Source organism: Streptomyces marokkonensis, from assembly GCF_008312835.1.
Classification (GTDB): Bacteria; Actinomycetota; Actinomycetes; order Streptomycetales; family Streptomycetaceae; genus Streptomyces; species Streptomyces marokkonensis_A.
In genome coordinates this window covers 1-115,343 of sequence record NZ_VSKS01000008.1, presented here as the reverse complement: position 1 = coordinate 115,343, position 115,343 = coordinate 1, and the positions used below count along the sequence as shown (strand labels likewise).

The following is a 115,343-nucleotide window of genomic DNA, read 5'->3' as shown; positions in this document are numbered from 1 at the left end:
GGCTCCACCTGCGCACCGGGCCCGGTTCCGTCACCGTCCGGGTCGAGGTCACCGACACCCGGGGCGAACGGGTCCCGCCCCGACCGGGCGACCCCGGGCCCGCGGTCCCCGCCGTCGACGAAACCGGCCGGGGTCTCCTCCTGGTCGCAGCGCTCGCCGCCCACTGGGGCTGGCATCCGCGGCCGGACGGTCCGGGCAAGACGGTCTGGGCGGAGCGTGAGGTTCCGGCCGGGCCGGTGGGCCCGTGATCGCAGGGGCTGGACGGGTACGTACCCGTACCCGTATCTTGGTCGTCCGGAACGAAGGAGACACCATGGCCGACGCCAACGTCCGCATCCCCGCCGAGGCCCGCGACAGGCTCGCCCGGGTAGCTTCCTCCGAAGGCATGTCCCTGCGGGGCTACCTCTCCCACCTCGCGGAGACCCTGCTCACCCCCGAGGAGCGTGCGGAGAGGGCCGAGCAGGCCCGCGCCGCCCTGCGCGAGTGGAACGGCTACGACCCGAGCGTGAGCGAACAGGCGGCTCTCGACGCGGAGCTCGACCGGCGGCTGAGCGAGGCGGGCGTCAGGTGACGGTCGAACCCCTGCACATTGTCCTGGACGACACCGCGATGGTCGCGGCAGGGAAGGGCAACGCACTCGCCTCCCGGCTGATCCATCGTGCTCATGCCGAGGCGGGCTGGTTCCTCTACGCCCCGGCCTGTGCCCTGGTCTCGGCCGATCGTGTGCGGCCGGGCACGGCGGAGCATCTCGCAGCGCTCCCCGGCATCACCGTCCTGGAGCTGGACCTGCCCGCGGCGCTGGCCGTGGCGCGCGAGACCTCCTGGGCACCGGCCCACACCCGGTACGCCGCCGAGCCGACGGCGGAGCGGCCGAACGGCGCAGTGATCGCCACCACCGCACCCGAGGCGTGGAAGGGGCAGCCCGTACGTCTCATCGAGTTGGGTCCCTGATCGCCGGAACGCGGTAGGACTTGTCACGGGTGGCCGGTGCCCGCGCGCCGGGCCGGGACACGGACGGCCGGCCTGCCTTCACTGTGCGAGGGGTGCCGGTCGATGGGACCGGCCGTCAGAGATGTCGCCCGATGTGGGCGACGCGGATTGTCTTCTCCTCGTGCACCAGCCGGAAGTAGATACGCCCGGCGTTCCGGCCAGGAAAGTGCGGGCCCGGCCCGGGATCAGGGCATGCCGCAGTTCCTGCCGGGAGAGGGGCAGGCCGCCGGTGTTGACCAGGGGAAGACGTTGGACCTGGCCGCCTCCGGGGTCCCCTTGCGGATCAGCAGCACGGAGAGCTTGCTCTCCAGGATGCGGGTCTGCATCCTGCCGGGGAGGTCCTCGAAGCCGGCGCCGTCGTACCGGGTCAGGTACTCCGGGTTCCAGCCGCAGCGGCTTCAGACCGGCCGTCTCCGGCTGCGCGAAGCGCACGATGCTGGTGAGCCGCTGGACACCGTCGACCACGGACCAGCACTCGTCCGCCTCCTCCGCCACGTAGAGCGTGGGCAGGGCGATCCGCAGCGGCAGAGACTCGATCAGCCGGCTCTGCGCGGTGTCGTTCCAGATGCCGGAACGGCGCTGGAAGTCCGGCACGACCTGAGTCCTGGCAACCAGGCCGCGTGGGCTTCGCTGGTGCGGTCCATGTACTGATCGAGCCCTCCCATCCGCAGACAGTTGGGCCTCCACTTGTCCTGGTATTCGGAGGAGCTTCAGGAAACCGTCCGGACCCTACGGAGCGAGCCGAGTGCGGGGTGAACCGCAGCGCGGCCCTCGGTGGCGCCCTTCAAGGGGCATGCGCGCACTCGATATGTACCGACGTCATGGATGCTGACTGCGACGTTTGGGAGTGGCTCCCCGGCCTTCTGGCCGAACGGTCTGCATTTCCTATGTCGCGTCGTCCCGGCCTCGCAGTGACGACAGGACCATGCGGCCGTACCGTGTGGTGAGAATCGCCCCTGCTGTGGCGACCGACAGTGCCAGGGCGATGAGCAGGTGGGCCATCGATTCGTCGCCGAGGACCTGCAGGATGCCGAGGGCGGTACCCAGGGGCAGGCCGAGAACGGTGAGAACCCCCAGGGCGGCACCGATCTGCTGGCTCTCCTGCGTCTGCACGAGCCGGCTGTAGTCAGCGGCTTCGGTGAGGATCTCGCTGAAGCGGGCCGGAAGCCGGTGCTGGTGCTGGAAGGCGAGCAGCAGGTCGTTGGCCGGCCCGTGAGCGGTGAGGTGTTGTCGCCAGTAGGTGCTGCGGAAGAGGGCAATGTTCCGCTCCAGGGTGGCCACGCGACGGGCGAGACCCGAGGCGTTGAACACGTCGGAGAGTTCGTCGGTGAGTTCGTCGATGTGATCGCGCTGGAGGGAGCCGAGGAGCAGCGCGTCGAGGTAAACGGTGCGAGAGTGCAGCGCGCCGAACTCGAAGAAGTCGCCGGTGCCGGTGTCGGGCCGGTGGCCCAGGAAGGCGGCCCCCTGCCGGAGCACCAGGGCGCTCCAGTCGGCGGAGATCCTTATGGTGTCCTTGAGCTGTTCGTCGGCGGTCTCCGGCGGGACGGGGAAGTCCTCGTGTGTGGACCGTGATGCCAGTTGCCACAGCCACTGGTCCGCAGTGGCGGGCAGGCGCTCGTCCACGCCGGTGCGGAGTGCCGGGGTGTGCTGTGACGTCGGAGTCAGAAAGGCGATCGTGTAGGGCCTGGCGATCGCGAACGGCGCGGCGTGGTTTCGGATATCGGCGATGCCGGTGAGGAGCTCGGCCGGGTCGAACGGACCGGTGAGCGGATCGCCGGCTGTGGCCGATCGCCGGCCGGCGAGGGCCCTCAGTACGGGCAGTAGCGGTCTCTCGACGCTGAAGTGCAATACCCCGAGGGCGTGGTCGGGATTGCGGGCGGTGGCCGTGCGCACGAGCTCCATGCCCAACAGGGTCAGCCCGTCGTGCTTGACGTCCAGCGGAAGGTGCCAGCGAAGGTGCCGCCCGGGTGCCCCGTAGAGGGCGCGGGCGGAGGCCGGGGCGAAGTAGGTGGACCGGGTCGGGGCGTCAGTGCGACGGCCACCCAGCGCGAACGGAAAAGGGCCTTCGGGCCAGCCGGGAACGCGCAGCAGCCGTACCGGCAGGACGGCGGTCAGTTCCTGGCGCGCCCCGGTCACCTCGTCGAGCGGCGGAGGGGAGACGGTCACGCGTAGTACTCGGCGGGGTCGGGCTGGTCGAGGCGGATGACGAACTCCGCCCGGTCGGGGCTCTCGGCGCTGACGTGGAAGCGCACGCGCTCGCCGGTGCGGATGGTCCTGAACCCCTCTGTCACGATCTGCCGGTAGTCGAAGCCGTAGTACCGCTCGTCCTCGTCGTCCCGGACGATGTAAGAGCCCAGGGCGCCGTTCGTCCCTCCGCCGCTCGGTCTTCTGTCGACAATCGTTCCGTGCCGGGGCCCGCCGCCGCTCACGCTTCCGTCTCCTCCGTTTCGGTCTTGATGTCATGCACGCACCGGAAACCGACCGCGTTGCTCCCGCCGCGCTTGCGGTAAACACCCTTGCTGCCGACCTGCACCGCGCGCATGGGGTTGTCGTAGCTGCCGCCGCAGATCACGGCCTCCCCGGGGTCGTCCAGGCTGGTCGATGTCCATTCCCAGCAGTTGCCCACCATGTCGAGGACACCGAACGGCGAGCGGTTGCCCGGGCGTTCCCCGACGGGGGTCACACCGGCCCTGCGGACGGCGTCACCCGCGAAATCGCGGTACCACGCCTGGTACGTCACGACAGGCCGTCCGACCCAGGAGTCCGCGCAGTTGACGCGGCTGCTGTCGGGCGTATCGCCCCACGGGAACAGCCTTCCGTCCCTGCCGCGTGCGGCGGCTTCCCATTCGAGGGAGGTCGGCAGACGCTTGCCTTCGAACGCGGCGAACGCGTACGCGCTCCACCAGTTCACGCAAATGGCCGGGTGATCGGCGTAGCGCGGATTCTCGTAGTAGTCCGGATGCCTCAGCCGGTCGGTCCAGGGGCGGTGTGTGACGTGCGCGGGCTGGTCCGGGTGGTCCCACCGTGAGGTGCCGTCCGCTTCGAGGGCGTCCAGGAAACGGCGGTAGCGGGCGACCGTCACCGCATGGCGGTCGAAGCGTACGGAACGTGGGACGCGGCGGATCAGCAGCCGCTCGGCCGGACCGACAAGATACGCCCCGGCCGGCAGTACGCAGTCGTCGGTCTCCGCGACGCCGGACATTCCCGCGAGGAAGACGCGTACCTGCTCCGTGAGGAAGGCGCCGCCCGGAATGTCTGCCGCTGCGTCCAGGTGTGCGGGCTCCGCCAGGTAGCGGGCGGCCAGCAGCTCCTGGTACGCCGTGTGCACGAAGGCGACGTGGTCCGGCCCTGCCGGGCGCAGCAGGGGCGCGAGGACGCACGCGTCGAGATCAAGGCGTCCGTCCGAGAAGGCACCGGTCCCCAACGTCCTGTGGAGATCGAGGAGTGAGAAGGTGGTCCTGCCGCTCAGGAAGGCCGACCCGAAGGCGGAAGGCATCCGCTCCTCCACGCCGGGACACCCGCGCTCGGTCAGTGTCCGCGTGATGTGCGCGCCCAGGATGTCGCCGAGTGCCTGTCCCGAGGGGAGTTCCAGAGCCGCCGTGACGCGCCTCTCCAGCGGGGTGGCCTCGGGGTCGGCCAGACGCACGACGTGGAAGTGCGGGACGCGTGACGGGTCGATGCCGTTCGCGTACATCTGCTCGACCAGTTGCTCGGATCGGCCCGCTCCGCTGTCCAGCAACTGACGTACCTGAGGTGAGTCAGCGAGGAACGACACCCGGGAGCTCATGACCACCGCCGACTCGGCGGACAGAACGGCTGCCAGGTCGGTGAAGAGTCTGAGGAACCCGTCCGGACTGGGCTCCTCGACGCCTTCGTCGACGGCGTCGAGCACGCACAAAGCGGTCCCGGAGCGGATCAGGTAGAGGAAGAGGTCCCAGGCACGGGAGCGCTCCGGTCCCATGGCAGGCGCCAGGAGCCGGGCCGCGTACTCGGAGAACGGCTCGTCCTTCGGTTTGAGACCGAGATCGAAGTAGAAGCGGAAGCGGCGGATTTCTGGATTGAGGGCGAGTGAGCGCAGGAGGGTGCTCTTGCCGCTTCCCGGACGACCGGTCACCAGGACGTTCGCGCTGCCGCGCGACAGGCGGGTCAGCAACTCCGCCGCGTCGCCGGACTGCTCCACCTTCTGCTCGCCGGTGCGGGGATCCGTGCTGAGCACCGCCGCCGCGACGGCGATCCGTGGCTCGACGGGCCCGCCAACGGACGTGAGGCCGGAGAGGTGCGTCTCCAGACTGACGATGGTGTCGACGAAACCGTCGTAGCGCACGATCCGGAAGTCCGTACCCAGCAACTGGTGGAGGGCGCCGGGCGCCGCGCCCCCGTCGTCGTCCAGCACGACGAACCGGGTGAGCTTGGGCAGCTTGGTACGCAGCAGTTCGCCGCCGCTCGCGGAGAGTACCGTTCCCAGGTCGTCGGCGTCCCTGGAGAGCATCAGCTCCACGTACTCCAGACGCATCCCCGACTCGCGACAGAACAACTGGTACACGGTGTCAGGACTGAGGACGAACCGCTTGGCCTGCCGGTAGCCGAGAGTGACGTAGAGCCCGGCTAGGAACTCGCAGCGGCGCGCCACCTCCGGTGCCACGTCCGGTTCGTCGCCGAGGAGGGCCGCGCTTCCGGTCGCGGTGAACCAGACCAGTACATCGACGAGTCGGCGGGCCGCCAGCAGTCCGTCCTCGTCACTGATGTCGTACCCGTCGTGGGTGGACCGGTTGCGCAACCGCCGGATGTCGTCGAGCGCGTCCATGACCGTACTGCTCCGGATGTACGGTCGGCAGCGCTTGACGAGGTCGTTCAGCGCCTTCGTCGAAGGGTCGCCCTCGATGCCGTGGTGGCGCCACAGTTCCTTGAGCAGCCTCTCGGTCAGCTTGCCGATGAGGGCCACCGCGTTCTCGGGATAGCCGTCGTTCAGGGACCGCAACGGCCGTTCCAGGTCGAGCCCCAGCCGGTCGGCGATCCGGGAGTGGTCGTCCAGCTCACTCCGCAGCCGTCGTAACCGTTCGTCGACCACGGTGCTCATGCGGACTCCTCCCGGCGCTGTCCCAGGACGAACGCGAACCGGTCGGGAAACACCAAGACGGGATCCGGGTGGGCGGCGCGCATCTCCTCGACGCCCTTCTCGATCTCGTTGTCGCTGAAGGTGGAGAGCAGGGACATGTAACGGGCACGCACCATGCCGAAGTACCGGTCCCGGTCGATGCGCAACTCGTGCTCGACGTGGGTGAGACGCGCTTCCAGCCCGGCCGCGCGCAGGTGCTCCACGATGTGCGCCGGGTCCGGCTGCAACTCCTCGAACCGGGTGAGAGCCGCCTCGAACAGCGGGTACCGAATACTGGTCGGGAGCATCACCACCAGCAGCCGGCCGCCGGGCGCCAGCAGGTCGGCGAGGCCCTGGAGCGTGTGCTCCGGGTCGGTCAGATGGTGCACCGACTCCTTGAGCCACATCGCGTCGAGCCGCTCGTACGGCAGCTGCGCACGGTCCTCCGCGATGTCCTCGGCGGAGGCGACCACTGATGTCAGGCCTGCTGGGGGAGGTGTGCCGAGCCCGCGCAACATCGCCTCGGAGGGGTCGATGCAGAGAATGGGCCGGTGCGGCCGGAGTTGCCTGGCCACTTCTCTGGCGAACAGGCCGGTTCCGGCGCCGACATCGGCGATCCGGTCCGTGGGAGTGAGTCGCAGCGTTTCGGCGATCCGGCCGGACATCCAGGGGATGTAGTCCGGGCCGTAGACCCAATGCTCGTCGTACTCGGCCGCCAGTTCCTCGTAGTGCCCCCGTACGTCGCCCCGCTCCACGCTCCCCCTCGCGTCCTTGTGTACTGCCGACTTGCTGTGTTTGCGCCGGTCACCGACAGGTTATCGCGGGTACTTGCGCGGCGACAGCCGGTAATGAGCCGAGGGGATTCCGATGGGAAGTCACGGAAGGCCTGGTACTGGCTTTGGTGAACCGTGGTCGTTCACCGGTTCCTCTGCGCGGCGGGTCCTAGCGTTGATGCCGGGTGACGGACCGGGGACGTTGTACGTGTTTCGGCGGCGTGTGTACGCGGGGCAGGGCGTGTCTCCCGGCGAAGCGCCGGAGTTGGGCGGACCGGCCGATGGGTGGCGGAGGTGTGTGGGGCGATGAGTGAGACGGTGCGGGAGCCGAGGGAGACGACGGTGGCCGATCAGGGGGAGCCGGAGGCGGCTCCCCCGGAGCCCGGGATGAAGAACGCGGTTGGATTGGCATGGTTCAAAGGCACTTACAGCAGCGGGGAAGGCGGCCAGTGCGTGGAGGTGGCCACTTGTCAGCACGTCGTGCACGTACGGGACACGAAGGACACGAACCGGCCCGGGTCTGGCGATTGGTTCGGAGACGTGGGCGGCCGCGTTCGTGGGGTTCGCGGCTGACCGGATCCGCCACTGAATCGTCGCCTTGCTGGTGTGCCCTGCGGCTCCGGATTCACAGAGCGAGGGCGTCCGGAGCCGGGACGGCCGGTATACATGGTGAGGGGCGACCGGCGGTCAGCGGCGAGCCGGCGGGGGCGGGTGCGGGGCGTACCGCGGCAGCGGGGCCGGGTGCGGTGCCGGTCTGCTGAACGCTCACCCCACTGTCTCCCCTGCCCGTCGTGCGTGCCTCGCCGCCGTGGTCCCAGCGACGCTGCTGTACCGCTTAACTGCGCCCTACGTGCGGCACACCGTGTGAACCGGCCTCACCGGGTCAGATGTGCAGGTCAAGAAACGGCGGCGGTCGCCGGACGACGCCCCGGGAGGGGTTGGCTCACCGCTGGACGTGCCGGGAGCACGTCCTCCGCCCTGTCCGCGGAAGGGGCCGGGTCCTCCTCCACGTCGCCTCGCCGGCCACCCGTCGGCCGACGCGCGCGTACGCCCCGTTATGTCGCCAAACGGACGGCCGAGCGACGTGCCTCCCGCGCCGGTCCGCCCGCGTAGTACCATGTAGTACATGGAGACGACCGCGCGTGAATTCAATCAGAACGCCTCGAGGATCCTCGCTGCGGCCGAGCGCGGCGAGCGGATCACGGTGACGAAGAACGGACGGCCGGTCGCCATGCTGTCGCCGGTCACGGAGGAGCCCGTACCCGATCACCCCACGGACCCGATGGGTGACGACGACATCCCCGTGTTCCACAGCGGCTCCAGGATCGACTGGTCCGAGGGCCGCGGCTCGTACCTGGAGGGCTTCGGCGCATGACCGTCCTCATTGCCGACACCTCGGGCCTGTTCTCGCTGTTCGACGCGGACGCTCCCGAGCACGCGGCCTGCCGCAAGGCGGTCGCGGCTGCCTCACACCTGGTGGTGAGCCCGCTGGTCCTCGCCGAACTCGACTACCTCCTCGGCTCACGGGTCGGACCCGAGGCCGCGCACGCGGCGCTGGGCCACGTCCGGGACCGCGTCGCCGTGCGCCGGTACGCGGTCCCGGAGATCGAACCGCATCTGTCGACGGCGCTGGTCACCATGCGCAGATATCCGCAGATCGGCCTCACGGACACGATGAACGTGGTGATGGCGGCCGAATACCACACGGACGCCATCCTCACCCTGGACCGCCGTCACTTCCGCATGGTCCGGCCCCTGACCGGGCACTCCGCGTTCCGCCTGTGGCCTGACGACCAGTGACTCCCCGGCGGCGGGCGGCAGCGGTTGACGTGCCGCGGCAATAAAGGAGCTGCGCCTGTTCGACCTGGCGGGTTAAGTTCCTGCCTGTTCGAAAGAGGGGGACGACATGGCGAAGCTGAATCAGATCATCGCTGTCGAGAAGGGTGTCAAGAGCAAGTCGCTCCAGGACATCAACGCCGCGCACGCCAAGGTGCAGAAGCCCGCGCTGCTGGCCGGGATCTCGCGCACGTACCAGCCGAAGGACGAGGAGGGTGAGCAGCTGCCGCCCGAGTCGACGCGGGTGCAGGTGCAGGGGGAGGACGTGCTGCGGGAGATGGCCGCCTCGCTGACGCGGCTGTTCGACGTGACCGCCACCAAGGACTGGGCGAACTGCACGGCCCGGGCGGACGTCACGGTCGACGGGCGGACCGTCGTCGCCGACGTGCCGGTCAGCTACCTGCTCTTCCTCGAGAAGCAGCTCACCGATCTGCACACCTTCGTCAAGAAGCTGCCCACCCTCGACGCCGCCGAGTCCTGGTCCCACGACCCGTCCACGGACTGGTGGAAGACGGACCCGGTGCGGACCATCCGCACCAAGAAGGTCCCGCGCAACCACGTCAAGGCGGAGGCGACCGACAAGCACCCGGCGCAGGTCGAGGTGTACTACGAGGACGTGCCCATCGGGTACTGGACGACCGTGAAGTTCTCCGGGGCGCTCCCCGCGCGGCGGGTCAACGAGCTCGCCGAGCGGGTCGAGAAGCTCCAGCAGGCGGTGAAGTTCGCCCGCGAGGAGGCCAACGGCGCCGAGGTCACCGACCAGCGGGTCGGGGACGCGGTGTTCGGCTACCTGTTCGGCTGACGCCGACCGAAGAGAGCCATCATGATCGCCCCCGCGTGCGAGCGCGGGGGTGCGCTACGGGGCGCGGGCCGGATTGAGGACCGGTTCGCGCCAGGAGCGCAAGCTGAAACTGAAGTTCAGCCTGAAAGCGCGGCTCGCCGAGACGGCGGCCGCGGTCAATCTCAGACTCTCGCTCCAGTCTCAGCATCGCCGCCGATCGCCGGACCGACCGGGGACGGACGAACGCCGTCGGATGCGAGTTCGACTCTCGCCTGCGCCTCTTGCCTGGCGCGGTAGTTCAAAGGAAGAACACGACGGCATGATGACTGATCCGTCCTCTTAAACGCCGCCGGCGTGCGCAAGTGGGTGGCATCCCCAGGGGCCCGGGAGCTGGATACGACTCCCGGGCTCCGCCACGTCATGTCCAGGCTGCGGCCAGGAGGACGGGGTGGAGCACGCTCAGGGCTCCCGTGGCCAGGCCGACGCCGCACTGGACCCGGTTGAGCCCCCGGCCCAGGCCGAGCAGCGCGAAGGTGAGGGCCAGGCTGCCGAAGAGCAGCGGGATCGCGATGCCGAGGAGGCCGGCGAACACGGCGGCGACCAGAGCGGCCGTGCCGAGGACGAGGGAGACGGGCCCGTAGAGGGTCGCGGGGCTGTCCGTGGATCCGGATCCGGTGGCCATGGTGGCTCCTCGCTCGAGGTGGTCGGCGTCGTCGACGCGGGTTGATGGACCCCTGCGCCGCCATCATGACACGTCGGAGCGACTATTTGAACACGTTCAAAAGCTGTGTAGGGTGAGGCCCGACGGAGGGCGGGGCTGATGAGGATCGTGATTCCCGGGGGCACCGGGCAGGTGGGAAGCGTCCTGAACCGCGCGCTGAGCGCCGCCGGGCACGAGGTCGTGGTGCTGACCAGGCGGCCGACGGCGCCCGGCCAGGTGTACTGGGACGGCGCGACACCGGGGCCGTGGGTGGAGGCGATCGACGGCAGCGACGTCGTGATCAACCTCGCCGGCCGCAGCGTGAACTGCCGTTACACCCCCGCCAACCTCCGCGCCATGATGGACTCGCGGGTGCTGTCCACCCGCGTCGTCGGCGAAGTGATCGGCGCCGCCGCGCGGCCTCCCCGGGTCTGGCTCCAGATGAGCACCGCCACCGTCTACGCCCACCGGTTCGACGCGCCCCACGACGAGGCGACCGGCGTCATCGGCGGGACGGAACCGGACGTGCCGGGCTACTGGTCCTACAGCGTCGGGATCGCCAGGTGCTGGGAGCGGGAGCAGGAAGAGGCCGACACCCCGCACACCCGCAAGGTGGCCCTGCGCGCCGCCATGGTGATGAGCCCCGACCGTGGCGGCGTCTTCGACGTCCTGTCGTGGATGACCCGGCTCGGGTTGGGCGGGCCCGTCGCGGGCGGCGGGCAGTACGTGTCGTGGATCCACGACCACGACTTCGTCCGCGCGGTCGAGTTCCTGATCGACCGGGAGGACCTCTTCGGACCGGTGAACCTGGCGGCCCCCGGGCCGCTGCCCCAGCGCGCGTTCATGCGCGACCTGCGCGGGGCGTGGCGGATGCCGGTGGGGCTGCCGGCGACGCGGTGGATGGCCGAAGTGGGCGCGTTCGCCCTGCGCTCGGACACGGAGCTGCTGCTCAAGAGCCGCCGGGTGGTCCCCGGCCGGCTGCTCGACGCGGGCTTCGGCTTCGCGTACCCGCGGTGGCCGGAGGCGGCCCGCGACCTGGTGCGGCGCAGGAAAGCGTGAGTATTCCGCGGCGCGCGGCGGCGTATTGGCTTTCCTCTCCGGCGGCCGTGTGCCGGTGACCGGGTCCCGGTGCAGGTTCATGTAAGGGCGGGCGAAGGCCCGGTTCGCGGTCGGTAGCGTTTCCGGTGCGGCGGTTTTTGTGATCGGGCGCTGCCGTGGGTGTGGCCGCATGGGGGGCAGGATGCACGAGCGCGAGTTCCGGGCCTTTGTTCTGATCGCGGAAACCGGTCGCATGGATGTCGCGGCACGGAAACTGGGCTATTCCCAGCCGGCGATCACCTATCAGGTCAAGCGTCTGGAAGAGTCCCTCGGTTTCAAGCTGTTCACCCGGCATCCCACGGGAGCGCGGCTGACGGGGGACGGGCGGATGATCCTGCCGTCGGTGCGTGCGGTGCTCCTGCTCATCGACAGCATGCGTGACGCGCACGGCGCGCGGGCGGGTGCGGTCCGGGACCAGGAATGCAGCGCGTGACATCGCCGTACAGGGAACGAGTAGCGAACTGCTTGGAGAGTGGACGATGAGCACCAATCCCTTCGAGGACAACGACGCCCAGTACCGCGTGCTGGTCAACGACGAGGGCCAGCACTCGCTCTGGCCGGCGTTCGCCGAGGTGCCGGCGGGCTGGACGGTGGCGCACCCCGAGGACAGCCGGCAGGCCTGTCTCGACTACGTCAACGAGAACTGGACCGACATGCGTCCGCTCAGCCTGGTGCGCCAGATGGAAGGTGCCGAGTAGGCCGGTGAGGACGGCGACGATCGTGAAGACGGCGGGCGGCGCCGCGGTGCAGCGGCCCCGGCCGCGGCCGCACGCCGAGCGGGTCCTGGTGTGTCTGAGCTACTGCGGGGGCGGCACCGCGCCGTTCCGGCAGTGGGCCGAGGCCCTGCCGGACGACGTGGAACTGGCGCTGATCTGCTACCCGGGACGGGAGGCGCGCTTCGGTACGCCGTTCGCCCGGGTCTGGACGGAGCTGCGCGACGACGTGGTGCGGTCGGTGCGCGGGCTCACCGGACGTCCCTACATCCTGTTCGGCCACAGCATGGGCTCCTGGGTCGCCTTCGAGACGGCGGCCGAACTCGAACGCCTCGGCGTCGCACCGCCCGAGGCGCTCGTGGTGTCGGGCGGGGTGGCCCCGCACAAGCGCCGGGAGACGCCACGCGACGACGTGCCGCGGTCGGACGACAGCGCCGACGCCCTCGTGCGCTGGATGCGTGACCTCGGCCAGGTGTCCCCCGCGATCGCGGCCGAACCGGAGCTGCTCAACATCGCGGTGGACCTGCTCCGCGCGGACCTCGCGGTGACCGAGTCCTACGAATTCGTCGAGGGTTCAGGGGTGTCGGTGCCGCTGCGGGTGCTGTACGGCACCGAGGACGTCGCGCCGTTCGCGGACGTGGAGCGCCACTGGCGGCCCCTGACGCGGGGGCCCTTCCAGGCCGTGGAACTGCCCGGCGGGCACTTCTACACGCCGGAGGTGTGGTCCAGGCTGCCCGAGTGGTGCACCCTGCCCGTGCCCGGTGCGGCCGCCCCCACCCGCTGACCGGACGACTCGGCCCCGCGGCGCGATCACCGCGCCGTGGGGCCGAGTCGTGGGTTCCGTGTGCCTCAACCGGTGTCGCGCAGTGCGCGCTTGCGGTCGTGCAGGACCAGCAGCAGGGTCAGGCCCATCGTCACGCCGAGGACCGCGCTGACGTCCCGGGCCAGCGCTCCCGCTATCGGAAGTTCGGGGGAGGGCTGCTGCATGTCGGTGAGGGTCAGCAGGTTGTAGACGCTGTAGGCGAACAGCATGCCCGAGGACACCCAGGCGGCGGCCATCGGCGGCAGGAAGCGGCGCGCACCGCGCTGCGCGGTCAGCACCAGGATGCCCCACGCCCCGGCGAGCGCCCAGGCGGCCGTGCTCAGTGACAGCATGTGCCACCACAGGTCGCGGCGGTCCAGCTCGTCCGCGTCGAGGCCGAGGGTCCCGCCCGCGGCCCAGAAGACCTTGACGCAGGCGAGCAGGGCGCAGCCGACGGCGACCAGCCTGGCCAGTGTCACCTGCAACTGCCGGGTGCCGCCGACCGGTTCGGCACACCGGAGCGGGCCGCCCAGGGCTTCCGGCCAGCGCGCCCTGGCGTAGCCGGCCAGGGCGACCGGAAGGCCCACCCCGACTCCGACCAGCGAGATCATCACCAGGATCTGCTCGTAGATCCAGAAGTCCGGTGAACCGGCGTCCTGGTCGCGGTTCATGGCGGCCGGGCCGAGCACGGGTGCCAGCAGCAGCATGGGCACGAGCAGGCCGGTGCCGACCCACACGGGCAGCGCCACCAGCCACGCGGGCAGGCGCTCGCCCCAGGGCCGGGAGAACGCCATCGCCAGCACGATGCCGACGGCGGCGAGGAACGCGGTCGCCGCGTTGATCGCACGCCAGTCCGCGCCGCCCATTTCCTCGGTCGGAATAAAGAAACCGAAAGTCCACACGATTTTGATGAGCAGATACGGCGTCACCGCTATGGCTGCTCCCAGGCCGCCGATTCGGCGAAACCTGGTCAATCGATCGGTCGGCTGTTCTGCCCTCACTGTCATATCGGCACGCTATCCGGGGTCGGTGGGCAGGTCAAAAGGTCCCGGCGCATCCACGAGATTTCGCCACTCAGGTGAATTCGGGGCCAACGGCGTCGTCGATTCGTATTGCGGTGAGATGCCCGGATTCGGAAACGGACACCAGCAGAGCGGGGCCGCCGCCGTCCGGCCGGGCCAGGGCGATCAGCTCCAGCAGGCCCGACACCGCGCAGTGGCGCGCAGGGTGCACCGCCGCGTCCCGCACCATGCTCCGGGTGTCGGCCAGGGCCGTGGTCACGGCGTCGCGGACCGCGAGGGCGAGCGGGGTGGCGGCGGGCGGTGCGACCACCACCAGACGTACGGCCCGCGCGGCCCGCGGGCCTACGGCGCCGGCGGTGCGGGGCAGGGCGGCGATCCGGGCCGCGCTCGCGGCGAGCGCCGCGGGATCCGGACCACCGGCGGGTCCCGGTGCCAGGAACCGGGACAGCGCGCCGGTGACCGCCGCGAGGGGGCGGCCGGCGCCTGCCGTGCCGGGAGCCCGCCCCCTCGCCGACAGCACGACGGCCGCCGCGGCGTCGTACTCGCCGCTCCCGCCGTGGTCCTCGGATGCCTGGTCGGCCGCCGCGGCCACCACCACGTCCGCCCGGCCCGTGCGCAGGGCCGTGACCGCGAACTGCACGGCCTCCAGACCCGCCGTCACCGGATTGGTGAGCGTGACCGAGAAGGCGCGGGCGCCGGTGGTGATGGCGAGCTGGCTGCCGGGCGTGTTCATCGAGAAGCCCGGCACCTCGGCGGGGCTGATCCCGTGGACGCCCTCGGTGGTCAGGGTCGCGTTCATCCGGCGGTGGACGCGGTCGATCGCGTACTGGGTGCCGGTCACCACGCCGAACCGCTCCGAGGCGGCACCGGCCAGCGGGGGGTCGTCGTGGCGCCGGCCGAGGGCCTCGTTGCCCGCCGCGAGGAGGTAGCGGGTGGCCGGGGTGAGGTACTTCCAGCCCCGCCGGCCGAGATGGGCGGCCGGGTCGAACCACGGGACGTCACCCGCGTCCGGCCGCGGCTCCTCGGCGACGGCGCCGACGCCGGTGATCAGTACGGTCATGCGGCGGCCCGCCAGGTCAGGACGGCGTTGTTGCCGCCGAAGCCGGTGCCGCTGACCAGGACCGAGGGGCGGGGGAGCGGCACCGGTCCGTCGAGGGGGACCGTCAGCGGGCACTCGAGGTCCGGGTCGGTGACGTGCGCGTTGGGCGGGACCAGGCCGTGGCGCAGGACGAGGGCCGCGATCACGCAGCCGAACACACCGGCCGCGCCCGCCGTGTGCCCCATGACCGCCTTGGGCGCGTAGCCGAGCACCTCGCCGCCCGACCCGCCGGCGGCGCTCACCGCCTCGCCGATCGCGGTGGCCTCCACGGTGTCGTTGACCGCCACCCCGGCGCGGTGCAGCACGGCCGCGCCCGGGATCCCGTCGAGCCCGGCGAGGGCCCGGGCGGCCGAGCGGCGCAGCTGTTCGCCGGACGGCTCCGGTGCCATCGGGTGGTGGGCGTCGCAGCTCCAGCCGTGTCCGGCCAGCACGGCGTGCGCCGTCCTGCCGCGCCGCCGCGCGGACTCGGCGGACTCCAGCACCAGCGCGGCGGCGCCCTCACCGGTGACCATGCCGGCCCGGTGGGTGTCGAAGGGGCGGCAGCACTCGCCGTCCAGCAGCCCGAAGCGCTGCAGGGTGCCGACGGCGACGCGGGAGAAGGCGTCCCCGCCGCAGGCGACGACGACGTCCGCCTGTCCCGTCCCGATCAGCTCGGCGCCCCAGGCGACCGCGTAGGCGCCCGCGGAGCAGGCGGTGGAGAGCGTCTGGCCGGGGCCACCGACGCCGAACCGGGCGGCGAGCAAGGCCGTGACCCGGTGGGTGGCGGGGTGCGGGCCGGGCTCTCCGGCCCGTTCCGCGAGATCGATGTCGCCCAGCGAGGTGCCCACGGCCAGCCCGGCGTCGAGCAGGTCCCGCCGGGTCAGCCCGGCCTCCGCGACGGCCTCGGCGACGGCCGTCGCCAGCAGCGCGCCGGTCCGGCCGGTGCCGGGAGCACCGGTGTCCGGTGCCGCGTACAGGTGCGGGCGGGCCGGCAGGCCGCAGAGGTCCGGCGCGGGCTCCGGCCGCCGGTCCGCGCGCAGCAGGCCCTCCCACAGCGCGCCGGTGCCGCTGCCGAAACAGCTCACCGCGCCCAGTCCCGTGACCACCACTGTCACCCGTGCACCCGCCTCGCAGTCCACTTGCCCGTTTGTCCGTGCCATTCAGGATGCATTCACGGGCATTCCGGCACCGGCGTCCCTGCAAGTACCTGCAGGGGCCGACCGGTCGCCTCGTCACCCCCCGTGCGCTGACCTAGCATCCATCGGCGAAACGCATGACAGAAAAACGTGCGAATGACCCGAGGAAAGGGAATTCCGGTGAGTGCCGAAACCACGCTGGACGTGTCGGAACTTCGCGAGCTGGTGGCGGACACGCTGGATGTCGAACAGTCGGCGCTGACCGACGACATCCTCCTCATCGAGGAACTGGGCGTCGATTCCGTCGTGGCCCTGGAACTCGCGGTCACGCTGGAACAGCGCTACGGCATCAGGATTCCCGAGGAGGAGCTCGGCACCGTCCGCCGGTTCCCCGACATCCTCGGCCTGCTGAACCGGAAGCTGGGCGGTTGATGGACGCGCGGACCGCGGCCCCCGGCTACCTCATGATCGAGAGCAAGGGGAACTGGGCCGGCCCCAACGCGGGCACCTTCCTGAGGGACGCCGCGGCACTCGCCGAGGCCGGGCACCGGGTACGGGTCTTCCTCGTCGAGGACGGCGTGCTGACCGCCGTGGGCACGGACGTCCCCGAGATCCGGCGACTGGCCGCGGCCGGGGCCGAGATCCTGGTGGACGACTTCTCCGCGGCCCAGCGCGCCCTGTCGGCCACCACGCTCTCCCCGCACGTCCGGGTCGCCGGCATGGACGCCGTCGCCGCGGCGCTGAGCGAGGACGGCTGCCGGGGGGTGTGGCACTGATGGCCATGGAACGCCGCATGTGGGACCTGCTGCTGATCCTCACCGCGGCCCCGCACTCCAGCGACGTGGTGACCTCGGCGCTGCGCCTGTCCCAGGCGATGCTGGACCGGGGCGGTTCGGTACGCGTCTGGGCGTGCGGCTACGCCAACATGATGACCCAGGACACCTTCGGCGACACCAAGCTCCCCAACACGCGGAACCCGGAGGGCCATTACCCGTCCCCGTCGGCCGTCGTGCAGCGGATGATCGCCGACGGCGGCGGCCGTTTCGGCTGGATCGCGTGCACCGCCTGCTCCGAGGAGCGCGGCGCCGTGCACCACGTCCCGCAGGTACGGCACCGCTCCCCGCTGCGGCTGGCGGCGACCATCGCCGGCGCCCGGCAGACGCTCTACCTCGGAGGGGCATGATGAGCGGAAGCACCGCGACGAAGCGCACCGGTCTTGGCCCGCCCGTGCTGTGCGTCCTGGACCGGGCCCACCGGGGCGCGGTCGAGGCGCAGTTCTTCCACGCCCTGTACGGACTGCTCGACCTGCACGGCCAGTTCGAGAGGGTCGACGTGGCCCTGCGCGGCCCGGCGGTGACGCTCGCCGTCGAGGAGGACGACTACCGGCCGTCGGTGCGGCTCGGCACGATGGAGCTCGACACGCTGCCGGACTACCGCGGCTCCGTGCGGGACCTCGTCGCCGAGGGCTTCACCGTCTTCGTGGACCGGGACGCGGTGACGGCCCTGGGCTTCGCCCCGGAGCGGCTCGTCGCCGGGACCGTCTGCCTCGACCCGGCCGAACTCGCCCTGCGCTGGCCGCAGTACGACCAGGTGTGGTTCGTATGACCGCCGGGGCGCCCGCGACGAACGGCTACGCCGCGCCGCTGCGCGCGGTGGACCGGATCGAGGTGCTGTCCGAGGGGGCCGAGACCCGGTTCGCGCTGTACAAGACCGTCGACCCCGGCGACCCGTACATGGCGGGGCACTTCCCGGGGCTGACGCTGCTGCCCGCCGTGTTCGTGCTGGAGGCGCTGCGGCAGGCGGTGACCACGATCGTCGGCGCGGACGAGCCGCTGAACCTGCTGGAGGTGCGGTCGGGGCGCTGGCTGGCGCCGATGCAGGGGGGCGACGAGATCCGTCTGGACGTCACCGTGAGCCCCGCCGGGGAGGGACGCCGGCGGGTGACCGCGCAGGGAACCCGCCAGGACGGCACACCCGTCGCGGCGGTGAAGGCGACGCTCGGCGACCGTGACGCCGCGCTGGCCGCGACGCCGCCGGAGGGCCTGGCGCCCCCCGCCGCGGGCGGGGCGCCAGGCCCCGACTACACCGGCGTCCTCGGCCTGCTCCCGGTACGGCACCCCATGCTCATGGTGGACCGGGTCGAATCCCTCGACCCCGGGCGGCGGATCACCGTGGCCAAGGCGGTCTCCGGCTCCGAGCCCTGCTACGGGCGGATGGCCGAAGGGCTGCCCCTGTCGCGGTACATGTACCCCAGGTCCCTGATGCTGGAGTCCTTCGGGCAGGCCTCGGTGCTGCTGTGGCTGTCCACCGGCACCGCCGAGGGCGTCCCCGTGGCCGCCGCCTTCCGCGAATGCCGCTTCTTCGGCGAGGTGCGTCCCGGCGCCGTACTGCGCCACGAGTCGTGGATCGACCGGTTGATGGCGAACAACGTCTTCGTCTCCGGGCGGACCTGGGACGGGGACCGGTGCGTGATGACGGTCGGCGCCCTGGTCGGTTCCAGCCGGCCGCGCGAGCGGGTCGACCGCGCCATGACCGCCGCCTCCTGAACAGCGCAGAGCGAACCGGCCCCCGTCGGGGGCCGGTTCGCGCTGTCAGGGCGTCGCGTACGAGCCGATGAGCTGTCCGACCACCTCGGCGACCCGCGCGTCGCGCAGCAGGTCCGCGTGGTCCACGTCGACGTCCACGGTCCGTCCGGCGGGCGGCGCGCCCTCCGCGGGTGTCCGGGAGCGCACGGCCGTCCCGGTGAGCCAGGCGGCGGCCGGGTCGATCCGCCGCGCGGCATCCAGGTAGGAGACGTACGAGCGGAACACCGCGACGAACTCGTCAAGGAGCTCGGTGTCCAGCTCCTCGCGGGCGAACGCCGCGCCGGCCCGCTCCATGAAGATCCGCACGAGGACGTCGCCGTAGGCGCCGAAGTCCACGTCGTCCGTGCACGCGGCGTCGGCCTCCCGCTGGGCGGCGCCCACCTCGTCGGCGGTCAGCACCGAGGCGAACTGGTTCATCATCGCGGCGAAGTCCCGGTACAGGCCGGCCGGCGCCGGCACCTCCGGCTCGAAGAGCACCAGGTGGGGAGCCTCGCCCTGGCGGGCCGCGATCCGGGCGGCCAGCTCGCCGGCGAACACGCTGCCGGCGCAGTAGCCGAGCACGGCCCGCACCCGTCGGCCGTCGGCCGCCGCCCCGCCGTCCCACAGCGCGAGGTAGTCCTCGGCCGGCAGGGGAGCGGAGCCGGCCGGCTGCCGGGTCTCCCACACGGCGAGCGCCGGGTCGAGACGCGGGGCGAGGTCGGAGAAGGCCGAGTCGGACCGGCCGGTGGTGGCGAAGTCGACGGCGAGCACCAGGTCGCCGCCGGCCCGGCCGGGGCCGAGCACCTTCCATCCGCTGAGCTGTGTCATGGGTCTGTCCACTCCAGTACGGGGGCGGGGAAACGGCCGCGGGTCCGGCCCCCCTCGACGTCGACGGGGGGCCGGACCCGCGGCCCGGGGACGGGAAGGGGGATCAGCCGCCGGTGACGCGGACGGCCTTGCCCGGGCAGAGGTGCTCCGCGACCTTGCGGGCGTCGTCGGCGTCGGCACCGGTGGGCGAGTCGTTGATGACGACCACCATCCCGTCGTCCTCCTGGTCGAAGACGGACGGGGCGTGCAGCGTGCACAGACCGGCCCCGATGCAGCGGTCGCGTTCGGCGTGTACCTTCATCGCGCCTACCAGCCGATCGTCAGCTTGTGGACCGGCGGCAGCCCGTCGATGAGCTCGATCGGCTCGTCGCTCTCCACCAGGTGCAGCCCGGGGAAGCGCTCGACCAGGCTGGTGAGGCACATCTCCAGCATCAGACGCGCGACGTGCTGGCCGAGGCACTGGTGGACGCCGTAGCCGAAGGCCAGGTGGTCGCGGGAGTCGCGGTGGATGTCGAAGACGTCCGGGTCGGTGTACTTGGCCGGGTCGCGGTCGGCCAGGCCCTTGAGGACCAGGATGCCCTCGCCGGCCTTGATGGTGACGCCGTCGATCTCGACGTCCTCCAGCGCGACACGGGCGATGATCTCGTCGACCAGGCTGTAGTAACGCAGCACCTCGTCCACGGTCTTGGGCATCAGGCCCGGGATGTCGGCGCGCAGCGCGGCGAGCTGCTCGGGGTGCTCGACCAGGGCCTGGATGCCGAGCGCGATCCGGTTCACGATGAACTCGTAGCCGGCGAGCAGCAGCATCTTGGTCATCAGGGTCAGACCGTGGTGGTCGAACTCGTCGGTCTTGCCCGCCCGGGCGATGAAGTTGCCGAGCATGTCGTCGGTCGGGTTGCTCTGCTTCTCGGTGACGAGGGCCGCGAAGTACTTCATCAGCTCCTCGTTGGCCGCGAGCTTCTGCTCCATGGTGTACGAGTGCCGGGTGCCCACCATGATCGCCGCGTTGCGGGTGAAGATCTCCCGGTCGCCCTCGGGGATGCCGGCCAGCTCGCAGATCACCTGCGCGGGGAAGGGCAGGGCCAGCGCCTGGACCAGGTCGGCGGGGGCGCCCTCGGCCTCCATCTTGTCCAGGTGGAAGTCGATCAGGTCCTGCATCCTCGGCCGGAGCTTCTCCGCGGCCTTGATGGTGAAGTCGGGCAGCGCCATCTGACGGACCCGCGTGTGGCGCGGCGGGTCCATGGTCACCAGCAGGTTCTTCGCGTCGCGGGCGATCATGTCGAGCAGTTCCTGCGGCGCGGGGAACCGGATCGGGAACGTCGGGTGCGGCTCGACGCTGAAGCGGTTGTCGGCCAGCAGACGCTGGATCTGGTCGTGCCGCGCGACCAGCCACGCCTTGCTGCCCGACGGCATGGTGACCTGCGTCAGCGGGCGGCCTTCCGGCAGTTGGTCGTACTCCGGCAGCAGCGGGTTGGGCCAGCCGTGCGGGGCGACGGGGCACGTCGCCATCTTCGTCTCGGCGTCGGTCATGACGTTACCCCTAAATCTGAGCTGAGGTCATTTCTTGCGGGCCGATCCTAAGGAGCGCGGCGCGCTTCCCGGGACCGTTTGCCGCTAGCTGCAGACAGGCCGATTAGAAAAAGCTGAATTCCCCTGCGGCGAGGGCGTTTCCGGAAATTGCATCGGCCCGCGACAGCGATTTCCGGATCGTGTATCCGTTGAGTCAGTAGGCCTGAGCACCGGCCTTTCCCGCCCTGACCGCCGAACACCGGATCGGCCCGGCCCGAAGAGAACAGAGGACAGATGTCTGACTCGTCAGCCACGGTTCTGCCACTGACCGCCGGCCAGGCCGGAATCTGGTACGCACAGAGCCTCAGCGGCCCGAACGCCACGTTCAACGCGGCCCTGTACCTGGACATCGAAGGGGCCGTCGACGAGCGGCTGTTCGTCTCCGCGATGCGTCAGACCGTCACCGAGACAGAGGCGCTGCGCGTCCGCATCACCGACGACGGCACCGGCCCGGCGCAGGTCCTCGAGCCCGTCGGCGACTGGTCCGGACAGCCCGTGGAGGTCGTCGACCTCACGTCCGCCGAGCGGCCCCGGGACGAGGCCTCGGCGTGGATGTGGGCCGACGCCGGGACCCCGCTGGACCCCGGCGGGGAGCCGCTGTACCGGTTCGCCCTCCTCAAGGTCGCCGACGACCGCGCCCTGTTCTACTACCGCTACCACCACGTGGTGATGGACGCCGCCGGCGCGAGCCTCGTCGCCGCCCGCGTCGCCGAGATCTACACCCGGCTCGTCGCCGGGCAGGACACCGCCGACGGCGCGTTCCCGCCGCTGCGCACGCTGATCGACGACGAGGCCGCCTACCGGCGGTCCGCCGCCTTCGAGGCCGACCGGGACTTCTGGACCGCCCAGTTCGCCGACACCCCGGCCGTGGCGAGCCTCGGCGACCGGCCGACGGCGATGCCGGACCACCAGGTGCGGGGCAGTGCGCGGGTACCGGCGGGCACCGCGGACGCCGTCCGCGACGTGGCCCGCTCGGTGGGCGTCGGCTGGCCGGCCGCCGTGCTGGCCGCCCTCGCCGCGTACACCAGCCGCATCACCGGCACCTCGGACGTGGTCGTCGCGCTGTCCGTCGCCGCCCGCACCACCGCCGCGGGCCGCGCCGTGCCCGGCATGGTCTCCAACGTCATCGGCGTCCGCCTGGACGTGCGGCCGGAGATGACCGCGGCCGAACTCGTCCGCCACGCCCACCAGCGCATGCGCGCGGCCTCCCGCCACAAGCGGTACCGCTACGAGGACCTGCGCCGCGACCTCAAGCTCCTCGGCTCCGACGGCCGGCTGCTCGGGCCGCGCCTCAACCTGCACGTGGCGTCCTCGTCCGTGGAGTTCGCCGGGATCCCCGCCACCCTGCACCCGCTGACGGCCGGGCAGGACGACGACTTCTCCCTGATCGTGATGGCCGAGCCGGACGGCGGCTTCCGGTTCGACATGACGGCCAACCCGGACGTCTACCGCTCCGGCGCCGCCGAGCGCCACCACCGCCTCCTCGCGCGGATGCTCGGCGAACTCGCCGCCCGCCCGCACCGCCCGATCGGCGCGCTGGACACGGTGGACGACGAGCTGCGGACCCGCCTGGTGGACGAGTGGGGCGGCGTGGACTCCACGCCGGAGCCCGTGCTGTCGACCCTGACCGAACGTTTCGCCGGTGCGGCCGCCGCCCACCCCGGCAACACGGCCGTCATCGGCTTCGACGGCGACGACCGCCGCACCCTGACCTACCGGGAGCTCGACGAGCGCTCCAACCGGCTGGCCCGCCTGCTGATCTCCCGCGGTGTGCGGCGCGGCGACCTCGTCGCGCTGGCCATGCCCCGCTCGGTGGACCTGCCCGTGGCGCTGCTCGCCACGGTCAAGGCCGGCGCGGCCTACCTGCCGATCGACCCCGACTCCCCGGCCGACCGGGCCGCCTACATCCTCGGCGACGCCCGCCCGACCGCCATGGTCACCGCCCACCAGGACACCCTGGCCGCCCGCCCCGAGGGCGACGTCCCCACGATCGTGCTGGACGAGGCGTTCACCCGCATCGCCCTGGCCGCGCTGTCCGGCGCGCCCGTCGAGGACGGCGAACGGGGCGGCCCGCTCCTGCCCCAGCAGGCCGCCTACGTCATCTACACGTCCGGCTCCACCGGCCGCCCCAAGGGCGTCGTGGTCGCCCACCAGAACGTGATCCGGCTGCTCGACCAGACCGCCCACTGGAGCGGCTTCGGCCCCGACGACGTGTGGGCGCTGTTCCACTCCTACGCCTTCGACTTCTCCGTGTGGGAGATCTGGGGCGCCCTGCTGCACGGCGCCGGACTGCTGGTGCCGCCGCACCACGTGACCCGCTCGCCCCACGAGTTCCTGCGCCTGCTGGCCCGTGAACGGGTCACCGTGCTCAACCAGACCCCCTCGGCCTTCTACCAGCTGATCCAGGCCGACGCCGACGAACCGGAGACGGGCGCCGGGCTCGCCCTGCGCCTCGTCGTCTTCGGCGGCGAGGCCCTGGAGTTCGGCCGGCTCGCGCAGTGGTACGAGCGGCACGAGGAGGACGCGCCGCGGCTGGTCAACATGTACGGCATCACCGAGACCACGGTGCACACCACCGAGTTCCTGCTGAACGCCTCCGACGCCACGGCCGGCACCGGCAGCATGATCGGCCTCGGCATCCGCGACCTGCGCCTGTACGTCCTCGACGGCGCGCTGCGCCCGGCCCCGCCCGGCGTCCCCGGCGAGCTCTACGTCAGCGGGCCCGGCGTCGCCGACGGCTACCTCGGCCGGCCGGACCTGACCTCCACCCGGTTCGTCGCCGACCCCTTCGGCCCGGCCGGGCAGCGCATGTACCGCTCCGGCGACGTGGTGCGCTGGGCCGAGGACGGCACCGCCAACCTCGAGTACCTGGGCCGCTCCGACCACCAGGTCAAGATCCGCGGATTCCGCATCGAGCCGGGTGAGATCGAGTCCGCCGTACTGCGCCACCCGGACGTGCGCCAGGCCGCGGTCGTCGTGCGCGAGGACACCCCCGGCGACAAGCGGCTGGTGGCCTACGTCGTCGGCGGCGGGGGCGACGGCGCCGCGCCGGAGCCGGCGGCCCTGCGCAAGCACGCCGCCGCCGAACTGCCCGACCACATGGTGCCGTCCTGGTTCGTGGAGCTCGACGCCCTCCCGCTGACCACCAACGGCAAGCTCGACACCCGGGCGCTGCCCGCCCCCGACGTCGGCGCCACCAGCTCCGGCCGCGCCCCGCGCACGCCCGAAGAGGAGATCTTCTGCGGCCTGTTCGCGGAGATCCTCGGCCTGCCGTCGGTCTCCATGGACGACAACTTCTTCGACCTGGGCGGCCACTCGCTGCTCGCCACCCGGCTCGTCAGCCGCATCCGCGCCGCGTTCGGCGTGGAGCTGGCCATCCGCACCGTCTTCGAGCAGCCCACCCCGGCCGCGCTGATCGCCTGGCTGGCCGGCACCGGCAACGTGCCCGAGGCCCGGCGCCCGCTCACCGTGATGGACAAGCCGGAGGAGATCCCGCTGTCCTTCGCGCAGCTGCGGCTGTGGTTCGTCGACAAGATCGACGGCGGGGCCGGCACGTACAACATCCCGCTCGTGGTGCGCCTCCTCGGCTCGCTCGACGAGGAGGCGCTGCAGGCCGCCATCGGCGACGTGATCGCCCGCCACGAGAGCCTGCGCACCGTCTTCCCCGACACCGGCGGCACTCCCCGCCAGCACATCCTGTCCGCCGCGGAGGCGACCCCGGTCATGGGCGTCACCGAGATCGCCGCCGAGGACCTGGCCGGCGCCATGGCCGAGCGGGCCGGCATCGGTTTCGACCTGGCCACCGAGGCGCCCGTGCGCGCCCACCTCTTCCGCGTCTCGCCGGAGGACCACGCGCTGCTCATGCCGGTGCACCACATCGCCGGCGACGGCTGGTCCCTGGTGCCCCTGACCCGCGACCTCGAGACGGCCTACACCGCCCGCAGCCAGGGCAAGGCACCCGACTGGCGGCCGCTGCCGGTGCAGTACGCGGACTACACGCTGTGGCAGCGGGCGATCCTCGGCGACGAGGACGACCCCGGCTCCGCCATCCGCGGCCAGCTCGCGCACTGGAAGCGGTACCTGGCCGGGCTGCCGGAGGAGGTCACCCTGCCCACCGACCGGCCGCGGCCGGCCGTCGCCTCCTACCGCGGCGAGACCCTGCGCTTCGCCCTCACGCCCGCGCAGTACCAGCAGCTCATGCGCTGCTCGCGCGAGTTCGACGTCAGCCCGTTCATGGTCGTGCAGACCGCGCTGGCCGCGCTGCTGAGCAAGCTCGGCGCCGGGGACGACATCCCCCTCGGCATCTCCATCGCGGGCCGCACCGACGAGGCGCTGGACGACCTGGTCGGCTTCCTCGTCAACACCCTCGTGATGCGCACCGACCTCACCGGCGACCCCCGCTTCGACGACCTGCTCGGCACGGCGCGGGCGGACGGCCTCGCCGCCTTCGCCAACCAGGACCTGCCGTTCGAGCGGCTCGTCGAGGCCGTCAACCCCGAACGGTCGGCGGGCCGCCACCCGCTCATCCAGATCGGCCTCGGCTTCCAGAACAACGCGACGCCGACCCTGGACCTGCCCGGGCTCGACGCGTGGATCGAGCCGGCCGTCACCCACACCGCCAAGCTCGACCTGCTCTTCGACTTCCGTGAGGTGCGCGACGGGGGCGACACCCCCGACCACATGGTCTGCGCCGTCGAGTACGCGACCGACCTGTACGACCGCTCCACCGTCGAGCTGCTCATCGAGCGGCTGGTGCGGCTGCTGGACGCGGCGACGGCCAGGCCGGCCGCCCGGCTGAGCGAGCTGGACGTGCTCCGCGACGACGAGCGCCGGCGGGTCCTCACCGAGTGGAACGACACCGCGCGCGCCGTCGACCTCGACACCCTGCCCGCCCTGTTCGCCGCCCAGGTCGCCCGTACGCCCGAGGCCCCCGCCCTGGTCGCGGGCGCCGAGGAGCTGTCGTACGCGGCTCTGGAGGCGCGGGTCAACCGGCTCGCCCGGCAGCTCGTCGCGCGGGGCATCGGCGCGGAGGACCGCGTCCTGCTGGTCATGCCCAAGTCGGTCGACCTGGTCGTGGCCCAGCTCGCCGTGGTCACCGCGGGCGCCGCGTTCGTCCCCGTCGACCCCGCCTATCCGCGCGACCGGGTCGCCTTCATGGCCGGCGACTGCGCGCCCGCGCTGACGCTGACCTGCGCCGAGGTCGACGGGACGGCCGCCGAGGTGATCGGGGACCGGCCCCGGCTGGTGGTCGACGACCCCGCCACCGCGGCCGAGATCGCCGCCCGGCCCGACACCCGGCTCACCGACAGCGAACGGATCAGGCCCGTCTCGGCCGACCACGCCGCCTACGTCATCTACACCTCCGGCTCGACCGGCCGCCCCAAGGGCGTCGTCGTCACCCACCGCGGCATCGGCAACCTCGCCGCCGCCCAGATCGAGCGGTTCGCGGTCCGGCGGGACAGCCGGGTCGTGCAGTACGCCACGCCGAGCTTCGACGCGGCCGTGTCCGAGACCTGCATCGCCCTGCTCCGCGGCGCCACCCTCGTCCTCCCCGTCGACACCGGCCTGCTGCTCGGCGACGCCCTGGCCCGGTTCCTGACCGAGTACCGCGTCACCCACGCCACCATCCCGCCGGTCGCGCTGACCGGCCTCGACCCGGCCGCCGTGCCCGCGGACCTGGTCCTCACGGTCGCCGGTGAGGCCTGCCCCGCGGAACTCGCCGGGATCTGGTCCCACGGCCGCCGCATGATCAACGCCTACGGCCCCACCGAGACCACGGTCTGCGCGACCATGAGCGAGCCGCTCACCGAGGCGGCCGTCCCGCCCATCGGCACCCCGATCGCCAACACACGGGTGTACGTGCTCGACTCCCGGCTCGGCCCGGTCCCGCCCGGTGTCGACGGCGAGCTGTACGTGGCCGGGCGCGGACTCGCCCGCGGCTACCTGGGCCGGCCCGGCCTGACCGCCGAGCGGTTCGTCCCCGCCCCGTTCGGCGAGCCGGGGGAGCGGATGTACCGCACCGGCGACGTCGTGCGGTGGCGCGCCGACGGGCAGCTGGAGTTCGTCGGCCGCGCCGACGAACAGGTGAAGCTGCGCGGCTTCCGGGTGGAACCGGACGAGATCGCGGGCGTGCTGACCGACCAGCCGCAGGTGGCGTCGGCGGCCGTCGTGATCCGCGAGGACCGGCCCGGTGAGCGCAGGCTCGTCGGCTACGTGGTGCCCGCCCAGGAGGCCGCCGAGGACCGCGACACCGGTCTGGAGACCGACCAGGTCGAGCAGTGGGAGGTCATCAACGAGGAGGTGTACGGGGCCGCCGTCGACGACGGCCCGCCGCTCGGCGAGAACTTCGCGGGCTGGCACAGCAGTTACGACGGCTCCGTGCTGCCCGAGGAGGAGATGCGCGCCTGGCGGGCGGCCACCGTCGAGCGGATCCTGGAACTGCGGCCGCGCCGCGTGCTGGAGATCGGCGTCGGCGCCGGCCTGATCATGGCGCCCGTCGCACCCCACGTGGAGCTGTACTGGGGCACCGACCTGTCCGCCACGGTCATCGAGACGCTGCGCCGCCAGACCGCCGACGACCCGGTGCTCGCCGGGCGGACCCGGTTCACGGCCGCCCCGGCCCACCGCCTGGAGGGGGTGCCGGCCGGGACGTTCGACACCGTGGTCATCAACTCCGTGGCGCAGTACTTCCCGAGCGTCGACTACCTGACCGACGTCATCCGCACGGCGTTCGGCCTGCTCGGCGACACCGGCCGCGTCTTCCTCGGCGACATCCGCGACCTGAGGCTGCTGCGCTGCATGCGGGCGGGCGTCCACCAGGTCCAGAGCCCCGGCGACAGCGCCGACGCGGCGCGCTCGGCCGTGGACCGGGCGGTCGAGCGGGAGACCGAACTGCTCGTCGACCCGGGCCTGTTCGACACCCTCGCGGACGTCCTCGACGGCTTCGGCGGCGTCGACGTCCGGATCAAGCAGGGCGCGTACGACAACGAGCTGAGCCGCTACCGCTACGACGTGGTGCTGCACAAGCGTCCGGCGGACACGGTCTCCCTCGCCGCGGTGCCGGCCGTCCCCTGGGACGACGCCGGCGGCTTCACGGGACTGTCCGAGCGCCTGCGCGAGGCGCACCCGGCCCCGCTGCGGGTCGCCGGCATCCCCAACGCCCGGCTGGCCGCCGACCTGGTGGCGGTCGCCGAGATCGACGGCGTCCCCGTGCGGGACGGCGTCGTCGTGACCGCGCTGACCGACCTCGGGGCCCGCAACGGCTACCGGGCGCTGGTCACCTGGACGGCCGGGGCCGCCGACGGACGGCTGGACGCCGTGTTCGTACCGGAGGACGGCACGACGGCGCCACCGGCCTACCGGGACCTGTACCTGCCGGGCCCGGCACCGGAGCGGTACGCCAACGACCCGCTCGCCGGCCGCAAGGACGGCGCCCTGGTCACCGCACTGCACGCCGCGCTCGCCGAGCGCCTGCCCGACTACATGGTGCCCGCCGCGCTGGTCGTCCTGGACGCCCTGCCGGTCACCCCGAACGGCAAGCTCGACCAGAAGGCGCTGCCCGCGCCGGACGCCGCCGCCTCCGCCTCGCAGCTGGCACCCGCCACCCCCGAGGAGGAGACCATCGCCCGGATCTTCGCCGAGGTGCTGGGGCTGCCCCGGGTCGGCGCGGACGACGACTTCTTCCGCCAGGGCGGCGACAGCATCGTCTCCATCCAGGTGGTCAGCAAGGCACGGGCGGCGGGACTCTCCCTGACCGCGCAGGACGTCTTCGCCCACCGCACCGTCCGGGCCATCGCCGCGGCGGCCGGCCCCGCACCCGACGCCACCGGCGCGGACGACCCGGCGGCCGGCAGCGAGTGGGACATCCCCCTGGTCTCCCAGGACGAGCTGGACGAGTTCGCATCGAATTGGAGCGTTTAGTCAATGACCACCGAGCCCTCGTCGCTGGAAGCCGTCCTGCCGCTGACCCCGCTGCAGGAAGGACTCCTCTTCCACGCGCAGTACGACGAGCAGGACGGCCCGGACGTCTACGTCATGCAGCTCGGCATGGACATCGACGGCCCGCTCGACGTCCCCGTCCTGCGCTCCGCCGCCCACGCCCTGCTCCAGCGGCACGGCAACCTGCGCGCGGGCTTCCGGGACGGCGGGGCGCGCCCCCTGCAGTTCGTCCCGAAGGAGGTCGACCTGCCCTGGCGGGAGACCGACCTGACCCACCTGCCCGAGGACGAGCGGGACGCGGCGCTGCGCGAGGTCACCGAGCGGGACCGGGCCGCCCGCTTCGACCTGCACCGCCCGCCCCTGCTGCGGTTCACCGTGGTGCGCACCGCGCCGCTGCGGCACCGGCTGCTGGTCACCAACCACCACATCCTGCTGGACGGCTGGTCGGCGCCGGTCCTGGTGCGCGAACTGTTCGAGCTGTACGCGGCGGGCGGTGACGCGTCCGCACTGCCGCCGGTGACGCCGTTCCGCTACCACCTGGGGTGGCTCGCCCGGCAGGACCGCGACGCCGCGGGCCGGGCCTGGCAGGAGGCGCTCGCCGGGCTCGACGGGCCGACCCGGCTGGCCGCCCTGCCCGACGACCGCTCCGCCTCGGTGCTGCCCAGCAGGGTGAGCGCCCGGCTGTCGCCCGGGACCACCGAGCGGCTCAACCGGCGCGTGCGCGAACTCGGCCTCACCCTCAACACCGTCGTGCACGCCGCCTGGGGCCTGCTGCTCGGCCGGCTGACCGACCGCACCGACGTCACCTTCGGCATGACCCTCGCCGGCCGGCCGCCGGAGATCCCCGGCGTGCACACCATGGTCGGCCTGTTCCTCAACACCGTGCCGGTACGGGTGCGCCTGCGCCGCGACGAGCCGCTGCTCGCGCTGTGCCGCCGGCTCCAGGACGAGCAGCGCGCCCTGATGGCCCACCAGTTCCTCGGCCTGGCGGAGATCCAGCGCACGGCCGGCCACGGCGACCTGTTCGACACCCTCACCGTGACGGAGAACTTCCCCGTCGACCCCGCCGCCCTCACCCTCCCCGGCGGGCTGTCGGTCGCCGGGACCTTCTCCACCGACGGCGCGCACTATCCGCTCGCCCTCATGGTCATCCCCGGCTCCTCGCTCGAACTGCGCTTCACCTACCGCGCCGACGCCTTCGACGAGGCCCGCGTCGAGGGCTGGAGCCGTGCGCTGACCGCCGTACTGGAGGCCTTCACCGCCGACCCGTCCCTCCCCGCGGGCGACGTCGACGTGCTGGACGCCGGCGCCCGCTCCCGGCTGCTGGACGAGTGGAGCCCGCCGCCCGTCCCCGCCGAGGCGCGCACCCTGCCCGAACTGCTGGCGCTGCGCGCCGCCGGGACACCCGACCGTCAGGCGCTGGTCTGTGGTGACCTCTCGCTGACCTACGCGGAACTCACCGACCGGGTGGAGCGGATCGCCGCCTGGCTGCGCGAGCGCGGGGTGCGCGAGGAGGAGCCCGTCGGCATCGCCATGGACCGCTCCGCCGAGTACGTCCTCGCCGTGCTCGGCGTGGTCCGCGCCGGTGCCGTGTACGTACCGCTCGACCACCGCTGGCCGCCCGCCCGGCGCGCGCACATCCTCGCCGACAGCGGGGTGAAGGTGATCCTGGAGCAGGGCGACCTGCCGGACCACCATCCCCTGCCCGAGGGCGGTGTGCCGATGCCGCCGGGCCCCGACCGGACCGCGTACATCATGTACACCTCCGGCTCGACCGGTCGGCCCAAGGGTGTCGCCGTCACCCACCGCGGCGTCGGCGACCTCGCCGCCGACAGCCGGTTCGCGAACGGCTCGCAGGAGCGGGTGCTGCTCCAGTCGGCCCACGCCTTCGACGCTTCCACGTACCAGATGTGGATCCCGCTGCTGAACGGCACCACCCTCGTCGTCGGCCCGCCCGGCGACCTGGACATCGCCACCATCGGACGGGTACTCGCCGGCGACCGGATCACCGCCACGCTGTTCACCACCGGCCTGTTCCGGCTGATCGCCGCCGAGGCGCCCGAGGTGCTCCGGCCGCTGCGCGAGGTGTGGACCGGTGGCGAGGCGCTGCCCGCCGCGTCCGTGCGCCAGGTCCTCGACGCCTGCCCGGACCTCACCGTGGTCAACGCCTACGGGCCGACCGAGGTCACCGTCATGGCCGCCGCGCACACCCTGCCGCCCGGCGAATCCGTGCCGGAGTCCGTGCCCATCGGCCGCCCCATGGACGGCAAGCGCGTCCTCGTGCTCGACAGCGGCCTGCGGCTGTGCCCGCCCGGCGTCGCGGGCGAGCTGTACGTGGCCGGCGTGGGACTGGCCCGCGGCTACGTCGGCCGGGCCGACCTGACCGCCGAGCGGTTCGTCGCCGACCCCTACGGCGGGCCCGGCACCCGGCTGTACCGCACCGGCGACGTGGTGCGCTGGCGCGAGGACGGCCTGCTGGAGTTCGTGGGCCGGAGCGACAACCAGGTGAAGCTGCGCGGCTTCCGCATCGAACCCGGCGAGATCGAGGCGGTACTGACCGGGCACCACGCCGTCGGCCAGGCCGCCGTCGTGGTCCGCGAGGACCGGCCCGGAGTGCGGCACCTGGTCGGCTACGCCGTCCCGGCCGCCGGCGCCCGCCTGGACACCGAGGACCTGCGCGCCTGGGCGGCCGAGCGGCTGCCCGAGTACATGGTGCCGCGGCCCCTGGTCGCGCTGGACGCGCTGCCGCTGACCACCAACGGCAAGCTGGACGTGCGGGCGCTGCCCGCGCCCGAGCACACCGAGGAGGACACCCGCGGCCCGCGCACCCCGCACGAGGAGCTGCTGTGCGGGCTGTTCGCCGAGGTGCTCGGCCTCGACACGGTCTCCGTGCACGACAACTTCTTCGAGCGGGGCGGGCACTCGCTGCTGGCCACCCGGCTGGTCAGCCGGGTCCGCTCGGTCCTCGGCGTCGAACTGCCCATCCGCCGCGTCTTCGAGGAACCCACCGTGGCCGCGCTCGCCGCCCGGCTCACCGACACCCCGGCGGCCGCCCGGCCCGCGCTGCGCCCGGCGGACCGACCGCAGCGGGTGCCGCTGTCCTTCGCCCAGCGCAGGCTGTGGTTCCTCAACCGCATGGAGGGACCGAGCGCCACCTACAACATCCCCTTCGCCGTACGGCTGACCGGCGACCTGGACACGGCCGCGCTGACCGCCGCGTTCAACGACGTCGTCGCCCGGCACGAGGCCCTGCGCACCGTGTTCCCGGACACCGACGGCGAGCCGTGGCAGCAGGTCCTGCCGGCCGGGCACGCCCTCGTGGACATCGAGGTCTCCGACGTCGCCGAGGCCGGGCTGCCCGCGGCCCTGCACGCGGCCGGCACGGCGGGCTTCGACCTCGCCGTCGACCTGCCGGTGCGCGCCTGGGTGTTCCGCCTCGCCCCCGACGAGCACGTGCTCTGCGCGGTCGTGCACCACATCGCCGGTGACGGCTGGTCCCAGGCGCCGCTGGTCCGCGACCTGTCGGCGGCCTACCGGGCCCGCCTGGAGGGCTCCGCGCCCGACTGGCGGCCGCTGCCGGTGCAGTACGCCGACTACGCCCTCTGGCAGCGCGAACTGCTCGGCGACGAGCGGGCCGACGACAGCACGGCCGCCGCCCAGCTCGCCTACTGGAGCGAGCGGCTCGCGGGCGCGCCGCAGGAGCTCGAACTGCCGGCGGACCGGCCCCGCCCGGCCGTCGCCGGCCACGGGGGCGGCGCCGTGCCGGTGCACATCGGCCCCGAACTGACCTCCGAGCTGCGCGCGTTGGCGGCGAAGACCGACACCACGCCGTTCATGGTGTTCCAGGCCGCGCTGGCCGCACTGCTGTCCAGGCTCGGCGCCGGCGACGACATCCCGATCGGCACCCCGGTCGCCGGCCGCACCGACGCCGCGGCCGACGACCTGATCGGCTTCTTCGTCAACACGCTGGTGCTGCGCACCGACGTCTCCGGCGACCCGGGCTTCGCCGAACTGCTGCGCCGGGCCCGCGCGGTGGCGCTGGAGGCGTACGCCCACCAGGACCTGCCGTTCGAGCGGCTGGTCGACCTGGTCGGCGCCGACCGCTCGCTGTCGCACAACCCGCTGTTCCAGGTGATCCTGGCCTACCAGAACAACGACCTGCGCGAGGTCGAGCTGCCCGGCCTCACGGTCACCCCGCACGAGATGCCGCTGCCGGTCGCCAAGGTCGACCTGGAACTCACCCTGGTCGAGGACACCGCGGGCGGCGGCATCTCCGGACTGCTGAACTATGCCACCGACCTGTTCGACCGGAACAGCGCGGAACGCATCGCCGCCCACCTGGTGGCGCTGCTGCGGGCCGCCGTCGCCGACCCCGCCCGCCCGGTGCGCACCCTGGAGATCCTGCCGCCCGCACAGCGGGCGCAACTGCTGACCGGCTGGAACGACACCCGCCGGCCGGTGCCCGCCGGCACCGTCCCGGAGCTGTTCGCCGCCCGGGCCGCCGCCCACCCCACCCGCCCGGCCGTCGTCGGCGAGACGGGCGAGCTCGACTACGCGACGCTGGCCGACCGGGTCAACCGGCTGGCCCGGCTGCTGATCGAGCACGGAGCGGGCCCGGAGGACCGGGTCGCGCTGGTCCTGCCGCGCTCCGTGGAACTCACCACCGCCCTGCTCGCGGTGACGACCGCCGGCGCCGCCTACGTGCCGGTCGACCCGAACCATCCCGCCGACCGCATCGAGTACATGCTCACCGACGGCGACCCGGTGCTCGTGGTCACCCTCACCGCTCTGGCCGACCGGCTCCCGGACCAGATCGCCGAGCCGGTGTTCCTGGACAGCCCCGACGTCGTCGGGGCACTCGCCCGGCTCTCCGGCGCCGAGGTCACCGACGCCGACCGGCGGGCCCCGCTCCTCACCGCCCATCCCGCCTACGTCATCTACACCTCCGGCTCCACCGGCCGCCCCAAGGGCGTCGTCGTCGGGCACCGCGGACTGGGCAGCCTGGCCGCCTGGCAGGCCGGGTACCTGGGCGTGACCGCCGACAGCCGGGTCGGGCAGTTCGCCGCGCCGAGCTTCGACGCCGCCGCCTGGGAGACGGTGATGGCGCTGCTCAACGGCGCCACCCTGGTCCTCGCCCCCGCCGACGGGCCGGTCCTCGGCGACGCCCTCACCGGCTTCCTGCGCGAGCGGGACGTCACCCACGCCACCCTCACCCCGACCGCCCTGTCCGGCGCCGACCCGGAGTCCGCGCCGGCCGGCCTGACCCTGGTGCTCGCCGGGGAGGCCGTCCCGCGCGACCTGGTGGCCCGCTGGGCGCCCGGCCGCCGGGTGATCAACGCCTACGGCCCCACCGAGACCACCGTGTGCGCCACGGCGTCCGCACCGGTCGACGGCTCCGCCACCCCGCCCATCGGCGGCCCCATCGCCAACACCCGCGTGTACGTCCTGGACGGCGCGCTGAACCTGTGTCCGGTCGGTGTCGCGGGCGAGCTGTACGTGGCGGGCGCCGGGCTGGCACGCGGTTATCTGCGCCGGCCCGGGCTGACGGCGGAGCGGTTCGTCGCCGACCCGTTCGGCGGGCCCGGCGAACGGCTGTACCGCACCGGTGACGTGGTGCGGTGGCGGGCCGACGGCGGTCTTGAGTTCGTCGGCCGCCGGGACAACCAGGTCAAGCTGCGCGGCTTCCGCATCGAACTCGGCGAGATCGAGGCGGCGGTGTCGGGCTGCCCCGGAGTGGACGCGGCGGCCGTGGTGGTCCGCGAGGACCGTCCCGGCGTACGGCAGCTGGTGGCGTACGTCGTGCCCGACGGCGACGCCGAGTGCGCCCCGGAGAGCGTGCGCGCCCGCACGGCCGAGCGGCTGCCGGAGTACATGGTGCCGCAGGCGGTCGTCGTCGTGGACGCGCTGCCGCTGACGGTGAACGGCAAGCTCGACCACGCGGCCCTGCCCGCGCCGGAGTTCGGCGGCGCCGACGGCGGCCGGGCGGTGGCCACCGACGCGGAGAAGATCGTCGCCGAGGCGTTCCGCGAGGTGCTGGGGCTGGCCGAGGTGGGCGCCGACGCCGGCTTCTTCGAACTCGGCGGCGACAGCATCGTCTCCATCAAGCTGGTCGGCGAGGTCCGCAAGGGCGGACTGGTCATCACGCCCCGGGACGTGTTCGAGCACAAGACGGTCGCCGGTCTCGCGGCGGTCGCCCGCAGCGTGGACGACCTGCCCGAGCAGGACCCGGACGCCGGCATCGGCGAGGTGCCGCTCACCCCCATGACCCACTGGCTGCGCGAACTCGGCGGCCGCACCGAGCGGTTCCACCAGTCGGTGCTGCTGCGGGTGCCCGCCGGTCTCGGCCTGCGGCCGCTCACCACGGCCGTGCGCACCGTCCTCGACCACCACGACGCGCTGCGCCTGACGCTGTCGGACACGGCGGGGGAGTGGTCGTACGAGGTCCGGCCGCGCGGAGCGGTGGACGCCGCGGGCTGCGTCACCCGGGTCGACGTCGCCGGGGCCGGGCCCGGGGAGCTGCGGGCCGCGATCGCGCGTCACGCCGAGCGGGCCGTCGGTGAACTGGCGCCCACGCGCGGCGAGATGGTGCGTGCGGTGTGGTTCGACGCCGGAGCGGACGCCCCGGGCCGGCTGCTGCTGGTCGCCCACCACCTGGTGGTCGACGGGGTGTCCTGGCGGATCCTGGTGCCCGACCTGGCCGCCGCCTGGCAGGCCGCCGCGTCCGGCACCGAGGCCGCGCTCGAACCGGTCGGCACCGCGTGGCGCCGGTGGGCGCAGTGGCTCGGCGAACTGGCCGCGCAGCCCGCCCGTGCCGCACAGGTCGCCTGGTGGGCGGACCAACTGCGCGACGAGGACATACCCGTGACCGCCGAGCGGCGCGACCCGGCCCTCGACACCATGGGCACCCAGAGCGCACTCGCCGTCACCCTGCCCGAGGACGTCACCGAGCGGCTGCTGACCGCCGTACCGGCCGCGGCGCGCTGCGGCGTGGAGGACGTGTTCCTGACCGCGTTCGCCCTCGCGGTCGCCGACTGGCGCAGACGGCGCGGACTCGGCGCCGGCACCGCCGTCCTGGTCGACGTCGAACGGCACGGCCGGCAGATACCGGCCGGCCACGACCTCGACGTCTCCCGCACCGTCGGCTGGTTCACCAGCCTCGCCCCGGTGCGCCTCGACCTCGGCCCGGTCTCCTGGGGCCAGGTGTTCACCAACCCCGGCGCCCTGCACAAGGCCCTCTCCCGGGTCAAGGAGACCCTGCGCGAGATGCCCGACGAGGGCGTCGGATACGGCCTGCTGCGCCACCTCAACCCGCGCACCCGCGACGAACTGGCCGCCTGCGGGCAGCCCCAGTTCGGCTTCAACTACCTGGGCCGCACGGCGGTCGCCGACGCGTCCGGCGGCGACGACTGGAGCATGTCGGCCGACGGCGAGGTGCTGCGCGAACTGGGCGGCGGCGACCCGGACATGCCGGCCCCGCACGCGGTCTCCCTCAACGTCGTCGTCGAGGACGGCCCGGCCGGGCCGCGCCTGGTCGCCAACTGGACCTGGCCGCGCCGCCTGCTGGTCCACGACGAGCTGCGCGCCCTGGCCGACGGCTGGTTCCGCGCGCTGACCGCGCTCGCCGAGCACGCCGCCGAGGAGCAGCCGACCGGCCTCACCCCCTCGGACCTGTCACTGATCGACCTCGAACTCGACGACCTCGGGGTGCTGGAAGCAGAGTGGAGGAAGACCCAGTGACCAGCAACGACCTCTTCGAGGACATCCTTCCCCTGGCACCACTGCAGGAAGGGATGCTCTTCCACGCCACCTACGACGAGGACGCCCTCGACGTCTACACCGTGCGGCTGGCCATCGACTTCGAGGGCCCCTTCGACCTGGACGTCTTCCGCGACGCGGTGCGCGCGCTGCTGGTCCGCCGCGGCAACCTGCGGGCCGGGTTCCTCTCGGAGAACCTGAGCCGGCCGGTCAGCGTCGTGCCGCGCGCCTTCGACACCCCCGTCGTCGTGCACGACCTGTCCGCGCTCGGCGAGCCGGAGCGCGCGGCGCGCCTGGCCGAACTGGACGCGGCCGAGCGGGCCGTGCGCTTCGACCTCACCAAGCCGCCGCTGCTGCGCTTCACCGTGGTGCGGCTGGCGGACCGCGGCTGGCGGCTGATGTTCGCCTGCCACCACATCCTGCTCGACGGCTGGTCCATGCCGATCGTGCTCGGCGAGCTGTTCGCGCTGTACGGCGCGCGCGGCGACGCCTCCGTCCTGCCGCCCGCCGCGCCCTTCAAGCTGTACCTGGCCTGGCTGCGCAGGCAGGACAAGGAGCAGGGCCTGAAGGCCTGGCGGTCCGCGCTCGACGGCCTGCCGGGCGCCACCCTGGTCGCCCCCGGCGCCGACGACACCCTCGAAGCGCTGCCGGGCCGCGTCGTCACCGACCTGCCGGCCGGGCCGAGCACGCGCCTGACCGCGCTCGCCCGCCGGCTCGGCATCACCGTCAACACCGCGGTGCAGACGGCCTGGGGCCTGCTGCTCGCCCGGCTCACCGGCCGCGACGACGTCGTCTTCGGCGCGACGGTCTCCGGACGCCCGCCGGAGCTCGACGGCGTCGAGACCATGGTGGGCCTGTTCATCAACACCGTGCCGGTGCGCATCCGGCTCGCGCCCGGCGAGACCCTGCGCGAGCTGCTGCTGCGGGTCCAGGACGAGCAGTCCGCCCTGCTGGACCACCACTACATCGGCCTGACCGAGGTGCAGCGCGCGGCAGGACACGGCCGCCTCTTCGACAGCCTCGTCGCCTTCGAGAGCTACCCGGTGGACGCGGACTCGCTCCAGTCGTCCATCGGCGACCTCACCGTGACCGGTGTGTCCGGCGACGACGCCACCCACTACCCGCTGACGCTGATCGTCGTACCCGGCGAGCGCGTCCAGCTCCGGCTCGGTCACCAGGGCGGCCTGTTCACCGCCCAGGCCGCCGGCGCCCTGCTGACCGAGCTGGAGCGGCTGCTGACGGCCGTCGCCGACGACGACTCCCGGCCGGTGACCGAGGTGCTGGCTTCGGTCACCGTGCCCGAAATGCGGCCGGCCGGCGCGGAGAGCGCCGGCGGCGACACGGGCGGCACGTCGGTGTCGGACCTGACCGTCGTCTCCGGCGGGGGACGGGCCCCGCGGACCCCGCACGAGGAAGTGCTCTGCGGACTGTTCGCCGAGGCGCTCGGCGTGCCCTCGGTCTCCATCGACGACAACTTCTTCGACCTGGGCGGCCACTCGCTGCTCGCCACCCGGCTGGTCAGCCGGGTCCGCAGCGTCTTCGACATCGAACTGCCCGTCCGCGCCCTGTTCGACGCGCAGACCGTGGCGGCGCTCGCCGAGCGCGTGACCCGCTCGTCGACGGGCGGCCGTCCGCCCGTGCGCGCGGCGGGGGAGCGCCCGGAACGGGTGCCGCTGTCGTTCGCGCAGCGGCGGCTGTGGTTCCTGGGCCGCATGGAGGGGCCGAGCGGCACGTACAACATCCCGCTGGCCGTGCGGCTGACGGGCACGCTGGACGTGCCCGCGCTGCGGTCCGCGCTGCGGGACGTCGTGGGGCGGCACGAGTCGCTGCGCACGGTGTTCCCGGACGTGGACGGGCAGCCCTGGCAGCGGGTCGTGCCGCTCGCCGAGGCGGACCTGCCGCTCGAGGTCGTGGAGGTGACCGAGGAGGGTCTGCGGGCGGCGCTGGGGTCGGCGGCCTCGGCCGGGTTCGACCTGGCGGTGGACCTGCCGGTGCGGGCGTCGCTGTTCCGCGTCTCGGAGACCGAGCACGTGCTGTGCGTCGTGGTGCACCACATCGCCGGTGACGGCTGGTCGCAGGCGCCGCTGGCGCGCGACCTGGGACTGGCCTACCGGGCGCGGCTCGCGGGCGCGGCGCCCGAGTGGGAGCCGCTGCCGGTGCAGTACGCGGACTACGCGCTGTGGCAGCGGGACGTGCTGGGCGGTGAGGAGGACGCCGACTCGCCGATCGCGGCGCAGCTGGCGTACTGGCGCGAGGCGCTTCAGGGGCTGCCGGACGAGCTGAGCCTCCCGGTGGACCGCGCCCGTCCGGCGGTGGCCTCGTACCGCGGCGGGACGGTCTCCGTCGACCTGGGCGCGCGGCTGCACCGGGACCTGGTGGGACTCGCGCGAGCGACGCGGTCGTCGCTGTTCATGGTGTTGCAGGCCGGTGTGGCGGGGCTGCTGTCCCGGCTGGGCGCGGGCCCGGACGTGCCGCTGGGCACGGCGATCGCGGGCCGTACGGACGCGGCGCTGGACGATCTGGTCGGGTTCTTCGTGAACACGCTGGTGCTGCGCACCGACGTCTCCGGCGACCCGGGGTTCCGGGAGCTGGTGGAGCGGGTCCGGGTGACGGACCTGGCGGCGTACGCCCATCAGGACCTGCCGTTCGAGCAGTTGGTGCACGCGGTGCAGCCCGCCCGGTCACTGGCCCGGCACCCGCTGTTCCAGGTGATGATCGTGCTGCAGAACAACGCGGTCGCCTCCCTGGACCTGCCGGGCCTGAGCGCCCGCCCGATCGACGGGGACATCGGCGCCGCGAAGTTCGACCTCGGCTTCAACTTCGTCGAGCGCAAGGACGACATGGGCGCGCCCGCCGGTGTCGAGGTGACGGTGGAGTACAGCGCCGACCTCTTCGACGAGGACACGGTCGCCGTCCTGGGCAGGCGCCTGGTGCGCATGCTCACCCTGGCCGTCGCCGACCCCGCCATGCCGCTGAGCGGTCTCGACCTGCTCGAACCGCGCGAGTGGCAGCAGTTGCTGACCGGCCGGCCCGGCATCGAGCAGGCCGACGGACCGGAGCACTCGGACACCCTCCCCGGGCTCTTCGCGGCCCGGACGGCGGCCGCCCCGGACCACCCGGCCGTCGTCGCCGAGGACGGCGAGCTGAGCTACGCCGAACTCGGCGAACGCTCCGCCCGCCTCGCCGCGCTGCTCGCCGACCGCGGTGTGCGCCGCGGCGACGTGGTCGCGGTCGCCGTGCCGCGCTCGGCCGCCCTGACCGTCGCGCACCTCGCGGTGCTGCGGGCCGGCGCCGTCTGCCTGCCGGTCCGGCCGGAGGACCCGCCCGGACGGATCGCCCGCGTCCTCGGCGAGGCAGCGCCCGCCGCCGTCCTCACCACGCGGGACACCGCGCCCTCACTGCCCGCGACGGTGACCGGGCCGGTCCTGGTCGACGACCCCCTGGCCGTGTCCGTGGAACCGGACCGCGAACTGCCCGGCCCGCTGCCCGACGCGCCCGCCTACCTCATCCGCACGCCCGGCGGGGAGAGTGTCCTCCTGCCGCACCGGGGCATCGTGAACCGGCTGCTGTGGATGCGCGACACCTGTGGCCTCGGCGCCGGCGACCGGGTGCTGCACAAGGCTCCCGAGGACCTCGACGTCTCCGTCTGGGAGCAGTTCGCCCCGCTGGCCGCCGGTGCCACCCAGGTGGTCGCCGGGCCCGGCAGCCACCGCGACCCGGTCCGCCTGGCCCGGCTGATCCACCGCGCCGGCGTGAACACGGCCCACTTCGCGCCGTCGGAGCTGGAGGTGTTCCTCGCCGAGCCGGAGGCCGCCCACTGCACCGGGCTGCGCCGCGTGCTGTGCGGCGGCGAGGCCCTGCCGGCCGGCCTGCCCGACCGGTTCCGGACGCTGTCGCCCGGGGCGGAACTGCGGGTGCTGCACGGCCCCACGGAGGCGTCGTTCGACGTCCTGGCCTGGGACGGCGCCACCGGCACGACCACCGCCCACCCGCCCGCCGGCCGGCCGGTCCGCAACACCCGGGTGTACGTCCTCGACGACCACCTCGCCCCGCTGCCCGCCGGCAGCGCCGGCGAACTCTACGTCGCCGGTGTGCAGGTGGCGCACGGCTACCTGAACCGGCCGGACCTGACGGCGGAGCGCTTCGTGGCCGACCCGTACGGTCCCCCCGGCTCCCGGCTGTTCCGCACCGGCGACCTGGCCCGCATCACCCGGGACGGCACGGTGGAACTCCTCGGCCGGACCGACGGCCGTGTCGCCGTCGGCGGCCGCCCGGTCGACCCGGGCGAGGTCGAGCGGGTCCTGACCGCCCACCCGGCCGTCGGCGCCGCACTGGTGACCGCCCGCCCGGGCCCCGCCGGCGCGACCGTGCTGGTCGCCCACCACGTCCCCGCCGACCCGGCGGCCCCGGCGGACGCCGGGACACTGCGCGCCCACGCCGCCGCGGCCCTGCCCGAGTACGCGGTCCCCGCCCACTACCTGGCACTGGACGCCTTCCCGCGCACCGCCGACGGCCGGATCGACCGCGCGGCCCTGCCCGAGCCCCACCGGAGCACGGCACGCGCCCCGCGCAACGACATCGAGCAGACCCTGTGCGGGCTCTTCGCCGACCTGCTCGGCAAGCCGGTCACCGGCATCGACGACAGCTTCTTCGACCTGGGCGGCCACTCGCTGCTCGCCACCCGTCTGGTCAGCCGGGTCCGCTCCACCTTCGGCATCGAGCTGCCGTTCCGCGACATCTTCGACGCGCAGACGGTGGCGGCGCTCGCCGAGCGGGTCGTCGCCTCGTCGGCGGGTGGCCGTCCGCCCGTGCGCGCGGTGGCGGACCGCCCGGAACGGGTGCCCCTGGCCTTCGCCCAGCGGCGGCTGTGGTTCCTGAACCGTATGGAGGGGCCGAGCGGCACCTACAACGTGCCGGTGGCGGTGCGGCTCTCCGGCGCGCTGGACGTGCCCGCGCTCACCGCCGCGTTCCACGACGTGGTCGCCCGGCACGAGGCGCTGCGCACCGTCTTCCCCGAGACCGACGGCGAACCGTGGCAGCGGGTCCTCCCGGCCGCGGAGGCCGTCGTGCCCGTCGAGGTCGTCGACGTGACCGAGGAGGGTCTGCGGACGGCGCTGGAAGCGGCGGCCTCGGCCGGGTTCGACCTGGCGGTGGACCTGCCGGTGCGGGCGTCGCTGTTCCGCGTCTCGGAGACCGAGCACGTGCTGTGCGTCGTGATGCACCACATCGCCGGTGACGGCTGGTCCCAGGCCCCCCTCGGACGCGACCTGGCCCTCGCCTACCGGGCGCGGCTCGCGGGCACGGCACCGGAGTGGGAGCCGCTGCCGGTGCAGTACGCGGACTACGCGCTGTGGCAGCGGGACGTGCTGGGCGGTGAGGAGGACGCCGACTCGCCGATCGCGGCGCAGCTGGCGTACTGGCGCGAGGCGCTTCAGGGGCTGCCGGACGAGCTGAGCCTCCCGGTGGACCGCGCCCGTCCGGCGGTGGCCTCGTACCGCGGCGGGACGGTCTCCGTCGAACTCGGCGCCGGACTCCACCGCGACCTGACCGGCCTGGCGAGCTCCACGCGATCGTCGCTGTTCATGGTGTTGCAGGCCGGTGTGGCGGGGCTGCTGTCCCGGCTGGGCGCGGGCCCGGACGTGCCGCTGGGCACGGCGATCGCGGGCCGTACGGACGCGGCGCTGGACGATCTGGTCGGGTTCTTCGTGAACACGCTGGTGCTGCGCACCGACGTCTCCGGCGATCCCGGGTTCCGGGAGCTGGTGGAGCGGGTCCGGGTGACGGACCTGGCGGCGTACGCCCATCAGGACCTGCCGTTCGAGCAGTTGGTGCACGCGGTGCAGCCCGCCCGGTCGCTCGCCCGGCACCCGCTGTTCCAGGTGATGATCGTGCTGCAGAACAACGCGGTCGCCACCCTCGACCTGCCGGGCCTGACCGCCCGCCCCGTCGACGGCGAGACCTCCGCGGCCAAGTTCGACCTCGGCTTCAACTTCGTCGAACGCACCGACCTCGACGGCGCCCCCGCCGGCATCGACGTCTCCCTCGAGTACAGCGCCGACCTGTTCGACGCCGGCACCGTCCGGCTCATCGGCGAACGCCTCGTCCGGCTGCTCACCGCCGCCGTGGCCGAGCCGGCGACCCCGCTCACCCGGATCGACATCCTCGACCCCGCCGAGCGCGAGCGGCTGGTCACCGGCTTCAACGACACCGCCCACGGCCTCGAACTGCCCCCCGCGACGGAGTCCGGCTTCGCGCCGGAGACCCTCGCCGGGCTCTTCGCCGCACAAGCGGCGAGCACCCCGGACCGGCCGGCGGTGACCGGCGAGGACGGCGAGCTGAGCTACGCCGCACTCGACGACCGCTCCTCCCGGCTGGCCGCGCTGCTCGCCGCCCGCGGCGTGCGCCGCGGCGACGTCGTCGCGGTCGCCGTGCCGCGCTCGGCCGCCCTGACCGTCGCCCTGCTCGCCGCGCTCAAGGCGGGTGCCGCCTATCTGCCGGTGGAGACCGACTATCCGGCCGAGCGGATCGCCTACGTCCTCGGCGACGCCCGCCCCGCCGTCCTGCTCACCACCTCTCAGGCGCTGCGCGCCCTGCCCGATGCCGTCAAGGGCACCGTCCGCTCCCTCGTCGTGCTGGACGACCTCGGCACCGACTGGGAACTGGCGGCCGTGTCCGCCGAGGAGACACGGGCGCTGCCAGGACCGCTGCCGGACTCGCCCGCCTACGTCATCTACACGTCCGGCTCGACCGGCCGCCCCAAGGGCGTCGTCGTCCCCCACAGGGGCATCGTCAACCGCCTGCTGTGGATGCAGGACGCCTACCGCATCGGCTCCGGCGACCGCGTGCTGCAGAAGACCCCGTCCGGATTCGACGTCTCCGTCTGGGAGTTCTTCTGGCCGCTGGTGACCGGCTCGGTCCAGGTCGCCGCGCGGCCCGGGGGCCACCGGGACCCCGCCTACCTCGCCCGCCTCATCCAGGAGGCGGCCATCACCACGGTCCACTTCGTGCCGTCGATGCTGGAGGTGTTCCTCGCCGAGCCCGAGGCCGCCCGCTGCACCGGCCTGCGCCGCGTGCTGTGCAGCGGCGAGGCCCTGCCCGCCGGTCTGCGCGACCGGTTCCGGGCCCTGCTCGGCGGAGTGGAACTGCACAACCTCTACGGGCCGACCGAGGCGTCCGTCGACGTCACCGCCTGGGACTGCGCCGCCCGGCCGGACAGCGCGAACGTCCCGATCGGCAGGCCCGTCTGGAACACCCGGACCCATGTGCTGGACGCCGCGCTCGGCCCGGTCCCGGCCGGCAGCAGCGGCGAACTCTACCTCGGCGGCGTGCAGCTGGCGCACGGCTACCTCGGCCGGCCGGACCTGACGGCGGAGCGGTTCGTGGCCGACCCGTACGGCCCGCCCGGCTCCCGGCTCTACCGCACCGGGGACCTGGCCCGGATCACCCGGGACGGAGTGATCGAGTACCTCGGCCGCACCGACGACCAGGTGAAGATCCGCGGGCAGCGCATCGAGCTCGGCGAGATCGAGCACGCGCTCACCCGGCACGCCCGGGTCGGCAGCGCCGTGGTGACCGCGCTCCGGGACCCCTCGGGCGACACCCGCCTCGCGGCGTACGTCACCGCGGCCGACCCGGCCGCCCCCGTCGGCCCGGAGGAGCTGCGCGACCACCTCGCCGCCCTGCTGCCCGACCACATGGTGCCCGTGCACTACGCCGTCATCGACACCGTGCCGGTCACCCCGAACGGCAAGGTCGACAAGAAGGCCCTCCCGGCCCCGCGCCTGCTCGACCGCCGGCCCGGCCGGGGCCCGCGCGACGCGACCGAGGCGGCGCTGTGCGAGATCTTCGCCGGGCTCCTCGGCCACGACACGGTCCACATCGACGACAACTTCTTCGACCTCGGCGGCCATTCGCTGCTCGCGACCAAGCTCATCAGCCGGGTCCGCGACCGGCTCGGCGCGGAGCTGTCGGTGGTGTCGGTCTTCGAGGCACCGACGGTGGCGGCCCTCGCCGGCCGCCTCGGCCAGGACACCACGGCCGGGCCGACCGCCCCGCTGCTGACCCTGCGCCCCGGCACGGACACCCCGCTGTTCTGCGTCCACCCGCTCGGCGGACTCAGCTGGCCGTACGCGTCCCTCGCCGAGCACCTGCCCGCGGAGGTCGCCCTGTACGGCCTCCAGGCGGTCGGACTCGACGGCGACGGCCCGCTCCCCGGCACGCTCCAGGAGATGGCGGACGACTACGTGGCCCGCGTCCGCGCGGTCCAGCCCGAGGGCCCCTACCGGCTCCTCGGCTGGTCGCTGGGCGGCCGCATCGCCCACGCGATGACGGCCCGCCTGGAGGCCGACGGGCAGGAGGTGGAGCTGCTCGCCCTGCTGGACGCCTACCCCAACACCGAGGCCGACCCCGAGGCGCGGTTCTCGGAACGGGAGTTCCTCGACGGCGTCCTCGCCGCCGCCGGTCTCGAAGCGGCCGACGTCGACGGCCCGGTCGACGCCGACTCGGTCATGGCGGCGGTGCGCTCCGCCGGGAAGGACCTGGCCGGCCTGACCGCCGACCAGCTGCGGCGGCTGCAGCACGTGATGGCCAACAGCTTCCGCATCGACGGTGCCGCGCCCACCGGGCGCTGCCGGGCCGGCGCGGTGCTGTTCGCCGCGACCGTCGACCCGGTCGGCGACCCCGGCCACTGGCACGACCACGTCGGCGGGGACCTGGAGGTCCACTCCGTCGCCGCCTCCCACAACGACCTGATGCGGCCCGAGCCGCTCGCCGAGATGGGGGCGGTGCTGGCGAAGAAGCTGGCCCCCGCCGCTCGCGCGGACCACGCCTGACCCTCAGCACAGAAAAGGAATCACCATGTCGAAGACGGTCGTGCTCTGCGTGCCGTTCGCCGGGGCCGGTGCCTCGGTCTTCCGCCCCTGGGTGCCGCTCGTCCAGGACCGGTTCGAGCTCGCCGCCGTACAGCTCCCGGGCCGTGAGCAGCGGTTCGCCGAGGAGCCGTACCGCAACGCGGTCGAGGCCGCCGACGGGCTGCTGCCCGAGGTGCTGGAGCGGGTCCGGGGGGCCGGCCCGGTCGTCCTGTTCGGCCACAGCCTCGGCGCGGTGCTGTCGTACGAGATCGCCCACGGGCTGGCCGCGACCGACGGCGTCGACCTGGCGGCGCTCGTCGTCAGCGGTTCCCCGGGGCCGTGGACGAAGCGCGAGAACGGGGCGAGCGGACTCGACGACGACCAGTTCCTGGACCGGGTCAAGGAGTTCGCCGGTTACCGGCACGACGCGCTGGAGGACCCGGAGATGCGGGAACTGCTGCTGCCCACGCTCCGCGCCGACGTGGAGATGCACGAGAGCTACGTCCCCTCCTCCGAAGCACCGCTGTCCGTGCCGATCGTCTCGGTGCGCGGCACCACCGACACGCTGGTGACCACCGAGCAGGCCATGGAGTGGTCCAAGGCCACCAGCGGCGAGTTCCACTTCGTGGAGGTCGAGGGCGGCCACATGTACCTGATCGACAACCCCGAGGGCCTGATCGACGTGCTCGCCGACGTCCACCCCCACCGTTCCTGAGGAGTCCCGGTGCGCCTGCAAGGAAAGACCGTCGTCCTGACGGGAGCCGCGCGCGGCGTCGGCCGTGCCTGCGCGCTGGCGTTCAGCCGGGAGGGCGCCGACCTCGCCCTGCTCGACGTCTGCGGCGACGTGGACGGCGTGCCCTACCCGCTCGGCACGGTCAGCCAGCTGGACCACACCGCGCGGCTCTGCCGTGAGCAGGGCTCCGCCGTGCTCACGGCGGCCGCCGACATCCGCGACGGCGCCGCCCTGCGCGCGGCGGTCGACGAGACGCTCGACCGGTTCGGCGCGATCGACGTCCTCGTCAACAACGCGGGCATCGTCGCGCCGTCGGGCCGGACCACCCACGAGATCACCGAGGACGAGTGGCAGGTGATGATCGACGTCAACCTGTCCGGCGCCTGGCGCATGATGTCGCTGGTCGGCCCGCACATGGTCGCGCGGCGCTCCGGCAGCATCGTCAACGTCGCCTCCACCGCCGGTCTGGTGGGCTACCGCCACTTCGCCGGATACACCGCCTCCAAGCACGGCCTGATCGGGCTGACCCGGGCGGCCGCGCTGGACTACGCACCGCTGAAGGTGCGCGTCAACGCCCTGTGCCCCGGGTCGATCCGCGACGACAGCCGCGCCGAGGGCCGGATGCTCACCGAGATCGCCCGGTCGCTGCAACTGCCGGTCGGCGAGCACGAGCAGGCCTTCGTCCAGTCGCAGCCGATGAACGCGCTGATCGAGCCGGAGGACGTGGCGGGTGCCGCGCTCTGGCTGGCCTCCGACGAGTCCCGGCAGGTGACCGGCTCCGTGCTGACCGTCGACGGCGGCTTCACCACCCGCTGAGCCATCACAACCACGCCTAGGGGACCCAGTCGTGTCGATCTCTCACCAGGACGCCGTCGCACCGCCCGCGCCGGAGCCGAGCCCCGCCGCCCGTACCGGCGAGCGGGCCCCGGACCGCGACCGCGCCGCAGCCGGCCCGTCGTGCCACGCACTGCGCGTACGCCTCACCGGCGCGGCGCCCGCCGCCCCCGGCACGGCGGTGACCCCGCCCGGATCCGTACGGCTGTGGACCGAGCGGGTGCCGTACCGGGCCGACGAGCCCGCCGCCGAGCGGTGGCGCGCACGCGAACTCGCCCGCCCGCTGCCCGCCCACCCGGACACCCCGGCACGGGCGGTCCTCCTGCGGTACGCCGACGGCGCCGCCGACCTCGTGCTGGTGGCCCACCGCGCCACCCTGGACACCGAGGCCCTGCACACCCTCGCGGCCCGCATGCTGAACGGCGCCGGCCCGGACCCGGACGGTCCGGCCGCCGTCACCCGCGCCCGCCACGCCGACGGACCCGCCGACGCCTCCGCCTCGGCCGCCGCGAACGCCACGGGCGCGGACCCCGCGATGGGCCCCGGTCGCGTCCACGCGGCCCCCGCCTGGCCGGACGCGCCGGCCGGGGCGGGCCCGGGCGCCGGCCGGGCCGCCCCGGCGGACGGCGGCGCCCCCGCTGCCGACGCCGTCCGGCAGGCCGCCGAGCTCGCCGAGTGCGCCCCCCAGGCGCGGCCGGCCTGGGGACTCGGCCGGGCGCACGGGCCGGACGAGCCCGGCGTCCGTGTGCTGCCGCTGCCCGACGGCCACCCCGTCACCGACGCCGTGAGCTGGACCACCGCTCTCGGCGTCGTCCTCGCCCGCTACGAGGGCGTGCGCACGACCGCCGTCGCGGCGCTGCTCCCGGACGAGGCCGCCGGAGGCGAGCACCTCGCCCTGGTGCCGGTGACGGCCGACGGCGGGAACACCCTCGGCACCGCCGACAAGGAACTCCGCGCCCACCTGGCCGCCGGGCCCGCCCGGTACACGGCCGAGCTCCGTGGCGCCCTCACCGCGGCCGGTACCGCCCCGCTGGGGCTCGTCCTCGCCGACCGGGACCCGGCGGCCGGCCTGCCCGGCGCGGAGTACGCCGAGTACCGGCCGTTCCAGCTCCCGCCGTTCCCGGTGACCGTCACCGTGGACCGCGACCCCGCGGGCAACCGGCGGCTCCGCTGCGACTTCTCCCCGCGGACGCTGTCCGCCGGCATCGCCGGCCAACTCCTGCGCCACCTGCGCGAGGCGCACCGGACGCTCGCCGAGGCACCGGAGACCCCCGTCGCCGACGTACGGCCGTGGGAGGAGGACGACGCCGAACGCCTCGCCGCGCACCGGCGGTCCGCCCCGCTGCCGTCCTTCACGCCGCAGCGCCTCGACACCGCGATCGCCGCGATCGCGGCCGCGCGGCCGGACGCCGTCGCCGTGTGCCACGAGAGGACCCGGCTCACCTACGGCGAACTCGACCGCCGCGCCGACCGGCTCGCGCACGCCCTGCGCGCCCTGGGCGTGGCCGGCTCCGACCGCGTCGGGGTGTGCCTTGACCGCTCCGCCGAGCTGATCGTCGCCCTGCTCGCGGTGCTCAAGGCGGGCGCCACCTACGTCCCCATGGACCCGGCCTACCCCGAGGACCGGCTCGCCTACACGACGGAGGACGCCGGACTCACCACGGTGCTCACCGACCGCGCCGGCTTCCCCGGCGGCGGCGCCGTGCGGGTGCTGTCCCCGGCGGAACTCGAGGAGCACGCCCCCGAGCGGTGCGACGGACCGCCGCCGTCGCAGACGGGCCCCGCCGACCCGGCGTACGTCATCTACACCTCCGGCTCCACCGGCCGCCCCAAGGGCGTGGTCGTCCCGCACGTCAACGTGCTCAGCCTGATGGCCGCCACCGCCGACGACTTCGCCCTGAACGAGGACGACACCTGGACGCTGTTCCACTCCAGCGCCTTCGACTTCTCGGTGTGGGAGATCTGGGGCTGCCTGCTCACCGGCGGCCGGCTGGTCGTCGTGCCCTACTGGGTGTCGCGTTCGCCGGAGGACTTCCACCGGCTGCTGCGCGAGGAGCGCGTCTCCGTGCTCAGCCAGACCCCGTCGGCCTTCGCCCACCTCGTGGAGGTCGAGCGGGACGGCGCGGACGCCGCCCCCGTACGGCTCGTCGTCTTCGGCGGGGAGGGACTCGACCCGCGGATGCTCCTGCCCTGGTTCGACCGGCACCCGGAGACCGGGTGCCGGGTGGTCAACATGTACGGCATCACCGAGACCACGGTCCACGTGACCGCGCAGACCGTCACCCGGGCCGAGGCGCTCGCCGGATCCAGGTCGGTCGGCCACGCGCTGCCCGGCTGGTCGGTACGGGTCGCCGACCCCGAGGGCCGGACCCTGCCGGCGGGCGTCGCCGGTGAGATCCGCGTCGGCGGGGCCGGCGTCGCCGCGCACTACCTCAACCGGCCCGAGCTCACCGCCGAGCGGTTCCTGACCGACGCGCGCACCGGCGAACGGGAGTACCGCAGCGGTGACATGGGCCGGCTGCTGCCCGACGGGCGGCTGGAGCACCTGGGACGGCTGGACAGCCAGGTCAAGCTGCGCGGCTTCCGCATCGAGCTGGACGAGATCCGCTCGGTGCTGCTGGACGACCCCCGGGTGACCGCCGCGGCCGTCGTGCTCAACCGGACGGACCCCGACGACGCGGCGACCGCGCAGCTCGACGCGTACGTGGTGATGGACGGCGACGACACGGCCTCCGTGCGGCAGCGCGCGAGCGGGTTCCTGCCCGAGTACATGGTGCCGTCGACGGTCACCGCGCTCGACCGGATGCCGCTCACCACCAACGGCAAGCTCGACACCCGCCGGCTGCCCGCGCCCGTGCCGGCGGCCCCCGCCGTGCCCGCCCCCGCCGCGCCGGCCCTCGCCGCGCCGGCCTCCGCCGCCGCGCCCGGTACGCCCCCGGGTGACGCCTTCGCACAGGTGCTGCTCGACGTCTGGGCGGAGGTCCTCGGCGTACCCGTCGGCCCGGACGACAACTTCTTCGACCTGGGCGGCAACTCGCTGCTCGCCATGCGCGTGGGCGCCGCCCTGCGCCGGCGCGGCGGTCCCACGGTCGCCATGCGCGAGCTGTACCTGCGCCCGACGATCCGGCAACTGGCCGCGGACCACGCCGGATGACCCCGGACGACTCCCCCGCACGAGGACAGCAAGAGGACATCACGATGGCTGAACCGTCCCTCCCCGAACTCTTCCAGGCACAGGTGGCGCGCACCCCGCGCGCCGTCGCCGTCCACTGCGACGGGCGGGAGGTGGACTACGCCGGACTCAACCACCGGGCCAACCTGCTGGCGCACCACCTGCTCGCCCGGGGCGTCGGCCCGGAGCAGGTCGTCGGGGTCCGCGTCCCCAGGTCGGACGACCTGCTGGTCGCCCTGCTGGGCGTGCTCAAGGCGGGCGCCGCCTACGTCCCGGTCGACGACGACTGCCCGCCCGAGCGCCTGGCGTTCATCGTCGAGGACACCGGCCTGGACCTGATGCTCGTCCAGGACGACGGCCCCGGCGCCGACTGCCTCACCACCGTCCGGGTGCCCGCGGTGGTCGCCGCCGCCGAGGCGTCCGGCGGCCCGGCGCACGACCCCACGGACGCCGACCGGCCGGCCCCGCTCACCGCGCGCAACCTCGCGTACGTCATCTACACCTCGGGCTCCACCGGCCGCCCCAAGGGCGTGACGGTGCAGCACGACACCCTGCTGCGCTACCTGGAGTTCGCCTGCGCCGCCTACCCGGGCCTGGCGGAGAGCGCGCTGCTGCACTCCCCGGTCGCGTTCGACCTCACGGTGACCGCGCTGTACGGGCCGCTGCTGCTGGGCGGCCGGGTGCGCGTCGGGTCACTGGACCGGGAACCGGAACCCGGCGCGGCGCCCGGCCGGCCCGCCTTCGTCAAGGCGACCCCCTCGCACCTGCCACTGCTCACCGCGCTCCCTGCCGAGCTGTCGCCCACCGCGGACCTGGTGGTCGGCGGCGAGATGCTCATCGGTGACGTCGTCGAGCGGTGGCGGCGCACCCACCCGGGCGCGACGGTGGTCAACGAGTACGGCCCCACCGAGGCGACCGTCGGCTGCTGCGTCTTCTCCATCGGCCCCGACGACCCGGTCGAGCCCGGCGCCACCCCCATCGGCAGGCCCACCCCGGGCACCTCCCTGCAGGTCCTGGACGAGCGGCTGCGGCCGGTCCCGCCCGGCACCGAGGGCGAGTTGTACATCGCGGGCGGCCAGGTGGCGCGCGGCTACCTGGGCCGCCCCGCGCTGACGGCGCAGCGGTTCGTGGCCGCGCCCGGCGGCGGGCGGATGTACCGCACGGGCGACATCGCGCGGATGCGGCCCGACGGGCTCCTGGAGTACCTGGGCCGCACCGACGACCAGGTCAAGATCCGCGGCTACCGCATCGAACTCGGCGAGGTCACCTCGGTGGTGGCCGCCCGGCCGGGGGTGCGGCAGGCGGCCGTGATCGCACGCGAGGACCGCTCCGGCGACCGGTACCTGGCGGGCTACGTCGTCCCCGAGGACGGCGCGCGCCCCGACCCGGCGGACCTGCGCGCGGCCGTGGCCCGGGTGCTGCCCTCCTACATGGTCCCGGCGGCCGTGGTCGTGGTCGCCGAACTCCCCCTGACCTCCAACGGGAAGCTCGACAAGGACGCCCTTCCCGAGCCGCCGGCCGAGGACGGCCCGGTCGGCGCCGCGCCGGAGACCGAGGCCGAGGCGCGGCTGTGCGCCCTGTTCGCCGAGGTCCTCGGGCTGCCCGCGGTCTACCTCGACGACGACTTCTTCGCCCGCGGCGGGGACAGCCTCCGTGCCGCCCGGCTGGCCGGCAGGGCCCGCAAGGAGGGCCTGGCCTTCGGGCTGCGCGACGTACTGGAGCTGCGCACCCCGCGCGCCCTGGCGGCACACGCCCCCGGCGCCGTGACCGAGGGAGCCGTGTCGTGACGGCCGAGCCTGCGACGCCCGCCGAGCGGCCACCCGCCGGACCCGCGGCGTCCGCCGGACCCGGGGCAAGCGGCGGACCCGGGGCAAGCGCCGCACCTGCGGCGTCCGGCGGACCCGGGGCAAGCGCCGGACTCGCGGCGAGCGGTGGACCCGGGGCAAGCGCCGGCCCCGTGGCGTCCGCCGGGCCGGTGGCGAGGGGTGGACCCACAGCGTCCGCCGGGCCGGTGGCGTCCGCCGGACCCGGGGCGTCCGCCGGACCCGGGGCGAGCGGCGGATCCGGGGCAAGCGCCGGCCCCGTGGCGTCCGCCGGGCCGGTGGCGAGGGGTGGACCCACAGCGTCCGCCGGGCCGGTGGCGTCCGCCACACCCGCGGCGTCCGCCGGACCCGCGGCGCGTGACGGCCGTGTGGTGGTCGTCGGCGCGTCGGTCGGCGGCACCCGCGTCGCGGCCGCGCTGCGGGAGGCGGGCCACACCGGGGAGATCACCCTCGTCGACCCCGATCCGGACGCGCCGTACGACCGGCCCCCCTTGTCCAAGCAGATCCTCGCCGGCGACTGGGAGGCCGGGCGCGCCTCGCTCGGCGACCCCGCGCAGTGGGGCGCCGCACGCCACGTCGCCGCCGCCACCGCACTGGACACGGACCACCACGTGCTGCGGCTCGACGACGGCACCCGGCTCGGCTACGACCGGCTGGTCATCGCCTGCGGCGCCTCTCCCCGCCGGCTGCCCGGCATGCCCCGCCGGGGCGTGCACGTGCTGCGCACCCTCGCGGACTGCCACGGGCTGCGCGCCGACCTCGACCGCGTCGGCCGGGGCCGGCTGGTCGTCGTGGGCGGCGGGTTCGTCGGGGCCGAGGTGGCCTCGACGGCCCGCGCCCGCGGCCTCGAGGTCACCGTGGTGGAGGCGCTCCCCGCACCGCTGTCCGGGCTGCTGGGGGAGGAGCCGGCGGCCGAACTCGCCCTGCTGCACGCGGACCACGGGGTACGGCTGCTGACCGGCGCCCGTGTCGCCTCGCTCGTCGGCGAGCCGTCCGTCACCGGCGTGGCCCTCTCCGACGGACGCGTGCTGCCCGCCGACGCCGTCGTGGTCGGCATCGGCGTCCGCCCGGACACCGGCTGGCTGGCCGGCTCCGGCATCCCGCTGCACGCCGACGGCGGCGTCCTGTGCGACGCCCACGGCGCCGTCGACGCCGCCCGCACGGTGTACGCCGTGGGCGACGTCGCCCGCCGGTACGACCCGCTCCTGGGACGGCACGTCCGCACGGAGCACTGGACGAACGCCGTGGAGGAGGCCGGCGCCGTCGCCCGGGACATCGCCGGAGAGGAGCAACCCCCGCACCGGCACGACTTCTTCGTCTGGTCCGACCAGTACGGCGGCAAGATCACCCTGCTCGGCCGGCCCGACCCCGGCCACCACGTCACCGTGGTGCGGGCCGGCGTGGCGCCGCGCCGGTTCGCCGTCGCCTACGGGCACGGGGAGCGCCTGGCCGCCGTACTGACCGTCAACTGGCCGAAGGCCCTCGTGGCGGCCCGTCGGTCGCTGGCGGCGCACGGCGCCGCCGACGACGTCGTCGCCGCGTGGAAACAGCTGTAGTCGCAGCTTGCTGAAACGGCCCTTTCGGCGGGCCGTAATTCCTGGATGATTCGAGTGTGCGGCGCGCCGGAAAAGCGCGCCCCCGCGGCGGATTGCATATCGCTGCAAAATCACCGGCCGACCATCTGGCGGCACGGAAAAGGTTGTTAGCGTGGCGGACGTCCGCCCGGGGGGAAAGAAGAATTCCCTGCCCGGGGCGTGTTCTCCGCTGCCCGAATTCCCTGGGAAAGGAATGTCCGGTGCTCCGAACAGGCGATGCCGAGCCGCTCGTGCTCAGGCGGCGGGCCCCGTCCGGCGAAGCCGGCCGGCGCGCCCTGCTGCTGCACGGCCTCGGCAGCAGCGAGAGCTGCTGGGACGCCTTCGTCGCGCACCGGCCGCCGGACCTGGAGCTGTGGACCGCCGGCCTGCCGTGGCGGGCGGGCGGCACCTACGCGGTGGCCGAACGGGACGACACCGCCTGGATCACCGAGGCGATACGGCGGACACCCGGTGGGGTGGACGTGGTGATCGCGCACTCCTACGCGACGGTCCTGCTGCTCACCCTGCTCACCGGCATGGCGGCGGCCGGACGGGACCCGCGGGAGGAACTCGGGATCCAGGGCGTCGTCCTGGTCTCGCCGTTCTACCGGCAGCGCCCCGAGGACTTCACCTGGGCCGAACTGCCCGGATTCCTCGACCTGCTGAGGCTCGGCGCGGAGGACGGCATCCTGGCCCGGTCGCGCAAGCCGCTCGCCGCGGACCTGCGGGCCGAGATGGCCGAGCGTTCCTGCGAACAGCTCGGCCCCCACTGGGTGGTCCGCCACCTGCACGCCTATCTGCGCACCCCCTTCCTGCCCGTCGGTCTGGTCGGCCTGCCCGTCCACGTCGTCACCGGCGACCAGGACCCGATCGCACCACCGGACGAGGGCGCCACGCTCGCGGCCCGGCTCGGCAACGCCTCGATCGACCGGATCGACGGCTGCGCGCACACACCGATGGCCGAGCGCCCCGACCGATTCTCGCTCGCTGTCCAGCAATTCCTCACCACGCTGCCGGCGGGGCACCCCCCGGCGGCGGTCAACTGAGTACGGGAGTACATCGATGGCCACCCTGACCGATGTCGACATCAAGAAACTGCTGACCGAGCCGAGTTCGGTGACCATGCGCCCCTCCTACGAGGGCGGCAACATCAACACCGCGATCGGTTTCAAGTGTGACAACTACCTGCTCGAAGCGGCCGTGCTCGACCACTTCCGGGCCGTCGGCCTCGGCGCCACCGAGCTGTACCTGGTGCACGGCGTGAACTTCGACGTGGTCGGCGTCGACACCCGGCTGCACACCGTCCTCACCCTCGACGACGACGTGACCGTCGAAGTCACTCCCAAGACCAAGGACACCGACCGCGAGATGGTGTTCGCGGTGGCGGCGATCGTCCAGCGCGACGGCGCCCCCAAGAAGGCCGTCACCTCCAAGTTCCGCGTGCTGCTGCGCCGTGACACCGCCATCCCCGACCCGGCCCCGCTCCCCGCGGAGCTGGAGCGCTTCGTGGTCGACCGGCTCGCCACCGCCGAACCCAGCGAGCTGGCCTCCACCCCGGTCGACGACCTCCACGGGGCGTTCCACCGCGGTGAGGACGCCACGGCCGACCCGGTGCTCAGCGAGATCATCGGCGACGACAACGCCATCGGCTGGAAGTGGCGCATCCCCTACTACTACTGCCACTTCACCGAGCGCATGCAGATGTCCGGCTACCTGCGCCAGATGGAGGAGGCCAAGCACCTCTTCGTCGCCTCCCGCGGCATCAGCATCAAGCGGCTGCTCGACGAGCGCGGCTGGATCCCCGTGGTGACGCAGAACAAGCTGCGCTTCACCGACGAGGCGGTCATGGAGGAGGACCTGTACTCCGTCTACACGGTGGAGTCCGTCTTCAAGGACATGCTCTACACCTCCCGCATGGACTTCTACGTCGTGCGGGACGGCAACCTCGTCAAGACCGCCACCGGCGAGATCACCCACGGCTACTGCCACAAGGAGACCCCGGACTCCGAGTGGCAGATGGCCGTCTTCGACGACGAGGTCCTGCGCGCGCTGCGCGGCGAGTGACCCCCGACCCGACAGCCCGGAGGACCCCCATGGCTTCCCGCCGCCGGCCGCGCTGGTACTTCTCCCTGCGCAGCCCCTACTCCTGGTTCGCCTACCGCGACCTGATGAGCACCCACCCCGAGGTGCTCGACGCCATCGACTGGCTGCCGTTCTGGGAGCCGGACGAGGAGACCGCACGGCTGCTGGCCGAGGAGGGCGTCACCCTCCCGATCGTCGCCATGAGCCGGGCGAAGAACTTCTACATCCTGCAGGACACCCGCCGGCTCGCCACCGAACGGGGGCTGACCGACATCAGCTGGCCCATCGACCGCGAGCCCTGCTGGGAGGTGGCCCACCTGGCGTGGATCGCCGCCGACGACGAGGGCCGCGGCAAGGACTTCGTGGCCGCCGCCTACCAGGCGCGCTGGCAGGACGGCAAGAACATCTCCGACCCGGAGGTGATCGCCGGCATCGCGCGGGAGCTCGGCCTCGACGCCCGGCGGCTGTCCACCGCCGCCCAGGACCCGGACCTGCGCAAGCGGGGCGCCGCGCTGCTCGCCGAGTCCGCCCACGACGGGCTGTTCGGCGTGCCGTTCTTCATCCACGGCAGGGACAAGTTCTGGGGCGTCGACCGGGTCGCGCCCTTCGTCCGGGCCGTCCTGGGCGCCGGCCCCGCCGGTCCTCCGGCCGCCACGGAGGCCGGCGCCCCGGACCCGGCGTCCCACGCCGACCTGCTGCCGGCCGGCGGCGACCAGGGCCACGCCGGCGGCTGCGGCTGACCGCCGCCCCCAAGCGCCCCGGCCTGTGCGGAGGCCGGGGCACCACCCCACCCCACGGCACACGACGAGGAGACGACTGTGGACAGCGACGCGCACGGCACCGGGCGCGGCACCGACTGGGATGCCGTGGTGGTCGGTGCCGGACTCGGCGGGCTGACCGCCGCCGCGTATCTGGCCGCCTCGGGCAAGCGCGTCCTGGTACTGGAGCAGTTCTCGATCGTGGGCGGCAACAGCCATGTGTTCCGGCGACGCCGCACCTACGAATTCGATGTGGGCGTGCACTACCTGGGTGACTGCGCTCCCGGGGGAGTCATCCCGAGCATCCTGTCCGGCGTCGGACTCGGTGACCGGGTCGACTTCCTGGAGATGGACCAGGACCGCTTCGACCTCATCCGGGTGCCGGGCGTGTCCGTGGACATGCCCGCCGGGTGGGAGGCGTACCGGCGCCGCCTCACGGAGGCCATGCCCGAGGAGGCCGACGGGCTGAACACCTTCGCCGGCATCTGCTCGGCGCTCGGTGAGGAACAGCGCGCCGCGCTGTTCGAGGCCCACCGGTGGGCGCCCCAGGACATCGCCGCCCGCACCGCCACCATCCGGCAGTGGGGACGGCGCACGCTGGACGACCTGTTCCGGCACTGCGGACTGTCACCGAGGGCGCGTACCGTGCTCGCCGCCCAGGCACCCAACTACGGCCTGACCCCGAAGCAGGCCACGGTGGCGCGGCACACCAGCGTCACCGACCACTACCTGCGCGGCGCCTACTACCCGGCGGGCGGCGGGCAGATGCTCGCCGCGGGTCTGGTCGAGGTGATCGAGGCGCACGGCGGACAGGTCCGCACCCGCAGCAGGGTGGCCCGCATCCTCGTCGAGGACCGCAAGGTCGTCGGCGTCCACCTGGACGACGGCGAGGTCATCGCCGCGGACCTGGTGGTGTCCAACGCGGACTACCCGCGGACGGTGCTGGAACTCGTCGGGGAGGAGCACTTCCAGAAGTCGGTCGTCAGCCGCACCCGCCGGGCGCGGATGGGCATGCCCTGGCTGGTGCTCTACCTCGGCCTCGACACCGCTCTGCGGGACCGGCCCAACGCCAACCTGTGGTGGTACGACACCGACGACATCGACGGCTACTTCGACCGGGTGGGCGACGGCGACACGGGCGACGTCCCCTTCCTCTTCTGCTCCTTCGCCTCGCTCAAGGACCCGGACAACCGCGCGCTGTGCCCGCCGGGACACGCCAACCTCCAGGTGATGACGCTGTGCCCGCCGGACTACAGCTGGTGGGGGGTCGAGGAGGGACCGGCCGGCGGCGGCGACTACCGCCGCAACCCGACCTACCTGCGGCGCAAGCGGGAACTCACCGAGGCCACGCTGAACGCCGCCGAGAAGGCCCTCGGCCCCCTGCGCCCGCACATCACGCACCTGGAGGCGGCCACCCCGCTCACCCATGAGCGCTACACCCTCTCCACCGGCGGCACCCCCTTCGGCATGGCGGAGTGGGGCGGCACCGCCCGCCCCGGCACCGCGACCGCCGTCGAGGGCCTGCACGTGGTCGGCGCCAGCACCCAGGCCGGCAACGGCATCGCCGGGGTCATGCTCGGCGGCGTCGGCTGCGCCGCCGGCATCCTCGGCGAGCCGCTGCTCGCCGCCGCCCGCGCCGGGACCGTGTACGGCGACCCGGACCTGCTGCCCGAACGCCCGCCGGGCTGGGACCCCAGGGAGGTCTGCCGCGGCAGCGCACGGCGCACCGCCGTCCCGCGGCCCTTCAGGCTCGCGCCCCCACGCCCCACCGGCTCCCGCTGACGAGCGCACCCGCGCCCGGCGCACGACCGCGCACACCCCGCGAACGGTCACGCGCACACAGACGTGCGGCCCGGCCCGCCAGGCCGTGGACCGCCACGACCCACCGATCCACCACCCGACGACCGGAAGAACAGAGGGATTCACATGACCACCGCCATCGACACCGACAGCCAGGCCCGCATCAAGGAGATCGTCTGCGACGTCCTGGAGCTGGAAGAGGACGAGGTGACCGACAGCAGCCTCTTCAAGGAGGACCACGGCGCGGACTCGCTGCGCGCCATCGAGATCCTCGCGGGCCTCGAGAAGGAGTTCAAGGTCACCATCGAGCAGTCCGAACTGGAGCGCATGGTCAACCTCGACGGCGTCTACGCCGTGGTCGGCGAGGCCGTCGCGGCCCAGAAGTAACGGCGACGGGCCGGGCGGCCGGAGGGCCGGACACCGTGCCCTCCGCAGCCCGGCCGCCGTCCCCGGAACACGTCCTCATCCAAGGCGACCACGCCGTACCGAGGGAGATTGATGTCAGTGAACGTTTCCGACGCGTCGCGCGACGACGCGGCCACCCGAGTGGTGCTGACCGGGTTCGGCGTGTTCTCCAGCATCGGTGTGGGCGCCGATGAGTTCGCCGAAGGGCTGCGGGCCGGCCGCAGCGGCGCCAAGCCGATCACCCTGTTCGAGACCGAGGGCTTCGCGCACGCCAACGGCTGCGAGATCACCGGCGCCGAACCGGAACGCTGGATCCACCACCTGCCCACCGAGACCCTGGGCCGCGCCACGCAGTTCTCCGTGGCCGCCGCCCGCATGGCCGTCGAGGCCGCCGGCGTCGACCTGGACGACCTGCGCGCCCGGCGCGGCATGATCTCCATCGGCACCACCGACGGGGAGTCCTACGAACTCGACCACCTGGTCGGCACCGAGGTGGCCTCGGGGCCCGCGGCCATGGACCCCACCGTCGCCCGCCGCGTCCACCCCAACCGCCTCTCCATAGCCGCCGCCCAGGAACTCGGCCTGTCCGACGTCGAGGCGGTGACCATCGCCACCGCCTGCTCGGCCGGCAACTACGCCATCGGGCAGGGCTTCGACGCCATCCGCAGCGGCGAGGTCGACTACGCCCTCTGCGGCGGCGCCGACGCCATGTGCCGCAAGACCTTCACCGGCTTCTACCGGCTCGGCACCATCGCCCCGGACGTGTGCCGCCCCTTCGACGCCGACCGCAAGGGCATCCTCACCGGTGAGGGAGCGGGCGTCCTGATGCTGGAGAGCCTCGCCTCCGCACAGGCCCGCGGGGCCCGCGTCTACGCCGAGGTGCTCGGCTACGGCATGAACTGCGACGCCTACCACCAGGTCGCCCCGAACCAGTCCAGCGTCGCCCGCTGCATGGAGATCGCCCTGGAGAACGCCGGCGTCAAGCCCGCGGAGGTCGACCTCATCTCCGCCCACGGCACCGGCACCAAGGCCAACGACGTGACCGAGTCGCGGGCGATCCACGACGTGTACGGCGACACCGTGCCCCGCACCGTCTCCCTGAAGTCGATGCTCGGCCACACCATGGGCGCCGCCAGCGCGCTGGCCGCCATCGCGTGCGCCCTGTCGATCCACCACGGCTTCATCCCCCCGACCATCAACCACCGCGAGACCGACCCCGAGTGCGAGATCGACTGCGTGCCCAACCAGTCGGTCGAGGCGGACCTGAGGGTCGTGCAGAACAACGGTCTCGCCTTCGGCGGCAACAACGCCATCGTGATCCTCGGCAAGTACCAGGACGGTGTCCGATGAGAGTGCCCATCATCGGCGTCGGCGCCGTCGCGAGCGTCGGCCGGGACGCCGACGAGATCTTCGCCGGCCTCTGCGCCGGACGCGGCGCCCTCGGCCCGATGCGCGGATTCGACAGCGGCCTCTACAACGGCAAGCAGCTGTTCGAGATCGACGACCGGCCGGAGGGAACCGACCGCACCCTGCGCGCCACCGGGTTCCTGCTGGACGCCGTCGCCCAGGCCGCCGCGGACGCGGGCCTCGGCGACGACCTGTCCGGCGTCCCGGTGCTCGTCGGCACCGGACTGCGCGAGCTGCGGTCCGCCGAGCTGTGGTGGCGCGACGGAGCGCCGTTCGGCGTCGACCGGCTGCACTTCGGCACCGCCCTGCGGGAACGGTTCGGCACCGCCGACACCCTCACCGTCTCCAACGCCTGCTCCGCCTCCCTCTACACGCTCGCGCTCGGCGCGGACCTGCTGGCGCTGGGCGAGGCGGACACCGTCATCGTGGCGGGCGTGGACTCGATCACCGAGTCCATGCACGGACTGGCCGACCGGGTGCAGCCCAACCCGCCGACCGCGCTGCGCACCCTGGACGTCAACCGCCGGGGCACCATCCTCGGCGACGGCGCGGCGGCCGTGGTGCTGCGCGGCGAGCACGTCAAGTGGCCCGGCGGCCGGCTGTGGGGCAGGCTCCGCGGCGTCGGCATGACCTGCGACGCCAAGCACCCCACCGCGCCCGACCCGGCGCAGGTCGCCGAGGCGATGCGGCAGGCGCACCGACTGGCCGGCACCCGCCCCGAGGACATCGACATGGTGATGCTGCACGGCACCGGCACCCCGCTCAACGACCTGGTGGAGATCACCGCCTACGGCGAGGTCTTCCAGGAGGCCGCCGGCCGCCCGGTGCTCACCGGCATCAAGCCGATGACCGGTCACACCAGCGGCTCCGCGGGCCTGATGAGCCTCGTCACGACCCTGCAGACCATGGCCACCGGCAAGGTGCCGCCGCTGGTCAACCTCGACGAGCCCATCGAGGAGGCGGCCGGCCTGCGCCTGGTCCGCGCCCGCGAGGAGAAGCACGAGGTGGCGCTGGCGCAGGTGCACGGATTCGGGTTCGGCGGCGTCAACGCCGTAGCCATTGTGGAGGGATCATGATGATGACCGTCACGGGAGTCGGCGTCGCCCTGCCGGGAGCCGACTCCGCCGCCGCCCTGGCCACCGCGAGCCGCCCCGGGGACGCCGTCGAACCGGCCGCCGTCCTCGGCAAGAAGGGCCTGCGCTACAAGGACCGCGCCACCCAGCTCGGACTGTGCGCCGCGCAGCGCGTGCTGACCGACGCCGGACTGCTGGCCGACGGCGTGCTCACCGTCGACGGCACCCGCACCGCGGTGCTGGTCAGCTCCAACCTGGGCAACGTCGACACCGTCTGCCGCGTGGTCAGGACCATCGCCGACGAGGGCACCCACGGCGTCAGCCCCATGGACACCCCGAACGCCTCCAGCAACATCATCGCCTCCGAGATCGCCATCAGGTGGGGGCTCAAGGGCCCCAACCTGATGCTGTGCAACGGGCCCGCCTCCGGGCTCGACGCGATCCGCTGGGGCGCCGCCCTGCTGCGCTCCGGCCGCGCCGACCACGTCGTCGTGGTGGGCGTCGAGCCGGACAACGAGATCGCCCGCGGCCTGGTCGGCGGACCGCTCGTGGACGGCGCCGCGGCCGTCGTGCTCGAGCACGCCCAGGCCGCCGAGGCCCGCGGTGCCACCGTGCGGGCCGTGATCGGCGCGCACACCAGGGGCCTGGACGTGGCGGGCACCATCGGCGAACTCGCCGAGGTCGAGTCCGAGCCGGCCGCCTGGTACGCGCCCGCGGCCGCCGCCCCGGCGCTGTCCCAGGGGCTGCCCGTGCACGACCTCGCCGCGGTGTGGGGCGAGTTGTCCGGTGCGCTCGGCGTCGTGCAGTGCGCGGCGGCGATCGGCGCCCTCGACGCGGGCGCCGACGGCCCGATGTGGCTGGTGGCGGGCACCGACTCCGACGACGGCGTCGCCACGCTGGTGCTGCGCCCGCCGGTGCCGGCGGTCCAGCCGGCCGCGGTCTGAGCGGCCCCACCGGACATCGAGGACACCGAGCACCACCGAGCAGAACGGAATGTGACCATGACCCTTTCGGCGAGCGCGCCGGTGACCGCGACCCGGCCGGTGATCACCGCGTGGTCCGCGGTGTCGCCGTACGGCATCGGCAAGGACAGGTTCGTGGCCGGCGTGCTGGCCGGACAGGACACCCGCTCCCCGCTGGACCGCGGGCAGTGGGCGGCCCCCGACAGCCACGCCTGCCTGATCCCCGGCTTCGAACTGCGCGAGGTCCTGGGCAAGAAGGGCACCCGCTCCATGGACCGGGTGACCGGACTGGCCGTCACCGCGGTCCGCGACCTGCTGGACGACTCCGGTGACCGGCGCACGGCCTCCGACGAGGAGACCGCCCTGGTGCTGGGCACCACCACCGGCAGCGCGCAGAGCATGATGGACTTCACCCGCGCCTCCCTGGAGGGCGACAAGCCCTTCTACGTCGACCCGTCGCTGATGCCGAACGCGGTGATGAACTGCGCGGCCGGCCAGTGCGCCATCCGGCACAGCCTCAAGGGCCCGAACACCACCATCGCGGGCGGCCGCGTCGCCGGGCTGTCCGCGCTGAGCTACGCCGCCGGGCTGCTCGCCTCCGGCCGCGCGCGGGCGGTGCTGTCCGGCGCCGCCGAGGAGTTCTCCGACGCCCGCGCCTGGCTGGACCACCACCGGCGCGGCGAGGACGGCGCGGACGCCACCCTCGGCGAGGGATGCGCCATGTTCCTGCTGGAGTCGGGCGACGTACCGGACGCCCGGGACCGTGCCCTGGCCGAGGTGCTGGCCGTGCAGTCGCGGGTGTACCTCGACGACCCGGGCGACGCCCTCACCGGATGCGTGGACGGCGTCCTGCGGCGCGCCGGCGTGGACGCCCGGGACGTGTGGGCCGTCTCCACCTCCGGCCCGGCGGGCTCCGTCGGCGAACGGGAACGCGAGGTGCTCACCGCGCGCTTCGGCGAGGACGTCCTCGGCCGTGCGCCGTCGATGACGCCGGTGGGCGACACCGCGGCCGCCTCCGCGGCCTTCCAGATCGGTGCGCTGCTGGCCGCCGCCGAGCAGCCCGGGACACCCCCGGACGCCGTCGTCCTCGTCTCCTCGGTGGACGACAACGGCGTCGTGGCCTGCGCCGCGCTGCGCCTCACGGCGCACTGACGCCACCTCACCCCTTCTCGCAGCAAAGGAAGTCAGACATGCCGATCGACGCGGTCGCCGGACTCGACCGGGAACACCTGCGGCACCTGCTCGCCGAGACCATCGACGCGGACGTGGCCGACGTCGGTGACGACACCGACTTCGTCCACACCCTGGGCGTCGACTCCCTGATGGCCCTGGAAGTGGTCGTCGTGCTGGAGCGCACCTACGGCATCAAGTTCACCGAGTCGGAGATGAGCACCGTCCGCACGCTGGACAGCGCCTACGAGACGGTCCGCGGCAAGCTGGTGGAGCGTCCGTGACCAGTCCCGTCCTGGCCGTCGCGCGGCCGGTGGGCGAGCCCGTCCACGACGAGGGGTCCGGCGCCTGGACGGCCGGCTTCACGGTCGCGGTCACCGAGCACGAGCCGGTCTTCGCGGGTCACTACCCGGACTTCCCGATCTTCCCCGGTGTCTGCGTGATGGAGTGCGTGCGCCGCGCCGCCGAGTCGGCCCGGCCGCCCCTGACCGACGGGCTGCGGCTGGTGGCCGTGGAGTCCACCCGCTTCACCGCCGCCGTCCATCCCGGCGACGAACTGTCCATCGAGGTGACCTGGTCGCCGCGCGCGGAGGGCTGGCGCTGTGCCGCCAAGGTCGCCACCGCGCGCGGCAGGACGGCCTCGGTCCGCCTGCGCTACGGGCCGGGGGCGACGACGTGCTGACGGCCGCGCAGGTGCGGGCCACCCTGCCGCACCGCTACCCCATGCTGCTGGTCGACCGCGTGCTCGACGCGGGGGAGGACCACATACGGGCGGTCAAGGCCGTCACCCTCAACGAGCCCTGGTACGCCCGGCTCGGCCCGCGGCCGACGCCGGACGAGCTCGCCTACCCGGACTTCCTGCTGATCGAGTCCTGGACCCAGACCGCCGGCATCCTGGCCAAGCACCTGGCCGGGGACACCGCCGACGGGCAGGTGATGCTGTTCGGCTCGATGAGCGGCATCGAGTTCCACCGGCGCGCCTTCCCCGGCGACACCGTGGAGCACCACGCCCGCCTGCAACGGGCCGTCGACGACACGATGATCTTCGAGGGCGGGAGCACCGTCGGCGGTGAACCGCTCCTGACCGTGGGCGGGATCACCATGGCCTTCCGCCCGGGCGAGGCGCTCGCGCCGCCCCCTTCCTGAACCGCCCCCGACAACCTACGGAGTGTCATGACGGAGAACACAGCGCCGGTCGCCCTGGTGAGCGGCGGATCGCGCGGCATAGGCCGGGCCGTGGTGCTGCGGCTCGCGGCGGAGGGACACGACGTCTCCTTCTGCTACCAGTCCAACGAGCAGGCCGCGCTCGAGCTGGAGAAGGAGGCGGCCGAACTCGGCCACCGGGCCCTGGCCGTGCGCGCCGACGTGACCGACGCCGCGTCGGTCCGGGACTGGGTGGCCCGCACGGAGTCCGAACTGGGCCCCATCGACGTGGCGGTGAGCTCGGCCGGCATCACCCGCGACAACCCGCTGCTCCTCATGTCCGACGAGGACTGGCACCAGGTCCTGGACACCAATCTCGACGGCGTCTACCACGTGTGCCGTGCCGTGATATTCGAAATGATGAAGCGCAAATCCGGGACCATCATCAATATTTCCTCCATCGCCGGCGTCTACGGAAATGCCACCCAGTCGAACTACTCCGCATCCAAGGCGGGCATCATCGGTTTCTCCAAGGCGCTCGCCAAAGAGGTGGGCCGGTACAACATCCGGGCCAATGTGGTGGCGCCCGGATTCATCGAGACCGATATGACGGCCGAGCTTGCGGAAAAGGTCAAGAAGGACGCCGCGAAGAGCATTCCGCTGCGGCGCTTCGGCCAGGCCGAGGAGGTCGCCGACCTCGTCGCCTACCTGGCGAGCGACCGGGCCGCCTACATCACCGGTTCGGTCCTCCAGATCGACGGCGGCCTGACGGTCTGATGCCGGGGGAGACCTACCTGCGGCTGCGCGCGCTCGCCGACCACCACGGCGCCGACTACCGGCTGATCGAGCACGCCCCCGAGGGCCGCACCGAGGCGGCCAGCGCCCTGCGCGGGCACGCTCTCGCACACAGTGCCAAGAGCCTGGTGGTCGCGGTGCGGCCGACCAAGCGGACCTGCCGCTACGTGCTGGCCGTCGTACCCGGCGACCGCCGTGTGGACCTGGCCCGGGTCGCCGCGTGCGCCGGCGGGCGCAAGGCGGGATTCGCCGACCGGGAGACCGCGGAGCGGCTCGCCGGTTCGGTCAGCGGATCCATCATTCCCTTCTCCTTCCACCCCGACCTCGAACTCGTCGTCGAGGAGGACCTGCTCCGCCGGGACACGCTGTTCTTCAACGCCGCCCGGCTCGATCTGTCCATGGCCCTCGCCACCGCGGATTACCTGCGCATGGCGCGGCCGCGTATCGCCCGTATCGCCGAACAGGACAGTTCACCGGCCGCCGCATTTCAACAACCTGCAGGCGCCCCGTCTCCGTTCTGATACCGCCCTAGCATCACGAGGCAGCGGTTGAGGAAATTCCCCGAACATGTCCGAACCATGGCCTGCGACCGGGCCGCCGGAGAGAGCAACGGAGGCCCAGCACGTGGCCAATCCCATGATTGAGGCAATCGACGTAACGAAGTCGTTCGGTGACGTCACCGCGCTGAACGGTGTGAGCGTCGCGGTTCCCGAGGGGTCGATCCACGGCTTGCTCGGGCACAACGGCGCCGGAAAGACCACCCTGGTCCACATCTTCTCCACGCTGCTGGAGCCGACCACCGGCACCGCCCGGATCGGCGGCCTCGACGTGTCCGCCGACGCCCAGCAGGTCCGCCGGCGCATCGGCCTGACCGGGCAGTTCGCCTCCGTGGACGAGCAGCTCTCCGGACGCGAGAACCTGACCCTGATCGCGCGCCTGCTCGGTGCCAGCAGGCGCCAGGCCCTCGCCCGCGCGGACGAACTGCTCGAGCTGTTCGACCTGACCCAGGCGGCCAAGCGGCCGGCCTCCCAGTACTCGGGCGGCATGCGCAGGCGGCTGGACATCGGCGCGAGCCTCGTCGGCTCCCCGCAGGTCATCTTCCTCGACGAGCCGACGACCGGCCTCGACCCCACCTCCCGCATCGCCGTGTGGGAGGTCATCGAACGGCTCGCCAAGGACGGCGTGTCGGTGCTGCTCACCACCCAGTACCTGGAGGAGGCCGACCGGCTCTGCGAGCGGATCACCCTGCTCTCCAAGGGGTCCGTGGTGGCGGAGGGAACGCCCGCCGAGCTCAAGGCGGCCGTCGGCCAGCGCATGGTGACCGTCACGCTGGCGGCGGAGTCGGAGGTGCCGGCCGCGCTGCGCGCCCTGGAGGGCGCGGGCTTCCGGGCCACCTCCGCGCAGGACTCCTCGGCCGCCCTCGGCGTCCCCGTGGCCGCATCCGCGGACCTGGCGGCCGTGGTGCGCATCCTGAACGAGGCGCACACCGACATAGCCGAACTCGGATTCTCCGAACCCACCCTGGACGACGTCTATCTGAGGCTCACCCGCGAGCCCGCCGGAACGCCGGTGCCCGCGTGACCGTCCCGACCCACCCCACCGCAGAAGGAGTACAGAGATGACGGTCGTCGAAGCCGAGGCGAGCCCCCGGCGGACACCGCCCAGGCGGGACGGCGCGGCCTCCCAGTGGGGCACCAGCGGACTGTTCACGCAGACCGTCGCCCTCACCGGCCGTTCGCTGCGGCCCTACATGAACGCGGGCGTCATCATCGTCACGTTCGTCGAGCCCCTCGTCATGCTGCTGATGTTCGCCGGCGTGCTGAAGGTGCTGGGCGAGGCGCCCGGGATGTCGAAGGACATGGCGTACATCGACGGCCTCGCCCCGGCCATCATGATCATCACCGCGGTCGCCGCGGGCGCGCAGGCGGGCAACGGTCTCATCAACGACCTGCGCAACGAGGTCATCACCCGCTTCCACACCCTGCCCATCAACAGGTTCAGCGTGCTGCTGGCGCGCAGCTTCGCCGACGCGGCGCGTTCGCTCTACCAGCTGATCGCCGTCGCCGTCCTGGCCGCGCTCATCTTCGGGTTCGCGCCCCCCGGCGGGATCCTCGGCGTGCTGGGCGCGATCCTGATGAGCCTGCTCGTCGGCTGGTCCATGAGCTGGATCTTCATCATGATGGCCGCGCTGCTGCGCAACGGGGACGTGCTGCGCATGATCACCACGCTGCTCACCTTCCCGCTGCTGTTCGCCTCCAACGCCTTCGTGCCGCCGGAGTCGATGCCCACCGGGCTCCGCGTCATCGCCCAGGGCAACCCCATCTCGTACGCCAACGACGCCGTGCGGAGCATGGTGGCCGGGAACGTCACCGTGATGGAACTGGTCACCACCGTCGCGGTCTGCCTGGCCCTGGTGTGCGTGTGCGCGCCGATCTCGAAGCGGTCGTTCCGCGTCATGTGACCTCATGACTCCGGTCGTCCGGCCACGGAACGGATGACCGGTTGTGCCCTCATCCCGCCCCCTGCCCGAGCGCAGTGGGCGGGATGTCCTGTCCCGGTGGCACCAAGCTGTCGAACCGGAGACCGAACACTCCAAGCCGTTCTCGCGGTGCCTAGGTTTAACTCGTGAGAGGGCAAAACATGCCCTCGGGAAGACACTTTCCGAGAGGTTGACGTGGCGCGATCCGGAATCGGTCTCGACGAACGTTCGGAGCTCCTGTACCGGAGGCTGCTCCGGCGGACGAACTGGCAGACGCAGGAACTGGCGCAGGTCATGAAGTGGCCGGCGTCGGAGGTCGCAGGTGCGATGGACACATTGCGGGCCGAGGGGCTCGCCGCCGTCTCGGCGGACGACCCCACCGCCTTCCGCGCGGTCGAGCCGTGCATCGCCCTTCCGGCCCTGCTGGCCCGGTCGATGCACGAGGGGCGCTCCCCGCAGCCCCGCCCGGTCGAGATCGACCGGTTCATCGCCCTGCACGAGCGGGCGGTCGAGCGGATCGAGGAGTCCGCGGACGGCGACGGGTACCGCCACGACGCGTGCACCGTGATCGAACGGATGGTCGCCAAGGCCGAGAGCGACGTGGTGTTCCTCGTCCCGCGCCACCTCGAGGGCGACTTCGCCTTCTCCCGGCCCATCGTGGACATGGCGCTCAGGCGCGGCACGCGGCTGCGGGCCGTGTGGGCGCCCGCGGTCTTCCACGCCCACCCCGCGATGGCCCACGCGCAGTGGCTGGCCCAGCAGGACGTCCAGCCCCGGATGGCCGACTCGGTGCCGGTCTACGCCATGATCATGGACGGCGCGGCGGCCGTGGTGGTCGACGAGGCCCGGGAACCCCGCGTGGTGCGCTCCCCGGCGGAACTGGACTCGCTGTGCGCGATGGCCGAGCGGCTCTGGGAGCGCGGCTCGGCGGTACGCCAGCTCAGGCGCACGCGGGCCACGGCGACCACGCGCAGACCCCGTACCGAGATCGTCCTGCGGCTGCTGGCCGAGGGCCTCACCGACGACGCCATAGCCCGCCGTCTCGGGTGCAGCGTCCGCACCGTCCGCAACGACGTGGCGGCCGCGATGGTCGCGCTCGACGCGCGCAGCAGGTTCCAGGCGGGTGCCCGGGCCATGCAGGTCGGCCTGATCTGACCCACCCCACGAACCGGCCCCGAACACGCGGGCACGAAGCACGGGCCCGCAGACCCCCGGCTCACCACGGCCCGCACGGACCGCGTGGAGCGCCGTGCCCCGGTCACGTCCGGACCCGCGACGGCACGGACCACCCCGCACCGCGGGGGGCGGGCCGCCCGGCAGCTTCCGGGCATGCCGTGACGGAGCTCAGCACGGCCCGTACGCCGGTCAGCGACGGCATGCACCGCCACGCACCGCAGGAGGGCCGACCGCATGGCAGCTTCGGGGCATGCGGTGTCCGGGCCCAGTGCGGCTCGTACGCCGGGCCGGGGTTCCGGCCGGTGCCGGACCGCGGCGGCATGCACCGCAACACAGCGCAGGGCCGGCCGCCCGGCTGCTTCCGACCCGTGGTGGCCCCGCCCACCACGACGGCCCACGCTGAGCCGCGGCTCCTGGCCACTTCCGGACACGAGGCGGTGAGGACTGCGGCAACCCCGCTGCGCCGCCCGCGTAGAGGGTGCTGGAAACGACCGCGGCGCGTGGGGCCGTTTCGGGTGGTGGCACGGGCGGTCGGGGACCGCAGCCGCGGCAGCCGGACCGCGGTACCGGCCCGGTCACGGCCGGGCCGCCCCTCCGGACGTGCGCCGACCCGCACCTGCCGGCCCTGGCGCGGCCGCCGAGCGCCTACCCGCGCTCGCCGGCCAAGGCGGACCACGGCCTGAGCGCAGGCCCTCGTACCGGCCGTGTGGAGCGGTGCACGGGCCCCATGGCCGGCCGGGGCGGCTTCGCGCCCGTCGGGCGTCACGGCAGGCCGCCCGAGCCGGGGCGTGGCACGTAAGGGCCGGGTGCGGGCTTTCCCGCCGGGTGTGTCCCGGGCCCCGTGGAGCGGTGCGCGGGTGCCGGCCGGCCGGGGGGGCCTCGTGTCGTCAGGGGGCGGGGAGGGGGTGCGGCCGGGCGGAGGGGCCGGGGTGGGACGCCGGCGGGGTGGGCGCGGAGTCCCGGGCCGGGTGGGGGCGGGGCCGCGCGCCGTGGGACAGGAGGGCGGCGGCGGTGGCCAGTTCCTCCGGTGCCGGGCCGGTGCGGAGCAGCTTCAGCAGGGCGGGGCCCAGCGGGCCTTCGAGTACGGCTGCGGACACGGCATCTCCTCAACGGGGGCGGGCCGTCGTACCGGCTCCGCGGCGGGACGGGTCACCCGGTGCGCAGGGCCACGTAGTCACAGAGCGCGTCGAGCGTGCGGCGCGCGGGCAGCGGCGGCAGGGCGCCGAGCGCCGCACGGGCCCGGTCCAGCCGTTGGTACATGAGCGTCTCCGCGCGCGCCGTGGCCCCGGAGACGGAGAACAGCTCCAGGGCACGACGGTGCCAGCCCTCTCCCGCGGCGGGTCCCGCCGCCAGCAGCTCGCGCAGTTCGGCGTCGCACGCGTCCGTGCCCTCCCGGGCCAGCAGCACGGGAAGGCTGGGCACCCCGGCGAGCAGGTCCCTGCCCTGCTCCTTGCCGCTGGACGCCTCGGGGGAGCGGAGGTCGAGCAGGTCGTCGGCGATCTGGAAGGCCAGGCCGAGCTGTTCGCCGTACTCGACGAGGGCGTCGGCGACCGCCCGGGGTGCCCGCGCCTGGAAGGCGCCCACCCCCAGCGACATGGCCAGCAGCGCGGCGGTCTTGCCCGCCGCGACCCGGAAGTAGCGCGCGACGGGATCGTCCCCCGGCCCGGGGCCGGTGAGTTCCAGCAGCTGGCCCTCCACGATCCGGTTCGCGGTACGGGCGTTGAGCGCGAGCGCGTCCGGCACCAGATCGGCGGACAGCCGGGCGGCCCTGGCCAGCAGCCAGTTCCCGCCCAGAGCGGCCGCCCGGTTGCCCCACAGGGCGTTGGCGCTGGCGGCACCGTGACGGGTGACGGCACGGTCCACGACGTCGTCGTGGTAGAGCGAGGCCAGATGCACGAGCTCGGCGACGACGGCCGCCCGGGCCACGCCCTCACTCCCGGGGTCACCGAACTCGGCCGCGAGCAGCACCAGCAGGGGCCGTATCCGCTTGCCGCCGGTGGCCGCCAGATGCCCGGTGAGTGCCCTCACCCGGTGATCGGACGCGTCCCGCGTACGTTCCCGCAGCAGACGCTCCGCATCGGCCAGCCCCCTGCCCAGCCGCTCCTGGAAACAGGGCATGCCGGGGCCGAGCCGGCTCAGCAGCACGGTCGCGTAGGGGCGGTCGCCGTCGAACGCGACGGTGGCCGGGACCTCGTACAGCTGCTCTGCGGTCACGGGCGAACTCATCCTGTCGGTGCGGCCTGCGGGGGCGGAACCACGGCCGTAGGCCCTCCGCCGTTTCCGGCCGCAACCATTGCAGTCGGCACCGGGGCCGACAACGGAGCTGGCATGAAGGTGTCATGAACGCTTCCCGCACCCGTGTGACCGCCGCCCCGTGGCCCGAGCGGCCCGGAACCGGGGGGACCACGAAACGGAACGCGCGCCGGAATCCACTCCGGGGCCCGGCAGCTTGATGCCAGTTTCCGCCGCGAACCGGCGGTGGGACCACGCGCGCGGACCACAATCGGGGCGCCCTTGCACCCCCTGAGAAGGAGCCTCCCCCCATGTTCGGACGGGTCGGACGGTCCGCCGTCAAACACCCCTGGCTGACCATCCTGGCGTGGGTGATCGCGGCGATAGGCGTGGCCGCCCTGGCCCCGCCCCTGAAACCCGTCAGCGACCAGGCCGAGTTCCTGCCCTCCCACTACGAGTCGGTGCAGGCCGCGGAAGTCCAGAAGCGGGCCTTCCCGCAGCAGGAGCAGCCCGCCTCCGTCATCGTCTTCCGCCGCGCCGACAACGGCCGGCTCACCGACACCGACCTCGCGGACGTGCGGAAGGTCGCCGCCGGGCTGGAGAAGGCGGACCTGGAGAAGATCGGCGCCGTGGAGACGGGCCCGCAGGCCGTGTCCGAGAACGGCGAGATCGCCCTGGCGAGCATCCTCGCGACGACCGACAACCCCTACGACGAGACCCTCATGGAGTCGGTCGGGGAACTGCGCGAGGAGGCCGTGCCCCTGCTGAAGGGCACCTCGCTGCACATGGGGATCACCGGCTCGGCCGCGACGGCGCTGGACACCAAGGAGTCCTCCGGCGACACCGACGCCATGATCATGATGGCGACACTGGTCCTGCTGATCGTGCTGCTGGCCGCCATCTTCCGCAGCCCGCTCATCGCCGTCCTGCCGGTCCTCGTGATCGCCCTCGTCTTCGTGCTCGCCACCGGTCTGATCTCCATCGCCTCCGAGGCCGGCGGACTCCAGGCGGACGCCTCGATCGGCTCGATCCTGATCGTGGTGCTCTTCGGGGTCGGTACCGACTACCTCCTCTTCCTGCTCTTCCGCTACCGCGAGTTCCTGCGCAGGGGCCAGGCACCGAAGGAGGCCATGACCGAGGCCGTCACGCGCGTCGGGGAGACCATCGCCTCGGCCGCCGGCGCCGTGGTCGTCGCCTTCCTCGCCCTCCTGCTGTCCAGCCTGGGCATGCTGAAGGCGCTCGGCCCGGCCCTGGCCATCTCGGTCGGCGTCACCCTGGTCGCCGCGCTGACCCTCGTGCCGGCGGTCTTCTCCCTGCTGGGCACCAAGGCCTTCTGGCCGTCCAAGGCGTGGAGCAGGGAACCCAAGCACACCCTCGCCGCCCGGACCGGGGCGCTCACCGCCCGCCGTCCCGGCCTCGTCGCCGCCGTCTCCGGCGGTCTGCTCGCCGTTCTCGCCGCGGGTGTCCTCAGCCTCAACACCGTCTTCGACAGCAGCAGTTCCCTGCCGAAGGACCTGGAGTCGGTCCAGGCGGCGAAGGAACTGGAACGTGGCTTCGCGGCCGGCCAGACCGACCCGACCTGGGTGTTCCTGGAGGCGGAGGACGGCGGCAAGCTGGAGCAGGACCAGATCGACGCCTACGGCGAGAAGCTGGCCGCCGCCGACTTCGGACGGGTGACGCCGCCGGCCCTCGCACCCAAGGGCGACATCGCCAAGTTCGGGGTGGTGCTGGCGCACAAGCCGGACAGCGACCGGGCGGTCGACCTGCTCTCCGGGCCGCTGCGCGACGCGGCTCACGAGGCGGCACCCGACGGCACCCGCGCCCTCGTCGGCGGCACGTCCGCCGTGCTCGCCGACATCCAGCACGCCACCAACCGCGACTACTCCGTGGTGTTCCCGGCCGCCGGCCTGGCCATCATGCTGATCCTCGGCCTGCTGCTGCGCAGTGTCGTCGCGCCCGTGTACCTGATGGCCGCGGTCGGACTGGGCTTCGCCGCGACCCTGGGCGCCACCGTGTGGCTCTTCCAGAACATCGCCGGCGAGGCGGGCCTGCCCTTCACCCTGCCGGTGATCGTCTACCTGTTCGTCGTCGCGATCGGCACCGACTACAACATCCTCATGGTGGCCCGGCTGCGCGAGGAGGTCGCCCACGGCAGCTCCCCGGCGCAGGCCGTCCGCCAGGCGATCACCCACTCCACGTCCACCGTGGGCACGGCGGCCGTCATCCTGGCCGGTACCTTCGGCGTCCTGCTCCTGGCCGAGAACTCCATGCTCCGCCAGATGGGCTTCGCCGTCGCCTTCGGCATCCTGCTCACCGCCTTCGTGATGGCCGTGCTCCTGGTCCCCGCGGTGACCACCCTGCTCGGCCACCGGACGTGGTGGCCCGGCCGGGTCCGTCCCGCAGCGGAGCCGCAGGGCGCCCCGGACCCCGCGGCCCCGGAACCCGTCCCGGCGCACCGTACGTGAGCAGCGTTCTCCTGATCGCCGGGGCCACCGCTCTGCTCGGTCCCATGATCATGGCCGTACTGGCCCGCAGGGTGCTCGGACTGCGCATCGGCGCGGTCCGGGCCCTGCTCACGGGCGTCGCCGGACTGCTCGCCGCGGGCGTGGTCGGCACGCCGATGGGCCCGCAGGCGAGCCGCACCCCCCTGGTGACCGTGCAACTGGGCGCGGCCCTGCTCGGTGCGATGATCTTCCTGGTGCTCTCCGAGGCGGTGGCCGGCGGCCCGCTGCGCGGCGTGGTGCGCTGGCCCGGCGCCGCGCGCCGCAGGCTGGCGCGCAGCCGTCGCTACACCCAGCTCAGCAGGATCGCCGTACGGCACGGACTGCGCCGCTTCCTGACCGGCCGGTCCCGCAGCGGCGCCGCGAGCCCCCAGGAGCAGGCCGCACTGGCCAGGTCCCTGCGGCTGGCGCTGGAGGAGGCGGGCGCCACCTTCGTCAAACTGGGCCAGGTGCTCTCCTCCCGCTACGACCTGCTGCCCGACGTGTTCGCCCACGAACTGAGCGCGCTGCAGCACGAGGTGGCCCCCGAGCCGTGGCCCGACATCGAACGCGTGCTGGCCGAGGAGCTCAAGGCCCCACCGGAAAAGGTGTTCGCGGAGTTCCGGCGCGAGCCGCTCGCGGCCGGGTCCATGGCCCAGGTGCACCGGGCCCGGTTGCACGACGGCCGCGCCGTGGCCGTCAAGGTGCAGCGCCCCGGGGCCCGGCAGGTGGTGGAACGCGACCTCGACATCCTGTTCCGGATCAGCGAGATGCTCGAGCGGAACACCGCCTGGGGCCGGACGGTCGGCTCCCGCGCACTGGTGCGCGGGTTCGCCGACTCGCTCCAGGAGGAACTGGACTTCCGCACCGAGGCCCGCAACACCGCGGCCGTGGCCGCCAACACCGCCCTCGCCGCCGGCGAGGACGCGCGGGACACCGGCGGGGACGGCCCGTCCGGGGAGCCCCCGCGGGTGGTGATGCCGGAGGTCCACCACGACCTGAGCACCGAACGGGTCCTGGTCGTCGAATGGCTCGACGGCGTCACGCTGAACCGGGCCGACGCCGTCATCGACGCGCAGGGCCTCGACCGCGAGCGGCTCGCCCGCGACCTGTTCGGCTGCCTGCTGAGCCAGATCGTGATCGGCGGCGTCTTCCACGCCGATCCGCACTCCGGGAACGTCCTGGTCCTGAGCGACGGCCGGCTCGGCCTGGTGGACTTCGGCTCCGTGGGCCGGATCGACCGGATGCTGCGCGGCAGTCTGCGCGAGCTGCTCATGGCGATCGACCGCAACGACCCGCGGGCCCTGTCCGACGCCCTGCTGGACCTGGTGGAACGGCCCGACGAGATCGACGAGGAGCGCTTCACCCGCGCCCTGGGCCGCTACACGGCCCGCCACCTCGCCTCCTCGGGGCCACCGGGCCGCGAGATGTTCTCCGACCTGTTCCTGCTGGTGGCGCAGTACGGGCTCACCGTGCCGCCCGAGGTGGCCGCGGCCTTCCGGGCGCTGGCGACCGTGGAGGGCGCGCTGGGCCGGCTGGTGCCGGGCTTCGACCTCGTCGAGGAGGCACGCGCCTTCGCCTCCACCGAACTGGCCCGCAGGCTCTCCCCGGGGCACCTGAGCCGCTCCCTGGCCGACGAGGCAGCCGCCGTGCTGCCGATGCTGCTCCGGCTGCCGCGCCGGGCCGAGCGCATCTCCAGCGCGCTGGAACAGGGCCGCCTCGGCGTCAACGTACGGCTGCTCGCGGACGAACGGGACCGGCGCTTCATCCAGTCCCTCGTCCGGGACGTGCTGCTCACCTTCCTCGGCGGACTGACCGGCGTCCTCGGCATGCTGCTGCTGTCCACGCGGGGCGGTCCGCGGGTCACCGGCTCGCTGCGGCTGTTCGACGTCTTCGGCTACAACATGCTGCTGATCAGCTCGGTGCTGGTGCTGCGCGTCCTGTTCACCATCACCTCACCGCGGCGCTGAGCGGGCCGGACGGTCACCGGGTCCCCGCGGCCCCCACGGCCGTCCTGCCCCGGGCACCCGTCGGCAGCGCGTGGGCGCGGTGCAGCGCGTCGGCCAGGGCGGCGGCCGAGTCGAACACGGTCGCGCCCAGCCACCGGCCCGGGAGCGCGTCCATCCGGCCGGGCGGCCCCGACACCGACAGCGCGGCGACCACCCGGTCGTCCCCGGACCGCACCGGCACGGCGTAGGCCGTGTCGCCGGGCAGCATGACGTCCGACCCACGGGCCCAGCCCCTGCGGCGCACCTGGGCGAGGTGCGCCGCGGTGAACCGGGCGCCGCGCAGCCCTTCGTGGATCTCCTCCGGCTCCTGCCAGGCCAGCAGGACCAGCGCGACCGGTCCCGCGGTGGCGGGCCGGGACATGCCGACCGGCACCCGCTCGGCGCCGTCGGGTCCCGCGGCCGCCTCCGCACAGGTCGCCACGCACGTCTGCGTCCGGCCGCGGCGCCGCAGGACCCGGGCGTCCAGTCCGGTACGGGCGTGCAGATCGGCCAGCACCGGGACCGACGCCTGGGCCAGCCGGTCGTAGCGCGCCTCGACGGACATGCTGCCGAGCCGCGGACCGAGCACGAACCGCCCGCGGAAGTCGCGGGCCAGCAGCCCGAGACGCTCCAGCGCCACCGCGATCCGGTGCACGGTGGGCCGGGACAGCCCGCTGCGGGTGACCAGTTCGCTCAGCGGGGCCGGCGCCTGCTCCACGATCTCCAGCAGGAGGGACGCCTTGTCGAGCACGCCGATGCCGCTGATCCACTCCCGCGGCGCGGCGGCCGCCAGGGGGGCCGCCGCCGGACGGGGCCGTGTGACGTCGGAAAAGATTGCCATGGTGTCGGGGTCTCTTCTGCTCTGCTCGGGCGGACCGTCGGTCAGTCCAGGGCGGCCGGGCCGTCCACGGACACCACCTCGACGCCGGGGTCGATACGGCGGATCAGCCCCGCCAGGGTGCGGCCGGGGCCGAGTTCGACGAGCCGCCCGCAGCCCAGCGGTCCGGTGAGCGTCCGCACGCTCTCCTCCCACAGCACCGGCGAGGTGAGCTGACGGGTGCCCAGTTCGGTCCATCCGACGTCACCGTCGTACGGCCGGGCGTCCACGTTGGCCACCACCGGCAGATGCCGGGGGGCCGCCGCCGTGTCCTTCAGCGCGGCGGCGAGCGATTCGGCGGCCGAAGCCATGTACGGGCTGTGGAAGGCGCCGCCGACCTGGAGCCGGATGAACTTGGCCCCGATCGAGGCGGCACCGTCCGCGACCCGCGTGACCCCCTCGGGCGAGCCCGAGACCACGGTCTGACCGGGGGCGTTGACGTTGGCGACCCACACGTCCCCGCCCGACTCCCGCACGGTGCCCACCAGGTGCTCCACCTGCGGCAGCGGGGCCGCGACGAGGACCCCCATGGTTCCCTCGCGGGCGGCGGCGGCCTCCCGCATCGCCCGGCCGCGCGCGGCGACGAGGGCCGCCGCCGCGGGCAGGGTGAACGCCCCGGCCGCGGTGAGGGCGGCGTACTCGCCCAGGCTGTGACCCGCGCAGGCGACCACGGGCCCGTCGAACGCGCCCCGGCGCACCGCCTCAGCGTGGGCGATCACCGCGACCGAGAACACCGACAGCTGCGCCAGGTCGGTCCGCCGGAGCCGCTCCGTCGTCGCGTGGAGCAGCAGGTCGGCGATGTCCTCCCCGGTGGCCTCGGAGATCTCGGCGGTGATCCCCCACGACGGGGTGTCACGCCACGGCGCGCCCATTGCCTGACGCTGTGTCCCCTGGCCGGGAAAGACCAGACCGATCGGACGCTCACCCATGGATCCACCTTCCGCGACGGACACCGTCCAGGGCGCCGGGACCCGCACCGGACCGACCGGCAGGGGTCCCGCGACCGGTGGCTACGGGGGGAACCTCCGGTCACGGAAGGCGTCCGGCGAGGACGCTCCCGTTCCCTGGGAACCCATCGAACTGCGCTGTCCCCGGCGGGGCAACGCGCGTTTCAGGAACCTGCGGGCTCCTCACGGGCGGTACGTACCGTGCTGACCGGGCGGCAGCAGTCCGAGTTCCGCGGCCCGCACGCCCGCCTGGAAGCGGGAACTCGCACCGAGCAGCGCCATGATCTCCGCGACGTAGCGCCGGTAGGTCCGTACGGAGACGGTCAGTTCGCGGGCGGCCACCTCGTCGGTGGTCCCGGCCCGCATGGCGCCCAGTATCTGCCGGACCAGAACCGCCCGGTCACGGTCGCCGAACGCCAGGTGTTCGGAAGGGGAAGCGGAACTGTGCCAGATGCTCTCGAAGAGCGTGCCCAGGGCCTGCAGCACCTCGGGCGCCCTGATGAGGGAGGCCCGGCGCTCGGAGGGGGAGCCGACCACGACCAGGGCGGTGGCACGGTCGGCGATGAGCACCTGCAACGGCGGCAGCCGGGCCACCCGTATCGTCAGCCGGCGGTGCGGGTCGGGCAGCCAGCCGCCCAGCGAGTCGCCCACCAGATCGGGCCCGGTCAGTAACCGCGCCGAGACCCGCTCCCGGGCGAAGTGCAGCAGATCGGCCTCCAGCAGCCCGATCCGCTCCAACTGGCTGCCGGTGCCCGGCAGCCGGGAACGCAGGATGTCGACGGTGTCGGTGGCCTGCCCCATCAGCTCCCGTGTGACGCCGATGAGCTGTCCGTAGCCGCCGGGGAGCGCCGTGATGAGCTGCTCCCGCCGGCTGCGGTCCCGATGGATGATCATGGTCGACTCGATCAACTCTCTGACCTGCAAGAGAGCATGCTCCAACTCGTCCCCCGATTGGCCGCACACCTCGTGCCCCCATTCCTCGCTGATGTTCCGTTCGCTGGGTCCGTTCCACGGCCGTGGGCGGCACCGCCGCCCGGCCGGTCACCTGGTCTCGTGCAGCAGCCCGAGCTCGACCGCGCGCACCCCGGCCTGGAAGCGGGACGACGCGTCGAGTTCCCGCATGATCTCGGCGACATGGCGCCGGTAGGTGCGCAGCGACACCTGGAGCGCGCACGCGGCGGTGGCGTCGGTGCGCCCGGACCGCAGCTGCTCCAGGATGCGGCGGGTCAGTTCCGACCGCAGCCGGGGGCTGGGCTCGGGGTGGTCGACGAGCCGGCGGCCGCGCGACCAGGCCCCGGCGTAGAGCAGTTGCAGGGTGCTCACCGCGGCGCGGTCGGTGACGACCGCGGCCCTGTCGTCGGCCGACCCCTCGGTGCCCAGCCGCAGGAACGCGGCCGTCCCGTCGACCACGACGATGCCGCACAGTTCGTGCCGGAGCACCCGCACCGCGGGCAGGGCCCGCAGCCGGGCGGGCGCGACCTCGAGGGCGGCCGGATTGCACAGGACCCGTACGGTCACGCCGCTCGGCACCTGGACCAGGCGCCGCAGGACGGCCTCCACGAAGCCGACCGATCCGGTGAGCGCCACGTTGACCGAGCGCCGCGCTCCCCGCACGAGCCGCTCGAGGGTCTCGGCGGTCACCTCGGCGTCCATGTGCGTCACGCCTGACACCGTTGCCGGACGCCTGCGGTGCAGGGACATCGTGGACTCGATCAGGGCGCGGGCCTGCAACAGCGTCTGTTCCAGGCGAGCGGCATGACCCCGGGGAACGCTTTCCTCCAGCTCGACGTCAGTCGGTAGATCGAACGCAATGCCAGCCACGCGTGAGCCCCCATGATCGTTTGCACATTGCCTCTGCCGCGCGCTGACCGGCCCTGGTTGCCCCAGCTGTGTGACGCCCGGCGTCACCGCCGGCCCCCGCTCGGCATATTAATTGAACCGGAAATTAAACCTCATGCCACCCGTGGGCGTTTGCCTCCCTGGCAATGAATCGCACTGTGATGGTCGGCCGAAGGCATTGTGCTCACAGTGTGGCCGAAATCAGGTGTAGGTAATCACGACTGGGCGACGATATCCAGTTCCCATGGTGGGGTCCGTGACAGCAAGATGCACAGGGAGCTAATGAACCGGCACGTCTGGTTCCGCTTCATGTGCCGACCGGCCGGTTACTTGCGCGTAGCGTCACCGATGTGGCCGCTAGTTGCCAACTTCGCCCGGTGAGCCGCCATTGCCGCCCCTGATACCTGTGGTAGCGCGGGCGGGACGCGCGAGATGCTGCCCAATCGGTCAATCCGAAAGAATGCGACTGTTCGTGCATTATGGAATTGTTCAGCATCTTTCAAAGGGGTAGACCACTAACTTGAGCGGCGTTCATTTTCTCGCCCGCGGGAGTTGAGTACCGCGTAATTTGGCTGTTTTTTCGGGTGCGGCGGGCGTTCGGTATATGTCCGACGCTTTCCAGCCGCGGCGTGTTATCCGGCGGGTTCCCGGGGTGTGCTCGCCGGCGGCCGCACGGGGGGCGGGTGGTGTGGCAGCCGTTCCACGTGCCGGCGCGCACCCGCGGTCCCGCGCGGGCTCCACCCCCGGCCCGGTGCCGTGGAACGGCTGCCGCCTCCCCCTGGAGATGGCCTGCGGAAGCAGTCTGCCCCAAGTGTGAAGCTTTCGTGCAGATGAGTGGAGCACAGGTCGGCCGACGACCGCAATGGGGCGGACGTCGATATTCCGAATGTGTGGACCCGCCCGCGGTCCGGCGTCGTGGGGGACCACCCTCCGTGATCATCCCGGGGTCAGTAACCGCCGTGCCCTACAAGGTAGTTGATGGAGCTTCCCCGATGTGCCCGGCGTTCGCGGGCCGCGGCCCGCGCGGGGCCCGCCACGCAGTCCTCATGCGACCGTCATCCGGATGCTGTGTACGCGTCAATGCGACGTCGTTCCCGGCCACTCCAATTCCTTCCGCATCCACACGCCAGGGGAGGAACGGATGACACCCGAGGTCCGCCACTCACAGCACGCCCCCGAACTCCGCGCGGCAGCCCGGCACATCGGCCGCCGCCGCTTCCTGACCACCACCGGCGCCGCCGCCGCGCTCGCCTTCGCGGTCGGCGTCCCCGGCGCGGGCACCGCGGCCGCCGCCGAACTCGACGCCGCACGGATCACCGACGACCCCTTCACCCTCGGCGTCGCCTCCGGCGACCCCCACCCCGACTCCGTCCTGCTGTGGACCCGCCTGGCCCCGGCCCCCTACCAGGCCGACAGCGGACTGCCCGCGCAACGCGTCGCCGTCGACTGGGAACTCGCCCTCGACGAGCGGTTCCGCCGCGTCGTCAGACGGGGCAAGGCCACCGCCCACCCCGAGTTCCACCACGCCGTGCACGTCGAGGCCGGCCGGCTCGCCCCGGGCCACGTCTACTACTTCCGCTTCCGCGCCGGCCGCTTCGTGAGCCCGGTCGGCCGCACCCGCACCGCCCCCGCCACCCACAGCAGGGCCGCCGGCCTCACCTTCGGCGTGGTCTCCTGCCAGCGCTACGACCAGGGCTACTACACCGCGTACCGGCACCTGGCCGAGGAGGACCTGGACGTCGTCTTCCACCTCGGCGACTACCTCTACGAGTACGCCGTCAACGACGTCGCGGGCGCGCGCGCCTACCCGTCCGGCACCCTGCCCGGCCTGTTCAAGCGGGAGACGGTGACCCTGGAGGACTACCGCCTGCGGTACGCCCTCTACAAGTCCGACGCGGAGCTCAGGGCCGCGCACGCCGCGCACCCCTTCGTCGTCACCTGGGACGACCACGAGACCGAGAACAACTACGCCGACGGCACCCCGGAGAACAGCGTCCCGCCGGAGGAGTTCCTGCTGCGCAGGGCCGCCGCCTACCGGGCCTACTGGGAGAACATGCCGCTGCGCCGCCCCCAGCTCCCCGACGGCCCCGACCTCAGGCTCCACCGTCGCCTGCACTGGGGCCGGCTGGCCCAGTTCGACGTGCTGGACACCCGCCAGTACCGCTCCAACCAGGCCTACGGCGACGGCTGGCAGTACCCGGGGCCCGAGTCCGAGGACCCCTCGCGCACCCTCACCGGTGACGCCCAGGAACGCTGGCTGATCAACGGCTGGCACCGGTCGGACGCCGTCTGGAACGTGGTGCCCCAGCAGGTCACCTTCTCCCGGCGCCACGACACGACCACCCCGCCGTCCAAGGTCTCCATGGACTCCTGGGACGGCTACCCGGCCTCCCGCGAACGGGTCCTGGCCGGCGCGCAGGCCGCCGGCGTCGAGAACCTCATGGTCCTCACCGGCGACGTGCACGTGCACTACGGCTTCGACATCAAGCGCGACTTCTCCGACCCGGACTCCCGGACCGTGGGCACGGAGATCGTCACGTCCTCCATCACCAGCGGCGGCAACGGCTCCGCGAAGCCGGCCAACTGGGCCACTCTCACGGCCGCCAACCCGCACATGAAGTTCTACAACGGGCTGCGCGGCTACACGACGGTGTCGCTCGACCGGGAGCGGGCGCGCGCCGATTTCAAGACGGTCTCCCACGTGACCACGCAGGGCGCGCCGCTCACGACCGCCGCCTCCTTCGTGACGGAGGCGGGGGAGCAGGGGCTCAAGCCGGCGTGACCTCGGGGGCCCTGGCGGCTTCCCCCGGGTAGCGGACGCCGACGCGGTCGCGGATCGTGTCGAGCGTCCGCATCACGGCGAGGGTGCCGTCCAGCGGGACCAGCGGCGACTCGTTCTCACCGGCCCGCAGGGCCCGCATCACCTCGGCGGCCTCGTGCTTGAGGCTGCCCCGGGGGCCGTCGGCCGGGTCGGCCGTGAACTCCTCGGGGTCACGGCCGTCCCGGTGCAGCGTGAACCGCTCCGGGAAGAAGAAGCCGTACGGAATGTCGATGCGGCCCTTCGACCCGGTGATCGACGCGGAGGTCGCCGTACCGCCCACGATGGAGCAGTGCACCGAAGCGAGAGCGCCGCTCTCCCAGGAGAGCAGTGCCCCCGTCTGCAGATCGACGCCCTCCTCCGAGAGCACCGCTCGCGCCACGATGTCCGACGGCTCCCCGAGCAGCAGCTGCGTGAAGGACACCGGGTACACGCCGAGATCCAGCAGCGCGCCGCCGCCCAGCGCCGGGTCGCGCAGCCGGTGCGAGGCGGGGAAGGGGCCCTCGAGCCCGAAGTCCGCCTGGAGGCTGCGCACCTCACCGATCGCCCCGTCGTCGACCAGCGCCTTGAGCCGCCGCACCATGGGATGGCAGTACATCCACATGGCCTCCATCAGGAAGCGCCCGTTGTCCCGAGCGAGTGCGACCAGTTCCCGCGCCTCGCGCGCGTTCAGCGTGAACGGCTTCTCGCACAGCACGTTGCGCCCGGCCTCCAGCATCAGCCCGGCCGCCGCGCGGTGCGCCGAGTGCGGAGTGGCGACGTAGACGACGTCGACCTCCTCGTCCCGCGCCAGCGACTCCCAGTCGCCGTACGCCCGCGGTATCCCGAACCGCTCGGCGAACGCCTTCGCCGGCTCGGCCGAGCGCGACGCGACCGCCACGACCTCCGCGTCCGGCAGCTCCACGAGATCCGCCGTGAACGTCGCGGACATCCCGCCGGTCGCCAGGATTCCCCAGCGCACCCTCTGCTCCGTCATGTGTCCCACCCTGCTCGTGTCGTTCGTCACATTTTCAACGAATGTGGATGGAAGCGCTCCCATGACATCGCCGTTGACGCCGAGCACTCCGTACGAGCTGAGAGCATAGGGAGCCGATGGCATGAAAGGGAGGGGTCACATGCCCGAGGGCGGGGCGTCCATATCGAACCCGACGGCGAAGGCGAAGGAGAACGGCGCACCGGAGACCACGCCGAGGAGGCGCACACCGGCATCCCGCACCACCACCACCGACCGCCGTACCGGCCTCCTGGTCACACTCGTCCTCGGCGGTCTGACCGCCATACCGCCGCTGGCGATGGACATGTACCTCCCCGCCCTGCCGCAGGTCACCCAGGCCCTGCACGCGCCCGCCGCCACCGTCCAGCTCACCCTCACCGCCTGCCTGGCCGGCCTGGCGCTCGGGCAGCTCGTGGTCGGCCCGATGAGCGACCGCTGGGGCCGCCGCCGCCCGCTGCTCGCCGGCCTCGCCGTCTACATCGTCGCCACCGCGCTGTGCGCGTTCGCACCGACCGTGGAACTCCTCGTCGCGTGCCGGCTGGCGCAGGGCCTCGCGGGCGCGGCCGGCATCGTCATCGCCCGGGCGGTCGCCCGCGACCTCTACGACGGCGTCACCATGGCCCGCTTCTTCTCCACCCTCATGCTGATCTCCGGAGTCGCGCCGATCGTGGCGCCGCTGATCGGCGGGCAGGTCCTGCGGGTCACGGACTGGCGGGGCGTGTTCGTCGTCCTCACCGTCGTCGGGGTGCTCCTGACGGCCGTCGTCTGGGCGAGGCTGCCGGAGACACTGCCCCCGGCCGACCGCCACGGCGGAGGCGTCGGCGAGGCCCTCGGCTCGATGCGCCGGCTGCTCACCGACCGGGTCTTCACCGGCTACATGCTCACCGGCGGTTTCGCCTTCGCCTCCCTCTTCGCCTACGTCGCGGCCTCCCCGTTCGTCGTCCAGGAGATCTACGGCGCCTCCCCGCAGACCTTCAGCCTGCTGTTCGGGCTCAACTCCATCGGCCTGGTCGTCATGGGCCAGATCAACGGCAAGATCCTGGTCGGCCGGGTCCCGCTGGACAGGGTGCTCGGCCTCGGGCTCGTCGTCGTGGCCGTCGCCGCGGTCGCGCTGCTGCTGATGTCTCTGGGCGTGTTCGGCGAGGTGGGGCTGGTGCCCGTGGCCGCCGGGCTCTTCGTGCTGATGTCGGCGATGGGCATCACCATGCCCAACACCCAGACGCTCGCCCTGATGCGCACCCGGCACGCCGCAGGCTCCGCGTCGGCCCTGCTCGGCGCGACGTCCTTCCTCATCGGGGCGATCGCGTCCCCGCTGGTGGGAGTGGCCGGGGAGGACACCGCCGTCCCGATGGCCGTCGTCCAACTGGCCGCGGCGCTGGTGGCGCTGGCCTGCTTCCTGGGAATGTGCCGCCCGTGGAACGGGACGGGAGCGAAGGGCGGGGGCATCTGAGCGCGCCGCGACTTCGCCACGGCACACCCGAACGGGCCGGGCTGGACGCCGGGGAACTCCGGCGCCTGGTCCGGGAGGTCCACGCCCGCACCGGCGGCGAGCGCCCCTGGGCGGCGGGCGCCGTCGTGGTCGTCGGGCGCGGCCCGGTGCTCGCCGTGCAGGAGGCGGCGGGCTGGGCCGTGCGCTACGCCGCGTACGACGAGGAGGCGGGAGCCCCGGTCGAACTGCCCCCGGCCGAACGGGTCCCGATGACCGTGGACACCCCCTTCGACCTCGCCTCCCTGACCAAGCTGTTCACCTCGGTGGCGGCCGTGCAGCAGATCGAGCGGGGCACCCTGGGCATCGACGCCCGCGTGGGCGCCTACCTGCCGGACTTCACGGCGGCCGCACGGCACGGCATCACCGTCCGTCAACTGCTCACCCACACCTCCGGGCTGCGCCCCGAACTCCCGCTGTACGACTGCGCCGACGACGCGGAACGGCTGGCACTGCTCCGCGCGGAACAGCCCGTCGGCGTGCCCGGCACCCACTGCTACTCCGACCTCAACATGCTGCTCCTCCAGCAGGTCCTGGAGCGTCTCACCCGCCGCACGCTCGACACCCTGGTGCGGGACGGCATCACCCGGCCGCTGGGCATGACCGCGACCGCCTTCGGGCCGTGCCCGTCCGCCGCGGCGACGGAGGACCAGCGGCGGCCGTGGGCCAAGGCGGACCGGGGGATGCTGCGGGGCGAGGTGCACGACGAGAACGCCTGGGCGCTGGGCGGGGTCGCGGGCCACGCCGGGCTGTTCTCCACGGGCCGCGACCTGGCGGTCTTCTGCCGCACCCTGCTGGCCGGCGGGTCGTACGGCCCCGCCCGCATCCTCGGTCCGGACTTCGTGGACCTGCTGTTCACCCCGCCGGGCCTGGGATTCGCCCTGGACCAGCCGTGGTTCATGGGGGAACTGGCGGGCCGGGGCGCCGCGGGCCACACGGGTTTCACGGGTACGTCCCTGGTGCTCGACCGCGCCACGGACACCTACGTGATCCTCCTGGCCAACACGGTGCACCCCCGCCGGCCGGTCCCGCCGGACAGCGGGCCGAGGGCGGAGGCGGGGACGCGGGTGGCGCGGGCGGTGCGGGGGATGTGAGGGGACGCGCCCCTCTTCCGTAGAATCGCCGGGTGAACGCCCCCGCCTCCCTGACGCCCGCCGAAACCCTGCGCTCCGCCCTCGCCGGGCTGCTCGACGGGCTTCCGGCACGGCAGGCCGCGCAGGCCGTCGAACGGCTGATCGCCACCTACCGGGGCGCCACCCCGACCGGGTCCCCCATCCTCCGGGACCGGGCCGATGTGGCCGCGTACGCCGCCTACCGCATGCCCGCGACGTACGAGGCGGTCCGGTCGGCGCTGGCGGCGTTCGCGGACGCGGTGCCCGGATGGGCGCCCCGTGACCACGTGGACGTCGGCGGCGGCACCGGCGCGGCCGCCTGGGCGGTGAGCGCGACCTGGGACGGGGAGCGACCGGTCACCGTCCTGGACTGGGCCGAACCCGCACTCGCCCTCGGCCGGGAACTCGCCGTCGCCAACCCCGCCCTGCGCCAGGCGCGCTGGCACCGCTCTCGTATCGGATCGGCGCTCACCATCGGGAGCACCGACCTCGTCACCGTCTCGTACGTCCTCAACGAGCTCACCGCCCCCGACCGCGCCGCCCTCGTCGACGCCGCCGCCGGTGCCGCGCGGGCCGTCGTGATCGTCGAACCCGGCACGCCCGACGGCTACGCCCGTGTCATCGAGGCCCGCGACCGCCTGATCTCCGCCGGTTTCCACGTCGCCGCCCCCTGCCCGCACAGCGCCGCCTGCCCCATCGTGCCCGGCACGGACTGGTGCCACTTCTCCGCGAGGGTCAGCCGTTCCTCCCTGCACCGTCAGGTCAAGGGCGGCTCCCTCGCCTACGAGGACGAGAAGTTCAGCTATGTGGCCGCCACCCGGGTCCCGGCCGCCCCGGCCCCCGCCCGGATCGTCCGCAAGCCGCAGATCCGCAAGGGCCAGGTCCTCCTCGACCTCTGCGAGACGGACCCCTCCCTGCGCCGCACCACCGTCACCAAACGCCACGGCGACCTGTACCGGGCGGCCCGGGACACCGACTGGGGCGCCCCCTGGCCGCCGCGCACGGACACCGGGCCCGCCGACGGCTAGGCCGTCGGCGTCCCCTTCCCCTCGTCCCCCTCCTGCTGCCGCTTCTCCTGGAGCCTGCGCAGCAGTTCCCGCTTCTGGGCCTGCGGATCGGCACCGCCCCCGATGCGCCCGCCGCGCCCGCCGCCGCGCAGCGCCCTGCGGCCGAGGTGCTGTCGGGTACCTCCGACCCCCAGCATGTTTCCGGCTCCGCCTCGAGTCATGGCCGTCTCCTCTCGTCAGTGCGGTGCATCTCGTCAGTGAGGTGCTAACACGAGACGTATCGTCTCGCTGCCTTCCCTCCCACCATCCGGCGAGACGCACCGTCTTGTCAACCTGATAAATTCGACCCATGGCCCAGAACCAGTCCGCCCCCGACGCCACCCGCCGCAGCGAGCGCTCCCGGCGGGCCATCTACGACGCCGCCCTCGCCCTGGTCGCCGAGGTCGGCTACCCGAAGACCACCATCGAGGGCATCGCCTCCCGCGCCGGCGTCGGCAAGCAGACGATCTACCGGTGGTGGTCGTCGAAGGCGGACGTACTCCTCGAGGCGTTCCTCGACCTGAGCGGCCAGGCGGCCGAGGCAGCCGCGCAGGACCGGCCGTCCGCCGACGCGTCCCCCTACGGCATCCCGGACACCGGCGACCTCGCCGCCGACCTCAAGCACGTCCTGCGCGCCACCGTCGACGAACTGCGCGACCCCGCCTTCGAGGCCCCTTCCCGCGCCCTGGCCGCCGAGGGCGTCGTCAACGAGGCACTCGGCCGCAGATTCGTCGCCACGCTGCTGGAACCCCAGCTCCAGCTCTACGTCGACCGCCTGCGCTCCGCCCAGGAGGCCGGAGACGTCCGCCCCGACCTCGACCCGCGCATCGCCCTGGAACTCTTCGTCTCCCCCCTCGCCCAGCGCTGGCTCCAGTACACGGGCCCGATCACCTACGAGTACACCGACACCCTCGTCGACTACGCCCTCAACGGCCTCGCGCCCCGCTGACCCCGCACCGGATGCCGCGCCAGCCGCCCCGGCGCGTCCGTGATCACGCCGTTGCAGCCGAGGGCCAGGGCGCGGTCGCGCTGGGCCGGGGTGACGACGGTGTGTGCCCACACCCGGGGGATGCCCGAGCGCACCGCCCGCCTCAGGTCCGCGTCACGGGCGTGGATGTCGACGTCGAGCAGGTCGACGTGGGAGCGCCAGCGCTCGGGGCGGTCGGTGCGCATCTGCCGGGCCGAGCGCCACAGCTGGGTCAGCAGACCCAGCTCGTGGACCCGGCGGGCGACCCCGGGGTCGTTGGTGTTCACGAACACCGAGCGGGTCAGGCCGCGGGACCGGATCAGCGCGGCCAGCCGGCCGAGCCCGCGCGGATCCTTCACCTCCAGCATCAGCACGATCCGCCCGCCGAACCGGTCCAGCACCTCGGCGGCGGTCGGCGGCCGCTCCGAGCGCCAGCTCCCCGGCAGCCGGTCGCGCGGACGCAGCCGTACGCCCCGCCACTCCCCGGCGTCCAGGGCGCGCACCTCGCCGCCCAGGAACGTGGTGCGGTTCAGGGTCGCGTCATGGAAGACGACCGGCGTGCCGTCCCGCAGCACCCGCGTGTCGAAGTCCAGCACCTGCGCCGTACCGCGCCGGAACGCCGCCATCAGCCCCGACATGCTGTTCTCGGGCACCTCGCGCGCCCCGCCCCGGTGGGCGACGTACGGGACCTCCGGCAGCGAGTCCACCGTCAGCGGTCCGCGGCCCCACTCCAGGGGAGGACTGCCGCCGTGCCCGCCCGTGAGGGTCAGCGAGACCACGGAAGCCACGGCCGCCAGACCCGTCGACGCGATCCTTGTGACCATGGCGACCACGGTAGGGGCGCCCCTCCCGGCACCAGACGCAATGACACCCGGTCCGCCACCCCGCGCCCCTCACCGCGCGCGCGTCCCCTTCGCCCCGGCGCGGCAGCTCTCGTCCGCTCGGGTCACCCTCGTCCCACCTGCGCCGATTGTGGGCTCCGGCCCCCCGATGCGCCCCATCGTGGGACCATGGGGCATGCTGGTGCGCACGACGGCGAGGCGAGGGGATAGATGAGCGCGGAGTTCGGCGGCCGGAGCGGCCGACAGGGCAGACTCTCCCAGTGGCTGCGCGGACGCCGCCCGAAGGAGGCCGCCGACGAGGGCGGCCGTGAGGCCCTGCTGCTCGCCGCCGCCGAAGCGGGACTGCCGCTCGCGCCCGCCGCCCACCCCGCCGGATACCGCTGCTCCTGCGACCGCGTGGGCTGTCCCACCCCCGCCCGGCACCCGGTGTCGTTCGCCTGGCAGACGCAGTCCACCACCGACCGCGCCCAGATCGAGCGCTGGGCCCGCCACCAGCCGCAGGCCAACTTCATCACCGCGACCGGCATGGTGCACGACGTCCTGGACGTCCCCCTCGACGCGGGGCGCGAGGCGCTCACCCGCCTGCTCGACGCCGGCATCGAGGTCGGCCCGGTCGCCGAGAGCGACGACGGCCGCATGCTGTTCTTCACCCTCACCCGGGGCACGCCCGAGGACGAGGACGAGTGGTGGCCCTGCGAGCTGGACTGCCACCCGGAGACCATGGACGAGCACCCGGGACTGCGCTGGCACTGCCGCGGCTCCTACGTCCTCGTACCGCCCGCCCGCCTGCCCGGCGACGACGACCGGTCGGTGCACTGGGTACGCGGCCTCGAGCATCCGCTCCCGGACCCGCTGAGCCTGCTGGAGGTCCTCACCGACTCCTGCGTCCGCCACGCCGGCGAACAGTCCGACCAGGCGGGCACGGCCTGGCCCCTGCGCCGCTGAGCCCGGCCGCTCCCGGTGGCCGCCGCTGAGGGCCGGGAGCCGCCGCCCCGGCCGGCCGAGACCGGCGCCCTACTCGCCCTTCGCCGATATCAGTCCCTGAATCCGTCCCAGGACCCGCACCTCGCCGTCGGCCGGATCCAGCGCCACCTCGTTGGAGACGGACTCCATCGTCAGCGACTGCCTGATCTCCCCGGTCGTCAGCGCCAGCACGTCCTTGTTCGGCGTCGGCACGGACGCCCCCGCCGCCGCCGTCTGCTTCTCGAAGTGGCGCGTGGTGAAGAACACCAGCGCCCCGCCGTCCTCGGTGCGCAGCGCCAGCGGGGCGTAGTCGCCGTTGGTCATCGGCTCGTCGATGTACTGCGTGGCCAGCCCCGGCCGCTCCGCCTTCTTCTCGCGCGCCGCCCGCCACCCGCTGGTGTGCGGACCGTCGGAGAAGACGTCCCCGCCGTCCTTGAGGAACGAGGCGTACCCCTGGCTCAACTCGCCCGGCGGCACCGCCACATCGGACGCGTTCGCGGGCACGGCCTCCGCCCACCCTTCCTTGTCCGTCTTGAACTCCGGTATGTCGCCGGGGTTCACCAGCGTCAGGTACGCCGCTTCCCACGGCTCGTCGAGACCGTTCCGGGTGAACACCAGCAGCCAGCGCGTCTCACCGCCCTTGTTGGCGTCCGCGTCCGCGAGGAACCAGCGCGGCCAGCCCGCCTTCGCGGGGATGGTGAACTTCGCGTCCGTCAGCCTCAGCGGCGCGTGCCGGGGGTTGCCCCGAGGGCTGTTGGCCCGCCCGGCCTTCAGCCGCGCCTCGTCGATGGCGGCGAGGGCGCCGGTGGTGTGCTCGGCGTCCAGGGAACTGTCGTACGCCTTGTCGGCCGCGTTGTACGCGGCCGTGAACTCCTCCAGCGCCTTCGCGGCCTCGGCGCGGCTGGTGGCCGGGAGCACCTCGCGCTCACCGTGCACCACCACACAGCCGCTCGCCGTCAGCGACAACGCGGTCACCGACGCGGCCATGAGCACGCACATGTCAAGCCCGCGGTGCCTGCGGAGCCTTCGAAGGCCGAGATCCCTGCTCATCCGGTTCCTTCACCTTCCCCTTCCCGGAGGCGAACCCTACCGGGGCGAGGAAGAGCGCGAGCGTCGGGACCAGGTACAGCAGCCACACCGTGACCTGGAGGACGGTCGGGTCGGGCTGGAAGTTGAACACGCCCTTCAGCAGGGTGCCGTACCAGCTGTCCGGGGGAACGGCGCCGCTGACGTCGAAGGCCAGGTTCGTCAGACCGGGCAGCCAGTCGGCCTCCTGCAGATCGTGGAAGCCGTACGCCAGCACACCCGCCGCCACGACGACCAGCAGGGCGCCGGTCCACGTGAAGAACTTGGCGAGGTTGATGCGCAGCGCGCCCCGGTAGAACAGCCAGCCGAGCAGCACCGCCGTCGCCAGCCCCAGCGCCACCCCGACGAGCGGACGCGGACTGCCGTCACCGGCCGCGTGCACCGACGCCCACACGAACAGGGCCGTCTCCAGCCCTTCGCGGCCCACCGCGAGGAACGCGGTGACGACCAGCGCACCCGTGCCCATGGCGAGCGCGGCGTCCAGCTTCCCGTGCAGTTCCGCCTTCAGATGCCGCGCGGTGCGCCGCATCCAGAACACCATCCAGGTCACCAGGCACACCGCGAGGACCGACAGCGAACCTCCCAGCGCCTCCTGCGCCTCGAACGTCAGCTCCTGCGAGCCGAACTCGAGCACGCAGCCGAAGGCGAGCGCGAGGGCGACCGCGACGGCGATGCCGGTCCACACCGGTTTCAGCGCGTCCCGCCGGCCGGTCTTCACCAGGTAGGCGATCAGGATGCAGACGACGAGACTGGCCTCCAGCCCCTCGCGCAGACCGATCAGGTAGTTGGAGAACACGGTTACGCCTCCTCGGAGAAGAGCGCCCGGCCCCACCAGTCGTCCTGGTCGCGGACGCCCGGTGGAACGGCGAAGACCGCCGAACCCACGTGCTGGATGTACTCGTTGAGCGCGTCGCCGGCCAGATTGCGCTGGACGCGGATGAACCCGGTGCGCGGATCACGCTGGTAGGCGAGGAAGAACAGCCCCGCGTCCAGCCGGCCCAGGCCGTCGGTGCCGTCGGTGAAGGAGTAGCCGCGGCGCAGGAGCGTCGCCCCGGCGTTGGTCTCCGGATGGGCCAGCCGCACATGGGCGTCGGGCTTCATGGCCTTCAGGAACGGCTCGTCCCGCTCCTTCGCCCTGCCGACCGGCGCGCCCTCGCCCTTGTCGCGGCCGAAGATGTCCTCCTGCTCCTGCAGCGAGGTGCGGTCCCAGGTCTCGATGTGCATCCGGATCCGCCGGGCCACGAGGTAGGAACCGCCCGCCATCCACGCGGGCCCGTCCTTCTCCCCGACCCAGACGAACTTCTCCAGACGGTCCTTCTCGGTGCCCGAGATGTTGCGGGTGCCGTCCTTGAAGCCGAACAGGTTGCGCGGGGTCTGCGCGTCGGGCGTCGTCGACGAGGTCTTGCCGAAGCCGAGCTGCGACCAGCGCACCACGACCCGGCCGAAGCCGATGCGGGCGAGGTTGCGGATCGCGTGCACGGCGACCTGCGGATCGTCCGCGCACGCCTGCACGCACAGGTCCCCGCCGCTGCGGTCGCGGTCGAGGTTGTCCCCGGCGAACTTCGGCAGCTCGACGAGCGCCTCGGGCCGCTGCCCGGCCAGGTCGAACTTGCCGAACAGGGACGGCCCGAAGCCGACCGTCAGCGTCAGCCGGGACGGCTTGAGCCCCAGCGCCTCACCGGTGTCGTCCGGCGGTGCCTCGGCCGGGCCGCCGTAAGCGCCGTCACCGACGGCGCGGCCGGCCGTCATCCGGCGCGCCGCCACCGTCCATTCCTTCAGCAGTTCCACGAACGCGGCGCGGTCCTCGGTCGTCACGTCGAAGGCGGCGAAGTGCAGCCGGTCCTGCACCGGCGTGGCGATGCCCGCCTGGTGCGGGCCGTGGAACTCCACCGCCGCTCCCGCGCCCGTCTCCTGCTCGTCGCCGGTACGGGCCACCGCCACCGCGCCGCCGGCCGCGGCGGCACCGAGCGCGAGTCCCGCGCCGCCCCAGCCGAGCAGCGAACGCCGTGACGGCGCGTGCGGGTTGCTGTTGCCGTTGCTGTCCATGTCCGTCACCACCCCGCCCCGCTTCACGGGGCCACGACGGCCGCGGCGAGCCGCGACAGCGGCTCGGCGAGCGCGTTGACCGCGTCCGACAGTTCCTTGCGGCCGGCCTTGCCGACCTCGTCGTACGGGACGAAGTCGTAGGACGTCGTGTCGGGCCGGTACCGGTCGAGCAGGGTGCCGAGCGCCGCGAACTGCTTGTCGAGCTCCTTGACCAGCGCCGGGTCGTTCTCCCGGGCGACCGGCTCGAGCAGCGCGTACGACTTCTCGGCGCCCTCGACGTTGGCCTTGAAGTCGACCAGGTCGGTGTGCGAGTAGCGCTCCTCCTCACCGGTGACCTTGCCGGTGGCGACCTCGTCGAGGAGTTCCTTGGCGCCGTTGGCCATGGAGGTCGGCGTGATGTCGGCCGTGCCGACCCGCTTCTGCCAGTCCTCGAGGTCGGTGATCAGCCGGTCGGCGAGCTCCTTCTCCCGGTCGCCGATCTTCTTGTCCTGCCAGAGGGCCTTCTCCAGGCGGTGCCAGCCGGTCCAGTCCGTCGCCGGGTCCTGGCCGTCCTCCAGGCCGTCCTCGCGGACGTCGACCTTGGGGTCGATGTCGCCGAAGGACTCGGCGACCGGCTCGGTGCGCTCCCAGCCGATGCGGGAGGGCGCGTACGCCTTCTTCGCGGCCGCGATGTCGCCGTCCTTGACCGCCTTCGCGAACTCCCGCGCCTTCGGCAGCGTCTCGTCGGCCTGCGCCTGCACGTACGCGCGGTACGCGGCCACCGCCTTGTCCAGCCGGGGGTCGCGCTCGACGGCCTTGCCGCCGGTGGCCCTGACGTCCTGGCGTATGCCCTTGCCGCGCATGCCCGGCTTGCAGGCGATCCGGTAGTCGCCGGGCTTCACCTCGGCGGTGACGCGCTGCTTGGTGCCCGGTCCGATGTTCTCCCGCTCGGTGACCACCCGGTCGTCGGGGAAGAGGATGTAGACCTCGGTGACCTTGGAGCCCTTGTTCTCGATGGCGAGTTCGACGTGCCCGGCCGGGAACTCCTTCGGCGAGACCTCGCACGAGTCGTCGGTGGCCGTCACGGTGACGACCTGGTCACCGTCCCCGGCGCCCTTCTCGGTGCAGCCGCTGACGGCGGCGAGCGCCGCCGCGGTGGCGACGGCGGTGACGAGCGAGAGTCTGGCGGGTCCGGCGGATCGCATGAAGGCTCCAGTGCGGCTGAAATGTTGCGTAATCAACCTCGCGTAAGGAAGGTGAGGCTCGCCTAACATACCTGCGGTTCGACCGGGTGATACCGGTGCACTCAGTGATCCGCCTCTCATGGACGCTGTATGGGCACGGAGCGGTTACGGTGGCTCAAAACGACTGCCATGATCAGGTCAAGGAGAGGTCAGCCCGGGTCAAGCGGAGGTCAACCGCTGCCTGCCGGAACCCCGTGCCCCGGGCCGGCCGGCCGGGTGGCGATGCTTGAATGCCCCCGTGACTGACTACGACGTGCTGCGCGTCTTCTGCGGACACCGCGGCGGGTACGGCAACGAACTCGGTGTCGTCCGTGACGGTTCGGTGATGCCCGAGCGGGAGGACCGGCAGGCGTTCGCCGCGAAACTCGGTTTCAGCGAGACCGTGTTCGTCGACGACCCCGAGCGCGGGGTGATCGACATCTACACCCCCACCCTGCGCCTGCCCTTCGCGGGCCACCCCTGCGTCGGCACGGCCTGGCTGCTCGACGTACCCGAACTCGTCACCCCCGCGGGGGTGGTGGGCGCCCGGCAGGACGGGGAGTTCTGCTGGATCGAGGCCCGGGCGGAGTGGGTGCCGCCGCGCACCCTGCGCCAGTACGCCACCGCCGCCGAGGTGGACGCCCTGCCCGTGCCGCCGAAGGGGGAGTGGATCTACGCCTGGGCCTGGCTGGACGAACCGGCGGGCCGTGTCCGCGCCCGGGCCTTCCCCGGCCGTGACGACGGCATCGACGAGGACGAGGCGACGGGCGCCGCGGCCCTCCTGCTCACCGACCGCCTCGGCCGGGCCCTGAACATCACCCAGGGCACGGGCTCCCAGATCATCACGGCCCCCCAGCCGGAGGGCTGGACGGAGATCGGCGGCCGCGTCCACCTGGAACGCTGACCGGTCACGCCGGCAGGGGGAACTCCTCGCCCAGGGCCCGGAAGACCGCCGTGTTGAGCGCGAACGCCCGCTTGCACTCGGACACGATGCGCTGCTTCTCCGGGCCGCCCGCCGGGAGGGCGTCCAGGAGTGCGCGGTAGTCCCGCTTGAAGGCCGCCGGGTGGGAGATGTCCTCGAAGACGTAGAAGCGCACGCCGTCGCCCTTCCTCGCGAAGCCCCAGGTCCGCTCCGCCCTGCCGCGGATGACCTGGCCACCGGAGAGGTCGCCCAGATAGCGGGTGTAGTGGTGGGCGACGTAGCCGCCCGGCCAGTCGCGGGCGCACTCGGCGACCCGGTCGGCGTACGTCCGGGTGGCGGGCAGGGCGGTCAGGCGGGAGCGCCAGTCCGGGCCCCGCAGGTGCGCCAGGTCCCGCTCCAGCGCGGGCAGCCGGAACAGTTCCGGCCGGACGAAGGGGCCCGCCACCGGGTCGGACGTGAGCTCCCGCGCGCCGGACTCCAGGGCCTCGTACACGAACCACAGCTGCTCGGTGTAGCGCGCGTAGGCGTCCACGCCCAGCCGGCCGCCGAGCAGATCGCTCATGAACGCCGAGGTCTCCGCCTCCACGTGCTGCTGGTGGGAGGCGGTGCGGATGAGGGTGGAGAAGGAGTCCATGAGTCCGGTTCCCGCGGGTCACGGCAGCGTCAGGATGTCCGCCCCCGTGTCCGTCACCACCAGTGTGTGCTCGAACTGCGCCGTCCGCCTGCGGTCCTTCGTCACGACCGTCCAGCCGTCGTCCCACATGTCGTACTCGTGGGTCCCCAGCGTCAGCATCGGCTCGATCGTGAAGGTCATCCCGGGCTGCATCACCGTCGTCGCGTGCGGACTGTCGTAGTGCGGGATGATCAGGCCCGAGTGGAACGAGGAGTTGATCCCGTGCCCGGTGAAGTCGCGCACCACCCCGTAACCGAACCTCTTCGCGTACGACTCGATCACCCGGCCGATGATGTTGATCTGCCGGCCCGGCTTGACCGCCCTGATCGCGCGGTCGAGCGACTCACGGGTCCGCTCGACCAGCAGCCGGCTCTCCTCGTCCACGTCCCCGACCAGGTAGGTCGCGTTGTTGTCGCCGTGCACCCCGCCGATGTACGCCGTCACGTCGAGGTTGACGATGTCCCCGTCGCGCAGCACCGTCGAGTCCGGGATGCCGTGGCAGATGACCTCGTTGACCGACGTGCACAGCGACTTGGGGAAACCGCGGTAGCCGAGCGTCGAGGGGTAGGCGCCGTGGTCGCACATGTACTCGTGCGCCACCCGGTCCAGCTCGTCCGTCGTCACACCGGGCTTGATCAGCTTCGCGGCCTCCCCCATCGCGCGCGCCGCGATCCGGCCGGCGGTACGCATCGCCTCGATCGTCTCGGGCGTCTGCACCTCCGGCCCGGTGTACGGCGTGGGGGCGGGCTTGCCGACGTACTCGGGACGACGGATGTTCCCGGGCACGGAACGGGTGGGGGACAGTTCCCCCGGAACGAGCAGCGACTGGCCAGACATGCCGGCGAGTCTAATTCAGGCGCGACGGGGGACCATCTCTCGTGGCGGAAGGAGCCGGTCATGCCCCTGTTCAAGAAGCGTACGGTCGGAAAGCCGGGCGAGTGGTACTACTGCCTGGAGCACAAGAAGGTCGAGGAGGGCCCCGACTGCCCGGCCAAGGACCGCTTCGGCCCGTACGCGAGCCGCAGCGAGGCCGAACGCGCCATGGAGACGGCCCGCGAGCGCAACCTCCAGTGGGAGAACGACGCCAAGTGGCGGGACGCCCCCGCGGGCGAACGCGACGACGACTGACCGCGCCGGGGCCGCTACCAGCGGGTGGGCGGCGGGGCGGTCAGCAGGTCGGCCAGCCTCGACAGGCGGTCCCGGAAACGGCGGGGCCCCCTGCGGGCCGGCAGGGCGTTCTCCCCGGCCGCCGCGCTCACCAGGTGCTGCACGGTGTCCAGGTCCAGCTCGGAGCCGTCGGGCACGGGCAGGACCTCGTGGGCCAGCGCCGGGAGCTCGCCCTCGCCGGGGCCCAGGGCCAGCAGCGTCGCCCCGGCCCGGCGGGCGTCGGAGATCCGCTCGAGCAGCGGGGCGGGCGGCTCCCCGGGCGCCACCACCAGCAGCGTCTCACCCCGCCGCGCCGCCTCCAGCCGCCCCGGTCCCACCGCGAGGTGCGCGGGGTCCGAGGGGCGCGCGTCGTGCCGTACGAGCGTGGGGGCCAGCTCCGGCGTGCCCGACCATGCGGCCTCGTCCACCAGATGCGCCGCCAGATGCCACGGCTCGTACTCCGGTGTGCCCACGAGCAGCAGCCCGCCGCCGTGCGCGACCACCGACCCGCGCAGTGTCCCCGCGAAGTGCCGGGTGGCGCCCAGCCACTGCGTCCCGGCGAGCACGTCCCGCAGCAGCGCGACCCGTACGGCATCCATGCCGCCGCATCCTGCCCCAACGGCACCCCCCTGTCCCGCTGTTCGGCCCGGATTCGCCCGACCCGGGGACAGCCGCCCGCGCCCTTGGTGACGGCGCTCACGCGGGCCGGAAACGGTGCCGTCACGGACGTAGAGTCGGCCCATGACCTCTACCGACAGCGCACAGCAGCCCGCCAAGGCCCCCGCCAAGGACCCCTGGGACCTGCCCGACGTGTCCGGGCTCGTCGTCGGCGTGCTCGGCGGCACAGGGCCGCAGGGCAAGGGCCTGGCCCACCGGCTCGCCAGGGCCGGCCAGAAGGTGATCATCGGCTCCCGGGCCGCCGAGCGCGCGCGGGCCGCCGCCGAGGAGCTCGGCCACGGCATCGAGGGCGCCGACAACGCCGAGACCGCCCGCCGCAGCGACATCGTGATCGTCGCCGTGCCCTGGGACGGCCACGGCAAGACCCTGGAGTCCCTGCGTGAGGAGCTGGCGGGCAAGCTCGTCGTCGACTGCGTCAACCCGCTCGGCTTCGACAAGCAGGGCGCCTACGCGCTGAAGCCGGAGGAGGGCAGCGCCGCCCAGCAGGCCGCCGCGCTGCTCCCGGAATCCCGGGTCACCGCCGCCTTCCACCACCTGTCGGCCGTGCTGCTCCAGGACCCGGAGATCGACGAGATCGACACCGATGTGATGGTGCTCGGCGAGGTCCGCGCCGACGTGGAGATCGTCCAGGCGCTGGCCGGCCGCATCCCCGGCATGCGGGGCGTCTTCGCCGGACGGCTGCGCAACGCCCACCAGGTGGAGTCGCTGGTCGCCAACCTGATCTCCGTCAACCGCCGCTACAAGGCGCACGCCGGGCTCCGCGTCACGGACGTATGAGGCGATGGGGGACACTGGAGGCCGTAGCAGTGCCCCAGCAGTGTCCCCCGACAGGAGCCCGCAGCCATGCCCCGCCTAGCCCTCTACGCCCTCGTCGTGTGCCTCCTCGCCGTCGCCGCGGCCGTCGTCTCCTTCGTGCGGGGCAGCGTGCTCATCGGCGTCGTGTGGGTGCTGCTGGCGGGCCTGTCGTCCAACATGACCTGGTACTACGTGGGGCGGGGGCGGGCGGCGTCGCGGGACGGCTCCGTCACGGGCTGACCTCGCAGACACCGCTCGGGTCACGCCAGAAGCGGAACAGTTCGTAGCCGCAGTAGGTGTCGAACTCGTGGATGCCGAGCGTCCCCAGCAGCGAGTCGACCACGTCGAAGAACGCGCCGTTCACCGAGGGCACCCACAGCAGCGCGAACACGAACAGCAGACCGAACGGGGCGAACGGCTCCACCTGCCGCCGGACGCCGTGCGACAGCCAGGGCTCGATCACGCCGTAGCCGTCCAGCCCCGGCACCGGCAGGAAGTTCAGGATCGCGGCCGTCACCTGGAGCAGCGCCAGGAAGGCCAGCGCGAACCGGAAGTCCGCCGGCACGCCGTCCAGCGCGTCCAGCCAGAACGGCGCCGTGCACACGACGGCGAACAGCACGTTCGTCAGCGGTCCGGCCGCCGAGATCAGGCTGTGCCGCCACCGCCCGCGGATCCGGCCGCGCTCGATGAAGACGGCACCGCCCGGCAGACCGATACCGCCCATGATCACGAACACCACGGGAAGCACGATGCTCAGCAGGGCGTGCGTGTACTTCAGCGGGTTCAGCGTGAGGTAGCCCTTCGTGCCGACCGAGAGGTCGCCGCCGTGCAGCGCGGTGCGCGCGTGCGCGTACTCGTGCAGGCACAGGGAGACGATCCACGCGGCCGTCACGAACAGGAACACCGCGACGCCCGGCTGCGCGGCGAACCCGGTCCAGGTGGCCCATCCGGTGACCGCCGTGACGGCCAGGATCCCCAGGAAGACCGGGCTGATCCTCCGGTCGCTGTGACGGGCGGCGGCGGTGGTCATGGGGCTCCCTGGACGGTCGGGCACGCGGGGGACCCGCGGGGGACTGCCCGACGGTACCGGGCGCACCGGGAAAACGTCTCGCGCCGGCGGCCGGTTCCATGGGGGGTGGGGCGGCCCCGCCGCCGCGGTCCGGCGCCCGCGTCCGTGACCGGCGGCCGGAAGCCGGTGCCGGCCGCACCGCCCTCATGACCGTTCCGACCGCCACCGGAGAGAATGGACCCCGTGCGCTACCGCATCCTCGGCACCACCCAGGCCCTCCGTCCCGACGGCACCGCCGTCCCCGTCGGCGGGGCGCGGCTGCGCGCGCTGCTGACCGTGCTCGCCCTGCGGCCCGGGCGCACGGTCCCGGTGGGCCTGCTGGTCGACGAGGTGTGGGACGGCGACCCGCCGGCCGACGCGACCGGGGCGCTGCAGGCCCTCGTCGGGCGGCTGCGCCGGGTGATCGGCGCGGACGCGGTGGCCTCCGTCGACGGCGGCTACCGGCTGACCGCCGCGCCCGACGACATCGACCTGCACCGCTTCGAGCGGCTGGCCGGCGAGGGCCTGCGCGCCCTGGCCGACGGCGACGCCGCCAAGGCGGCCGTCGTACTGGACGACGCCCTCGCCCTGTGGCGCGGCGGCCCCGCCCTGGCCGGCCTGCCCGACCGCACCGCGGAGGCGGCCCGCGTCGGGACCCGGCACCTGGACGTGCTGCGCGCCCGGCACACCGCGGCCCTCGCCCTCGGCGACGCCGAGCGGTCCCTGCCCGAGCTGACCGCGCTGTGCGACGGTCACCCCCTCGACGAGCCCCTCCAGGCGCTGCGGCTGCGCGCCCTGCGCGACACGGGCCGCACCGCCGAGGCCCTGGCCGCCTACGAGGACGTGCGCCGCCTGCTGGCCGACCGTCTCGGCTCCGACCCGGGCGCCGAACTGCGCGCGTTGCACGCCGAGCTGCTGAGACCCGAGCCGGCGGCCGAGACCCGGGGGAGTGAGCCGCCCGGCAACCTGAGGGCCCGGCTGACCTCGTTCGTCGGCCGCGAGGACGACATCGAGACCCTCCGCGCGGACCTCGCCGCCGCCCGTCTGGTCACGCTCCTCGGACCGGGCGGGGCGGGCAAGACCCGCCTGTCGCAGGAGGCGGCCGACACCGTACGGCGGACCACCCCCGACGGCGTGTGGCTCGCCGAACTCGCCCCGGTCGACGACCCCGACGACGTCCCCGAGGCCGTACTCACCGCCGTCGGCGCCCGCGAGACCGTCCTCTACGGCGCCGGCGCCGAGAGCATGAGAGCCGTCGCCGACCGGCACGCCGACCCGGTGGAGCGCCTCGCCGAGCACTGCGGCCCCCGCCGCATGCTGCTGATCCTCGACAACTGCGAACACGTCGTCGAGGCCGCCGCCCACCTCGCCGAGACGCTGCTGAAACGCTGCCCCCGCCTCACCGTCCTCGCCACCAGCCGCGAACCCCTCGGTGTGCGCGGGGAGTTGCTGCGCCCGGTGGAGCCCCTGCCCGAGCCGGTCGCCCTGCGCCTGCTCGCCGACCGCGGGGCGGCCGCCCGCCCGGGGTTCTCCACCGACGACGACCCGGAGGCATGCGCCGAGATCTGCCGCCGCCTCGACGGACTGCCCCTGGCCATCGAACTCGCCGCGGCCCGGCTGCGGATGCTCACCCCGCGCCAGATCGCCGACCGGCTCGACGACCGCTTCCGCCTGCTCACCTCAGGCAGCCGCACCGTCCGCCCCCGCCAGCAGACCCTGCGGGCCGTCGTCGACTGGTCCTGGGACCTGCTCGACGCGGACGAACGCGACGTCCTGGGCCGCCTGTCGGTGTTCGCGGGCGGTTGCGACCTCACCGCCGCCGAGGCCGTGTGCGGCCCCGCCGCGCTCGAGGCGCTCGGCTCCCTGGTCGACAAGTCCCTGGTGGTCGCCGCCCCTTCGGGAGACGGCGAGATGCGCTACCGGCTCCTGGAGACGGTCGCCGAGTACGCGGGCGAACGCCTCGACGAGTCCGGGCGGCGCGCCGAGGCCGAGCGGGCGCACCTGACGCACTACCGCGAACTGGCCCGCACCACCGACCCGTTGCTGCGCGGCCCGGACCAGGCGGCCGGCATCGAGCGGCTGGAGCGGGAGTACGAGAACCTGCGCACCGCCCTGCGCCACGCCATCGCACTGCGCGACGAGCAGGAGGCGCTGTGCCTCACCCTCTCCCTGTCCTGGTACTGGCAGATGCGGGACCTGCGCGTCGAGGCCCGCAACTGGTGTGCCGACGTCATGGCCCTCGGACCCGACCCGTTCACCGAGCCGGTGCGTCCCGCCGCTCCGCTGTGGCAGCGCTGCACCGACGCCCCGCCCCCCATGACCGGCGAACTCCTCGCCGAGGCCCGGCGCGGTGTCCACCTGGTCCATATGGCCTGCATGGACACCGAACTGGACGACTGGCAGACCCCGCAGGCCCAGCACAAGCTGCGCCTCGTCGCCGCGACCTACCGGCCGGGCCTGCCGCAGACCTGCCGCCCGCCCGGCCTGCTCTGGGCGTTCGCCGTGATGCTGACCGGCGACATGGACCGGCTGCGCGAGGTCGTCGACGCGGCCGTCCGCACCTGCCGGGAGGTTCCCGGGTTCGACTGGGAGCTGGCCTCCAACCTCCAGATGCGCGCCAACTTCCTGGCCAACCGCAGCGACTGGGCGGCCGACGCGCGCCGCGACGCCGACGAGGCCCTGGAGATCCACCGCAGGCTCGGCGACACCTGGGGCACCGCCGAGGCCCTCTCGGCGCGCGGCGAGGCCCGTGAGCGCCGCGGCGCCTACGAGGCCGCCGCCGCGGACTACCGGGCCGCCATCGAACTCGTCGAACGCCTCGGCGCCCGCGCCCAGAAGGCCCTGCTCCTCGCCCGCCTGGGCAGTGTGCTGCTGGAGGCGGGGGAGGGGGAGCGCGGTGAGCGGATGCTGCGCGACGTCATCGACCGCACGCGCGGCGGCCACAACGAGGCCATGCCCGCCGCCCGGCTCTTTCTGGCCGGCTGGCTGGGCAGGACCGGGCGGACCACCGAGGCGCGCGAGCAACTGCGGATCCTGCGCGAGGAGTTCCGCATCGCGCACTACGTCGTCTTCGACGCGTTCATCCTCGGCGCCGAGGGCTGGCTGGAGGTGGCCGACGGCAACGACGAGCAGGCGCTCGTCATCGTCCGGGAGGCACTCCGGCAGGCCGGCGATCCGCTGTCCGCCGCCATGGCGCCCCACATGCGCTCGGTGTACCTCACCATGGGCGCGACCGCCCTCGCGGGACTCGACGGGGGTGCGCGCGCCCGTGACGCGGCCCGCTGTCTCGGCGCCGCCGACGCGGGACTGCCGCCCGGTCACGTCCCCGTCGGCGCGGAACGCGAGGCGCGGTCCCTCGCCGAGGCCCGCACGCGGGAGGCCCTCGGCGACGCGGCGTACGAGACCGCGTACGCGGAGGGCGCCGGCCTCACCGTGGAGGAGGCCGTCGCCCTCGTCTGACGCGTCGGCCGGTCAGCTCTTGGTACGGAACTTGTGGACCGCGACCGGCGCCATCACCGCCGTGATCCCCACCGACCAGGCCAGCGTCATCCACAGGTCGTGCGCGACCGGACCGCCCACCATCAGCCCGCGCGCGGCGTCCGCCAGCGCGGACAGCGGGTTGTACTCGGTGAAGCTCTGCAGCCAGCCCGGCATCGACTGCGGCGGCGCGAAGATCGACGAGCCGAACTGCAGCGGCATCAGCACCAGGAAGCCCATCGCCTGCACCGACTGGGCGTTCTTCATCACCACACCCAGCGTGAGGAAGACCCACATCAGGGCCGAGCCGAACACCGCGGACAGCCCCACGGCGGCGAACAGCCCCGGCCAGTCGGTGATGTCGAAACCGACGAGCACACCGACGACCAGCAGGATCGCCGTGGCGATCAGCATCCGCATCATCTCGACCGAGATCTTCGCGAACAGCACCGAGCCACGCCCGATCGGCAGCGACCGGAAGCGGTCCATGACCCCGGTGTTGAAGTCCTGGTTGAACCCGGTGCCCACTCCCTGGGCCATGTTCATGCCCATCATGGCCATCAGGCCGGGCACGATGTACTGCACGTACGCCTCCTGCCCGCCGCCCAGCGACTGCCCGATCGAGCCGCCGAAGACGTACACGAACAGCAGCGTGAACACGATCGGGAACAGCACGGCGTCGAACATCGACTCCGGGTCCTGCCGGATCCACAGCAGATTGCGGCGCACGAGAGCCCCGGTGTGCCGCAGATGGGCACGCAACGGGATGCGCGCGTCCGCGCGGAGGCCGGACGTCAGGGCACTCGCACTCATGCGGCGACCTCCTCGCGGGTCCCGGTGGGTACGGCGTCCTGCGGGGCACTGGCGCGGTGGCCGGTGAGGGACAGGAACACCTCGTCCAGACTGGGCAGTTCGGTGCTGATGGAGCTGAGCGTGATCCCGCGCGCGGTGACCGCGCCGACCACGGCGGTCAGCTGCTCGTCACTCAGCACCGGAACGAGCACCGCACCCCGCTCGGTGTCCACGGTGGTGCCGGCGAGCCCGGTGATGCCCAGCGTGTCGAGGGCGTCCGCCAGCGGACGCAACTGGAGCGGGTCGGCCGGGCGGACCCGCAGCGTGCGGCCGCCCACCTTGGCCTTGAGCTGCTCGATCCCGCCGCTCGCGATGACCTTGCCCCGGTCCACGACGGTCAGCTCGGAGGCGAGCTGCTCCGCCTCCTCCATGTACTGGGTGGTCAGCAGCACCGTCACCCCGTCCCCGACGAGCCGTTTGACCTCCTCCCACACCTCGTTGCGGGTACGGGGGTCCAGGCCCGTGGTCGGCTCGTCGAGGAACAGCACGGCCGGCCGGCCGATCATCGAGGCGGCCAGGTCCAGCCGCCGCCGCATACCGCCGGAGTACGTGGCCGCCGGGCGCCGGGCCGCCTCGGTGAGCGAGAACCGCTCCAGCAGCTCGTCGGCGCGGGCCCGCGCCTCCTTGCGGGACAGGTCGAGCAGCCGCCCGATCAGATACAGGTTCTCCCAGCCCGGGAGCTTCTCGTCCACGGAGGCATACTGCCCGGTCAGCCCGATCACCCGGCGCAGCTGCCGCGGCTGCCGGACCACGTCGTACCCGGCCACGGTGGCGTGCCCCGCCGTCGGTACGAGAAGGGTGGACAGAATCCGCACCAGCGTGGTCTTCCCGGCCCCGTTCGGGCCGAGCACCCCCCTCACGGTGCCCTCACGCACCTCCAGATCGACCCCGTCCAGCGCCCTGGTCTCCCCGTAGTGCTTGACCAGCCCCCGCACGGAAACGGCGCTCCCCGGTTCCTTGTCGTTTCGCGTCATGCCGATGACGCTCCCAGCCCCCACCGACAAAGCACCGACAGAGCACCGACATCCCACCGACAGCCCCCGCCCGGCCCCGGGCATGCGCCGGCCCCGCCGACGGGGGAAGATCGGCGGGGCCGACGGATGGTGCGGCAATGGCTCAGTGGACGGAGTGCGCCTCCTCCGGGAACGTCCCGCCGACCACGTCCTCGGCGAACGCCTTCGCGGCCCCGCGCATCACCTCACGCAGATCCGCGTACTGCTTGACGAACTTCGGCACCCGGCCCCCGGTCAGCCCCAGCATGTCGGTCCACACCAGTACCTGGGCGTCCGTCTCGGCACCCGCCCCGATCCCGACGGTCGGAATCTGCAGGACCCGCGTCACCTCGGCGGCCAGCTCCGCCGGCACCAGCTCCAGCACCACCGCGAACGCGCCCGCGTCCTGCACGGCCTTGGCGTCCCGCAGCAACTGCTGCGCCGCCTCCTCGCCGCGCCCCTGCACCCGGTAGCCCATGGCGTTCACCGACTGCGGGGTCAGCCCGATGTGGGCCATGACCGGGATGCCGGACTCCACCAGCAGCTCGATCTGCCGGTGCGACCGCTCGCCGCCCTCCAGCTTGACGGCGCCCACACCGGCCTCCTTGACCAGCCGGGTCGCCGAGCGCAGCGCCTGCACCGGCCCCTCCTGGTACGAGCCGAAGGGCAGGTCGCCCACGATCAGGGCCCGTGAGGTGCCCCGTACGACCGCGGCGGACAGCATGGTCATCTCGTCGAGGGTGACGGGCACGGTGGTCTCGTACCCGAGGTGGCAGTTGCCCGCGGAGTCGCCGACGAGCATGACCGGGATGCCGGCCTCGTCGAACACGGACGCGGTCATCGCGTCGTACGCGGTGAGCATGGGCCACTTCTCGCCGCGTTCCTTGGCGGCGGCGATGTCACGGACAGTGATACGGCGCGTGCCCTTGCCCCCGTACAGCGTGGTGCCGCCGGAGGAGGAACCGGACGTCGTCCCGGTCTGGGCAGCCGAAAGCTGCGTCATTGAACCGTCTCCCAACACGTCATCTCGAGGCGCCCTGACGGCGTCCCCGGACCACGTCCATGGTGGCACCTCCACCGGCGGAGGGCCAGAGGCTGCCCGACGAGCCCCGCGAGCCGCGGCGCCGCGACAACAACCGGGCAACACGCAATCCGGAGCAGAACGTCTCGTACCGGAACTTCCTACGCTGATCCGCATGACTTCTCCTGCCGCCCCCGCCCGCCGGATCCCGGAGGCCGTGCACCGGCGCCGCTGGGTGATTCTCGGCGTGCTGATGATGAGCCTGCTGATCGTCGTCCTGGACAACTCGATCCTGAACGTCGCCATCAGGACGATCTCCACCCCCGCCCCCACCGGCCTGGGCGCCACCCAGAGCGAGCTGGAATGGGCCATCAACGCCTACACGCTCGTCTTCGCCGGCCTGCTGTTCACCGCGGGGCTGCTCGGTGACCGGCTCGGCCGCAAGAAGGTGCTGATCGGCGGTCTCGCCGTGTTCGGCGCGGGCTCGGCACTCGCCGCGTTCTCCGGCTCCCCGGCCGAGCTGATCGGATTCCGCGCGGTGATGGGCCTGGGCGCGGCGTTCGTCATGCCGGCCACCATGGCGGTCCTGATGCACGTCTTCGAACGCGACGAACAGCCCAAGGCCATCGGCATCTGGACCGGTGGAGTGGGCCTGGCCATCGCCATCGGCCCGATCACCGGCGGACTGCTCCTCGACCACTTCTGGTGGGGTTCGGTCTTCCTCGTCAACGTGCCCATCGTCGCCCTCGCCGCCGCCCTGATGCTGTGGCTGGTCCCCGACTCCCGCGATCCGAAGCCCGGCCGGATCGACCCCGTCGGCGTCGTGCTGTCCGTGACCGGCCTGGTCCTGCTGGTGTACGGCATCATCAGCGGCGGCCGGCTCGCCGACTTCACCGACGTCACCGTGCTGGCGACGATCGGCGCCGGTCTCGCCGTACTGGCCGCGTTCGTGGTGTTCGAGAAGCGCAGCGACCACCCGTCCGTCGACATCTCCTCCTTCCGGAACAAGGTGTTCTCCGCCTCGATCGTCGCGATCGCGCTGGTCTTCTTCGCGCTGATGGGCGTGACCTTCTTCGCGGTGTTCTACCTCCAGAGCGTGCGCGGCCACTCGCCGCTGGAAACGGGCCTGCTGATGCTGCCGCTGGCCGCGACGCAGATGCTCTTCGCGCCCCGGGCCCGCCTCATGGTGGACCGCGTCGGGAGCAAGGTCACCACGACCGCCGGCCTGGTGGTGCTCGCGGCGATGCTGGCCGCGTTCGCGCTCCTGGACAGGGACACGCCGATCTGGTTCCTGGAGGTCGTCTTCTTCCTGATGGGCACCGGCATGGCGTACGTGATGACGCCGGTCAGCGTCGTCGTCATGCAGGCCCTGCCGCGCGAGAAGGCCGGCTCGGCCTCCGCGCTCAGCAACACCTTCCGCCAGGTCGGCGGCGCCCTCGGCATCGCCATCCTCGGCTCGGTGCTGTCCACCGCCTACCGCACCGACATCGAGGAGGAACTGGGCCTGCTGCCGCCCGGCGCCCGGCACGCGGCCGGCGAGTCCATCGAGGCCACCCTGGCCGTGGCGGACCGGCTGGGCCCGCGCGGCGAGGCCCTGGCCGGCGCGGCCGCCGACGCGTTCCTGTACGCGATGCACGTCACGGCGCTGTGGGGAGCGGTCGTCGCGGTGCTGGGCGCGGTCGTCGTCGCCGTCTTCCTGCCCGGCCGCACACCGGCACCGGAAGGTGACGGCCGGGACCGGGCGCTGGTGACGGCGGCGGACTGAGAACCCACGGGCCGGTGGACCGCAGCCGCCGCCCACCGGGGGGAATCACCGCAGCCCACCGAGAGGATCCGACGACGTGAGTCCGGCCGGCACCGGCCCCCGGCATCAGGGGCCCGCGCGGGGCCGCCCCCGCAGCGAGGCGGCCGAGCGCGCGATCATCGAGGGAGTGATGGGGCTCCTGGAGGACGGCGTGCCCCTCGCGGAGCTCTCCATCGAGCGCATCGCCCGCACCGCGGGCGTCGGCAAGGCCACCATCTACCGCCGCTGGAGCGGCAAGGAGGAGCTCTTCGTCGACGTCATACGCGCCGCGGAACCCCCGGACCCCGACCTGCCCGGCACCTCCGTGCGTGACGACCTCGTCGTCCTGCTGGAGTCCCTGCGGCTGCGCGGCCTGGCCGGCCGGAGCCCGGCACTCCTGCACAACGTGCACGCCCAGATGAAGAGCAGCCCCGGCCTCTGGGCGGCCTACCACGACACCGTCATCCTGCCGCGCCGCAGGCTCGGCCTGGAGGTACTGCGCCGGGGCCGGCGCAGCGGCGAACTGCGCGCCGACGTGGATCTGGAACTCCTCAACGACATCGTCGTGGGCCCCCTCCTCGTCCGCACGGTTCTGAACACCGACGCCGACCTCCCGGACGACCTCGCCGAACGCGTGGTGGACACCCTCGTCGAAGGCCTGCGCCCCACCGGCGGCTGACGGCATCCCCTCGTCAGGCCTCGACCCCGTTGCGGGCGACGACGTCCGCGTACCAGCCCGCGCTCTGTTTGGGTGTGCGCCGCTGGGTGGCGAAGTCGACGTGCACGATGCCGAACCTCTTGCTGTAGCCGTAGGCCCACTCGAAGTTGTCCAGCAGCGACCACAGGAAGTAGCCCCGCACGTCGGCGCCCTCCTCGATCGCCCGGTGCACGGCGGTGAGGTGGCTGTGCAGGTAGGCGATCCGCTCCGGGTCGTGGACCTGCCCCGAGGGGTCGGCGTAGTCGTCGTACGCCGCGCCGTTCTCGGTGACCATCAGGGGGAGGCCCGGGAGGTCGTCGCGCAGCCGGATCAGCAGCTCGTACAGTCCGTCGGCGTCCACGGGCCAGTCCATGGCGGTCCGGGGGCCCGGTGCGGGCAGGAACCGGACGTGCCGTTCCGCACCGGCGAAGGGGGAGGGCGACTCCGACCGGCCGGCGGCGACGACGGTGGGGGAGTAGTAGTTGATGCCGAGCGAGTCGACCGGCGTCGCGCAGGTGGCGAGGTCACCGTCCCGCACGAACGACCAGTCGGTGATCCCCGCCGTGTCGGCGACCAGGTCCTCCGGGAGGCGCCCGCGGAAGACGGGGTCGAGGAAGACGCGGTTGGCGACGGCGTCGATCCGGCGGACGGCGTCCAGGTCGCCGGCCGACTGCGTGAGCGGACGCAGGGCGTGGAGGTTGAGCGTCAGGGACACGTGTGCGGCGGGCGGCAGGGCGTCGCGCAGTACGCGGACCGCGGATCCGTGCGCGAGGTTGAGGTGGTGTGCCGCGCGCAGACTGTCGAGAGGGCTGGTGCGGCCGGGGGCGTGTACGCCATTTCCGTACCCGAGGAAGGCGGCGCACCACGGCTCGTTGAGGGTCGTCCAGGTGTGGATCCGGTCGCCGAGGGCGTCGGCCACGACGCCGGCGTAGTCGGCGAAGCGCTGGGCGGTCTCCCGCTCGGGCCAGCCGCCCGCGTTCTCCAGCTCCTGGGGCAGGTCCCAGTGGTAGAGGGTGGCGACCGGCCGGATACCGGCGTCCAGGAGTGCGTCGGCGAGCCGCCGGTAGAAGTCGAGGCCCTTCTGCACGGCGGGCCCGCGGCCCGTGGGCTGCACGCGGGGCCAGGCGATGGAGAACCGGTAGTCGGTCAGCCCGAGGCGGCGCATGAGGGCGACGTCCTCGGGCATGCGGTGGTAGTGGTCGGCGGCGATGTCGCCGGTGTCGCCGTTGCGGACCTTGCCCGGGGTGCGGCTGAAGGTGTCCCAGATCGAGGGAGTGCGGCCGTCCTCGGCGGCGGCGCCTTCGATCTGGTAGGCGGCCGTGGCGGTGCCCCATCGGAAACCGTTCGGGAACCGGAGGACGGTCGTGTCGCCGGTGAGTGTGGCTGGTGCGGTCATGGACTGAGGCTCCGAAGACGCGGGTGGGGGTGGGAAGGGGAGCGGTGATGAAGGGGCCGGGGCTCAGCCCTTGACGGCTCCCTGCATGATGCCGCCGACGATCTGCCGGCCCAGGAGGCCGAAGACCAGCAACACCGGAAGGGTGCCGAGCAGCGTGCCGGCCATGATCACGGACTGGTCGTGGACGTAACCTCCGCCGAGCTGGCGCAGGGCCACCTGCACGGTGGGCTCGGACGAGGACAGGGCGACGATGGGCCAGAAGAAGTCGTTCCACGCGGCCATGAAGGTCAGCAGGCCCAGCACGGACATGCCCGGCCGGGCGACCGGCACCACGATGGACCAGAAGATCCTGGCGGTGGACGCGCCGTCGACCCGTGCCGCCTCGATGAGCTCGTCCGGCAGCGACTGCACCAGGTACTGGCGCATGAAGAACACACCGAACGCGGAGACCAGGCCGGGGAGGATGACGGCCTGGAGCTGGTTCACCCACTGCAGTTCGGCGATCAGCATGAACAGCGGGATGACGCCCAGCTGCGGCGGGATCATCATCGTGCCCACGGTGATCGCGAGCAGCGCGCCGCGTCCGCGGAAGCGCAGCTTGGCGAAGGCGAAGCCCGCGAGCGTGCAGCAGAGCACGGTGCCGAGGGTGATCGAGCCGGACACGATGAAGGAGTTCAGCAGCGCCTTGCCGATGTCCGCCTCCTCCAGCACCGCCTCGAAGTTGCGCAGCAGGTTCGGGCCGGGCAGGAGCGACGGCGGAACCCGGGCGAGGTCGGCGTTGGAGCGGCTGGCCGCCACGATGGTCCAGTAGAACGGGAACGCGGAGACCAGGACGGCGACGGTCAGGATCGCGTACGTGAGCTTGCCGGCGTGGTTGGTCCGTCCGGCGCGGGACCGGCGGGCCCGGCGGTGCGGCGGCTTCTCCGGACGGGCGGGAGGCGTGACCGGCGGGTCGGCGAGCGTGGTCATCGCACGGCCTCCTTGCGTGAACGGCGGTACGCGAGCAGGGCGTTGACTCCCACGAGCACCACGATGAGCAGGAACATGACCCAGGCGATGGCCGCGGCCCGGCCCAGGTGGAAGAAGCCCCAGCCCTGTTCGTACATGTACAGGCCGAGGGTCTGGTACTGGTGCGAGATGCCGCCCGAGATGGACCCCTCGAACAGCAGCGGCTCGCCGAACAGCTGCGTCGCCCCGATCGTGGAGACGATCACGGTGAACACGATCGTCGGACGCAGTCCGGGCAGGGTCACGTGGAAGAACTGGCGCCACTTCGACGCCCCGTCCATCTCGGCCGCCTCGTAGAGTTCCTGCGGGATGGACTGCATGCCCGCCAGGTAGATCAGGGCGTTGTATCCGGTCCACCGCCAGACCACGATGGTGGAGACGGCGATCTGTGAGGCGACGGTGCCGGTCTGCCAGTCGATGGGGCCGATGCCGACGAGCCCGGCGACGTAGTTGATCAGTCCGAAGTCCCGGCCGAAGAGCTGCGCGAAGACCAGGGTCGCCGCGGCCACGGACGTCGCGTACGGCAGGAGCATCGCCGTGCGCAGGAAAGTGCGGGCGCGCAGACGGTAGTTGAGCAGGTGCGCGAGCCCGAGGGCCATGACCAGCTGGGGCACCGTGGAGATGACGCCGATGGTGAACGTGTTGCGCAGAGAGGTCCAGAAGAAGTCGTCGGTGAACAGGGCCGTGTAGTTGTCCAGCCCCCGCCATTCCATGTCACCGGGGGTCTGCAGCTCGACCCGGTACAGGGACACGAACGCCGTGTAGATCAGCGGGAAGAGGCCGAAGGCGGCGAACAGGGTGAAGAACGGCGCGATGTAGGCGTAGGGCGACATCTTCTGCCAGGCGCGCCGTGCGGCGCTCGGCCCTGAGGGTGTGGGAGGCGGGGTCGGCGGAGCCGGCGTCTCGGTTGCGGAAAGGGTCACGGGGCGGCCTTCGGGAGGGGAACGGCGGTCGAGGGGGGGCCTCCGCCGCCGCCGGAGGGGCAGGCAGCGGCGGCGGAGGAGGTGTGGGCCGGCGCGCGGGGCGCGGACGCCGGGGCCTCGGCTCAGCCGAGGGTGTTGGCGACGCCCTTCGAGGCGTTCTTCCAGGCCTTGTCGGGATCGGTGCCCTTGCGCTCCACCTCGCTCAGCGCGTTGGTGATCTGCTGGGCGATGCTCTGGTCGTGCAGACCCAGGACCTGCACGGGCGCCGCCTTGGCCGCGTCACCGAAGATTTTGCCGATCGGGGCGTCCGAGAAGTACGGGTCCGTCGTGCCGGCGACCTTGTCGATGGCGCCGGTGCTGGAGGGGAAGTTGCCCACCTTGCGGAAGAGCTTCTCCTGCTGCTCGGGCGCCGTGAGCCACTTGATGAGCTCGTACGCCTCCTTCTTGTGCTCGGCGGCGCGCGGGACGGCGAGGTAGGAGCCGCCCCAGTTGCCGGCGCCGCCGGGCAGCTTGGCGATGTCCCACTTGCCCTGGCCGGCGTCACCGGCCTGGCCCTTGATGTAGCCGAGCATCCAGGCGGGGCACGGGATGGTGGCGAAGGAGCCGGCGGCGAAGGCCTGGTTCCACTGCGGCGACCACTGGTCGAGCTCGGCGCTCAGCCCGCTCTCCGCCGCCTCCACGGAGCGGTCCCACGCCTCGAGCAGGGCGGGGTTCTTGTCCCAGATCAGTTCTCCGGACGCACTGTAGTAGCGCTCCTTCTGCTGCCCGATCATGATCGAGTAGAGACTGCCGACGCTGTCGAGCCAGGCACTCTTGCCGGGGGCCTTCGCCTTGTACTTCTTGCCGAGTTCCAGGTAGCCGTCCCAGCTGGACCAGCGCTGCGCGAGTTCCTCACGGTCGGTGGGCAGCCCGGCCTTCTCGAACAGGTCGGTGCGGTAGCACATGGCCTCGGGGCCGACGTCCGTCCCGAGCCCGAGGACCTCTCCGCTCTTCCCCGTGGCGGCGGCCCACTTGGCCTCGGCGAACTGTCCCTTGAGGGACTCCGCGCCGTACTTCTTCAGGTCCTCGAACTTGTCGGCCTGCTGCTGGGTGACGGTGGCGATCCGGCCCACCTCGATGCCCTGCACGTCCGCGAGGCCACCGCCGCCCGCGAGGCGGGTCTGGAGCGACTTCCAGTAGTCGGCCTCGTCCTCGGTGTCCGTCTGCTTGATCGTGACGTTCGGGTGCAGCTTCTCGTACTCCGCGTAGAGCCCGGCCTCCTTGTAGCCGAAGGAGCCGAAGAGGTCCACGGTGAGGGTGATCTTGCCGCCTGCACCGTCGGCGGAGTCGGCGTCGGACGAACCGCCGCAGGCGGCGAGCAGAGCCCCGGTCAGGACGAGCGCCCCCAGTCGGGCGGTGACTCTTCTTGCGGCACGGGCTGTGGGCATGGGTGGGCTCCTCGACTCGGTGGCGCGAGAGCGCTCTGAGAGCGCTCTCAAAGGTGCGAGTGGAGAGTGCCCGTCCGATGAGCCGTACGTCAAGGCTCCGAGCGCGCCGGAATCGGAACTCCGGTCACGGGACCCGCGCCGGAGGTGTCACCACCGGCCGTGTCGGCGGTTCACGGGCGCCGCAGGCCGGCGTCCCGCGGCACCGGGGCTGTCCGCCGCACCGGTAACGCCGGCCGGCACGCGGGCGGCGGTGCGGCCGGGATGGGCCGTTCGGGGCGCCGGTCCGGCGGGGGACCCGGCGGGCCGGCGGCCGCTCGGGAACACTGGTGGCCGGGCCGGCTCGGACGCGGGCGCGGCGTCGCGCCCGTTCTCACGCCGAGGCGCGCCGGACCAGGGTCGTCGGCATGATCACGGACGCGGGGACGTGGCCGGCCTGCCGGTTCAGCAGCTTGATCAGCAGCTTCACCGACAGCCTGCCCAGGCCCTCGACGTCCTGGCGCACCGTGGTGAGCGCCGGGTCACTGGCGCTCACCACGGCCTCCATGTCGTCGAAGCCGACCACGGCCACGTCCTGCGGCACCCGCAGGCCCCGCTCGCGCAGCACGCGCAGCGCGCCCAGGGCCATGAGATCGTTGGCGACGAAGACGCCGTCGACGTCGGGTCGCCGGTCGAGCAGCTCCGCCATGGCCCGGGCGCCGCTCTCCTCGGTGAAGTGGCCCTCGCGCAGCAGCTCAGGGTCGGGATCGATCAGCACGTCGTGATAGCCGGCGATCCGGTCCAGCGCCGAGGTCTGGTCGCCCGGACCCGCGATGTGCGCGATGGTGCCGCGCCCCAGGGAGACCAGGTGGCGCACGGCCTCCCGCGCGCCGCCCCGGTTGTCGGTGTCGACATACGGCAGGGGCAGGCCGCCCTCCGTCCCCGGACGGCCGCCGAGGACCGCGGGTACCTTGCTTTCGGTGATCAGTGCGGGCAGACGGTCGTCTCCGTGCAGGGAGAAGGCGATCGCTCCGTCGACGTGCCCCCCGGCGAGATACCGGGCGATCCGGTCGTGATCGGACTCGTTCTCCACCCACAGCAGCACCAGCTGGATGTCGTGGGCGGTCAGTTCCCGGCTGATGCCCCGGAGCTGCTGCGCGAAGAACGGGTCGGAGAAGACCCGGAACTCGGGCTCCGCGATGATCACGGCGACGGCGCCGTGCCGACGGGTCACCAGCGAGCGTGCCGCGTGGTTGGGAACGTAACCCAGCTCGTCGACCGCCGTGCGCACCTTGTCGACCAGCGGCTGGCGCACACCGGCGCCGCCGTTGACCACGCGTGATGCCGTGGCGCGCGACACGCCGGCCCGCGCAGCGACAGCCTCCAGCGTCGGACGGTTTGCTGCTGTCTGCTCGGGCAAGGGAACTCCTGGTCTGCTGCGCGGCATCTCATCGCTTGCCGCTCCACCCAGTAGACAGGATAGATCCCCTCCTCTCGCCCTGAGAGCGCTTTCAGGCCAGCGCTCGGGCCCCGAGCGGCGGCTGCGCCGTGGCCGGCCGGTGTGCGGGCGGGTGTTCCGGCCGGTGGCCGCCGGCCGATGCGTGGGGCGTCCCGCTGTGAGCGGGGCGGCATCCGTGGCGCGCGCTTCGGTGGCGGTCGCGCCCCGGTGCGCCCTTGCGGCGCCGTGCCTTCCCACCTGCGACGGGACCCCGTCCCGGCCCCGGCTCGGTGACGATGGCACGCCCTCGCCCCGCACTGCCGCCGTCGGCCCCCGTGCGGGTCGCGGGCACCAATTCGTGCTTGAAGTATTGACCGTTCTTTGCCTGTTGCCTACGTTGACGCCACCTTGAGAGCGCTCTCAGAAAGGTTGCGCATGAGATTCCGCAGACCCCTGGCACTACTGCCGGCGGCCGCGATGGCCGCGGGAGGCCTCGTGGCCACCGTCGGCAGCGGTATCGCCTCGGCCGCCACCATCGAGGTGGGCAAGGGAAGTTACAGCGACGTCCGGCCGGCCGGGCGGCAGGGGCCGTCCAACAACGGCGGCCAGGCGGTCAAGCCGAAGGTCACGTCCGCCGTGGCGGACAAGCCGGTGCCGACCAACGACTGGTGGTCCTCGCTGGCCTTCCAGCGGTTCGCCGCCAACCCGTGGTCGGAGAACATGTACGGCCACCCCCTCACCTACAAGGCGGTGTCCGGCGGCCTGGAGGTCGGTTACCCGACCACGCATCAGATCGTCGGTGGGGGACGCCAGTACGAGTTCCCGCACAAGGCGGACCTGACCCTCGGCCTGTCGGGCCTCAACTCGCCCGACGCCAAGGCGGACGGGTGGAGCGACTGGACCGTCACCCCGTACTGGAGCGACGGGACACGGACCCTGCGGACGACCATCGGCCACGGCATGCCGTACGTGTACGCCGAAGGCACGGGCGGCGCGGCGCAGATCAAAGCCGCGGCCGCGCCGACGGTCTTCGCCGACCGGGGCAACGTCCTCGGCGTCACCATCTCCGGCCACCACTACGCGCTGTTCGCCCCGAGCAGCAGCGACTGGACCGTGTCCGGCAACGACATCCGGGCCGACCTCGGCTCGAAGGACTACTTCTCCCTGGCCGTCCTGCCCGGCAAGGACGCGCTCTCCGACTACGAGAAGTACGCCTTCAGTTTCGTGACCGGCTCCACGGTGGACTGGGAGTA

93 protein-coding genes and 2 pseudogenes (1 of these 95 running past the window's edge) are annotated in these 115,343 nt (G+C 73.1%); 57 read left to right on the top strand and 38 right to left on the bottom strand.

Annotation, left to right across the window (positions count from 1 at the left end):
• The 3 genes from F1615_RS16040 to F1615_RS16030 all read left to right on the top strand — a co-directional run.
• Positions 1-248: the 3' end of an ATP-binding protein gene (locus F1615_RS16040; protein WP_208818329.1), read on the top strand. It extends 289 nt beyond the left edge of the window; 248 of the gene's 537 nt are visible here — the last part of the coding sequence; its start codon lies beyond the left edge, outside the window; the stop codon is at positions 246-248.
• Between the two features lie 65 nt (positions 249-313).
• Complete coding sequence (locus F1615_RS16035) at positions 314-571, top strand: hypothetical protein (RefSeq protein ID WP_149549659.1); 258 nt, start codon at positions 314-316, stop codon at positions 569-571.
• A 38-nt stretch (positions 572-609) separates the two neighbouring features.
• On the top strand, positions 610-951 hold the full coding sequence (locus tag F1615_RS16030) for a hypothetical protein (RefSeq protein ID WP_208818337.1): 342 nt from the start codon (positions 610-612) through the stop codon (positions 949-951).
• Between the two features lie 224 nt (positions 952-1,175).
• Here F1615_RS16030 and F1615_RS36335 read toward each other — a convergent pair whose 3' ends face one another.
• From F1615_RS36335 to F1615_RS16005, 6 genes and pseudogenes are all read right to left on the bottom strand, one after another.
• Positions 1,176-1,316 (bottom strand): hypothetical protein, encoded by a 141-nt coding sequence (locus F1615_RS36335; RefSeq protein WP_244328760.1) that lies wholly within the window; start codon positions 1,314-1,316, stop codon positions 1,176-1,178.
• 100 nt (positions 1,317-1,416) lie between these two features.
• Positions 1,417-1,584, bottom strand: a pseudogene (locus F1615_RS37110) (DUF262 domain-containing protein); the annotation flags it as partial.
• A gap of 291 nt (positions 1,585-1,875) precedes the next feature.
• The gene (locus F1615_RS16020) at positions 1,876-3,156 is read right to left on the bottom strand and encodes a hypothetical protein (protein WP_149549658.1); all 1,281 of its coding nucleotides are present in this window, start codon (positions 3,154-3,156) and stop codon (positions 1,876-1,878) included.
• A complete protein-coding gene (locus F1615_RS16015) occupies positions 3,153-3,419 on the bottom strand; it encodes a hypothetical protein (protein WP_149549657.1) in 267 nt (88 codons plus the stop codon). The genes F1615_RS16020 and F1615_RS16015 overlap by 4 nt, the downstream gene beginning before the upstream one ends.
• Positions 3,416-6,067, bottom strand: a complete 2,652-nt coding sequence (locus F1615_RS16010) for an SUMF1/EgtB/PvdO family nonheme iron enzyme (protein WP_149549656.1) — start codon at positions 6,065-6,067, stop codon at positions 3,416-3,418. Before F1615_RS16010 ends, F1615_RS16015 begins: the two co-directional genes overlap by 4 nt.
• A complete protein-coding gene (locus F1615_RS16005) occupies positions 6,064-6,840 on the bottom strand; it encodes a class I SAM-dependent methyltransferase (RefSeq protein ID WP_149549655.1) in 777 nt (258 codons plus the stop codon). The genes F1615_RS16010 and F1615_RS16005 overlap by 4 nt, the downstream gene beginning before the upstream one ends.
• Positions 6,841-7,164: 324 nt before the next feature.
• Here F1615_RS16005 and F1615_RS16000 point away from each other — a divergent pair, with 324 nt between their 5' ends.
• The 4 genes from F1615_RS16000 (at position 7,165) to F1615_RS15985 (ending at position 9,496) form a co-directional block, all read left to right on the top strand.
• Positions 7,165-7,431, top strand: a complete 267-nt coding sequence (locus tag F1615_RS16000; protein WP_341873441.1) for a DUF397 domain-containing protein — start codon at positions 7,165-7,167, stop codon at positions 7,429-7,431.
• Positions 7,432-7,984: 553 nt separating this feature from the next.
• Entirely contained in the window at positions 7,985-8,233 is a 249-nt protein-coding gene (locus F1615_RS15995) for a type II toxin-antitoxin system Phd/YefM family antitoxin (protein ID WP_149549654.1), read from the top strand.
• Positions 8,230-8,658 (top strand): PIN domain-containing protein, encoded by a 429-nt coding sequence (locus F1615_RS15990; protein WP_149549653.1) that lies wholly within the window; start codon positions 8,230-8,232, stop codon positions 8,656-8,658. The genes F1615_RS15995 and F1615_RS15990 overlap by 4 nt, the downstream gene beginning before the upstream one ends.
• A 106-nt stretch (positions 8,659-8,764) precedes the next feature.
• Positions 8,765-9,496: a hypothetical protein gene (locus tag F1615_RS15985; protein ID WP_149549652.1), complete on the top strand. Its 732-nt coding sequence runs from the start codon at positions 8,765-8,767 to the stop codon at positions 9,494-9,496.
• Positions 9,497-9,893: 397 nt separating this feature from the next.
• Here F1615_RS15985 and F1615_RS15980 read toward each other — a convergent pair whose 3' ends face one another.
• A complete protein-coding gene (locus F1615_RS15980) occupies positions 9,894-10,157 on the bottom strand; it encodes a hypothetical protein (protein ID WP_149549651.1) in 264 nt (87 codons plus the stop codon).
• Positions 10,158-10,295: 138 nt separating this feature from the next.
• Between F1615_RS15980 and F1615_RS15975 the strand changes: the two genes are divergently transcribed.
• The 4 genes from F1615_RS15975 to F1615_RS15960 all read left to right on the top strand — a co-directional run bounded on the left by F1615_RS15975 (position 10,296) and on the right by F1615_RS15960 (position 12,770).
• Positions 10,296-11,234 (top strand): DUF1731 domain-containing protein, encoded by a 939-nt coding sequence (locus tag F1615_RS15975; protein WP_149549650.1) that lies wholly within the window; start codon positions 10,296-10,298, stop codon positions 11,232-11,234.
• Between the two features lie 181 nt (positions 11,235-11,415).
• Complete coding sequence (locus F1615_RS15970; protein WP_149549649.1) at positions 11,416-11,706, top strand: helix-turn-helix domain-containing protein; 291 nt, start codon at positions 11,416-11,418, stop codon at positions 11,704-11,706.
• A 46-nt stretch (positions 11,707-11,752) separates the two neighbouring features.
• Positions 11,753-11,971 (top strand): MbtH family protein, encoded by a 219-nt coding sequence (locus tag F1615_RS15965; protein WP_037940294.1) that lies wholly within the window; start codon positions 11,753-11,755, stop codon positions 11,969-11,971.
• 4 nt (positions 11,972-11,975) lie between these two features.
• Positions 11,976-12,770 (top strand): thioesterase II family protein, encoded by a 795-nt coding sequence (locus F1615_RS15960; protein ID WP_244328759.1) that lies wholly within the window; start codon positions 11,976-11,978, stop codon positions 12,768-12,770.
• A gap of 65 nt (positions 12,771-12,835) precedes the next feature.
• On the opposite strand, the gene F1615_RS15955 is transcribed toward F1615_RS15960, so the two are convergent.
• From F1615_RS15955 to F1615_RS15945, 3 genes are all read right to left on the bottom strand, one after another.
• The gene (locus F1615_RS15955) at positions 12,836-13,654 is read right to left on the bottom strand and encodes a hypothetical protein (protein ID WP_208818328.1); all 819 of its coding nucleotides are present in this window, start codon (positions 13,652-13,654) and stop codon (positions 12,836-12,838) included.
• A 208-nt stretch (positions 13,655-13,862) separates the two neighbouring features.
• The gene (locus F1615_RS15950; RefSeq protein ID WP_149549647.1) at positions 13,863-14,870 is read right to left on the bottom strand and encodes a beta-ketoacyl synthase N-terminal-like domain-containing protein; all 1,008 of its coding nucleotides are present in this window, start codon (positions 14,868-14,870) and stop codon (positions 13,863-13,865) included.
• Positions 14,867-16,003, bottom strand: a complete 1,137-nt coding sequence (locus tag F1615_RS15945) for a beta-ketoacyl-[acyl-carrier-protein] synthase family protein (RefSeq protein WP_167533765.1) — start codon at positions 16,001-16,003, stop codon at positions 14,867-14,869. The genes F1615_RS15950 and F1615_RS15945 overlap by 4 nt, the downstream gene beginning before the upstream one ends.
• 201 nt (positions 16,004-16,204) lie before the next feature.
• On the opposite strand from F1615_RS15945, the gene F1615_RS15940 reads away from it, so the two are divergent.
• Genes F1615_RS15940 through F1615_RS15920 form a run of 5 tightly spaced genes read left to right on the top strand, consistent with a single transcriptional unit; the run spans position 16,205 to position 18,570 of the window.
• Positions 16,205-16,456, top strand: coding sequence for an acyl carrier protein (locus F1615_RS15940; RefSeq protein ID WP_051858698.1), 252 nt, complete (start codon positions 16,205-16,207; stop codon positions 16,454-16,456).
• Positions 16,456-16,800, top strand: a complete 345-nt coding sequence (locus F1615_RS15935) for a DsrE family protein (protein WP_149549645.1) — start codon at positions 16,456-16,458, stop codon at positions 16,798-16,800. The genes F1615_RS15940 and F1615_RS15935 overlap by 1 nt, the downstream gene beginning before the upstream one ends.
• Complete coding sequence (locus tag F1615_RS15930; protein WP_149549644.1) at positions 16,800-17,207, top strand: hypothetical protein; 408 nt, start codon at positions 16,800-16,802, stop codon at positions 17,205-17,207. Before F1615_RS15935 ends, F1615_RS15930 begins: the two co-directional genes overlap by 1 nt.
• A complete protein-coding gene (locus F1615_RS15925; protein WP_149549643.1) occupies positions 17,207-17,629 on the top strand; it encodes a hypothetical protein in 423 nt (140 codons plus the stop codon). Before F1615_RS15930 ends, F1615_RS15925 begins: the two co-directional genes overlap by 1 nt.
• The gene (locus F1615_RS15920) at positions 17,626-18,570 is read left to right on the top strand and encodes a hypothetical protein (protein ID WP_208818327.1); all 945 of its coding nucleotides are present in this window, start codon (positions 17,626-17,628) and stop codon (positions 18,568-18,570) included. The genes F1615_RS15925 and F1615_RS15920 overlap by 4 nt, the downstream gene beginning before the upstream one ends.
• Before the next feature lie 45 nt (positions 18,571-18,615).
• On the opposite strand, the gene F1615_RS15915 is transcribed toward F1615_RS15920, so the two are convergent.
• The 3 genes from F1615_RS15915 to F1615_RS15905 form a co-directional block, all read right to left on the bottom strand.
• Positions 18,616-19,416 carry a hypothetical protein gene (locus F1615_RS15915; protein WP_149549642.1) on the bottom strand — a complete coding sequence of 267 codons (801 nt, stop codon included), beginning with the start codon at positions 19,414-19,416 and terminating at the stop codon, positions 18,616-18,618.
• 103 nt (positions 19,417-19,519) lie between these two features.
• Positions 19,520-19,717, bottom strand: coding sequence for a ferredoxin (locus F1615_RS15910; RefSeq protein ID WP_149549641.1), 198 nt, complete (start codon positions 19,715-19,717; stop codon positions 19,520-19,522).
• A 5-nt stretch (positions 19,718-19,722) separates the two neighbouring features.
• Complete coding sequence (locus F1615_RS15905; protein ID WP_149549640.1) at positions 19,723-20,946, bottom strand: cytochrome P450; 1,224 nt, start codon at positions 20,944-20,946, stop codon at positions 19,723-19,725.
• Positions 20,947-21,219: 273 nt separating this feature from the next.
• Here F1615_RS15905 and F1615_RS15900 point away from each other — a divergent pair, with 273 nt between their 5' ends.
• The 25 genes from F1615_RS15900 (at position 21,220) to F1615_RS15780 (ending at position 68,892) form a co-directional block, all read left to right on the top strand.
• The gene (locus tag F1615_RS15900; RefSeq protein ID WP_149549639.1) at positions 21,220-28,905 is read left to right on the top strand and encodes a non-ribosomal peptide synthetase; all 7,686 of its coding nucleotides are present in this window, start codon (positions 21,220-21,222) and stop codon (positions 28,903-28,905) included.
• A gap of 3 nt (positions 28,906-28,908) precedes the next feature.
• A complete protein-coding gene (locus F1615_RS15895) occupies positions 28,909-36,660 on the top strand; it encodes a non-ribosomal peptide synthetase (RefSeq protein ID WP_149549638.1) in 7,752 nt (2,583 codons plus the stop codon).
• On the top strand, positions 36,657-45,509 hold the full coding sequence (locus F1615_RS15890) for a non-ribosomal peptide synthetase (protein WP_149549637.1): 8,853 nt from the start codon (positions 36,657-36,659) through the stop codon (positions 45,507-45,509). The genes F1615_RS15895 and F1615_RS15890 overlap by 4 nt, the downstream gene beginning before the upstream one ends.
• Before the next feature lie 25 nt (positions 45,510-45,534).
• The gene (locus F1615_RS15885; RefSeq protein ID WP_149549636.1) at positions 45,535-46,242 is read left to right on the top strand and encodes a thioesterase II family protein; all 708 of its coding nucleotides are present in this window, start codon (positions 45,535-45,537) and stop codon (positions 46,240-46,242) included.
• A 9-nt stretch (positions 46,243-46,251) separates the two neighbouring features.
• On the top strand, positions 46,252-47,076 hold the full coding sequence (locus tag F1615_RS15880; protein WP_149549635.1) for a mycofactocin-coupled SDR family oxidoreductase: 825 nt from the start codon (positions 46,252-46,254) through the stop codon (positions 47,074-47,076).
• Between the two features lie 31 nt (positions 47,077-47,107).
• Positions 47,108-50,248: an amino acid adenylation domain-containing protein gene (locus F1615_RS15875; protein ID WP_149549634.1), complete on the top strand. Its 3,141-nt coding sequence runs from the start codon at positions 47,108-47,110 to the stop codon at positions 50,246-50,248.
• A 44-nt stretch (positions 50,249-50,292) separates the two neighbouring features.
• Complete coding sequence (locus F1615_RS15870; protein ID WP_167533764.1) at positions 50,293-52,053, top strand: non-ribosomal peptide synthetase; 1,761 nt, start codon at positions 50,293-50,295, stop codon at positions 52,051-52,053.
• Between the two features lie 350 nt (positions 52,054-52,403).
• Positions 52,404-53,645: an NAD(P)/FAD-dependent oxidoreductase gene (locus tag F1615_RS15865; RefSeq protein ID WP_244328758.1), complete on the top strand. Its 1,242-nt coding sequence runs from the start codon at positions 52,404-52,406 to the stop codon at positions 53,643-53,645.
• A gap of 239 nt (positions 53,646-53,884) precedes the next feature.
• Positions 53,885-54,709, top strand: coding sequence for an alpha/beta fold hydrolase (locus F1615_RS15860; protein ID WP_149549632.1), 825 nt, complete (start codon positions 53,885-53,887; stop codon positions 54,707-54,709).
• 16 nt (positions 54,710-54,725) lie between these two features.
• A complete protein-coding gene (locus F1615_RS15855; protein ID WP_149549631.1) occupies positions 54,726-55,727 on the top strand; it encodes a thioesterase family protein in 1,002 nt (333 codons plus the stop codon).
• A 29-nt stretch (positions 55,728-55,756) separates the two neighbouring features.
• Positions 55,757-56,485 carry a 2-hydroxychromene-2-carboxylate isomerase gene (locus F1615_RS15850; RefSeq protein ID WP_149549630.1) on the top strand — a complete coding sequence of 243 codons (729 nt, stop codon included), beginning with the start codon at positions 55,757-55,759 and terminating at the stop codon, positions 56,483-56,485.
• A gap of 78 nt (positions 56,486-56,563) precedes the next feature.
• Positions 56,564-58,285: a phytoene desaturase family protein gene (locus F1615_RS15845; RefSeq protein WP_149549629.1), complete on the top strand. Its 1,722-nt coding sequence runs from the start codon at positions 56,564-56,566 to the stop codon at positions 58,283-58,285.
• A 144-nt stretch (positions 58,286-58,429) separates the two neighbouring features.
• Positions 58,430-58,690: an acyl carrier protein gene (locus F1615_RS15840; RefSeq protein WP_051858753.1), complete on the top strand. Its 261-nt coding sequence runs from the start codon at positions 58,430-58,432 to the stop codon at positions 58,688-58,690.
• Between the two features lie 111 nt (positions 58,691-58,801).
• Positions 58,802-60,058: a beta-ketoacyl-[acyl-carrier-protein] synthase family protein gene (locus F1615_RS15835; protein ID WP_149549628.1), complete on the top strand. Its 1,257-nt coding sequence runs from the start codon at positions 58,802-58,804 to the stop codon at positions 60,056-60,058.
• Entirely contained in the window at positions 60,055-61,191 is a 1,137-nt protein-coding gene (locus tag F1615_RS15830; RefSeq protein WP_149549627.1) for a beta-ketoacyl synthase N-terminal-like domain-containing protein, read from the top strand. Before F1615_RS15835 ends, F1615_RS15830 begins: the two co-directional genes overlap by 4 nt.
• Positions 61,188-62,132: a beta-ketoacyl synthase N-terminal-like domain-containing protein gene (locus tag F1615_RS15825; protein WP_149549626.1), complete on the top strand. Its 945-nt coding sequence runs from the start codon at positions 61,188-61,190 to the stop codon at positions 62,130-62,132. The genes F1615_RS15830 and F1615_RS15825 overlap by 4 nt, the downstream gene beginning before the upstream one ends.
• A 57-nt stretch (positions 62,133-62,189) precedes the next feature.
• Positions 62,190-63,302 carry a beta-ketoacyl synthase N-terminal-like domain-containing protein gene (locus F1615_RS15820; RefSeq protein WP_149549625.1) on the top strand — a complete coding sequence of 371 codons (1,113 nt, stop codon included), beginning with the start codon at positions 62,190-62,192 and terminating at the stop codon, positions 63,300-63,302.
• A gap of 38 nt (positions 63,303-63,340) precedes the next feature.
• Positions 63,341-63,604 carry an acyl carrier protein gene (locus F1615_RS15815; RefSeq protein WP_149549624.1) on the top strand — a complete coding sequence of 88 codons (264 nt, stop codon included), beginning with the start codon at positions 63,341-63,343 and terminating at the stop codon, positions 63,602-63,604.
• Positions 63,601-64,002 (top strand): 3-hydroxyacyl-ACP dehydratase FabZ family protein, encoded by a 402-nt coding sequence (locus F1615_RS15810; RefSeq protein WP_149549623.1) that lies wholly within the window; start codon positions 63,601-63,603, stop codon positions 64,000-64,002. Before F1615_RS15815 ends, F1615_RS15810 begins: the two co-directional genes overlap by 4 nt.
• Positions 63,996-64,466 carry a 3-hydroxyacyl-ACP dehydratase FabZ family protein gene (locus F1615_RS15805; protein WP_149549622.1) on the top strand — a complete coding sequence of 157 codons (471 nt, stop codon included), beginning with the start codon at positions 63,996-63,998 and terminating at the stop codon, positions 64,464-64,466. Before F1615_RS15810 ends, F1615_RS15805 begins: the two co-directional genes overlap by 7 nt.
• Positions 64,467-64,493: 27 nt before the next feature.
• Positions 64,494-65,240, top strand: coding sequence for a 3-oxoacyl-[acyl-carrier-protein] reductase (gene fabG, locus F1615_RS15800; RefSeq protein WP_149549621.1), 747 nt, complete (start codon positions 64,494-64,496; stop codon positions 65,238-65,240).
• Positions 65,240-65,779: a YbaK/EbsC family protein gene (locus F1615_RS15795; protein WP_149549620.1), complete on the top strand. Its 540-nt coding sequence runs from the start codon at positions 65,240-65,242 to the stop codon at positions 65,777-65,779. Before fabG ends, F1615_RS15795 begins: the two co-directional genes overlap by 1 nt.
• 115 nt (positions 65,780-65,894) lie before the next feature.
• On the top strand, positions 65,895-66,839 hold the full coding sequence (locus tag F1615_RS15790; protein WP_149549619.1) for an ATP-binding cassette domain-containing protein: 945 nt from the start codon (positions 65,895-65,897) through the stop codon (positions 66,837-66,839).
• 37 nt (positions 66,840-66,876) lie between these two features.
• Positions 66,877-67,719, top strand: coding sequence for an ABC transporter permease (locus F1615_RS15785; RefSeq protein ID WP_149549618.1), 843 nt, complete (start codon positions 66,877-66,879; stop codon positions 67,717-67,719).
• Between the two features lie 213 nt (positions 67,720-67,932).
• Positions 67,933-68,892 (top strand): helix-turn-helix transcriptional regulator, encoded by a 960-nt coding sequence (locus F1615_RS15780; protein WP_149549617.1) that lies wholly within the window; start codon positions 67,933-67,935, stop codon positions 68,890-68,892.
• Between the two features lie 908 nt (positions 68,893-69,800).
• Here F1615_RS15780 and F1615_RS15775 read toward each other — a convergent pair.
• Both F1615_RS15775 and F1615_RS15770 read right to left on the bottom strand, forming a co-directional pair.
• Positions 69,801-70,010 (bottom strand): hypothetical protein, encoded by a 210-nt coding sequence (locus tag F1615_RS15775; protein ID WP_149549616.1) that lies wholly within the window; start codon positions 70,008-70,010, stop codon positions 69,801-69,803.
• A gap of 52 nt (positions 70,011-70,062) precedes the next feature.
• Positions 70,063-71,127, bottom strand: a complete 1,065-nt coding sequence (locus tag F1615_RS15770) for a polyprenyl synthetase family protein (protein ID WP_149549615.1) — start codon at positions 71,125-71,127, stop codon at positions 70,063-70,065.
• Between the two features lie 329 nt (positions 71,128-71,456).
• Here F1615_RS15770 and F1615_RS15765 point away from each other — a divergent pair, with 329 nt between their 5' ends.
• The gene (locus F1615_RS15765; protein WP_149549614.1) at positions 71,457-73,610 is read left to right on the top strand and encodes an MMPL family transporter; all 2,154 of its coding nucleotides are present in this window, start codon (positions 71,457-71,459) and stop codon (positions 73,608-73,610) included.
• Positions 73,607-75,595, top strand: coding sequence for an ABC1 kinase family protein (locus F1615_RS15760; protein WP_244328757.1), 1,989 nt, complete (start codon positions 73,607-73,609; stop codon positions 75,593-75,595). Before F1615_RS15765 ends, F1615_RS15760 begins: the two co-directional genes overlap by 4 nt.
• 13 nt (positions 75,596-75,608) lie before the next feature.
• On the opposite strand, the gene F1615_RS15755 is transcribed toward F1615_RS15760, so the two are convergent.
• The 4 genes from F1615_RS15755 to F1615_RS15740 all read right to left on the bottom strand — a co-directional run bounded on the left by F1615_RS15755 (position 75,609) and on the right by F1615_RS15740 (position 79,090).
• Entirely contained in the window at positions 75,609-76,454 is an 846-nt protein-coding gene (locus F1615_RS15755) for an IclR family transcriptional regulator (RefSeq protein WP_149549613.1), read from the bottom strand.
• A 41-nt stretch (positions 76,455-76,495) separates the two neighbouring features.
• Positions 76,496-77,419, bottom strand: a complete 924-nt coding sequence (locus tag F1615_RS15750; protein WP_149549612.1) for an ACP S-malonyltransferase — start codon at positions 77,417-77,419, stop codon at positions 76,496-76,498.
• 201 nt (positions 77,420-77,620) lie between these two features.
• A complete protein-coding gene (locus F1615_RS15745) occupies positions 77,621-78,331 on the bottom strand; it encodes a LuxR family transcriptional regulator (RefSeq protein ID WP_244328756.1) in 711 nt (236 codons plus the stop codon).
• A gap of 147 nt (positions 78,332-78,478) precedes the next feature.
• A complete protein-coding gene (locus tag F1615_RS15740) occupies positions 78,479-79,090 on the bottom strand; it encodes a TrmB family transcriptional regulator sugar-binding domain-containing protein (protein ID WP_244328770.1) in 612 nt (203 codons plus the stop codon).
• Positions 79,091-80,417: 1,327 nt separating this feature from the next.
• Here F1615_RS15740 and F1615_RS15735 point away from each other — a divergent pair.
• Entirely contained in the window at positions 80,418-82,058 is a 1,641-nt protein-coding gene (locus F1615_RS15735; RefSeq protein ID WP_149549610.1) for an alkaline phosphatase D family protein, read from the top strand.
• On the opposite strand, the gene F1615_RS15730 is transcribed toward F1615_RS15735, so the two are convergent.
• Entirely contained in the window at positions 82,045-83,070 is a 1,026-nt protein-coding gene (locus tag F1615_RS15730) for a Gfo/Idh/MocA family protein (protein WP_149549609.1), read from the bottom strand. The two genes, F1615_RS15735 and F1615_RS15730, sit on opposite strands and share 14 nt — an antisense overlap.
• A 139-nt stretch (positions 83,071-83,209) precedes the next feature.
• Between F1615_RS15730 and F1615_RS15725 the strand changes: the two genes are divergently transcribed.
• From F1615_RS15725 to F1615_RS15715, 3 genes are read left to right on the top strand one after another with little or no spacing between them, the layout of a single operon-like run.
• A complete protein-coding gene (locus F1615_RS15725; protein WP_149549608.1) occupies positions 83,210-84,538 on the top strand; it encodes a multidrug effflux MFS transporter in 1,329 nt (442 codons plus the stop codon).
• Positions 84,502-85,668, top strand: a complete 1,167-nt coding sequence (locus tag F1615_RS15720; protein WP_425385643.1) for a serine hydrolase domain-containing protein — start codon at positions 84,502-84,504, stop codon at positions 85,666-85,668. The genes F1615_RS15725 and F1615_RS15720 overlap by 37 nt, the downstream gene beginning before the upstream one ends.
• A gap of 32 nt (positions 85,669-85,700) precedes the next feature.
• A complete protein-coding gene (locus F1615_RS15715) occupies positions 85,701-86,714 on the top strand; it encodes a small ribosomal subunit Rsm22 family protein (protein ID WP_149549606.1) in 1,014 nt (337 codons plus the stop codon).
• Here F1615_RS15715 and F1615_RS15710 read toward each other — a convergent pair.
• The gene (locus F1615_RS15710; RefSeq protein ID WP_208818326.1) at positions 86,711-86,914 is read right to left on the bottom strand and encodes a DUF6243 family protein; all 204 of its coding nucleotides are present in this window, start codon (positions 86,912-86,914) and stop codon (positions 86,711-86,713) included. The two genes, F1615_RS15715 and F1615_RS15710, sit on opposite strands and share 4 nt — an antisense overlap.
• 128 nt (positions 86,915-87,042) lie before the next feature.
• Between F1615_RS15710 and F1615_RS15705 the strand changes: the two genes are divergently transcribed.
• The gene (locus F1615_RS15705) at positions 87,043-87,681 is read left to right on the top strand and encodes a TetR/AcrR family transcriptional regulator (RefSeq protein WP_149549605.1); all 639 of its coding nucleotides are present in this window, start codon (positions 87,043-87,045) and stop codon (positions 87,679-87,681) included.
• Here the strand turns inward: F1615_RS15705 and F1615_RS15700 are convergent.
• On the bottom strand, positions 87,651-88,523 hold the full coding sequence (locus F1615_RS15700) for a glycerophosphodiester phosphodiesterase (RefSeq protein ID WP_149549604.1): 873 nt from the start codon (positions 88,521-88,523) through the stop codon (positions 87,651-87,653). The two genes, F1615_RS15705 and F1615_RS15700, sit on opposite strands and share 31 nt — an antisense overlap.
• A gap of 228 nt (positions 88,524-88,751) precedes the next feature.
• On the opposite strand from F1615_RS15700, the gene F1615_RS15695 reads away from it, so the two are divergent.
• Positions 88,752-89,486 (top strand): bifunctional DNA primase/polymerase, encoded by a 735-nt coding sequence (locus F1615_RS15695; RefSeq protein ID WP_149549603.1) that lies wholly within the window; start codon positions 88,752-88,754, stop codon positions 89,484-89,486.
• 69 nt (positions 89,487-89,555) lie between these two features.
• On the opposite strand, the gene F1615_RS15690 is transcribed toward F1615_RS15695, so the two are convergent.
• Genes F1615_RS15690 through efeO form a run of 4 tightly spaced genes read right to left on the bottom strand, consistent with a single transcriptional unit; the run spans position 89,556 to position 93,820 of the window.
• Positions 89,556-90,554 carry a hypothetical protein gene (locus F1615_RS15690; RefSeq protein WP_167533762.1) on the bottom strand — a complete coding sequence of 333 codons (999 nt, stop codon included), beginning with the start codon at positions 90,552-90,554 and terminating at the stop codon, positions 89,556-89,558.
• The gene (efeU, locus tag F1615_RS15685) at positions 90,505-91,386 is read right to left on the bottom strand and encodes an iron uptake transporter permease EfeU (protein ID WP_149549602.1); all 882 of its coding nucleotides are present in this window, start codon (positions 91,384-91,386) and stop codon (positions 90,505-90,507) included. The genes F1615_RS15690 and efeU overlap by 50 nt, the downstream gene beginning before the upstream one ends.
• Positions 91,387-91,388: 2 nt before the next feature.
• Complete coding sequence (gene efeB, locus F1615_RS15680; protein ID WP_149549601.1) at positions 91,389-92,636, bottom strand: iron uptake transporter deferrochelatase/peroxidase subunit; 1,248 nt, start codon at positions 92,634-92,636, stop codon at positions 91,389-91,391.
• Between the two features lie 23 nt (positions 92,637-92,659).
• Positions 92,660-93,820, bottom strand: a complete 1,161-nt coding sequence (gene efeO, locus F1615_RS15675; protein ID WP_149549600.1) for an iron uptake system protein EfeO — start codon at positions 93,818-93,820, stop codon at positions 92,660-92,662.
• Between the two features lie 277 nt (positions 93,821-94,097).
• Between efeO and F1615_RS15670 the strand changes: the two genes are divergently transcribed.
• Positions 94,098-94,742: a PhzF family phenazine biosynthesis protein gene (locus F1615_RS15670; RefSeq protein ID WP_149549599.1), complete on the top strand. Its 645-nt coding sequence runs from the start codon at positions 94,098-94,100 to the stop codon at positions 94,740-94,742.
• Between the two features lie 4 nt (positions 94,743-94,746).
• Here the strand turns inward: F1615_RS15670 and F1615_RS15665 are convergent, their stop codons facing one another.
• Positions 94,747-95,394, bottom strand: a complete 648-nt coding sequence (locus F1615_RS15665) for a heme oxygenase (biliverdin-producing) (protein ID WP_149549598.1) — start codon at positions 95,392-95,394, stop codon at positions 94,747-94,749.
• An 18-nt stretch (positions 95,395-95,412) separates the two neighbouring features.
• On the bottom strand, positions 95,413-96,270 hold the full coding sequence (gene map, locus F1615_RS15660; RefSeq protein WP_149549597.1) for a type I methionyl aminopeptidase: 858 nt from the start codon (positions 96,268-96,270) through the stop codon (positions 95,413-95,415).
• A gap of 60 nt (positions 96,271-96,330) precedes the next feature.
• Here map and F1615_RS15655 point away from each other — a divergent pair, with 60 nt between their 5' ends.
• On the top strand, positions 96,331-96,561 hold the full coding sequence (locus F1615_RS15655; RefSeq protein WP_149549596.1) for a hypothetical protein: 231 nt from the start codon (positions 96,331-96,333) through the stop codon (positions 96,559-96,561).
• 14 nt (positions 96,562-96,575) lie between these two features.
• Here F1615_RS15655 and F1615_RS15650 read toward each other — a convergent pair whose 3' ends face one another.
• Positions 96,576-97,178 carry a hypothetical protein gene (locus F1615_RS15650; protein ID WP_149549595.1) on the bottom strand — a complete coding sequence of 201 codons (603 nt, stop codon included), beginning with the start codon at positions 97,176-97,178 and terminating at the stop codon, positions 96,576-96,578.
• Between the two features lie 142 nt (positions 97,179-97,320).
• On the opposite strand from F1615_RS15650, the gene npdG reads away from it, so the two are divergent.
• Both npdG and F1615_RS15640 read left to right on the top strand, forming a co-directional pair.
• Positions 97,321-98,034: an NADPH-dependent F420 reductase gene (gene npdG, locus F1615_RS15645; protein WP_149549594.1), complete on the top strand. Its 714-nt coding sequence runs from the start codon at positions 97,321-97,323 to the stop codon at positions 98,032-98,034.
• A gap of 66 nt (positions 98,035-98,100) precedes the next feature.
• Positions 98,101-98,292 (top strand): hypothetical protein, encoded by a 192-nt coding sequence (locus tag F1615_RS15640; RefSeq protein ID WP_149549593.1) that lies wholly within the window; start codon positions 98,101-98,103, stop codon positions 98,290-98,292.
• Here F1615_RS15640 and F1615_RS15635 read toward each other — a convergent pair.
• A complete protein-coding gene (locus tag F1615_RS15635; RefSeq protein ID WP_149549592.1) occupies positions 98,282-99,082 on the bottom strand; it encodes a site-2 protease family protein in 801 nt (266 codons plus the stop codon). The two genes, F1615_RS15640 and F1615_RS15635, sit on opposite strands and share 11 nt — an antisense overlap.
• A gap of 213 nt (positions 99,083-99,295) precedes the next feature.
• Here F1615_RS15635 and F1615_RS15630 point away from each other — a divergent pair, with 213 nt between their 5' ends.
• Positions 99,296-102,559 carry a BTAD domain-containing putative transcriptional regulator gene (locus tag F1615_RS15630; protein ID WP_149549591.1) on the top strand — a complete coding sequence of 1,088 codons (3,264 nt, stop codon included), beginning with the start codon at positions 99,296-99,298 and terminating at the stop codon, positions 102,557-102,559.
• A gap of 12 nt (positions 102,560-102,571) precedes the next feature.
• Here F1615_RS15630 and F1615_RS15625 read toward each other — a convergent pair whose 3' ends face one another.
• The 3 genes from F1615_RS15625 to panB all read right to left on the bottom strand — a co-directional run bounded on the left by F1615_RS15625 (position 102,572) and on the right by panB (position 105,424).
• Positions 102,572-103,390: an ABC transporter permease gene (locus tag F1615_RS15625; protein ID WP_149549590.1), complete on the bottom strand. Its 819-nt coding sequence runs from the start codon at positions 103,388-103,390 to the stop codon at positions 102,572-102,574.
• Positions 103,387-104,403 carry an ATP-binding cassette domain-containing protein gene (locus F1615_RS15620; RefSeq protein ID WP_149549589.1) on the bottom strand — a complete coding sequence of 339 codons (1,017 nt, stop codon included), beginning with the start codon at positions 104,401-104,403 and terminating at the stop codon, positions 103,387-103,389. The genes F1615_RS15625 and F1615_RS15620 overlap by 4 nt, the downstream gene beginning before the upstream one ends.
• Before the next feature lie 142 nt (positions 104,404-104,545).
• A complete protein-coding gene (panB, locus tag F1615_RS15615) occupies positions 104,546-105,424 on the bottom strand; it encodes a 3-methyl-2-oxobutanoate hydroxymethyltransferase (protein ID WP_149549588.1) in 879 nt (292 codons plus the stop codon).
• Between the two features lie 193 nt (positions 105,425-105,617).
• Between panB and F1615_RS15610 the strand changes: the two genes are divergently transcribed.
• Together F1615_RS15610 and F1615_RS15605 are read left to right on the top strand one after the other, a co-directional pair.
• Positions 105,618-107,207, top strand: a complete 1,590-nt coding sequence (locus F1615_RS15610) for an MFS transporter (protein WP_149549587.1) — start codon at positions 105,618-105,620, stop codon at positions 107,205-107,207.
• Positions 107,208-107,283: 76 nt separating this feature from the next.
• Positions 107,284-107,904, top strand: coding sequence for a TetR/AcrR family transcriptional regulator (locus tag F1615_RS15605; protein WP_149549586.1), 621 nt, complete (start codon positions 107,284-107,286; stop codon positions 107,902-107,904).
• 13 nt (positions 107,905-107,917) lie between these two features.
• Here the strand turns inward: F1615_RS15605 and F1615_RS15600 are convergent, their stop codons facing one another.
• The 5 genes from F1615_RS15600 to F1615_RS15580 form a co-directional block, all read right to left on the bottom strand.
• Positions 107,918-109,318 (bottom strand): GH1 family beta-glucosidase, encoded by a 1,401-nt coding sequence (locus F1615_RS15600; RefSeq protein ID WP_149549585.1) that lies wholly within the window; start codon positions 109,316-109,318, stop codon positions 107,918-107,920.
• A gap of 63 nt (positions 109,319-109,381) precedes the next feature.
• Positions 109,382-110,287 (bottom strand): carbohydrate ABC transporter permease, encoded by a 906-nt coding sequence (locus tag F1615_RS15595; protein WP_149549584.1) that lies wholly within the window; start codon positions 110,285-110,287, stop codon positions 109,382-109,384.
• Positions 110,284-111,249 (bottom strand): carbohydrate ABC transporter permease, encoded by a 966-nt coding sequence (locus F1615_RS15590; RefSeq protein ID WP_149549583.1) that lies wholly within the window; start codon positions 111,247-111,249, stop codon positions 110,284-110,286. The genes F1615_RS15595 and F1615_RS15590 overlap by 4 nt, the downstream gene beginning before the upstream one ends.
• Positions 111,250-111,371: 122 nt before the next feature.
• The gene (locus F1615_RS15585; RefSeq protein WP_149549582.1) at positions 111,372-112,676 is read right to left on the bottom strand and encodes an extracellular solute-binding protein; all 1,305 of its coding nucleotides are present in this window, start codon (positions 112,674-112,676) and stop codon (positions 111,372-111,374) included.
• 370 nt (positions 112,677-113,046) lie between these two features.
• Complete coding sequence (locus tag F1615_RS15580) at positions 113,047-114,072, bottom strand: LacI family DNA-binding transcriptional regulator (protein ID WP_208818325.1); 1,026 nt, start codon at positions 114,070-114,072, stop codon at positions 113,047-113,049.
• 453 nt (positions 114,073-114,525) lie between these two features.
• Here F1615_RS15580 and F1615_RS15575 point away from each other — a divergent pair.
• Positions 114,526-115,343, top strand: a pseudogene (locus F1615_RS15575) (glycosyl hydrolase); the annotation flags it as partial.

What these genes read in the sequence shown, in the direction of transcription:
- F1615_RS16035 (WP_149549659.1), top strand. Translation starts at nt 314, where the DNA reads ATGGCCGACGCCAACGTCCGCATCCCCGCCGAGGCCCGCGACAGGCTC.
- F1615_RS16030 (WP_208818337.1), top strand. Translation starts at nt 610, where the DNA reads ATGGTCGCGGCAGGGAAGGGCAACGCACTCGCCTCCCGGCTGATCCAT.
- F1615_RS36335 (WP_244328760.1), bottom strand. Translation starts at nt 1,316, where the DNA reads ATGCAGACCCGCATCCTGGAGAGCAAGCTCTCCGTGCTGCTGATCCGC.
- F1615_RS16010 (WP_149549656.1), bottom strand. Translation starts at nt 6,067, where the DNA reads ATGAGCACCGTGGTCGACGAACGGTTACGACGGCTGCGGAGTGAGCTG.
- F1615_RS16000 (WP_341873441.1), top strand. Translation starts at nt 7,165, where the DNA reads ATGAGTGAGACGGTGCGGGAGCCGAGGGAGACGACGGTGGCCGATCAG.
- F1615_RS15995 (WP_149549654.1), top strand. Translation starts at nt 7,985, where the DNA reads ATGGAGACGACCGCGCGTGAATTCAATCAGAACGCCTCGAGGATCCTC.
- F1615_RS15990 (WP_149549653.1), top strand. Translation starts at nt 8,230, where the DNA reads ATGACCGTCCTCATTGCCGACACCTCGGGCCTGTTCTCGCTGTTCGAC.
- F1615_RS15985 (WP_149549652.1), top strand. Translation starts at nt 8,765, where the DNA reads ATGGCGAAGCTGAATCAGATCATCGCTGTCGAGAAGGGTGTCAAGAGC.
- F1615_RS15980 (WP_149549651.1), bottom strand. Translation starts at nt 10,157, where the DNA reads ATGGCCACCGGATCCGGATCCACGGACAGCCCCGCGACCCTCTACGGG.
- F1615_RS15975 (WP_149549650.1), top strand. Translation starts at nt 10,296, where the DNA reads ATGAGGATCGTGATTCCCGGGGGCACCGGGCAGGTGGGAAGCGTCCTG.
- F1615_RS15970 (WP_149549649.1), top strand. Translation starts at nt 11,416, where the DNA reads ATGCACGAGCGCGAGTTCCGGGCCTTTGTTCTGATCGCGGAAACCGGT.
- F1615_RS15965 (WP_037940294.1), top strand. Translation starts at nt 11,753, where the DNA reads ATGAGCACCAATCCCTTCGAGGACAACGACGCCCAGTACCGCGTGCTG.
- F1615_RS15955 (WP_208818328.1), bottom strand. Translation starts at nt 13,654, where the DNA reads ATGGGCGGCGCGGACTGGCGTGCGATCAACGCGGCGACCGCGTTCCTC.
- F1615_RS15950 (WP_149549647.1), bottom strand. Translation starts at nt 14,870, where the DNA reads ATGACCGTACTGATCACCGGCGTCGGCGCCGTCGCCGAGGAGCCGCGG.
- F1615_RS15935 (WP_149549645.1), top strand. Translation starts at nt 16,456, where the DNA reads ATGGACGCGCGGACCGCGGCCCCCGGCTACCTCATGATCGAGAGCAAG.
- F1615_RS15930 (WP_149549644.1), top strand. Translation starts at nt 16,800, where the DNA reads ATGGCCATGGAACGCCGCATGTGGGACCTGCTGCTGATCCTCACCGCG.
- F1615_RS15925 (WP_149549643.1), top strand. Translation starts at nt 17,207, where the DNA reads ATGAGCGGAAGCACCGCGACGAAGCGCACCGGTCTTGGCCCGCCCGTG.
- F1615_RS15920 (WP_208818327.1), top strand. Translation starts at nt 17,626, where the DNA reads ATGACCGCCGGGGCGCCCGCGACGAACGGCTACGCCGCGCCGCTGCGC.
- F1615_RS15915 (WP_149549642.1), bottom strand. Translation starts at nt 19,416, where the DNA reads ATGACACAGCTCAGCGGATGGAAGGTGCTCGGCCCCGGCCGGGCCGGC.
- F1615_RS15910 (WP_149549641.1), bottom strand. Translation starts at nt 19,717, where the DNA reads ATGAAGGTACACGCCGAACGCGACCGCTGCATCGGGGCCGGTCTGTGC.
- F1615_RS15905 (WP_149549640.1), bottom strand. Translation starts at nt 20,946, where the DNA reads ATGACCGACGCCGAGACGAAGATGGCGACGTGCCCCGTCGCCCCGCAC.
- F1615_RS15900 (WP_149549639.1), top strand. Translation starts at nt 21,220, where the DNA reads ATGTCTGACTCGTCAGCCACGGTTCTGCCACTGACCGCCGGCCAGGCC.
- F1615_RS15895 (WP_149549638.1), top strand. Translation starts at nt 28,909, where the DNA reads ATGACCACCGAGCCCTCGTCGCTGGAAGCCGTCCTGCCGCTGACCCCG.
- F1615_RS15885 (WP_149549636.1), top strand. Translation starts at nt 45,535, where the DNA reads ATGTCGAAGACGGTCGTGCTCTGCGTGCCGTTCGCCGGGGCCGGTGCC.
- F1615_RS15870 (WP_167533764.1), top strand. Translation starts at nt 50,293, where the DNA reads ATGGCTGAACCGTCCCTCCCCGAACTCTTCCAGGCACAGGTGGCGCGC.
- F1615_RS15855 (WP_149549631.1), top strand. Translation starts at nt 54,726, where the DNA reads ATGGCCACCCTGACCGATGTCGACATCAAGAAACTGCTGACCGAGCCG.
- F1615_RS15850 (WP_149549630.1), top strand. Translation starts at nt 55,757, where the DNA reads ATGGCTTCCCGCCGCCGGCCGCGCTGGTACTTCTCCCTGCGCAGCCCC.
- F1615_RS15840 (WP_051858753.1), top strand. Translation starts at nt 58,430, where the DNA reads ATGACCACCGCCATCGACACCGACAGCCAGGCCCGCATCAAGGAGATC.
- F1615_RS15835 (WP_149549628.1), top strand. Translation starts at nt 58,802, where the DNA reads ATGTCAGTGAACGTTTCCGACGCGTCGCGCGACGACGCGGCCACCCGA.
- F1615_RS15830 (WP_149549627.1), top strand. Translation starts at nt 60,055, where the DNA reads ATGAGAGTGCCCATCATCGGCGTCGGCGCCGTCGCGAGCGTCGGCCGG.
- F1615_RS15825 (WP_149549626.1), top strand. Translation starts at nt 61,188, where the DNA reads ATGATGATGACCGTCACGGGAGTCGGCGTCGCCCTGCCGGGAGCCGAC.
- F1615_RS15820 (WP_149549625.1), top strand. Translation starts at nt 62,190, where the DNA reads ATGACCCTTTCGGCGAGCGCGCCGGTGACCGCGACCCGGCCGGTGATC.
- F1615_RS15815 (WP_149549624.1), top strand. Translation starts at nt 63,341, where the DNA reads ATGCCGATCGACGCGGTCGCCGGACTCGACCGGGAACACCTGCGGCAC.
- fabG (WP_149549621.1), top strand. Translation starts at nt 64,494, where the DNA reads ATGACGGAGAACACAGCGCCGGTCGCCCTGGTGAGCGGCGGATCGCGC.
- F1615_RS15795 (WP_149549620.1), top strand. Translation starts at nt 65,240, where the DNA reads ATGCCGGGGGAGACCTACCTGCGGCTGCGCGCGCTCGCCGACCACCAC.
- F1615_RS15790 (WP_149549619.1), top strand. Translation starts at nt 65,895, where the DNA reads ATGATTGAGGCAATCGACGTAACGAAGTCGTTCGGTGACGTCACCGCG.
- F1615_RS15785 (WP_149549618.1), top strand. Translation starts at nt 66,877, where the DNA reads ATGACGGTCGTCGAAGCCGAGGCGAGCCCCCGGCGGACACCGCCCAGG.
- F1615_RS15765 (WP_149549614.1), top strand. Translation starts at nt 71,457, where the DNA reads ATGTTCGGACGGGTCGGACGGTCCGCCGTCAAACACCCCTGGCTGACC.
- F1615_RS15755 (WP_149549613.1), bottom strand. Translation starts at nt 76,454, where the DNA reads ATGGCAATCTTTTCCGACGTCACACGGCCCCGTCCGGCGGCGGCCCCC.
- F1615_RS15750 (WP_149549612.1), bottom strand. Translation starts at nt 77,419, where the DNA reads ATGGGTGAGCGTCCGATCGGTCTGGTCTTTCCCGGCCAGGGGACACAG.
- F1615_RS15745 (WP_244328756.1), bottom strand. Translation starts at nt 78,331, where the DNA reads ATGATCATCCATCGGGACCGCAGCCGGCGGGAGCAGCTCATCACGGCG.
- F1615_RS15740 (WP_244328770.1), bottom strand. Translation starts at nt 79,090, where the DNA reads ATGGACGCCGAGGTGACCGCCGAGACCCTCGAGCGGCTCGTGCGGGGA.
- F1615_RS15735 (WP_149549610.1), top strand. Translation starts at nt 80,418, where the DNA reads ATGACACCCGAGGTCCGCCACTCACAGCACGCCCCCGAACTCCGCGCG.
- F1615_RS15730 (WP_149549609.1), bottom strand. Translation starts at nt 83,070, where the DNA reads ATGACGGAGCAGAGGGTGCGCTGGGGAATCCTGGCGACCGGCGGGATG.
- F1615_RS15725 (WP_149549608.1), top strand. Translation starts at nt 83,210, where the DNA reads ATGCCCGAGGGCGGGGCGTCCATATCGAACCCGACGGCGAAGGCGAAG.
- F1615_RS15710 (WP_208818326.1), bottom strand. Translation starts at nt 86,914, where the DNA reads ATGACTCGAGGCGGAGCCGGAAACATGCTGGGGGTCGGAGGTACCCGA.
- F1615_RS15705 (WP_149549605.1), top strand. Translation starts at nt 87,043, where the DNA reads ATGGCCCAGAACCAGTCCGCCCCCGACGCCACCCGCCGCAGCGAGCGC.
- F1615_RS15700 (WP_149549604.1), bottom strand. Translation starts at nt 88,523, where the DNA reads ATGGTCACAAGGATCGCGTCGACGGGTCTGGCGGCCGTGGCTTCCGTG.
- F1615_RS15695 (WP_149549603.1), top strand. Translation starts at nt 88,752, where the DNA reads ATGAGCGCGGAGTTCGGCGGCCGGAGCGGCCGACAGGGCAGACTCTCC.
- F1615_RS15690 (WP_167533762.1), bottom strand. Translation starts at nt 90,554, where the DNA reads ATGAGCAGGGATCTCGGCCTTCGAAGGCTCCGCAGGCACCGCGGGCTT.
- efeB (WP_149549601.1), bottom strand. Translation starts at nt 92,636, where the DNA reads ATGGACAGCAACGGCAACAGCAACCCGCACGCGCCGTCACGGCGTTCG.
- efeO (WP_149549600.1), bottom strand. Translation starts at nt 93,820, where the DNA reads ATGCGATCCGCCGGACCCGCCAGACTCTCGCTCGTCACCGCCGTCGCC.
- F1615_RS15665 (WP_149549598.1), bottom strand. Translation starts at nt 95,394, where the DNA reads ATGGACTCCTTCTCCACCCTCATCCGCACCGCCTCCCACCAGCAGCAC.
- map (WP_149549597.1), bottom strand. Translation starts at nt 96,270, where the DNA reads ATGTCTGGCCAGTCGCTGCTCGTTCCGGGGGAACTGTCCCCCACCCGT.
- F1615_RS15655 (WP_149549596.1), top strand. Translation starts at nt 96,331, where the DNA reads ATGCCCCTGTTCAAGAAGCGTACGGTCGGAAAGCCGGGCGAGTGGTAC.
- F1615_RS15650 (WP_149549595.1), bottom strand. Translation starts at nt 97,178, where the DNA reads ATGGATGCCGTACGGGTCGCGCTGCTGCGGGACGTGCTCGCCGGGACG.
- npdG (WP_149549594.1), top strand. Translation starts at nt 97,321, where the DNA reads ATGACCTCTACCGACAGCGCACAGCAGCCCGCCAAGGCCCCCGCCAAG.
- F1615_RS15640 (WP_149549593.1), top strand. Translation starts at nt 98,101, where the DNA reads ATGCCCCGCCTAGCCCTCTACGCCCTCGTCGTGTGCCTCCTCGCCGTC.
- F1615_RS15635 (WP_149549592.1), bottom strand. Translation starts at nt 99,082, where the DNA reads ATGACCACCGCCGCCGCCCGTCACAGCGACCGGAGGATCAGCCCGGTC.
- F1615_RS15630 (WP_149549591.1), top strand. Translation starts at nt 99,296, where the DNA reads ATGGACCCCGTGCGCTACCGCATCCTCGGCACCACCCAGGCCCTCCGT.
- F1615_RS15625 (WP_149549590.1), bottom strand. Translation starts at nt 103,390, where the DNA reads ATGAGTGCGAGTGCCCTGACGTCCGGCCTCCGCGCGGACGCGCGCATC.
- F1615_RS15620 (WP_149549589.1), bottom strand. Translation starts at nt 104,403, where the DNA reads ATGACGCGAAACGACAAGGAACCGGGGAGCGCCGTTTCCGTGCGGGGG.
- panB (WP_149549588.1), bottom strand. Translation starts at nt 105,424, where the DNA reads ATGACGCAGCTTTCGGCTGCCCAGACCGGGACGACGTCCGGTTCCTCC.
- F1615_RS15610 (WP_149549587.1), top strand. Translation starts at nt 105,618, where the DNA reads ATGACTTCTCCTGCCGCCCCCGCCCGCCGGATCCCGGAGGCCGTGCAC.
- F1615_RS15600 (WP_149549585.1), bottom strand. Translation starts at nt 109,318, where the DNA reads ATGACCGCACCAGCCACACTCACCGGCGACACGACCGTCCTCCGGTTC.
- F1615_RS15595 (WP_149549584.1), bottom strand. Translation starts at nt 110,287, where the DNA reads ATGACCACGCTCGCCGACCCGCCGGTCACGCCTCCCGCCCGTCCGGAG.
- F1615_RS15585 (WP_149549582.1), bottom strand. Translation starts at nt 112,676, where the DNA reads ATGCCCACAGCCCGTGCCGCAAGAAGAGTCACCGCCCGACTGGGGGCG.